The organism is Amycolatopsis sp. NPDC028719 (assembly GCF_055565395.1).
This window is the reverse complement of sequence record NZ_JBVHUL010000004.1, coordinates 472,862-558,074: the sequence shown is the minus strand read 5'-3', so window position 1 is coordinate 558,074 and position 85,213 is coordinate 472,862. Positions and strand designations below refer to the sequence as shown.

General features: G+C 71.2%; 78 protein-coding genes (1 of these 78 only partly in view). 45 read left to right on the top strand and 33 right to left on the bottom strand.

Going from position 1 to position 85,213, the window contains the following annotated elements; all coding sequences use genetic code 11:
- Positions 1-102 precede the first annotated feature (102 nt).
- The 6 genes from ACZ4TR_RS21100 to ACZ4TR_RS21075 all read right to left on the bottom strand — a co-directional run bounded on the left by ACZ4TR_RS21100 (position 103) and on the right by ACZ4TR_RS21075 (position 5,371).
- Positions 103-1,599 carry an alpha/beta hydrolase gene (locus ACZ4TR_RS21100; protein ID WP_465288616.1) on the bottom strand — a complete coding sequence of 499 codons (1,497 nt, stop codon included), beginning with the start codon at positions 1,597-1,599 and terminating at the stop codon, positions 103-105.
- Positions 1,600-1,682: 83 nt separating this feature from the next.
- Positions 1,683-1,982: a hypothetical protein gene (locus ACZ4TR_RS21095; RefSeq protein WP_465288615.1), complete on the bottom strand. Its 300-nt coding sequence runs from the start codon at positions 1,980-1,982 to the stop codon at positions 1,683-1,685.
- A gap of 18 nt (positions 1,983-2,000) precedes the next feature.
- The gene (locus ACZ4TR_RS21090) at positions 2,001-3,044 is read right to left on the bottom strand and encodes an MFS transporter (RefSeq protein ID WP_465288614.1); all 1,044 of its coding nucleotides are present in this window, start codon (positions 3,042-3,044) and stop codon (positions 2,001-2,003) included.
- Positions 3,045-3,183: 139 nt separating this feature from the next.
- Positions 3,184-3,573 carry a hypothetical protein gene (locus tag ACZ4TR_RS21085; RefSeq protein WP_465288613.1) on the bottom strand — a complete coding sequence of 130 codons (390 nt, stop codon included), beginning with the start codon at positions 3,571-3,573 and terminating at the stop codon, positions 3,184-3,186.
- Between the two features lie 249 nt (positions 3,574-3,822).
- Complete coding sequence (locus ACZ4TR_RS21080; RefSeq protein ID WP_465288612.1) at positions 3,823-4,770, bottom strand: hypothetical protein; 948 nt, start codon at positions 4,768-4,770, stop codon at positions 3,823-3,825.
- 139 nt (positions 4,771-4,909) lie between these two features.
- On the bottom strand, positions 4,910-5,371 hold the full coding sequence (locus ACZ4TR_RS21075) for a GNAT family N-acetyltransferase (RefSeq protein ID WP_465288611.1): 462 nt from the start codon (positions 5,369-5,371) through the stop codon (positions 4,910-4,912).
- Between the two features lie 63 nt (positions 5,372-5,434).
- Between ACZ4TR_RS21075 and ACZ4TR_RS21070 the strand changes: the two genes are divergently transcribed.
- Complete coding sequence (locus tag ACZ4TR_RS21070) at positions 5,435-6,088, top strand: TetR/AcrR family transcriptional regulator (RefSeq protein ID WP_465288610.1); 654 nt, start codon at positions 5,435-5,437, stop codon at positions 6,086-6,088.
- On the opposite strand, the gene ACZ4TR_RS21065 is transcribed toward ACZ4TR_RS21070, so the two are convergent.
- Positions 6,043-7,023 (bottom strand): helix-turn-helix domain-containing protein, encoded by a 981-nt coding sequence (locus ACZ4TR_RS21065; protein WP_465288609.1) that lies wholly within the window; start codon positions 7,021-7,023, stop codon positions 6,043-6,045. The genes ACZ4TR_RS21070 and ACZ4TR_RS21065 overlap by 46 nt on opposite strands.
- A gap of 51 nt (positions 7,024-7,074) precedes the next feature.
- Here ACZ4TR_RS21065 and ACZ4TR_RS21060 point away from each other — a divergent pair, with 51 nt between their 5' ends.
- The 7 genes from ACZ4TR_RS21060 to ACZ4TR_RS21030 all read left to right on the top strand — a co-directional run bounded on the left by ACZ4TR_RS21060 (position 7,075) and on the right by ACZ4TR_RS21030 (position 13,593).
- Entirely contained in the window at positions 7,075-7,455 is a 381-nt protein-coding gene (locus ACZ4TR_RS21060) for a cupin domain-containing protein (RefSeq protein WP_465288608.1), read from the top strand.
- A 40-nt stretch (positions 7,456-7,495) separates the two neighbouring features.
- Complete coding sequence (locus tag ACZ4TR_RS21055) at positions 7,496-7,999, top strand: winged helix-turn-helix transcriptional regulator (RefSeq protein WP_465288607.1); 504 nt, start codon at positions 7,496-7,498, stop codon at positions 7,997-7,999.
- A gap of 68 nt (positions 8,000-8,067) precedes the next feature.
- A complete protein-coding gene (locus ACZ4TR_RS21050) occupies positions 8,068-8,559 on the top strand; it encodes an SRPBCC family protein (protein ID WP_465288606.1) in 492 nt (163 codons plus the stop codon).
- A complete protein-coding gene (locus tag ACZ4TR_RS21045; protein ID WP_465288605.1) occupies positions 8,556-9,581 on the top strand; it encodes an LLM class flavin-dependent oxidoreductase in 1,026 nt (341 codons plus the stop codon). Before ACZ4TR_RS21050 ends, ACZ4TR_RS21045 begins: the two co-directional genes overlap by 4 nt.
- A 10-nt stretch (positions 9,582-9,591) precedes the next feature.
- Positions 9,592-11,904, top strand: coding sequence for a molybdopterin-dependent oxidoreductase (locus tag ACZ4TR_RS21040; RefSeq protein ID WP_465288604.1), 2,313 nt, complete (start codon positions 9,592-9,594; stop codon positions 11,902-11,904).
- 43 nt (positions 11,905-11,947) lie between these two features.
- Positions 11,948-12,493, top strand: a complete 546-nt coding sequence (locus tag ACZ4TR_RS21035) for a dihydrofolate reductase family protein (RefSeq protein WP_364521515.1) — start codon at positions 11,948-11,950, stop codon at positions 12,491-12,493.
- Positions 12,490-13,593, top strand: coding sequence for an epoxide hydrolase family protein (locus ACZ4TR_RS21030; protein WP_465288603.1), 1,104 nt, complete (start codon positions 12,490-12,492; stop codon positions 13,591-13,593). The genes ACZ4TR_RS21035 and ACZ4TR_RS21030 overlap by 4 nt, the downstream gene beginning before the upstream one ends.
- A 159-nt stretch (positions 13,594-13,752) precedes the next feature.
- On the opposite strand, the gene ACZ4TR_RS21025 is transcribed toward ACZ4TR_RS21030, so the two are convergent.
- Positions 13,753-15,276: an AMP-binding protein gene (locus ACZ4TR_RS21025; protein WP_465288602.1), complete on the bottom strand. Its 1,524-nt coding sequence runs from the start codon at positions 15,274-15,276 to the stop codon at positions 13,753-13,755.
- A 62-nt stretch (positions 15,277-15,338) separates the two neighbouring features.
- Between ACZ4TR_RS21025 and ACZ4TR_RS21020 the strand changes: the two genes are divergently transcribed.
- On the top strand, positions 15,339-16,181 hold the full coding sequence (locus ACZ4TR_RS21020; protein ID WP_465288601.1) for a hypothetical protein: 843 nt from the start codon (positions 15,339-15,341) through the stop codon (positions 16,179-16,181).
- A 170-nt stretch (positions 16,182-16,351) separates the two neighbouring features.
- The gene (locus ACZ4TR_RS21015; protein ID WP_465288600.1) at positions 16,352-17,068 is read left to right on the top strand and encodes a nitroreductase/quinone reductase family protein; all 717 of its coding nucleotides are present in this window, start codon (positions 16,352-16,354) and stop codon (positions 17,066-17,068) included.
- Here ACZ4TR_RS21015 and ACZ4TR_RS21010 read toward each other — a convergent pair whose 3' ends face one another.
- Genes ACZ4TR_RS21010 through ACZ4TR_RS20990 form a run of 5 tightly spaced genes read right to left on the bottom strand, consistent with a single transcriptional unit; the run spans position 17,069 to position 21,743 of the window.
- Positions 17,069-17,920 (bottom strand): TIGR03620 family F420-dependent LLM class oxidoreductase, encoded by an 852-nt coding sequence (locus ACZ4TR_RS21010; protein ID WP_465288599.1) that lies wholly within the window; start codon positions 17,918-17,920, stop codon positions 17,069-17,071.
- Positions 17,921-17,948: 28 nt separating this feature from the next.
- Positions 17,949-18,638, bottom strand: coding sequence for a TetR/AcrR family transcriptional regulator (locus ACZ4TR_RS21005; protein WP_465288598.1), 690 nt, complete (start codon positions 18,636-18,638; stop codon positions 17,949-17,951).
- Positions 18,639-18,678: 40 nt separating this feature from the next.
- A complete protein-coding gene (locus ACZ4TR_RS21000; protein WP_465288597.1) occupies positions 18,679-19,608 on the bottom strand; it encodes a phosphotransferase enzyme family protein in 930 nt (309 codons plus the stop codon).
- Positions 19,609-19,619: 11 nt separating this feature from the next.
- Positions 19,620-20,801, bottom strand: coding sequence for a pyridoxal phosphate-dependent aminotransferase (locus ACZ4TR_RS20995; protein WP_465288596.1), 1,182 nt, complete (start codon positions 20,799-20,801; stop codon positions 19,620-19,622).
- 33 nt (positions 20,802-20,834) lie between these two features.
- On the bottom strand, positions 20,835-21,743 hold the full coding sequence (locus ACZ4TR_RS20990) for a hypothetical protein (protein WP_465288595.1): 909 nt from the start codon (positions 21,741-21,743) through the stop codon (positions 20,835-20,837).
- A gap of 212 nt (positions 21,744-21,955) precedes the next feature.
- Between ACZ4TR_RS20990 and ACZ4TR_RS20985 the strand changes: the two genes are divergently transcribed.
- The 3 genes from ACZ4TR_RS20985 to ACZ4TR_RS20975 all read left to right on the top strand — a co-directional run bounded on the left by ACZ4TR_RS20985 (position 21,956) and on the right by ACZ4TR_RS20975 (position 23,703).
- A complete protein-coding gene (locus tag ACZ4TR_RS20985; protein ID WP_465288594.1) occupies positions 21,956-22,255 on the top strand; it encodes a YciI family protein in 300 nt (99 codons plus the stop codon).
- Between the two features lie 120 nt (positions 22,256-22,375).
- Positions 22,376-22,969 carry a dihydropteroate synthase gene (locus ACZ4TR_RS20980; RefSeq protein ID WP_465288593.1) on the top strand — a complete coding sequence of 198 codons (594 nt, stop codon included), beginning with the start codon at positions 22,376-22,378 and terminating at the stop codon, positions 22,967-22,969.
- On the top strand, positions 22,966-23,703 hold the full coding sequence (locus ACZ4TR_RS20975; RefSeq protein WP_465288969.1) for a dihydrofolate reductase family protein: 738 nt from the start codon (positions 22,966-22,968) through the stop codon (positions 23,701-23,703). The genes ACZ4TR_RS20980 and ACZ4TR_RS20975 overlap by 4 nt, the downstream gene beginning before the upstream one ends.
- A 261-nt stretch (positions 23,704-23,964) precedes the next feature.
- On the opposite strand, the gene ACZ4TR_RS20970 is transcribed toward ACZ4TR_RS20975, so the two are convergent.
- From ACZ4TR_RS20970 to ACZ4TR_RS20955, 4 genes are all read right to left on the bottom strand, one after another.
- Positions 23,965-24,360, bottom strand: coding sequence for an NUDIX hydrolase (locus ACZ4TR_RS20970; protein ID WP_364521501.1), 396 nt, complete (start codon positions 24,358-24,360; stop codon positions 23,965-23,967).
- A 15-nt stretch (positions 24,361-24,375) separates the two neighbouring features.
- On the bottom strand, positions 24,376-26,046 hold the full coding sequence (locus ACZ4TR_RS20965; RefSeq protein WP_465288592.1) for a hypothetical protein: 1,671 nt from the start codon (positions 26,044-26,046) through the stop codon (positions 24,376-24,378).
- A gap of 81 nt (positions 26,047-26,127) precedes the next feature.
- Complete coding sequence (locus tag ACZ4TR_RS20960; RefSeq protein ID WP_465288591.1) at positions 26,128-26,490, bottom strand: VOC family protein; 363 nt, start codon at positions 26,488-26,490, stop codon at positions 26,128-26,130.
- Positions 26,491-26,520: 30 nt separating this feature from the next.
- The gene (locus ACZ4TR_RS20955) at positions 26,521-26,943 is read right to left on the bottom strand and encodes a hypothetical protein (protein ID WP_465288590.1); all 423 of its coding nucleotides are present in this window, start codon (positions 26,941-26,943) and stop codon (positions 26,521-26,523) included.
- Positions 26,944-27,044: 101 nt separating this feature from the next.
- Between ACZ4TR_RS20955 and ACZ4TR_RS20950 the strand changes: the two genes are divergently transcribed.
- From ACZ4TR_RS20950 to ACZ4TR_RS20940, 3 genes are all read left to right on the top strand, one after another.
- Positions 27,045-28,193 (top strand): serine hydrolase domain-containing protein, encoded by a 1,149-nt coding sequence (locus tag ACZ4TR_RS20950; RefSeq protein WP_465288589.1) that lies wholly within the window; start codon positions 27,045-27,047, stop codon positions 28,191-28,193.
- A 902-nt stretch (positions 28,194-29,095) separates the two neighbouring features.
- Positions 29,096-29,281 (top strand): hypothetical protein, encoded by a 186-nt coding sequence (locus tag ACZ4TR_RS20945; RefSeq protein WP_465288588.1) that lies wholly within the window; start codon positions 29,096-29,098, stop codon positions 29,279-29,281.
- A gap of 92 nt (positions 29,282-29,373) precedes the next feature.
- A complete protein-coding gene (locus ACZ4TR_RS20940; RefSeq protein WP_465288587.1) occupies positions 29,374-31,983 on the top strand; it encodes a CHAT domain-containing protein in 2,610 nt (869 codons plus the stop codon).
- A 293-nt stretch (positions 31,984-32,276) separates the two neighbouring features.
- On the opposite strand, the gene ACZ4TR_RS20935 is transcribed toward ACZ4TR_RS20940, so the two are convergent.
- The 3 genes from ACZ4TR_RS20935 to ACZ4TR_RS20925 form a co-directional block, all read right to left on the bottom strand.
- Positions 32,277-33,479: a PucR-like N-terminal domain-containing protein gene (locus ACZ4TR_RS20935; RefSeq protein WP_465288586.1), complete on the bottom strand. Its 1,203-nt coding sequence runs from the start codon at positions 33,477-33,479 to the stop codon at positions 32,277-32,279.
- A gap of 25 nt (positions 33,480-33,504) precedes the next feature.
- Positions 33,505-34,695, bottom strand: a complete 1,191-nt coding sequence (locus ACZ4TR_RS20930) for a PucR-like N-terminal domain-containing protein (RefSeq protein ID WP_465288968.1) — start codon at positions 34,693-34,695, stop codon at positions 33,505-33,507.
- Positions 34,696-35,457: 762 nt separating this feature from the next.
- Positions 35,458-36,666 carry a PucR family transcriptional regulator gene (locus ACZ4TR_RS20925; protein ID WP_465288585.1) on the bottom strand — a complete coding sequence of 403 codons (1,209 nt, stop codon included), beginning with the start codon at positions 36,664-36,666 and terminating at the stop codon, positions 35,458-35,460.
- A 194-nt stretch (positions 36,667-36,860) separates the two neighbouring features.
- Between ACZ4TR_RS20925 and ACZ4TR_RS20920 the strand changes: the two genes are divergently transcribed.
- The 4 genes from ACZ4TR_RS20920 to ACZ4TR_RS20905 all read left to right on the top strand — a co-directional run bounded on the left by ACZ4TR_RS20920 (position 36,861) and on the right by ACZ4TR_RS20905 (position 41,046).
- Positions 36,861-38,057: a PucR family transcriptional regulator gene (locus ACZ4TR_RS20920; protein ID WP_465288584.1), complete on the top strand. Its 1,197-nt coding sequence runs from the start codon at positions 36,861-36,863 to the stop codon at positions 38,055-38,057.
- Between the two features lie 737 nt (positions 38,058-38,794).
- On the top strand, positions 38,795-39,394 hold the full coding sequence (locus tag ACZ4TR_RS20915; RefSeq protein WP_364521491.1) for a hypothetical protein: 600 nt from the start codon (positions 38,795-38,797) through the stop codon (positions 39,392-39,394).
- Between the two features lie 93 nt (positions 39,395-39,487).
- Positions 39,488-39,826 carry a YciI family protein gene (locus ACZ4TR_RS20910; protein WP_465288583.1) on the top strand — a complete coding sequence of 113 codons (339 nt, stop codon included), beginning with the start codon at positions 39,488-39,490 and terminating at the stop codon, positions 39,824-39,826.
- Between the two features lie 50 nt (positions 39,827-39,876).
- The gene (locus ACZ4TR_RS20905) at positions 39,877-41,046 is read left to right on the top strand and encodes an RNA polymerase sigma factor (protein WP_465288582.1); all 1,170 of its coding nucleotides are present in this window, start codon (positions 39,877-39,879) and stop codon (positions 41,044-41,046) included.
- Here ACZ4TR_RS20905 and ACZ4TR_RS20900 read toward each other — a convergent pair.
- Positions 41,033-41,614, bottom strand: a complete 582-nt coding sequence (locus ACZ4TR_RS20900) for a hypothetical protein (protein ID WP_465288581.1) — start codon at positions 41,612-41,614, stop codon at positions 41,033-41,035. The two genes, ACZ4TR_RS20905 and ACZ4TR_RS20900, sit on opposite strands and share 14 nt — an antisense overlap.
- 195 nt (positions 41,615-41,809) lie before the next feature.
- Here ACZ4TR_RS20900 and ACZ4TR_RS20895 point away from each other — a divergent pair, with 195 nt between their 5' ends.
- Genes ACZ4TR_RS20895 through ACZ4TR_RS20875 form a run of 5 tightly spaced genes read left to right on the top strand, consistent with a single transcriptional unit; the run spans position 41,810 to position 45,806 of the window.
- Positions 41,810-43,006, top strand: coding sequence for a PP2C family protein-serine/threonine phosphatase (locus ACZ4TR_RS20895; RefSeq protein WP_364521487.1), 1,197 nt, complete (start codon positions 41,810-41,812; stop codon positions 43,004-43,006).
- Positions 43,003-44,523, top strand: a complete 1,521-nt coding sequence (locus tag ACZ4TR_RS20890) for a sensor histidine kinase (RefSeq protein WP_465288580.1) — start codon at positions 43,003-43,005, stop codon at positions 44,521-44,523. Before ACZ4TR_RS20895 ends, ACZ4TR_RS20890 begins: the two co-directional genes overlap by 4 nt.
- Positions 44,520-44,960 (top strand): response regulator, encoded by a 441-nt coding sequence (locus ACZ4TR_RS20885; RefSeq protein WP_465288579.1) that lies wholly within the window; start codon positions 44,520-44,522, stop codon positions 44,958-44,960. The genes ACZ4TR_RS20890 and ACZ4TR_RS20885 overlap by 4 nt, the downstream gene beginning before the upstream one ends.
- A 46-nt stretch (positions 44,961-45,006) precedes the next feature.
- A complete protein-coding gene (locus ACZ4TR_RS20880) occupies positions 45,007-45,366 on the top strand; it encodes an STAS domain-containing protein (RefSeq protein ID WP_364521483.1) in 360 nt (119 codons plus the stop codon).
- Between the two features lie 23 nt (positions 45,367-45,389).
- Entirely contained in the window at positions 45,390-45,806 is a 417-nt protein-coding gene (locus ACZ4TR_RS20875; protein WP_465288578.1) for an ATP-binding protein, read from the top strand.
- A gap of 105 nt (positions 45,807-45,911) precedes the next feature.
- Here the strand turns inward: ACZ4TR_RS20875 and ACZ4TR_RS20870 are convergent, their stop codons facing one another.
- The 5 genes from ACZ4TR_RS20870 to ACZ4TR_RS20850 all read right to left on the bottom strand — a co-directional run bounded on the left by ACZ4TR_RS20870 (position 45,912) and on the right by ACZ4TR_RS20850 (position 51,255).
- Complete coding sequence (locus tag ACZ4TR_RS20870) at positions 45,912-47,534, bottom strand: phospholipase C (RefSeq protein WP_465288577.1); 1,623 nt, start codon at positions 47,532-47,534, stop codon at positions 45,912-45,914.
- A gap of 29 nt (positions 47,535-47,563) precedes the next feature.
- Entirely contained in the window at positions 47,564-48,721 is a 1,158-nt protein-coding gene (locus ACZ4TR_RS20865; RefSeq protein WP_465288967.1) for a Dyp-type peroxidase, read from the bottom strand.
- Positions 48,722-48,795: 74 nt separating this feature from the next.
- On the bottom strand, positions 48,796-49,953 hold the full coding sequence (locus ACZ4TR_RS20860; protein WP_465288576.1) for an EfeM/EfeO family lipoprotein: 1,158 nt from the start codon (positions 49,951-49,953) through the stop codon (positions 48,796-48,798).
- A gap of 192 nt (positions 49,954-50,145) precedes the next feature.
- The gene (locus tag ACZ4TR_RS20855; RefSeq protein ID WP_465288965.1) at positions 50,146-50,928 is read right to left on the bottom strand and encodes an ArsR/SmtB family transcription factor; all 783 of its coding nucleotides are present in this window, start codon (positions 50,926-50,928) and stop codon (positions 50,146-50,148) included.
- Positions 50,929-51,006: 78 nt separating this feature from the next.
- Positions 51,007-51,255, bottom strand: coding sequence for a hypothetical protein (locus tag ACZ4TR_RS20850; RefSeq protein WP_465288575.1), 249 nt, complete (start codon positions 51,253-51,255; stop codon positions 51,007-51,009).
- Between ACZ4TR_RS20850 and ACZ4TR_RS20845 the strand changes: the two genes are divergently transcribed.
- From ACZ4TR_RS20845 to ACZ4TR_RS20835, 3 genes are all read left to right on the top strand, one after another.
- A complete protein-coding gene (locus ACZ4TR_RS20845; protein ID WP_465288573.1) occupies positions 51,248-51,604 on the top strand; it encodes a hypothetical protein in 357 nt (118 codons plus the stop codon). The two genes, ACZ4TR_RS20850 and ACZ4TR_RS20845, sit on opposite strands and share 8 nt — an antisense overlap.
- Before the next feature lie 349 nt (positions 51,605-51,953).
- Positions 51,954-52,760 carry a hypothetical protein gene (locus tag ACZ4TR_RS20840; protein WP_465288572.1) on the top strand — a complete coding sequence of 269 codons (807 nt, stop codon included), beginning with the start codon at positions 51,954-51,956 and terminating at the stop codon, positions 52,758-52,760.
- Positions 52,757-54,598: a serine/threonine-protein kinase gene (locus ACZ4TR_RS20835; RefSeq protein WP_465288571.1), complete on the top strand. Its 1,842-nt coding sequence runs from the start codon at positions 52,757-52,759 to the stop codon at positions 54,596-54,598. Before ACZ4TR_RS20840 ends, ACZ4TR_RS20835 begins: the two co-directional genes overlap by 4 nt.
- Here ACZ4TR_RS20835 and ACZ4TR_RS20830 read toward each other — a convergent pair.
- Positions 54,576-54,998: a hypothetical protein gene (locus ACZ4TR_RS20830; RefSeq protein ID WP_364529031.1), complete on the bottom strand. Its 423-nt coding sequence runs from the start codon at positions 54,996-54,998 to the stop codon at positions 54,576-54,578. The two genes, ACZ4TR_RS20835 and ACZ4TR_RS20830, sit on opposite strands and share 23 nt — an antisense overlap.
- A gap of 281 nt (positions 54,999-55,279) precedes the next feature.
- Here ACZ4TR_RS20830 and ACZ4TR_RS20825 point away from each other — a divergent pair, with 281 nt between their 5' ends.
- From ACZ4TR_RS20825 to ACZ4TR_RS20785, 9 genes are all read left to right on the top strand, one after another.
- Positions 55,280-55,864, top strand: a complete 585-nt coding sequence (locus ACZ4TR_RS20825; RefSeq protein WP_465288570.1) for an AAA family ATPase — start codon at positions 55,280-55,282, stop codon at positions 55,862-55,864.
- Between the two features lie 419 nt (positions 55,865-56,283).
- Entirely contained in the window at positions 56,284-58,047 is a 1,764-nt protein-coding gene (locus ACZ4TR_RS20820) for a chitinase (protein WP_465288569.1), read from the top strand.
- A gap of 60 nt (positions 58,048-58,107) precedes the next feature.
- The gene (locus ACZ4TR_RS20815; protein WP_465288568.1) at positions 58,108-58,860 is read left to right on the top strand and encodes an IclR family transcriptional regulator; all 753 of its coding nucleotides are present in this window, start codon (positions 58,108-58,110) and stop codon (positions 58,858-58,860) included.
- Between the two features lie 69 nt (positions 58,861-58,929).
- A complete protein-coding gene (locus ACZ4TR_RS20810; protein ID WP_465288567.1) occupies positions 58,930-60,081 on the top strand; it encodes a 4-hydroxybenzoate 3-monooxygenase in 1,152 nt (383 codons plus the stop codon).
- Positions 60,082-60,322: 241 nt separating this feature from the next.
- On the top strand, positions 60,323-61,939 hold the full coding sequence (locus ACZ4TR_RS20805; RefSeq protein ID WP_465288566.1) for an FAD-dependent oxidoreductase: 1,617 nt from the start codon (positions 60,323-60,325) through the stop codon (positions 61,937-61,939).
- 47 nt (positions 61,940-61,986) lie between these two features.
- A complete protein-coding gene (locus ACZ4TR_RS20800; RefSeq protein ID WP_465288565.1) occupies positions 61,987-63,042 on the top strand; it encodes a LacI family DNA-binding transcriptional regulator in 1,056 nt (351 codons plus the stop codon).
- Positions 63,043-63,115: 73 nt separating this feature from the next.
- Positions 63,116-64,405 (top strand): ABC transporter substrate-binding protein, encoded by a 1,290-nt coding sequence (locus tag ACZ4TR_RS20795; RefSeq protein ID WP_465288564.1) that lies wholly within the window; start codon positions 63,116-63,118, stop codon positions 64,403-64,405.
- A 59-nt stretch (positions 64,406-64,464) separates the two neighbouring features.
- The gene (locus tag ACZ4TR_RS20790) at positions 64,465-65,340 is read left to right on the top strand and encodes a carbohydrate ABC transporter permease (protein ID WP_465288563.1); all 876 of its coding nucleotides are present in this window, start codon (positions 64,465-64,467) and stop codon (positions 65,338-65,340) included.
- Complete coding sequence (locus ACZ4TR_RS20785) at positions 65,330-66,157, top strand: carbohydrate ABC transporter permease (protein ID WP_465288562.1); 828 nt, start codon at positions 65,330-65,332, stop codon at positions 66,155-66,157. Before ACZ4TR_RS20790 ends, ACZ4TR_RS20785 begins: the two co-directional genes overlap by 11 nt.
- A gap of 1,760 nt (positions 66,158-67,917) precedes the next feature.
- On the opposite strand, the gene ACZ4TR_RS20780 is transcribed toward ACZ4TR_RS20785, so the two are convergent.
- A complete protein-coding gene (locus tag ACZ4TR_RS20780) occupies positions 67,918-69,822 on the bottom strand; it encodes a sensor histidine kinase (protein WP_465288561.1) in 1,905 nt (634 codons plus the stop codon).
- Positions 69,812-70,507: a response regulator transcription factor gene (locus tag ACZ4TR_RS20775; RefSeq protein WP_364519078.1), complete on the bottom strand. Its 696-nt coding sequence runs from the start codon at positions 70,505-70,507 to the stop codon at positions 69,812-69,814. The genes ACZ4TR_RS20780 and ACZ4TR_RS20775 overlap by 11 nt, the downstream gene beginning before the upstream one ends.
- A 159-nt stretch (positions 70,508-70,666) precedes the next feature.
- Between ACZ4TR_RS20775 and ACZ4TR_RS20770 the strand changes: the two genes are divergently transcribed.
- A complete protein-coding gene (locus ACZ4TR_RS20770; protein ID WP_465288560.1) occupies positions 70,667-73,810 on the top strand; it encodes a GH92 family glycosyl hydrolase in 3,144 nt (1,047 codons plus the stop codon).
- 86 nt (positions 73,811-73,896) lie between these two features.
- Here the strand turns inward: ACZ4TR_RS20770 and ACZ4TR_RS20765 are convergent, their stop codons facing one another.
- Positions 73,897-74,760 carry an esterase/lipase family protein gene (locus ACZ4TR_RS20765; protein WP_465288559.1) on the bottom strand — a complete coding sequence of 288 codons (864 nt, stop codon included), beginning with the start codon at positions 74,758-74,760 and terminating at the stop codon, positions 73,897-73,899.
- Between the two features lie 124 nt (positions 74,761-74,884).
- On the opposite strand from ACZ4TR_RS20765, the gene ACZ4TR_RS20760 reads away from it, so the two are divergent.
- The 3 genes from ACZ4TR_RS20760 (at position 74,885) to ACZ4TR_RS20750 (ending at position 77,018) form a co-directional block, all read left to right on the top strand.
- The gene (locus ACZ4TR_RS20760; RefSeq protein ID WP_465288558.1) at positions 74,885-76,003 is read left to right on the top strand and encodes a PucR family transcriptional regulator; all 1,119 of its coding nucleotides are present in this window, start codon (positions 74,885-74,887) and stop codon (positions 76,001-76,003) included.
- A gap of 95 nt (positions 76,004-76,098) precedes the next feature.
- On the top strand, positions 76,099-76,587 hold the full coding sequence (locus ACZ4TR_RS20755; RefSeq protein WP_465288557.1) for a hypothetical protein: 489 nt from the start codon (positions 76,099-76,101) through the stop codon (positions 76,585-76,587).
- 8 nt (positions 76,588-76,595) lie between these two features.
- Positions 76,596-77,018 carry a hypothetical protein gene (locus tag ACZ4TR_RS20750; RefSeq protein WP_465288556.1) on the top strand — a complete coding sequence of 141 codons (423 nt, stop codon included), beginning with the start codon at positions 76,596-76,598 and terminating at the stop codon, positions 77,016-77,018.
- Here the strand turns inward: ACZ4TR_RS20750 and ACZ4TR_RS20745 are convergent.
- Complete coding sequence (locus ACZ4TR_RS20745; RefSeq protein WP_465288555.1) at positions 77,015-78,640, bottom strand: DUF885 domain-containing protein; 1,626 nt, start codon at positions 78,638-78,640, stop codon at positions 77,015-77,017. The two genes, ACZ4TR_RS20750 and ACZ4TR_RS20745, sit on opposite strands and share 4 nt — an antisense overlap.
- Before the next feature lie 64 nt (positions 78,641-78,704).
- Complete coding sequence (locus tag ACZ4TR_RS20740; protein ID WP_465288964.1) at positions 78,705-81,296, bottom strand: glycoside hydrolase family 3 protein; 2,592 nt, start codon at positions 81,294-81,296, stop codon at positions 78,705-78,707.
- A 251-nt stretch (positions 81,297-81,547) separates the two neighbouring features.
- Here ACZ4TR_RS20740 and ACZ4TR_RS20735 point away from each other — a divergent pair, with 251 nt between their 5' ends.
- Complete coding sequence (locus ACZ4TR_RS20735) at positions 81,548-81,976, top strand: GNAT family N-acetyltransferase (protein WP_465288554.1); 429 nt, start codon at positions 81,548-81,550, stop codon at positions 81,974-81,976.
- 185 nt (positions 81,977-82,161) lie between these two features.
- On the opposite strand, the gene ACZ4TR_RS20730 is transcribed toward ACZ4TR_RS20735, so the two are convergent.
- Positions 82,162-82,599, bottom strand: a complete 438-nt coding sequence (locus ACZ4TR_RS20730) for an Lrp/AsnC family transcriptional regulator (protein WP_465288963.1) — start codon at positions 82,597-82,599, stop codon at positions 82,162-82,164.
- 173 nt (positions 82,600-82,772) lie between these two features.
- Between ACZ4TR_RS20730 and pdhA the strand changes: the two genes are divergently transcribed.
- The 3 genes in view from pdhA to ACZ4TR_RS20715 are tightly spaced (each overlapping or abutting the next) and all read left to right on the top strand, a layout consistent with a single transcriptional unit that may run on beyond the window.
- Positions 82,773-83,843: a pyruvate dehydrogenase (acetyl-transferring) E1 component subunit alpha gene (pdhA, locus tag ACZ4TR_RS20725; protein WP_465288553.1), complete on the top strand. Its 1,071-nt coding sequence runs from the start codon at positions 82,773-82,775 to the stop codon at positions 83,841-83,843.
- Positions 83,843-84,838 carry an alpha-ketoacid dehydrogenase subunit beta gene (locus tag ACZ4TR_RS20720; protein ID WP_465288552.1) on the top strand — a complete coding sequence of 332 codons (996 nt, stop codon included), beginning with the start codon at positions 83,843-83,845 and terminating at the stop codon, positions 84,836-84,838. The genes pdhA and ACZ4TR_RS20720 overlap by 1 nt, the downstream gene beginning before the upstream one ends.
- Positions 84,831-85,213, top strand: partial view of a dihydrolipoamide acetyltransferase family protein gene (locus tag ACZ4TR_RS20715; RefSeq protein ID WP_465288551.1) — the 5' portion only. It continues 817 nt past the right edge of the window; the window shows 383 of its 1,200 coding nt (coding positions 1-383); it begins with the start codon at positions 84,831-84,833; its stop codon lies off the right edge, out of view. The genes ACZ4TR_RS20720 and ACZ4TR_RS20715 overlap by 8 nt, the downstream gene beginning before the upstream one ends.

Genomic DNA, 85,213 nt, shown 5'->3' with positions numbered 1-85,213 from the left:
GACACCCGCAGGGGAGGGGAAAGAAAATGGGAAAAGACTCAACCCCCCCCCTCTTCTGCGGCCCGCACCCCTTCCCCTCCTCCCACCCCCGCGACGGAAGCGTCAGAAGCCGATCGTCGCCGGCGGTTTCGGCCCGGCCATCCGCGCTTCGGGCGTCCCCGGTTCGACCGCCGCGCAGTGCGTGCCGCGCGGCGGGAGCTTTCCGCTGATCAGGTAGTCGTCGGTCGCCTTGATCACGCACTGGCTGTTCTTGGAGTACGCGCCGTGGCCCCAGCCGTCGTAGGTGAGCAGCGTGCTGCCGCTTTGCCGGGCCGCGGCCTGCGACCACGCGTACGGCGTCGCCGGGTCGTGCCTGCTGCTCAGCATCAGCAGCGGCGGCGCGCCGTGCACCTGCAGCGGGTGCTGCGGGTTGCTCGCCTTGTTCGGCCAGCCGATGCACCCGGTGACCGCCTGCCAGCCCAGGGAGTTGACCTTGACGTCCGGGGCGAAGGCCGCGGCCGTCCGGCGGTAGGCCTCGAGCTCGGCGTAGCTGTGCACCGGCAGCTTCCAGTCGTCGCAGAACACGCTCTGGAACACGGTGTTGACCGGGATTTCCTCCTTCGGCTGCGCCGACGCGGCGGGCTGGGTGCCGTCCGCGAACGACTTGAGGACCGTCGCGAGCCGATCCCAGCTCGGGCCGTAGAAGGAACCCTGGAAGATCGACGCCAGCGACAGCGGCGTGACGACCTCGCCGCTCTGCGGGTCCTTCAGCTCCCCGCGCGCGGCCTTGTCCTGCAGGTCGCGCGTCAGCTTCGAGACGTCCCGGCCGTGCAGCGCGCAGCCCGGTGCCCGGCCGCACCACGCCACGAACTCGCCGAACTCCGCCTGCACCGACTGCGTTTCGCTGTTCAGGAACTCGAACGCGGTGAACTGCGAGTGGTCCATGTTGCTGTCCAGCACGAGCGCGCGGACCTTGTCCGGGAACAGCTCGGCGTACTGCTGGCCCATCAGCGTGCCGTACGAAACCCCGTAGTACGTCAGCTTCTCCTCGCCGAGCGCGGCGCGGATGGCGTCCATGTCCCGCGCGACGCTCACGGTGTCACCGAACTGCCCCAGTGGCCCGGAAAGCCGGTTGCAGCTTTCGCCGAGGTTGCGGTTGTACGCCGCGAGCTGATCGAATTCGGCCTGGTTGCGCGGAACCTCCGGGTGGTCGGCGATGACCTCGTCGAGCCCGCACTTGATCTGCGTGCTGTCGCCGACGCCGCGCGGGTCGAAGCCGACGGTGTCGAAGCGCTTGGTGATCTCCGGCGAAAGCGACCAGCCGCCCTTGACCTGACCGGCGCCGGGTCCGCCGGGGCCGCCCGGGTCCATCAGGACCGACCCGATGCGCGCCTGCGGGTCCGTCGCTTTGCGCCGGGCGAGCGCGATGCTCGCCGTGCCCCGGTCCGGGTGCGCCCAGTCGATCGGCACGGTCACCGCGCCGCATTCCACCTCCGGCGCGTCCGCGCACGGCCGCCAGTCGATCGACGGGGCGGCCGACGCGGGCGTCGCCGCCAGCAAGCTCCCCAGTACCGCTGCCGCCGCCGCGGCCGTCACCAGCCGCTTCGATACCCCCGCCATCGTCAGCCCTTCCCCTTACCGACCGTGGTTGACCGGCTCCAGGAAATCACCAAACCGGTGATCGCGCCAGGTTCCCTGGTGAATCACCTCGGAATGTCCACTGTGGACGATCGCTCGGCGCGCCGGAGCCGGCCGGCGGCCACCGCGCCGAGCACGCAGATGACTCCCAGTACCCCGAACGCCCAGCCGAACCCGGTCGCCGGGCCGGTGGGGAGGCCGCGGGACAGCACGATCACGCACAACGCGCCCCCGGCCGCGCCGCCCACGCGCAGCACGATGTTGACCAACGCCGTCGCGTGCCCGAGTTCGCCCGCCTCGACCGACGCGTACGCCGCCGTCGACGCGGGCAGGATCGACAGCCCCAGTCCCGCGCCGCGGACCACGAGCAGCGCCTGGACCAGTCACATCGGGGTGTCCGGGCCGAGCCACGGCATCGGGACGGTGCTCGCCAGCACCACCAGTGCCCCGGTGAGCGCGACGGTGCCGCCGCCGTAGCGGTCCGCCAGCCGTCCGGCCACGAGCACGAACACCGTCGTGGCCAGGCCCATCGGCGCGAGCAGGACACCGGCCTCGGCCGGCCCCGCACCGAGCCGGACCTGGAACCACAGGGGCAGCAGCAGGACCGCGCCGAACATCCCGGCGCCGGCCAGCAGGACGGACGCCAGCGCCGAGCCCATGACGGGCCGGGCGGCCAGCCGCAGGTTCAGCACCGGGTGCCGCACGCGCAGCGATCGCCGGACGAACAACGCGAGCGCGAGCGTGCCGACGGTCGCCAGCACGGCGTCGAGTTCGGTGAGCGTGTAGACCAGCAGCGGCAGGCCGAGCGAGACGAGCAGCAACCCCGGCCAGTCCACCGGCGGCGGCTGCCCGCGGTCGCCGCGCGGCACGTACCGCAGCGCGAGGCCGAACGCGACCAGCCCGATGGGCAGGTTGAGCCAGAACAGCACCGGCCACGAGAAGTGCGCGAGCAGCAACCCGCCGACGCTCGGCCCGACGACCGGCGCCAGCCCGACGACCAGGCCCAGCGTGCCCATGGTGCGGCCGAGCCGCTCCGGCCCGACGGCGAGCCCGATCACCGTCTGCCCGGCGGTGACCATGACGCCGGTGGTCATGCCCTGGAGCGCGCGGAAGGCGATCAGGGTGCCGGCGTCCGGGGCGAGCGCGCAGGCCACCGACGTCAGCAGAAACGTGGCCAGCGCCCAAAGCCACAGCCGTCCGGCGCCGAGCTTCCGCACGAGCCACGGGGTCAGCGGGAGCGCGGCGGAGAGGCCGAGGAGGAACGCTGTCGCCACCCACTGGATTTCGATGAGGCTGACCCCCAGGCGCAGCCTCATCGACTCCAGCCCGACCGCGACGATCGAGCCGTCCATGTTGCCCAGGAAGCCGCCGAGCGCCATGACGCCGGAGGCGATCCAGACGGTGCGGGGGATGGGAGGAGCAGTCATGGTGGCGACGGTAAAAGCTGAAGCGAGGTTGAGGTCAAGATCCGAGCAGCCCCGTTTCCACGCTAGCGGAGGGCACCGACAGTTTCGCTCAGCCGTGGGTGGAAGCGTCCAGGGTTGTCCCCGACTGTTCGCGCTCGTGTCAGCGGGCTGACCGGTGGCCGCGCCGCCGGTCGGCCGCGACCGTGCTCCGGTGGTGCTCCAGTGCCGCCACGGACTGCGTCACCTGCTCGAAGCTCGGCAGTGCGTGCACGTTGGCCACGAGCGTCATGTCCTTGCGCGGGATGTCCAGGAAGCAGACCTCGACGCCGGACTTCGCCGCGTGCGTGGCCACCTCCTCGCGCCAAGTGGCGAGGTCGTGCTCGTCGCCGAGCCATTCATGCAGGTAGACGCACCACTTGCCGCGCAGCAGCTCGCCCGCGATGGCTTCCTGCCCGACCAGGTACGGCTCGGTCACCCGGTCGTCCATGACCGTCCCCGAGTACGCCAAGGCACCGCTTCCCTCCTGCTCCCCGGCGGTGACCCGGACCACCGGAAAGCGCTATCCCGGGTGACGGCCTCCCCACCGCGGCCGAGCAGCGCGAACCCCCGCGACCGATACCGGTTTTCCGGGGACGGCGCAAACATACCGGCGAATTTGGCGCACAGCAACCATTTCCCCGGTGTGCCGAAGATCTTGACATCGAACGTGCACAGCTCGCGTGCGAATGCACGTGCCGGGCGCGAGCAGGCATTTGAAAGTTCACCGACCCGCCGGGGACCGGATCGCCCGGCTGTCGATCTACGGCTGGGAAACCGGATTCAGGATTGCTTTCTGCATGGTGCACATTGCGGGAACGGCGAGTGTCGCCCGGAGGAGGTTCGGCGATCCGCCGAAGTAGGCGCCGTCCGTGACGTACGCCGTGTCGCCGCGGATGGCGACGGCGGTCGGGTTGGCGAGACCGTCCGAAGTGGACAGGATCGTCTGCACGCCGTCGCGGCCGACCGTGACCACCCGGTTCTCCTGGTTGATCGCGGCGACGACCGTGCCGTCGTGGAAGGCGAAGTCGTCGACCGGCCCCAGGCCCGTCGCGAAGACCTGCCCGGAACCACCGGTGAGCGGGAACCGCACCAGTGTGCCCCGGTCCAAATTGGACGCCCAGACCGCGCCGGCGTGGACCTTGATCCCGTTGGCGCCGAAGCCGCTCACCGGAGCGAGCAGCTCGCCGGTCGCGAAGGCGGAAACATGCCCGCGTGGCGAGACCCGCCAGACCGTGGAGCCGAAGGAATCGGCGACGAAGAGGTCGCCGGTGGCCGGGTCGCGCGCGACGCCGTTCTGGAACCCGGACGGCGGCAGCGCGGCCACCCGGACCGGCGCGGCGCCGGGCCGGACCCGGTAGAGGCCGGTCGCCGCGGTGCCGGTCGAGACGGCGACGTACAGGTCGCCACCGGGTGCGCGGACGATGCCGCCGAGGAACAGTTTCCGGTGGACCACCGGGACGTCGCCGTCGTCCGGTACCGGGATGCGGGCGATGATCCGGACCTGCCCGCCGGGCGTGACGCGGCCGATTTCGCCGGTGTAGGCGAAGGTGAGGTCGGCGGAGCCGTCGGGCTCCAGGGCGATGTTCTCCGGCTGCTGCCCGGCGGCGAGGTCGAGGGGGATGATCCTCGACGCCGCGTCCGCGGGGGTGGCGGGCAGGGCGAAGACGGCGACCGTGGCCAGCACGGCGCAGATCTGCTTGATGCGCAAGGGAACTCCGGTTTCGTGAAGGAGTGCGGTTCGTGAAGGGAACGGCGAAGAGAACCCCGGATCGCCGTGCCTTCGACGGTAGGCCCGCCGCACCTCCGGCCACCAATAGCTCAGGCTGGGGTGGCCATCGGAAATCCGATCACAGGTCGCGCGCGAAGCAGCGTGAGAGCGGCTCGCCGACGTACGGCCCGTAAGCGTCGATGGGTTCGTAGCCTTCGCGCTGGTAAAACCGGATCGCGTCCGGCTGCCCGGTGCCCGTCTCCAGGAGCAGTCGGTCGATGCCGAAGTCGCGCGCGCGGTCTTCGAGCGCGCGCAGCAGGGCGGCCGCGACGCCGGTGCCGCGAGCCGCCGGCTCGACGTACATGCGCTTGACCTCGCCCGAACCCGGCCCCAGGAGGCGAAGCCCGCCGCAGCCGATGGCTGTCCCGCGGGCGTCCCGCGCGACGAGGAACACCGCGACGGTGTCGGCGGTCGGCATCGCGCCGGGCTCGTGGTCGTCGGTGCCGTAGCGGGCGTCCAGTTCGGTGCGCTGGGCCGCGCGCAGGCGGACGGCGTCCGGGTCGTCCCAGGTCACGGCCGTGATCTCCAGGGTGGCGGGCACGGCACTCCTTTCCGTAACAAGCGTTACCGTAGCAGCTGTTACGCTTCCGGAAAAGGAGGTTTCGTGCCGAGACAGCGTGACGTGGGGGCGCAGCGGGAGCTGTTGTCCAACGCGGTGTGGCAAGTGCTCGCCGAGGACGGCCTGCCGGGCCTGACGCTGCGCGCGGTCGCCGAGCGCGCCGGCTGCACGACGGGGCTGGTGATGCACGCGTTCCCGACGAAGAAAGCGTTGCTGCTGCACGCGCGTGACCTGCTCTACGACCGCACGGCCGTCCGCGCCGATGCTGCCGAAGCCGCGAGCGGGGACGCGTCCGGTGCCCTGGAAGCGGTGCTCGGCCAGGCCGTCGACCTGCCGCACGGCCACCACGACGAATCCCGCGTCTGGGTGGGCTTCCTCGCGGCGGCCCTGGCCGACGAAGACCTGGCCGAACGCCACCGCGCGGCGAACCACTCGTTCCTGGCCCGGATCCGCCGGCTGGTCGCGGCGTGCCGTCCGGAGTGGACGGACGAGCGGCTCGAGCTGACGACGAAAAGCCTGGTGGCACTGGTCGAAGGCGTGAACGTCCTGGCCGCGGCCGATCCGAAGGGCTATCCCGCGCGGCTGCAGCAGGACGCGCTCGCCCAGGCGCTCCAAGCGGTCGTGAGTGAGAAACAGGGCTGCAACACTGGTTCTCACTCACGACCTGATGCCGGCACCGGGCCGAACCGGCGGCGGTAGGCGCTGGGGCTGAGACCCGTGTGCCGCCTCAGCTGCAGGCGCAGGTTCGCCGCCGTGCCGAAGCCGCTCGCCTCGGCCACCCGGTCGAGGCGCAGCTCGCCGCGTTCGATGAGGCGGCAGGCCAGCGTCACGCGCTCGGTCGTCAGCCACGCCAGCGGGGTCGTGCCGAGCTCCGCGCGGAACTTTCGGTGCAGTGTCGCCGGGCTGGTCGCCGCGCGCGTCGCGAGGTCGTGCACGGTCAGGGGCCGGTCCAGGCGGCCCAGCGCCCACGCGAGCACCGGCGCGAGGGAGGTTTCCGGCACCGCCGGCACCGGGCGCGCGATGAACTGCTGCTGGCCGCCGTCGCGGTGGCCGGTGAAGACCAGGCGGCGGCTGACCGCGTTGACGACTTCGGCGCCGTGGTCGCGCTGGATGAGGTGCAGGCCGAGGTCGAGCGACGCCGCGCTGCCGGCCGCGGTGAGGACGTCGCCCTCGTCGACGAACAGCACGTCCGGCTCCCACCGCACCCGGGGAAACCTCGAAGCGAACTCGGTGGCCCACTGCCAGTGGGTGGTCGCGCGCTTGCCGTCGAGCACGCCGGCTTCGGCGAGGGCGAACGCGCCGGTGCAGAAGCTGACCAGCCGGGCGCCCCGGTCGGCGGCCCGGCGGATCGCCGCGATGATCGCCGGGTCGGTCGGCACGCCGGTGTCCGGCCGGGCCGGCGCGATCAGTGTGTCGGCCGTGTCCGCGGCCTCGATGCCGGCGACGCCGGTGAGCGTGAACATCCCGAGGTTCATCCGCACGTCCGGGGTCGCGGAGCAGAGCGTGAAGTCGTACCAGGGCCGGTCCAGCTCGGGCCGCCGCAGCCCGAACAGCTCGGTCGCGACCCCCAGCTCGAACGGGTTCGACTCCGCCGTCACGATCGCCACGACCTGGTGCGAGAATTCTTGCGGCATGTGCGATTCCTAGCACTCGTGCGCCGGAAAGACCAGGTCGACCATGGTGGCATGAACCCGATCGACCTGAACGAAGTCCTGGCGAGCTTCGACGCCGCCTGGAGCCCGCGGATCGTCACCCGCGTGAACGACTACGACATCCGGCTGGCGCGCTTCGCCGGCGAACACGTGTGGCACGTCCACGAAGACACCGACGAGTTCTTCCTGGTCCTCGACGGCGAGATCGAGATCGGCCTGCGCGACCCGGACGAGCGGGTGGTGTCGCTGGCTCGCGGCCAGGTGTTCGTCGTGCCGAAGGGGAGGTTCCACAAGCCGTCGTCGAAGACGGGCGCGAGCGTGCTCCTGGTGGAGCCGGCGGGGACGCTCTCGGTCGGCGACGAGCACGACGAGGTCCCGGACCACGTCGACGTGACCACCGGCCACCTGGTCTGACCTGCTGAGTCTCTCCGGGCAACGGCGTATCCTCGGCCGCATGAAACGGACCTCGTTCGCGCAGTGGCCGTGCTCGATCGCGCGCACCATGGACCTGCTGGGGGACTGGTGGACCCCGCTCGTGCTGCGGGACGCCTTCTACGGCGTCCGCCGCTTCGACGAGTTCCAGCAGGCGCTCGGCATCGCGCGCAACACCCTCGCCGACCGGCTCAAGCGGCTGGTCGACGAGGGTCTCCTGGAGAAGGTCGCCTACCAGACCGAACCGGTGCGCTACGACTACGTGCTCACCGAGAAGGGCCGTGACTTCTACCCCGTGCTTCTCGCGATGACGCGCTGGGGCGACAAGTGGCTCGCGAGCGAAGCGGGCCCGCCGATCACCGTGCACCACGCCGCTTGCGGGCACGACACCCACGCCGAAATCGTCTGCGCGGACTGCGGCGAACCGATGACGCCGGAGGACACCCGGATGCGGCGCGGCCCCGGCTTTCCGCCCCGGCTGGCGCAGCGTCCGGACGTCGAAGCGCGGTTCGCCCGGCAGGAGTGACGTTGACAGGGTAGGTCTATCTACGCAACTATCGTGGTCAGAGGCTCACTGAGAGAGGTGCGACCACGATGGAGTGGACCGGCGCGCGGTACGCGGACAAGCCGACGGCCGAGGTTTCGACCTGGATCGCCGCTGCCCCGGAGGTCGTCTGGCCGGTCGTCTCGGACATCGCGGTGATGCCTTCCCTGAGTGCCGAACTGCAGTCCGTCGAATGGCGCGAAGTCGGCCGGACGTTCGTGGGCAAGAGCAAGCACGACGCGTTCGGCGAGTGGGAGACGACGTCGTACGTCGTCGAGTGCGAAGAGCCGCGCGTGTTCGCGTGGGCGGTGCAGGATCCGGCCGAGCCGAGCTCGGTCTGGAAGTTCACCCTCGAACCGGCTGACGGCGGCACCCGGCTGTCGCAGTGGATGCAGATGGGCCCGGGCCGGTCCGGGCTGTCGTTCGCCATCGACCGGATGCCGGAGAAGGAACAGAAGATCGTCTTCGTGCGGATGCGGGAGTTCGAAACCGCGATGACCGGCAACCTCGCCGCCATCAAGGACCGGGTCGAAGGCCGATGAAGACCGCGACGACGGTCGAGTTCTCCCAGGACACGCGCACGACGCTGGACTTCGTGCTGGAGGCGGAAAAGCTCGGTCTCGACGTCTGCTGGGTCGCCGAAGCCTGGGGTTCGGACGCGCCGTCCGCGCTCGGCTACCTCGCCGCCCGCACCGACCGGATCCGGCTGGGTTCCGGCATCATCCAGCTCGGCACGCGCACGCCGGTCGCGATCGCGCAGGCCGCGTTGACGCTGGCCGACCTGTCCGGCGGCCGGTTCGCGCTGGGGCTGGGCCCGTCGGGGCCGCAGGTGATCGAAGGCCTGCACGGCGTCCCGTTCGCGAAGCCGCTGACACGCATGCGCGAGACCGTCGAAATCATTCGTCAGGCCTTCGCCGGCGAGAAGATTTCGTTCTCCGGCAAGGCTTTCGAGATCCCGCTGCCCGGCGAAGCGCGCCCGATGCGGTTGTCCACCACGCCGAACCCGGACATCCCGATCTACCTCGCGACGCTGTCGCCGAAGCTCCTGGAGCTGACCGGCGAGGTCGCGGACGGCTGGCTCGGCACCAGCTTCGTCCCCGAAGGCGCCGACGCGTACTTCGGGCCTCTCGACGCCGGACTCGCGAAGTCGGGCCGCACGCGCGAGAGCATCGACGTCTGCCAAGGCGCCGAAGTCGCCTTCGCGGACAACGAGGACGAGCTGCGCGTCATGGTCGGCAGCCGCAAGAAGGAGCTCGCCTTCAGCCTCGGCGGCATGGGCTCGGCCACCACGAACTTCTACAACGACGCCTACAGCCGTCAGGGCTGGGCGGACGTCGCCGCCGAGGTCCGCGAGCGCTGGCAGGCCGGCGACCGCGACGGCGCGACCGCGCTGGTCACCGACGAAATGGTGCTCGGCACGACGCTGATCGGCACCGAAGAGATGGTCCGTGCCCGGCTGCGCGTCTGGCGCGACACCGGCATCGACACGGTCCGCCTGTACCCGGCCGGCGAAACGCTCGAAGCGCGCCTCACGACCTTGGGCCGCGTGCTGGACCTGCTCTGAAGGGAACGCCATGAGCGAGTGGCACCGCACCGCGTGCAGCCTCTGCTACCTCAACTGCGGGCTGGAAGTGCAGGTCGAGGGCCGGAAGATCACCCGCGTCCGCGGCGACAAGGCGCACCCGCGCTCGGCCGGGTACCTGTGTCAGAAGGCGCAGCGCCTGACCTGGTACGGCGATCACGACGACCGGCTGACGACGCCGCTGCGCCGGCGTCCCGACGGTACCCACGAGCCCATCGACTGGGACACCGCGCTCACCGAGATCGCCGCGAAGCTGCACGCGATCCGGGACGCCGACACCGCGGCCGGCCGGCCCGGCTCGTTCGCCTACGTCGGCGGCGGTGGCCAGGGCAACCACTCCGGCGGAGCGTACGGCGCGTCGCTGCTGAAGTGGATGAACTCGACGCGCCACTTCAACGCGCTGTCGCAGGAGAAGACCGGCGACTTTTGGGTAAACGGACAGCTGTTCGGCTCGACGCTCGTGCACACCGCCGAGGACGTCGAGCACTGCGACCTGCTGCTCGTGCTGGGCTGCAACCCCTGGCAGGCGCACGGGTTCAGCAACGCGCGGCACGCGCTCAACACGATCAAGAACGATCCTGCGCGCAGGATGATCGTGCTCGACCCGCGGCGCACCGAGACCGCGGAGATCGCCGACCTGCACCTGCCGCTGCGCCCGGGCACCGACGCCTACCTGCTGGGCGCGATCCTGGCGCTGGTGCTCGAACGCGGCGGCGCCGACGAGGAGTTCCTCGCCACGCGCACCGAAGGCTTCGACGAGGTCGCCGCGGTGCTGGGGAAGATCCCGGTGGACGAGTGGATCGCGCACGCCGAAGTGTCCCGTGTGGACGTCGAACGGGCCGTCGACCTGATCCTCGCGGCGTCGGCGATGACCGTGCGGGTCGAGCTGGGCATCCAGCAGGGCCGGCACTCGACGCTCAACAGCTACCTCGAGAAGCTGCTTTACCTGGTCACCGGGCACTTCGGCCGGCGCGGCACGAACAACCTGCACTCGTGGCTGCTGCCGCTGTGGGGCTCGGCCGGCGGGCAGCGGTCCGAGATCACCGGGTTCGAGTACATCGGCGGCCTGCTGCCGGCGAACACCCTGGCCGAGGAGATCCTCACCGACCACCCGAACCGGGTGCGCGCGCTGTGGGTGGAGTCGTCCAACCCGGCCAACACGTTCGCGGGCACGCGCGAGGTCGAACGGGCGGTGCGGGAGGCCGAGCTGTCCGTGGTCGTCGACGTCGCCTACACCGAGACGGCCGCGCTGGCCGAGTACGTGTTGCCGGCGGCGTCCCAGCACGAGAAGTGGGAGTTCACGCTCTTCACCTTCGAATGGCCGACGAACTACTTCCAGCTGCGGCGGCCGTTGCTGGACCCGCTGCCGGGCACGCTCGTCGAAGCCGAGATCTACACGCGGCTGTTCGACGCGCTGGGCGTGCTGCCGCCGTCCGACGTCCTCGCGTCCCTCGCCGCCGGACCGCGTGCCGAGCTGCAGGCGGGGATCGGTGCGCTGGTGCAGGCGATGCCGGAGCGTTCCGCGATCCTGCCGGTGCTCCTGTACCGGACGCTGGGCGCGTCACTGCCCGACGGCGCGGCGTCGATCGCGCCGCTCTGGGCTGGTTGTCACCGGGCGGCGAAGACGATGACCGTGCCGGTGCAACGCGCTTTGGGGAGCTCTTCGACCGGGTTGGAGCTCGGGGAGGAGCTGTTCTCGCGCGTCTTGGCCGGCCCGACGCCGTTCTCCGCCCACGAACAGGACGAAGTGTGGAGCCTGATGCGCCGCTCGCGCGTCCGGTTGGCGGTGCCGGAGCTGCTGGAGTGGCTGGGTTCTCTGGATCCGGCCGCGGAACGGCCCGACCCGGCGTTCCCGTACTCGCTGCTCAACGGCCAGCGCCGGGCGCACAACGCGAACCAGATCCTGCGCGACCCGCGCTGGCGCCGCACGGATCCGGACGGCGCGCTGCGTGCGCGTCCCGAAGAGCTGGCTTCCATCGGCGCTTCGGCGGGCGACTGGGTGGCGGTCGTGACGCCGGCCGGCCGGGTCGTCGTCCGTGCGGAAGCCGACCCGGCGATGCGGCCGGGCCAGCTTTCCCTGCCGCACGGCTACGGCATGGCCCACCCGGACGCGCACGGCCGGCGCGTGGTCAGCGGTCCCCGGATCAACCTGCTGACGGACGCGCTCGACCGCGACCCGATCGCCGGGACCCCGCACCACAAGGACGTTCCGGCGCGCCTGGAGCCGGCGACGGAGGAGGAACGGGCTCGCGCGGAGGCGGACAGCGCGCGCGTCCGGGAGACCGTCGCGAGTGGACGATCCTGACGCTTCGCCCGTTAAGGTGGACCCCTCCGATCGAAGGGGGCCCATGCGCAAGATCGTTTCGAACCTGTTCATCTCGCTCGACGGCGTGGTCGAGGCGCCCGACAAGTGGTCGCTCCGGTACTGGACCGACGAAATCGGCCGGGCCGTCGGCGGCGGGATGGCCGCAGCCGACGCGATGCTGCTCGGGCGCGTCACCTACGAAGGGTTCGCGGAGGCGTGGCCCGGCCGCACCGTCGAGGACGACGAAGGTGCCGAGTTCATGAACAACGTCCGCAAATACGTGCTTTCATCGACTTTGTCCGAAGTGGGCTGGAACAACTCGACGCTGCTTACCGGCGATCCCGCCGAGGCCGTCCGGGCGCTGAAGGTTTCGCCCGGCGGCGACATCATGACCAGCGGCAGCACGACGGCGGTGCGCTGGCTGCTGTCCGAAGGCCTGGTCGACGAGCTGAACCTGCTGCTGTACCCGATCGTCGTGGGGCGGGGGAAGCGGCTGTTCCCCGAGGAAGGGCCGACGTTTCCGCTGGTGCTGAAGAAATCGGCCACGTTCGGCAACGGCGTCGTCCAGCTGACGTACGTCCCGGCGTGAGCACGCCGTTCCGCATCGAGGTCCCGGAAGCGGATCTCGACGACCTGCGCGCGCGGCTGCGCCGGACCCGCTGGCCCGAGGCCGGGCCGGACGACTGGAGCCAGGGCACGCCGCTGGGATACCTGCGTTCCCTGTGCGAATACTGGGCTTCCGGTTACGACTGGCGTGCGCTGGAAGCGCGGGTGAACCGGTTTCCGCAGTACCGCACGGAAATCGACGGCCTGGGGATCCACTTCCTGCACGTGCGGTCGGCTTCGCCCGGCGCGCTCCCGCTGATCCTGACGCACGGGTGGCCCGGCTCGTTCCTGGAGTTCACCAAGGTGATTCCCCTGCTGTCGGAGGAGTTCCACCTGGTGATCCCGTCGCTGCCGGGCTACGGCTTCAGCGACAAGCCGTCGTCGCCGGGCTGGGGGATCGAGCGCATCGCTGCCGCGTGGGCCGCGCTGATGGCCGGCTTGGGCTACACCCGGTACGGCGCCCAGGGCGGCGACTGGGGCACCTCGATCACGACGTCGCTGGCCCAGCAGGACGCCGGTCATCTGGCAGGCATCCACCTGAACCCGCCGATCGCGGCCCCGGACCCGTCGACGTTCGGCGACTTGACTTCGGCCGAGCGCGCGGCGCTTTCCGATCTGGAGCACGCGCAGCGCTGGGAGGACGGGTATTCGGTGCTGCAGTCGACCCGCTCGCAGACGGTGGGTTACGGGTTGCTGGACTCCCCGGCCGGGCTGTGCGGCTGGCTGGTGGAGAAGTTCCACGCGTGGTCGGACGGCTTCCCGTTCACCCGCGACGAGCTGCTGGACGACGTGACGCTGTACTGGCTGACAGGCACGGCGGCGTCGTCGGCGCGGTTGTACTGGGAGAGCATCCGGAAGGTGCAGCGGTGGTTCTCGGAGGCCACGGACGACACGGTGGACGTGCCGACGGGCTGTTCGATCTTCCCGAAGGAGATGCCGCGGCCGTCGCGCCGGTGGGCTTCGCGGCGGTACACGGACATCCGGCACTGGAACGAGCTGGAGCGGGGCGGTCATTTCGCGGCTTATGAGCAGCCTCAGCTGTTCGCCGACGAGGTACGGACGTTCTTCCGGATGGTCCGTTGACATTCAACCGGACGACACGCGTACACAGCCGGACGACGCACGCCCCTGGATGGACGACACGGCAAGGCTGCCATCGCCCGCGCGTGTCGTCTCGCCAGGTACGCGAGTTCGCCGTTCAGGTACGCCTGTCGTCCGCTTGAATACGCGTGTCGTACGGCCTCAGTTGACCTGGCGCTGCTGACCCTGCCAAAACGGCTCCCGGAGCTTGAACTTCTGGATCTTCCCCGTCGCCGTCCGCGGCAGCTCCGCCAGGAACTCCACCCGCTTCGGGCACTTGTACCCCGCCAGATACTCCCGGCAGTGCTTGATCAGCTCCTCCGCACTCACCTCCGCGGAAGTGACCACCAGAGCCGTCACCAGCTCGCCCCACTTCTCGTCCGGGATGCCGATCACCGCCGCCTCGCGGACCGCCGGATGCGAGTTCAGCGCGTCCTCCACCTCGATCGACGACACGTTCTCGCCGCCCGAGATGATCACGTCCTTCTTGCGGTCGGCGATCGTCAAGTAGCCGTCTTCAAAGGAACCGCCGTCGCCCGTGTGGAACCAGTTGCCCTCCTGGACCCGGGCCGTCTCGTCGGGGTTCTCCCAATACCCGTCCAGGTTGTGGTTCGACTGCGCGAGCACCTCGCCGTCCGAGTCGAGCGCGATCCGGACGCCCAGCGCCGGCGTTCCCGCGCGGCCCAGGAGCCGGGCCTGCTCGTGCGGGTCCAGGTCCGCCCACTCGCTGCGCATGCGGTTGACCGTCAGCAGCGGCGCCGTCTCGGTCAGCCCGTAGATCTGGATGAACTCCCAGCCCAGCTCCGCCCGCACCCGCTCGATCGTGCGCGTCGGCGGCGGTGCGCCGGCCACCACGATCCGGACGCGGTCGCGGCCCGGGATCTCGCCCTCCCAGGTCGCGGCGGCGTCCAGCGCCGCCGTGACCACCGCGGGCGCGGCACAAAGGATCGTCACGCCGTGCTCGTCGATGCGCCGCAGGATCTCGGTGCCGTCGACCTTCCGCAGCACGATGTGCCGCCCGCCGAGTCCGGTCACCGCGTAGGGCATGCCCCAGCCGTTGCAGTGGAACATCGGCAGCGTGTGCAGCAGGACGTCGTTGTCGCTCAACGTCGTGTGCAGGCCGAACACGGCCGCGTTCAGCCAGATGTTGCGCTGGGTGAGCTGCACGCCCTTCGGCCGGGCGGTCGTGCCCGAGGTGTAGTTGATGGTCGCCGTCGCGGACTCGTCGCCGGCCCACGGACGGGGGGACGCGTCGCCGCCCCAGATCGCCTCGTCGTCGCGGCCGAGGACGAAGACGTGCTTGGCCGTGACCGTGTCCAGCAGGTGCGCCAGCTCGGGGTCGACGATCAGCACCTCGGCCCCGGAGTGCTCCACGATGTACTTGACCTCGGCCGGCGCCAGCCGGAAGTTCACCGGCACCAGGACCCGGCCCCAGCCGGACACGCCGAAGAACGACACGAGCAGCCGCGCGGCGTTGTGCGACACCATCGCGACGCGCCCGCCGACCGGCACGCCCAGCTCGTCGAGGTGTGCGGCCTGCGCGCGGGCCCGTCGCGCCACCTCGCGGTAGGTGAGCGAACCCCAGCTCGGCGCGGGCTGGTCCGGCTCGTCGACCACCGCGACGCGGTCCGGGTACACCGTTTCCGCGCGGTCGAGGAAGTCCCGGACACCCAGATCGAAGTACATGCCCCCGATGATGACTCTTCGCAGGGTGCTCGCACCAGTCCGATGTGGTTCGCTGGAGCGCGATGGACTTCGACACGGTGGCCGGCGAGCTCTACGGGGGTGACCTCGCGGAGTTCGTCAGCGCGCGCAACGCGGCGGCGAAGGCCGCGAAGGCGGAGGGGGACGCCGAGCTCGCGGCCCGGATCCGCGAGCTGCGCAAACCGACCACGGCCGCGGCGATCGTCAACCGCCTGGCCAGGGAAGACGCCGCCGAACTGCGTGAGCTGGCCGAACTCGGCGACGAGCTGCGCGACGCCCACACCCGCCTCGCCGGCGACGAGCTGCGCGCCCTGACCCGCCGCCGCGGCGAGCTGATCAGGCGGATCATCCGCGGGCTGCCGTCGATGAGCGACACCGTCTCCCGCGAGGTCGAAGCGACCCTGGAAGCCGTCGCGGCCGACCCGGGCACCGCGCGGCTCGCCGTGGCCGGGCGCCTGACGTCGGTGGCGCACCAGGACACCGACCAGTGGTTCACCCTCGCCGCGACCGCTCCGCCGTCGACCGGCAAGCGCCCGGCGAAGCTGGTGGACAAGGCCGAACCGGCGAAGCCGAAGAAGGCCGAAAAGGACCATCGGCGCGAGGAAGAAGACCGCAAGGAGCGCGAACGCGCCCGGGCCGAGCGCGAGCGCCTGCGCAAGGAGGCCGCCGAGCTGGCCAAGGAGCGCGCGGTGGCCGAGCGCGACCTGGTCCGCACCGAACGCGCGGCCGAGCAGGCGACGGCCCGCGTCGAGGACCTGCGCACCCGCCTGGCGGAGGCCGAGGAACGGTCCGGGCGCGCGACGGCGGAGTTCGAGAAGGCGAAGGAAACCTACGAGCAGGCCGACGCGGCCGCCGAGGAAGCGCGAAAGGCCGCCGAAGCACGCTGATTCGTGCTACCGTGGCGATGCGCCCCGGATGGGCCTACGCACGGAGGTAGTGGCTACTCAGCCCCCTGAATCGACACGTTCTGCCTGCCCTGGCAGAAGTGTGCCCTCCGCGCGCCCGTTCCGTGTCGCTTCACGGCCTCCGGCGATCACTTCATCGCCAAAGGAGCACCTTGATCCACCTCACCACGACCGGTGCCCGCACCGGCCGGCCCCACCGCGTTCCCTTGGGAGCCTTGGACATCGACGGCCGCCTCGTCGTCGTCGCTTCGGCGATGGGCTCGCCGAAGCATCCCGCCTGGTACCACAACATCCGGCACAACCCGGTGGTCACCGTCGAAACCGGCACCGAGACGTTCGAGGCGATGGCCGCGTTCCCACCGGACCGCGACGCGGTGTTCGCCGAGATCGTCGCCCGCGAACCGGGATTCGCCGCCTACCAGGCGAAAACGGCGCGCGTGCTGCCGGTCGTGGAGCTGCACCGCCTCGAAGCCGTGCGCCGCATGGGCGACTGGCTCGTCGAGGTGCACGACTGGCTGCGCGCCGAGCTGCGGGAGCTTCGCAACGGCGGGTCGCAGCGCCTGAGCACGCGGTGTTCCGGCTTCTGCGCCGCCCTCGCCCGGCACCACACCGGGGAAGGCGCGGCGATCTTCCCGATGCTGGCCGCGCGCTTCCCGGCGCTCGCGCCGGCGCTGGACGAACTCGGCGAGGACCACGTCGTCGTCGCGCGGTTGCAGGAGGAGATCCAGCGGCTCGTCGACGAGGAAACCGATCCCGCCCGGCTGCGGACGGAGCTCGACCGGCTGGCGTCCGCTTTGGACGACCACTTCGCCTACGAGGAACGCACGATCGTCACCGCGCTGAACGCCCTCCTGCCCGCGCCCGGCTGATCAGAGCAGCACTTCGGCCAGCCGCCGGTGGTTCTCGGCCTCGATCTCGGCCGACCGGCCGATCACCTGCACGGCCACGTGGTCGGCGCCCGCGTCCACATGGGACCGCAGCCCCTTCGCGATCTCCTCGGGCGTCCCGTGCAGCGCGAGGTCGTCGATCAGCCGGTCGCTGCCGCCGCCCGCGACGTCGGCGTCGGTGTACCCGTGGCGCAGCAGGTTGTTCACGTAGTTGCGCAGCCCGAGGTAGGGCTCGCGGATGAAGGCGCGCCCGACTTCGCGAGCCTCCTCGGGGGCGCCGACGACGACTTTCTGCTCCGGGGCCAGGATCTTGCCCGCCCCCAGGACCGACCGGGCGTGCCGCGTGTGCGCGACCGGCACGAGGTACGGGTGCGCACCCGCGGTGCGCTCGGCGGCCAGCTTCAGCACCCGGTCACCGAGCGCGGCGAGCACCCGGGCCTCGGCGGGCACACCGGCCGCGTCGAGCCGGTCGAGGAAGCCGACGAGCGTGTCGTACGGGCTGTGGTACTCGGTGACCGACTCGGGGTGGCCGACGCCGATGCCCAGCAGCAAGCGCTTTCCGTACCGGTCCGCCAGCCGGTGGTACGACTCGGCCAGCGGCTCCGGCTCGTCGGCCCAGACGTTCACGATCGCCGTCGCCACGGTGATCCGCTCGGTGGCGGCCAGGATGTCTTCGACCAGGGCGAGGTCGCTGATCGAGGCCCGCCCGGTGCCGAGCCAGGCCGTGCCGTAGCCGAGCTCGTCCGCCGCGACGGCGTGCTGCTTGCGGGTCGCGTCGTCACGGTGCGGGGAGAGGAACAGGCCGTAGGTGCCCAGGTTCGCTACATGTGTCATAGGGATCAATGTAGCAAATGTAGCACCGTCAGTTCGAGAGACGGTGCAACCACTCCCGCAGCAGGTGCCGCTCGGTCGTGGTCAGCTCGTCGACGTCGTCGGCGAGCGCGGTCGACAAAGCGACCGCGAGCGCGCCGACGGACGAGCCATCGGCCGGTCGCTCGGTGAGCAGCCCCGCCAGGACGGCCTCCCTGACCTGCGCGGACATCGCCAGATCGCGGCTCTCCTCGGGCTGGGCGATCAAGCTGAGCGTGACCCCGCTGTTCGCCGCCGCGAGCTGCCGCGCCGCCTCCGTCGCCTCGACGCGCAGCCGGCCGTCACGCGCGAGCGGTGTGAACAGCTCCAGCAACATCGCCTCGGCGCTGGAGGTGAGGTTGCACGGCACCCCCGGCTCGATCTGGCCGTAGAGCAGCACGTAGAACTGCGGGTTTTCCAGGCCGTACTCGACGTGCCGGTCCCAGCCGGCGCGGATCCGGTCCACCGGGTCGCCGCCCGGTGCGGGAGCCTGCACGTACTGCGTGAAGCCGTAGTTCACGACGGCGTCGAGCAGGCCCTGCTTGCTGCCGAAGTGGTGGTACAGCGTGGGGGCCTGGACGCCGGCGCGTTCGCAGATCGCCCGCGTCGACACCGGACCGCCCGGCGCCTCGTGCAGGAGCTGCCCAGCCGCCAGCAGCAGGCGGTCGCGGGTGCTGGTGGCGTTGCTCGATCGTCCGGCCATGTAGCAATTGTAGCGCCAGCTTGTAGCGCTACTGGTAACGTCAGGTCCGTAACCGCAGCTGCACCCGGCGAAGCCCGGCGAAGGCGTTCAGCACCACCGGGTCGGTCGTCGCCGCGTCCGGGCGCACCGAGCGGTAGCCGTCCAGGAGCGCCTCCCGCAGCTCGTCCCGCTGCGGCAGGTGTTTCAGCTCGTCGAGCGCCACGGCGAGGTCGTAGGCGTAGTGCCCGTACCCGCAGTCGTCGAAGTCGATCGCCCGGACCCGGCCGCGGTGGAACAGGTAGTTCTCCTGGCGCAGGTCGCCGTGGACCAGGCCGAAGACACCTGAGCCGCACCCCAGCTCGGTTCGCACCCCCCGCACCCGCGCGGCCGCGGTGCGGACCCGTTCGTCGCCGCCGGCCTGCGCGACCGCCCGGTCGAGCACGGCGTCGGAGAAGCCGTCGACCTGCGCACGGCCGAACTCGGTCAGGTCGTCGACGCGGCCGCGGTCGAGGCCGTTCATCCGCGCGCCGTGCAGGTGCAGCCGCGCGGTGAACTCGCCGACCGCGTAGAGCTGCGGCGCGCTGAGCCGTTCGTCGACGAACCGGCCGTCGACCCAGTGGCAGAGCACGCAGGTGCGGGGCTCCGGCACCGCCGGGTCGGCGACCACGGTCACCCAGTCCCGCGCCCGCGTCGGCACCGGCCGCGGCACCACGAGGTCCGTTTCGCGGCCCAGCGCGGCGAGCCACGCCATTTCGGCCCGCACCTGCGCGGCGCCCGGGCCGTCCGCGCGCTGCACGCGCAGCACGTACCGGTGGCCGTCCGCGCCGTCGACGCGGAACGTCGTGTTGATCCCGCGCCCGAGCGGCGTCAGGCGGGCCACCGGTACGTCGTAGGCGGTCAAGGCGCTTTCGGCGAGCCGGCGCAGGCGCCGCGTGCGGCCCGAGCGGTCGAGCCCGGCGAACGGCCGGTCGTTCGCCGTCGAGCCCGCCATGGCCCAGGTGCTCAGCTGATCGACCGTTCCGGCTCGCGGGAGTGCGCGACGAGCTCGATCGCCGGCGTGTGGCGGCCGCCGCCGCCCAGCCGCTCGACCCCGCGCAGGCCCTCGACCAGCCGCTCGACCTCGGTGTCCGGCCGCACCCCGAAGCGCATGAACTGGCTGGTCATGCCGATCTTGTTGCCGCACTGGCGCACCAGCAGGTGGTGCTCGGCGAGCAGGTAGTCGCGCAGCTCGGCGCCGTCGACCGAGCCGGGCAGCTTGACGAGCAGGAAGTTCGCCTGCGACGGGAACACCGTCAGCTCCGGGAACTGGTTCAGCTGCGAGTTCATCATGAACCGGTCGAGGGCGAGCTTCTTGAGGCTGTCCTCGTACTCCGCGCGGTGCTCGGCGAGCATGAAGATGATGGTCTCGGCGAGCGAGTTCACGTTCCACTTCGGCAGCGCGGCCGACAGCTTGCGCGTCAGCGCCGGGTTCGACACCTGGTAGCCGAACCGGATCCCGTGCAGCCCGAAGTTCTTGCCGAGGCTCTTCAGCACGATGACGTTCGGCCGCACGACGGCTTCGGCGGCCACCGACGGGCTCATCTCGGCCTCGACGAAGTCGATGAACGACTCGTCGATCACCACGAGGTCGAGGTCTTCGAGCGCGTCCATGAACCGGATCACCTCGCGGCGCGGCAGGTACCCGCCGTCGGGGTTGTTCGGATTGCACAGCACCGCGACCCGGGAGCCGCGACGCTTGATGAACTCGACGTAGGAGTCCACGCGCAGCTCGAAGTTGTCGGACTCCTTGAGCAGGAACATGTCGACGCGCTTGCCGGTCTCGAGGGGCTGGTCGGTCCAGCGGCCGAACGTCGGGATCGGCACGGCGATGCTGGCGTCGACCAGCAGCCGGTCGATCCAGGTGATCAGCTCGGTCGAGCCGTTGGCCAGGGAGATCGTCGACGGGTTGAGCCGCAGCACGTGCGCCAGCTGCGCGGTGATCGCGCTCGCGTCGCTCGGGTAGAACTTCAGGATCGTGCGGAGGTTGCGCTCGAGCTCGCCGAACATCGCGTCGGTCGGGAAGTACGGGTTGCAGGGGATGCAGAAGTCCGCGAGGTCGTCGGCGTGCTGTCCCATCGCCCTGGCCACGGAGAAGAACGACGGGCTGTGGGCTGCGCTCTGCTGGAAAAGGCCTCTGGTGGTCATACCGTGCCGCACGCGTGGTCTCCGTCCGCCGCTTTACCGGCCCCTTGCCTTCCCGATGAGGACACGGGTGAATCGGACGGGCGGTTCAATGCCGGACAGCGCGTAGACCCCGGTGCCGGCGAGCACGGCCGTGGCCAGCACGGACAACGCGAGGACGGGCAGCGGCGCGGCCAGCGGGTCGATGCCGATGAAGGACTCGACGCCGATGACCGCGGTGAGCAGGGCGTCGGCGCCGACGGCGATCCGGACGACGCGCAGCCGGTGGCTCTCCGGCCAGCGGGTGAACCGCAGGAGCCAGGCCAGCGCGGGGAGCACGAGGATCGCGTGCATGGCGACCGCGTGCAGCGGCTTGAGCGAGCCGGCGGTGGTGTAGGCGCCCTGTGGGTCGCCGCCGCGTGCCTCGACGACGCCGCGGGCGATCATCACCGCGCCGGTGGCCAGCGCGACCAGGAGCACGACCAGGCCGGCGCGGACGGCCAGGCGTAGGCTCGCCGCCTCCGGACCGGGCTCGACCAGCGCCGCGGCGGTGAACCCGATGGTCGTCAGGATGATCACGCCACCGCCGGCGGCGAGCGTCATCGAAACGGCGTTGTCGAACGGCGTCTCGAAGTTGAAGTGTGACGGCACCCCGCGCCAGGCCTGCATGCTGACCAGGGCGACCTCGGCGACGCTCGCGGCCGTGAACGCGCCGAGGAGGATCGAGCGCACTCGGGGCCGGAGGGTGAGGAACGACGTCGCCCAGGCGACCGACGCGAGCGTCAGCCCGAACGACAGGCCGAACGTGACGGCCTTGCGCATCGACAGCGGGCCCAGCCACGAGCCGCCGGCGGCGATGAGGACGATCGCGTGCACGACGCCGCTCAGGAACAGCGCCGCGCCGACGGCGTGGGCGATGCGCTCGGCTCGTCTTCCTTCGTGCCGGACCCGGGTCACTGCGTTCATGGCGTCGAGTGTCGCGCCCCGGAGGCGGTCACCGCGTCGGCCCGGCGGCGGCACCGCGGCGTACGACGACGGACGTACGGCAATCGAGGAGAAATGTCGAAAAGCGTTGGTAAAGGAATTGCGTTGTTCTTGACCGAATATGGGTGAAACACGTGGGCGTCGACACTCGCCAGGCGGATGCGCTGCGGCCGCGGGAGTCCTACCATCGAATCATGTACATCGCCCTGCTGACCTACACGGCGCCCGAAACAGAAGTCGACTACGCGCTACCGGACCATTCGGACTGGTTGCGCAAGCAATTCACGAAGGGAGTGTTCCTCGTTTCCGGAAAGGGGAACGGTGCGGCCGACCACGTGATCCTGACGCGTTCGGTGCTGCGCGGCAGGCTCGACGCGATCCTCGCCAGTGATCCGTTCGTCATCCGGCGCCTCGCCCGCTACGAGGTCATCGAGTTCACCGCCACGCGCACCGCTCAGGAGCTGTTGGCGATCAACGAGGCCATCGCCTCCTGAGGTATTCCGGCACGCCTCGGGTGGCCCGGCGACGAGGCCCCGCCACCCGCCGGCGAAGAGTGCTCACCTGCCGGGCCCGCTTAGGATCGGGACGTCCGGATGTCCAGCAGGGAGCGTGCGATGAAGACCCCCGACCTCGTCTTCCGGGGCCGCCGGTCGAGCAGGGACCGCGCACTGGTGCTGGCCGCGGTCGACGTGCTCCCGGAGCCGGATACGGCGCGGGACGTGGTACTGGGCGCGGTCGAGGACGGCGCCGATCTCGTGGGTTTCGCCGGAACCGGCGTCGAGTCCCTGGTGGCGTGGGCCCGCTCGAAGTTCCCGGATCTCTTCCTGGCCGTCGACACCGCGGACGCCGAGGTGGCCGCCGCGTGTTGTGAGGCCGGCGCCGACCTGATCCTCGCGCGGAGTGACCTCACCGACGTCGCGGCGCGGTTCGGAGCGGGTTACGCCGGTTCTTCGGTTCCTGCCGCGCCCGGTTTCGTCCTGGACGCCGGGGTGCTGCGGGCGCCGCCGTCGCTGCCCCGGGATGTGCCGGTGCTGGTTTCGGTCGCCGGCGACGGGACTCCCGCCGGACTGGCGCTGGCGGCGCTCGCGGCGTCGGCCGGGGCGGCGATCATCCGGACCCGGCACGTGCGCGCGACGAGGCACGTGGCCGAGATGGCGGCGAGCATCGCGGGCACGCGCCCGCCGGCGAAGGCGGTCCGGTGGGAGTGATCCGGCAGATCTGGCCGGTCGGGCGCGGCCTCGACGACCACGACCTCGAGCAGCTCTACCAGTACCCGGCCGGTCCCCGGTGGGTCGCGGTCAACTTCGTGTCCAGCACGGACGGCGCGAGCACGGTCGAGGGCCGCTCGGCGGCCCTGCCGACCCCGGCCGACCGCATCGTCTACCGGCTGGGCAACGACCTGGCGGACGTGGTGCTGGTGGGCGCGGGCACGGCGATGGCGGAGGGGTTCGAGGGCATGCGCCCCGACGCGCGCACGGCCGAGCGCCGCCGCCGGTTCGGGCTGGCCCCGATCGCCCCGGTCGCGGTGGTGACGACAGGGCGTTCCCTGCCCCCGGACGCGCCGGTGATCACGAGGGCGGCGGTCCCGACGCTGGTGTTCACGTCCGCGGCGGCGCCTTCGTCGCTGCGTGATGGATGGGTGGCGAACGGGGCCCGCGTGTTCGTCGTGGGTGCGTCGGAAGTCTCGGCCGCCGAGGTGGTCTCGACGCTGGCGGCGGAGGGCTTGGCCCGCATCGACTGCGAAGGCGGGCCGCGGTTGTTCGGGTCGCTGATCGAGGCGGGCGTGGTCGACGAGTTCCGCTTGACGGTGGCGCCGTTCCTGGTGTCGGGAACGTCGAGCCGGGTGGCGGTGGGCGCGGCGATCGACCCGGCTTCGCTGGAGCTCGCTTCTGTGCTGACGGACGGGAACAGCGTGCTGCTGCGGTATTTGGTTCCCCGGTAGCCCGCTTTTTTGTCGGTGCCCGCGGGTAACGTGGAATCCGGGGGTTCCCTGGGCCGTTTTTGTCGGTGCCTTCCGGTAGCGTGGAAATCGGGGGCTGCCTACGCGCGTTCTCTTGTGCTGCAATCGAAATTGCCGCGCCGCCACGTCTCTGGGCTTCACCCGATTCAGCGATGATCTTTCGCACGTGTGTTCGGTAGTGTCAGGGGCATGACCACTCTCGCCTCCTCCGTCCACCGAAGACCGTCGCCGCGCCCGCGGCGATCACAGCAACCGGCGGAAGTGCTCCGCCATCTCGAGCCGCCCGGCTTCCCGCGGCGCGAGCCACGCGAAGTCGTCGTGCTCTTCCGGGTTGAGCACGACGTCTCCGGTGCCGTCTTCTTCCACCGTGTAAACGAAAGCGTGGATCTCCATCGCGCGCCCGGCGACGTCCGGCCAGGAGTCGCGGGCGAGTTCACCCGTGACCCGCACCCGCAATCCCGTTTCCTCAGCCGCTTCCCGGACCGCGGTGGCTTCGAAGGCCTCGTCCGGCTCGGCCGTCCCGCCGGGCAGTTCCCACCGCCCCGCGAGGAAGACGCCCGGCCCGCGCCGGAGGAACAGCACCCGGTCACCGCGGGCGATCCAGCAGTAGGCCAGGTTCTTCCGCGCGATCTCCGTCATGCGCGCGATTCTCGCTCAGTTGGTCTTCGACGTCGGCAGGTGGGCACCGAGGTACCCGACGTACACCGTGCCCGTGCGGTCCGTGTCGTCGAGGAAGTGCAGCCGCGGCGCCGGCGACTTGAAGCGTTCCAGGGCGATGTGGGCGCCGAAGTAGTCGCGGCCGGCCGGGTTCGTCCGCGGGTCGACGCGGAAGGACCGCGCCTGCCGGAGCCGTTCGTTCGTGGTCACGGTGTCCGACTCGGCCAGGGCGATGATGTTGGCGCTGATCAGCGAACCGGGCTGGCCGGTGCGGGCGAACGCGAGCACGTCCGACAACTCGGGTCCGGGGTCCTGGCCCGCTTCGAGCAGCGTGGTCCGCGCGCAGGCGTACGCGTCGAGAGTGCGGAGCGCGTCCCACGCCTTGCGGCGCCAGGCGGCGGCTTTCGGGTGGTGGTCGAGGATCGCGGCCGGCGCCGGCTCGGCCGTGATCGCGAGGTGCTTGAGCGTCGCCGTCGCGGCGCCGATCAGCTCGGCGAAGCTCGGGAACTCCTCGGGCGGGCGCTCGGCGGCGGCGACCTCGTCGTCGGCGTCGTGGTACCGGGCGAGCGTGCCCGCCAGCAGCCCGTTCACGCGTCGGAGCTCGTCGCGTTCGGCCTCCGTCTCCTCGAACGCGCGCGCGTAGTCGTCCACCTCGCCCTGCAGCTGCGCCAGCTGCGTCCGCAGGCACGCGACGTCGGTCGCGGTGAGTTCGTCGAGCCGCCGGCGAAGCACCTTCGCTTCGCCGGCGTGCCGATCCCGGTCCTCGGCGTCGGCCTTCGACTTCTTGCGCAGGATCGTGATCACGCCCCGCGCCTCCGCCAGCTCGCGCTCGGCGCGGTCCAGCTTCTCCGTCAGCTCGGCGTCCGGTCCCCGTTCCGGCGCGTCGAACGGATCCGCGGCGTACCACGCCTTCACGCTCGGCACCTCCGCCCACTCCTCGGGCAGCGGCGTCCGGCCGCGCGTCTGGAGCAGCCGCGTGATCGCGCCCTGGAGCGCCTCGCCGGAGACCGGGCTGGCCGTCTCGACGAAGTCGGGGAGCTGGTCGCACAGCGGCGCGTACAACCGCGCGCCCAGCGGCACCTCGTAGCCGAGGGGCACGTGCTGGTTGAGGGTGCGGCGGAAGCGGTCGTCGACGTCGAAGACGTTGACCAGCCCGGGCCAGCCGTCGACCGGGACCGTCGGCGGTTCGGTGAGCACCAGCACCGCCGACGTCCGCCACGGCGCCACCAGCGCCTCGCCCAGCAGTTCCGCGACGCGGTCGCACTCCTCGCGAGACCAGCCGCGCATCGCGAGGACCGGCGCTTCGATCGGGATCTCGTCGCTCCCGCTCGCGCCGAGCTCCTCCAGCCCGATCCGGTGCGCCGGCGCTTCGTGGCAGCTGCGCCACGGCCGCGAGCACGCGGCGGCCAGCAACCACGCCACCCGGTCTTCCCCGGCGTGGTAGCACAGCGAAAGCAATACCTGAACGGAGTAGCGGCCCTCGCCGCCCGTCCACCCGAACTTGAGGTCGCACCGGCGCGAACCGCCGTCGTCGGACGAGCCGAGATCGGCGATCGTGTAGTCGTCGTGCTGCCGCTGGCGGGTGATCAGCCTGCTGCGCAAGGCGTCCAGGGGGCGTTTTCCCTCGGTGGGGACCAGTCCGTGGTGCCAGATCCGGTGCACCCCCACAGGACTCAACTCCGTTCGCCGGAAACAGGACCTCAGGCGAACATAGCGGATCCTGTGACCGCGCGAACGCGGGGCGTCACCTCAGGTACGCGTCCAGAGGCAGAACGGGTGCCCGGCCGGATCGAAGCAGACGCGGACGTCCTCCTGAGGCTGGAAGTCCGCGACCACGGCACCCGCGGCGGTCGCGGCCGCCGTCGCCGCGACGAGGTCGTCGACCTCGATGTCGAGGTGCAGCTGCATCTGCTGGGCCCCGCCGGCGGGCGGCCACACCGGTGGGACGTGCTCGGTCTCCAGCTGGAACGACAGCCCGGCGCCGCCGTCGTCCGGGCGCAACGTCACCCACTCCGGCTCGTCGGTCTCGATCGGCCAGCCGAGCAGCTTCGAATAGAACTCGGCGAGCGCGCGTGGTTCCGGTGCGCCGAGCACGGTGGAGGTCAGCTTCATGATCCGGTGGTACCCGCCGGCGCGGGACTTCTACCGGGCCGAGCCGGGCTGGTTGTCGAAGTAGGCGACGGGCGGGCCGACCTGCCGCCACGACGCCGTCGCGAACACCGCGGCCCCCGACAAGGCGAGCAGCGCGGTGATGACGGCGAGCGTGGCGCCGATCCGGCCCGGGCCCGGATGGGTGCGCGCACCGGCGTAAACGCCGAAGACCAGCGCCAGCACGCTGATCGGCAGCAGCGCGAACCACAGCGCGCCGAGGACCAGCACGAACGCCTGCGCGACCCAGGAGTACACCCACGCGGTCACGACCGGCGGCCGCACGATCAGCCAGGCCGCCCAGGTGGCGACGGCGAGCGTGAGCCCCGACGCGCCGATCGCGAGCGACGCGATCGCCAGGCCGCGGCCGGGCCGCGTGGTTTCGGTCGGTTCGGCTTCGAACTCCGGTTCCCCCATACCGGGAACATCCCGCCGAGGCGCTCCGGCGTTACCCGGAATACCCCGTCGCCCCCTAGGTTGAGTTCAGGCACAGGCGAAAGATCACTGAGGGAGCCGCCATGTCGTCCGAGCACATCCAGGGGACCGTCGCCGACGGGTTCGAGGCCGTCCGCGAGGAGTTCGCCGCCGTCGCGACCGGCGAAGGCGGTGACTACGCCGCCCAGCTCGTGGCGCACGTCGACGGCGAGCGCGTCGTCGACCTGTGGACCGGCCCCGAGATCGCCGCCGACTCACTGACCGGCGTGTTCTCCTCGACGAAGGGTGCGGCGCACCTGGTGGTGGCGCTGCTCGTCCAGGACGGCGTGCTCGACCTCGACCAGCGGGTCAGCCACTACTGGCCGGAGTTCGGCGCGGCGGGCAAGGCCACGATCACCCTGCGGGAGCTGCTCGCGCACCGCGCCGGCGTCGTGGGCGCGGACGCCGGTTTCACGGCCGACGAGATCGCCGACGACCGCGTGATCGCCGAGCGGCTCGCCCCGCAGCGGCCGTACTGGCGCCCCGGCACGGCGTTCGGCTACCACGCGCTGGTGATCGGCGCCCTGACCGGCGAGGTCGTCCGGCGCGTGACCGGTCGCAGCATCCAGGAGCACTACGAGGAGCGCATCCGGCGGCCGTTCGGCTTGGACTTCTACCTGGGGTTGCCGGACGAGCTGGAGCCGCGGTTCCTGACGACGCAGCCGATGCTGCCGACCCCGGAGCAGCTGGCCGAGCTGGAGGCGAACGAGACGGGGCCGGAAAGCATTTCGGGCATCGCGTTCAACCGCAACCACCCGAAGGGGCCGGAACTCTGGGACCTCCCGAACCTCAAAGTGGTCCGCAGGCTGAGCCCGGCCTCGGTGGGCGGCGTGGCCTCGGCCCGCGGCCTGGCCGGAATGTACGCGGCGGCGATCAGCGGCCCCGACCGCCTCCTGAACCCGGAGACGGCGGCGGAGTTCGCCCAGATCCATTCGATCGGCGCGGACCTGGCGACCCGCAACCACAACGCATTCGGCCTAGGCTTCGCGATCGTCTCGGACGACTACCCGGTCCTGGGGCAGGGAGCATTCGGCCACAGCGGCGCGGCGGGCTCCCAGGCGTTCGCGGACCCACGCAGCGGCTTGGCGTACGGCTACAACCGCCGCCGGTTCGCCTTTCCGGGCGGAGCGGCCCCGGAGAACGCAAGGCTGGTGGAGGCGATCCACAAGGCGGTGACGGAACAGCGGGCATGACGAAGTAACGGTCCACAACGGACTCTCTTGGCCGAGCGGCCAGGAGAGCGGTGGAGCACCGAAAGCGGGCACGTGCCCGCAGCGCTTCCCGGCGCCCTCGGCGCCAGGAGTTCGTGCGCCGGCTGAGAGGCGGCCCGCGCCGGAGCGCGGCGGCACTGCAGCGCCGGAGTGCCGCAGCGCCGGAATGCCGGAATGCCGGAGCGCCGCGGCACCGCAACACCGCGGCACTGCAGCACCGGAGCCGCCGGAGCACGGCAGTTGCCGCAACATCGCGGCGCCGGAGCGCTGCGGCGCCGCAACACTGCGGCATCGAAACACCGCGGCACTGCAGCACCGGAGCCGCCGGAGCACGGCAGTTGCCGCAACATCGCGGCGCCGGAGCGCTGCGGCGCCGCAACACTGCGGCACCGCAACACCGCGGCACTGCAGCACCGGAGCCGCCGGAGCACGGCAGTTGCCGCAACACCGCGGCGCTGCGGCACCGCAACACCGGAGTGCCGCAACAGAGGTCGGCGAGCCGTCGGCCGGACGGCGCCGCGCCGCCGGTGTCCGGCCCGTCGTGCCGAGCGCAGCCCGCCCGGAGCCCGTGCCGGCCGTGGCCGGAGATCGCCGTCGGCACCCGGCGGAACGGCTCACCCCGGACGGCCCGGCCCGCCCTCGGCCACCCGGCGGGGGTGCACGTCCGCAATGGACGTCGTTACAGAGTTCACTCGTTAGGACGTTCCGGCCGGAACGTTTGCCCTGATCACGCGCGTCGGACTGACTTTCTGTAGCGAAAACCCTCCCGATCACGGCTCCGCTGTGGAACTATTGCCCCATTCGCGGGGAGAGGGCCTCGCGAGGGGGACTCACCGTCACGGCGAGCGGCCCCATGCAGATCCCCAGGGGAGAGGAGATCGACCATGTCGACGCCCACGGACACCAAACCGGAGGAAACCCCGGAGCCGGTCGAGAAGGCCGGACCGGTGGTCCCGCACCCGGAGGCCGACGAGCACGGCTGGGTGCACATCGACCACCCGCCGCTCAAGGACGGTCCGGTCATGACGCCGAACTGCGGCAACCCGTGCTACCAGGTCGTCAAGTCCTGATCTTCACCGATTCGTGATCGCCCGCCTGCCGATCTTCGCCTGGCAGGCGGGCTTCTTTCTGCGACTTGCTGTGATGTCATAGGAGTGTGCCTGTGACGAACCTGGACCCGACCGAAGTCATCGAGACGGTCCGCGGCCTTCAGCGACAAGCCGCCGAAGGATCCTGCCTGAAGCACTACCGGGAGGGAGTCCGGCTGCTGCGTCGCGGCATGGCGATGCTGGACTCGATCCATCCGGTCGCGCAGGAGCACCGGACCGACTGGCTGGTCACCCGGATCCGGCTGGCCAGCCTCATGGCCGCGCTGTCGTCCGAGATCAGCGGCGACCTCGCGGCGGGCCTGGCCGGGCTCGACGATGTCCGATTGCTGATCAACGCGGTACCGGACGTCGTCCTCCAGGCCGAGCTCAACGGCTCGCTCAACCACAACTACGCGGCCCGCTTGATGAGCGTCGGCCGCAACGAAGAAAGCCTGGTCTCGTTCGACATCTCCGTCGCGCACCAGGAGTTCAGGCTGGCGAACGGTCCGGCACCCGAGACGCGGATGGGTGCTTTCGTGCAGACCCTGTCGTCGCGTGCGTGGGTCCAGATCCGGCTCGGCAACGTGGGCGAGGCCCAGGCGGACCTCAATCGTTCGCTCGAGCTCGCCGAGAAGTACGAGCTCCGCACCGTGGCCGCCGACATGCGGCGCACCATGGGCATGCTCGCCTTGCGCACTGGCGATGTCCCCGAGGCACTCCGGCTGTACGAGATGGCCGAGCGCAGCTACCGCGCGCTGGACCTGGACGTTCCGGCGGGCCTGCGCTTCGAGCAGGCGGAGGCCCTGCTGGCGGCGGGGCTCGCCGAAGAAGCGGGCGCCCACCTGGACGAGGTGCTGCCGAAGCTGGTCGCCGAGCAGAGCATCACCCGGGAGGTGGCGCGTGCGGAGCTGTACCGCGCTTCCGCGGCCTTGATGACCGACGAGATCGAGCTCGCGCGGCAGATGGCCGACTCCGGCCGTCGCAAGATGCTGCGGGTCGGCTGTCAGACCTGTATCGCCAACGCCACCTTGACCGGCTTGCAGGCTGATGCCCGCGATGCCCTCCGCGCCGGAGAGATTCCTGCCGCCCTGCCGACGCGTGCGCTTCGGCTGGCCGCGAAGATGCCGGCTCCGCAACTCGCCGACCAGGCCGCCACCGCGCGGATGCTGGCCGTCCGGCTGGACATCCGGCGGGGCAACCTCAAACGCGCCGTCGAAACCCTGGACAAGGTCCCGCGCCCCGGGCAGCTCACCCCCATCGACTACCGGATGCTGCGCCGCCTCTGCCGGGCCGAACTCGCCGTCGCCCAGGGGAGCCGGGCCAAGGCGCTCACCGAAATCCGGTCCGGGCTCACCGAACTCGACGCCGTCCGGGACCGGATGGGCGGGCTCGACCTCGTCTCCGGGACCGCGCTGCACGGCCAGGAGCTCGCCGATCTCGCCGTCAAGCTCGTGCTCGAACGCGGCGATGCCCGGCGGCTGTTCGTCTGGCTCGAGCGGACTCGCGCCCAGACCTACCGCTACGAACCGCTTTCCGCCGGTACCGATCCCGAGCTCGCCGCGCGCGTCGCCGAGGTGCGGGGTCTGGGCCAGGCCATCCAGGAGGCCCAGCACGACGGCCATCCCATCGCCGGGCTGCGGACCAAGTACAACGAACGCCTGCGCGAGGCCCAGCGGCTCGGGTGGCACACCGGGCGCTGGGGACGGCCGCGGCCACTGGCGGGGCTCGGCGAGGTCGTCACGCAACTCGGGAAGCGTGCCCTGGTCAGCTTCGCCGCCTCCGGGGACGAGCTCGTCGCCGTCGTCGTCGCCGGGGGTGAGTGCCGGCTCGTGCGGCTCGGGTCCGCCGGTGCCGCCGCCGAGTCCGCGCGCGTGCTCAACGTCGACCTCGACGCCCTCGCGCCCGACAACCTGCCCGAACGGCTCGCCGAGGTCGTCATGACCTCCGCGCGCAAGCAGGCCGACAAGCTCGACGCCCAGCTCATCCAGCCGCTGGCGGAGCTGTTCGGCGACCGGGACCTGGTCATCGTCCCGACCGGGCCGCTCTACGCCGTGCCGTGGGGCGTCCTGCCCGGGCTGCGGGGGCGGCCCACCGTCGTCGCGCCGTCGGCGACCGCGTGGCTCGCCGCCGAGCGGACGAAGCTGACGCGCGCCCGCAAGATCGTGCTCGTCCGCGGGCCCGGCCTGGCCGGTGCCCGTGGTGAGCTGGAGAAGCTGACCACCCACTACCGCACCGCGACGACCATGACCGGCGCCAAGGCCACCGTGAAGTCCGTGCTGCGCGCGATGGACGGCGCCAAGCTCGCCCACTTCGCCGCCCACGGCGCGCACGAGCCCGAAAACGCGTTGTTCTCCCGGCTCGAACTCGCCGACGGCGCCCTCTTCGGGCACGAGATGGCCGGGCTGCGGCAACCGCCACGGCAGGTCGTCTTCGCCGCCTGCGAGCTCGCGCTCAACCGGATCCGGCCGGGCGACGAAGCCCTCGGCTTCGCCAGCGCCCTGCTCGCCAGCGGCTCCCGCACGGTGATCGCGCCGCTGTCACGCGTCGGCGACCTGGCCTCGGCGGCCGCGATGGACGACTACTACCGCGCCCTGGCCGTCCGGGACAGCCCCGCGCTGGCGCTGGCCGACGCGATCGCCGTCGACCCGTTCCGCCGGCCCTTCGTCTGTCTCGGCTCGGGCTGAGAACGCCGGAGCGTACCGATACTGCCGGGCCTGCGGGCGACGCTCGTCGACTGTGCCGCATGGTCCGAAGCGGACGATCTCGCCCGCGAGCTGCGTGCGGACGCGTCCGACGACGAGGTGCGCCGGCGCCGCGGCGTGTGCCGCGCGGAGGGCCAAGATCACGAGTGATGCCCTCTCAATCACGCGAGATGCCACTCTGATCACGCGAGATTCCCCTTTTCGCACACCGGTCCGCTGTGCGGAAAGAGGCATCGGACGTGATTGAGCAGGCATCACGCGTGATTGGAGGGGCATCACGGCTGGGTAAGGGTGGCGCGGAGGGCGAGGATCATCTCGAAGCGGTCGTCCGGGTTCCGCAGGTGGTCCGCGAACAACGTCTCCAGCTCCTGGGCCCGCGCGCGGACCGTCTGCGGGTGGATCGCCAGGCGTTCGGCGACTTCGCGGACGTTGCCGCACGTCTCCAGCCACGCCAGCAGCGTCCCCGCGAGGCGGTTGTACTGCTTCGGGGGCAACGCCGTCAGCGGGGCCAGCCGGCGCCGCGACACCTCGGTCGCGAGGAATGGATCCTTGCGCAACCACAACGTCGCCAGGTGGTCTTCGCACCAGGTCAGCGGCTCGTCCGGGAGGACGTCGGCCGCCGTGAGGCGCAACGCCTCCTGCGCCGTCGCCAGTGAGCGCCCGGCCTGGCGCGGGGGCACCGGCGGGCCGACCGCCGCCCGCCGGCCGGCCAGCGCCGCCGTCAACCCCGACCGGTCCGGCGGCGCCGGCAGCAGCAGCCGCGGCGTCCCGTCTTCGAAGTCCTCCAGCGCGGCCAGGCCGGCGATGTCCGCCGGCCCGTCCAGCGCCACCGCGACCAGCCGGTGCGGCAACGGCCAGTCCGCCGCCGTCGCCGCTTCCTGGACCGTCCGCGACGGCGACGGCGGGTCCGCCAGCAGCAGGTCCAGCAACCGGCGGCGGCGTCGCTCCAACGCGCCCGCCGCCCGGGCCTGCGCCGCCGCGTGCCCTTCGATCGACAACGCCGACAGCTCGTCGATGTAGGCGAAGATCGCCTCGGCCAGCACGCACAGCGTCGCCGGCGGCACGCCCGCCCGCGTCCCCACCTCGGCCATCCGCCGCCAGGTGACGCGCGCGCCGACGCGGTAGGCCGCCTGCAGGACGTCGAGGTTGCGGCCCTGCGCGAGCTCGTGCACGCCGAGCCCGACGAACACCCGCCGCCGCTCGTCCGGGACCGAGCCGGCCGCCGCGATCCGGTCGATGAACTGCAGGATCGCCGCCTGCACGCCCGCCCGCAGCGCCTTGCCGAAGGCGCCGTCGAGCGGCCGCGCGTAGTCCGGGATGGTCCGCTGGATCTCGCGCAGCACCTCGTCGGCGACGTCGAGCATTCGCGGCCGGAACACCGCGGCCAGCTCCCGGGGGAGCAGGGCCCACAGCTGTCCCGGCCGCCCGTCGCCGCCGAGCATCGGCCCGAACGTCGTTTCGCCGGACGGTCCCGTCATGGCTCACCTCGTCGTCGAAGGGGAGTCAGGAGCCGAGCAGGGCTTCCGCCCGCAGCGCGATCTCCATGTCGAGCCGGTCGTCGGCGTTGTTCAGCCGGTCGCCGAACAGGTCGGTCAGCTGGTGCATGCGGTACCGCACGGTCTGCGGGTGCACCTTGAGCTTCTTCGCGATCTCGGGTGCGCTGCCGCGGGACTGCAGCCAGATCAGCAGCGTCTCGCCGAGGCGCGCCCGCTGCTTCGGCGTGAGGGTCCGGAACGGCTCCAGGCTGCGGGAACACAGCTCGCGGACCAGGAATTCGTCGGCGAGCAGCCACAGCGTGGACAGGTGGTCGGTGCAGCGCGTGACCGGCGCGTCCGGCAGCACCCCGCGCTGGACGAGCTTCAGCGTCCGGCGCGCCCACAGCAGCGACCGCGGCGCTTCGGTGAGCCGCACGGCCGGGCCGATCACCGCGCGCCAGCCGCCCAGCCGCTCGGTGAGGTTCTTCAGGTGCTTCTCCGCGTCGCCGGTGACCAGGCACGGCTCGCCGCCCTCGAGGTCGACGAGGACGTCGGAGTGCAGGTCCGGCGCGGCCAGGCTGTGCTGGTCGGAGCGGGGTTCGAGGGCGACGACCGTGACCTCGGCGGGCAGCGCCCACTGCGCGGTCGCGGCCTGCGCGCTGATCGTCTGCGGCGCCGACGGCGGGTCGGCGAGCAGCAGTTCGAGCAGCCGTCTCCGGCGGCGCGCCAGGGTGCCGGCGGCCCGGGCCTGCGCCGCCGTGTAGCCCTCGATCGAGAGGGCGGAAATCTCGTCGACGTAGGCGAAGATGGCCTCGGCGCTGGTGCACAGCGTGTCCGCGGCGAGGCCGTTGGCCTGCCCGAACTCCGAGATGTGCCGCCACGCGACGCGCCCGCCGACCCGGTAGGCCGTCTGCAGGCAGTCGAGGCTGCGGCCCTCGGTGAACTCGATCTTGCCGAGGTTGCGGAACACGGTCGTCCACGTCTCGAGCGGCACGGCACCGGGGGTGCCGACACTGTCGAGGCACTGGATGATCGCCTGCCGGACACCCTGGGTGATGATGTGCCCGAACGCGCCTTCGAGGGGCCGGCGGTACTCGGGCACCGCCCGCTGGACCTCCCGCAGGACGGCGCGGGCCAGCGGCTCGACCCGCGGCTTGAAGCGGATCGCCAGCTCGCGGGGCAGCGACGCCCACAGCCCGCTGGCGCCGGAAGCGCGCACAGGCCGGGGTTCCCCCGAGGTCCGCTGGGCGGGCGGGGAGGCGGTCCGGGGCCGGTCGGCCGACCCGGACTGCTGCCGGTACGCCGGTCCGGAAGAGCGCTCGCCAGGGTGGGGCCGGCCCGCCCGCACAGCGGCGGCGGCGAACCCGGTGTCCACGTCGGTCATGTTTTATCCTTGCTGGCACCAAAACCGGCCTCTTCGTCGTCGAAGCCGGTCCGGATTTTGTGGCTCCGGCAACATAATTTCGCGCGAACGGCACTGTCAACGGGTCTTCCGCCGACTTTGCGATAACCCGTCCGGACTACACCCGAACGGGTGGAAGCGCGCGACGCGAGGTGACACTTCCGCTTGGGCCGGTTGGTGCGCGGGTGACAACTTCCGGCGGTCCGGGCCGGAGGTATGTTGAAAGTGTTTCGCGTTTTCGCTCGTGATGTTTCTCGCGAACCTGAAAATAGGGCATCCGACTACTTGCGTCCGGTGTGGCGAACACCACTTACGCCGAATGCGGGTGCGCGTGACAACAACGGGGCCGAAAAGGTGATCGAGGGTGCGGACTCTCCCGGAATCACTGGTAATGCGTATCGACATTCCGCCGGTATCCGCGTATTCCTCGAAGGTATGGTCGCACTGACGCACCGGACGCACTGATGTCGTGCCGCGCGAGTTTTCTCTCTCCCCAGCAGCAGCTCCGGCCGCCGCGGCCGGGGTGCCGTCCGTGGCGGCGCGTGCTGCCGATGCCGGTGCGCGCGCTCGACCGCGCCGTCAGCGTTCCCGTTCACCGTCCGGCCGGTGCGCGCGCATGAGCAGCTGAGCGCGCAGGGCGAGCTGCATGCCGAGGCGGTCGTCGGCGTCCTTGAGGCGGTCGCCGAAGAGCTCTTCGAGCTGCCGCAGCCGGTTGCGCACGGTCTGCGGGTGGACGCCGAGGCGCTGCGCGATCTCCGGCGCCCCGCCCCGCGTCTCCAGCCAGGCCAGCAGCGTCTCGCTGAGCCGGTCGCGCTGCTTCTCGCTGAGGGAGGCGAACGGGTCGAGACTCCGGCGGGCCAGCTCGGCGGCCAGGAAGTCCTCCGCGAGCAGCCAGAGCGTGGCGAGGTGGTCGCGGCACCAGATGATCGGCCCGGGAATGTCGTGGCCGGACAGCAGCAGCGCGCGGCGGGCGGTGCGCAGCGCGGCCGGGGCGTCGGCCAGGGGCACGGTCGGGGACACCGCGGCCCGCCAGCCGTCGAGCTTGGCTTCCAGCGGGGCGAGGTCGGCGTCGGGATCGCGGGTGAGCAGGTGCGGCTCGGGGCCGTCAAGGCCGGCCAGGACGCCGTCGCCGAGCACGTCGGCCGGGAAGTCGGCGGCCTGGGGGCCGCGTTCGAGGGCGACCATCGCGGCGGCCTCCGGCAACGGCCAGCCCGCGCCGCCGGCGAGCTCGGCGATGCTGCTCGCCGCGCCTTCGGGGGCTTGGACGATGAGCTCGAGCAGGCGCCGCCGCCGGACCGGGACGGCGCCCTCGGCTTCGGCCTGCGCCTGCTGGTAGCCCTCGATCGCGGTGGCGCACAGCTCGTCGACGTAGGCGAAGATGGCCTCGGCGGCGACCGAGATGACGGCCGGGTCGACCCCTGCGGCGACGACGCCGGGGTGCATCGCCCGCCAGGCCACCCGGGCTCCGATGGTGGCGCTGTCCTGCAGCGCGTCGAGGTTGCGGCCTTCGGTGAACTCGACGCGGCCACGGCCGCGGTAGAAGTCGGCCCAGTGCTCGTGGGACAGGCCCGGCTCGCCCATCGAGTCGACGCAGTGCTGCACCGCGAACTCGACGCTCTTGACCAGGACCTTGCCGAACACGCCCTTGAGCGGCAGGCCGTAGGCCGGGACCGTGCGCCGGACCTCCTGGATCATCGAGGCCGCGGCGTGCCCGACGTGCGGGCGCAGGCCGGCGCCCAGTGCGCGCGGCAGCGACGCCAGCAGGCGGAAGCTGCGGTACTCGACCACGAATCCCCCTTCGAGCTCGCCCGGGCGGGGCAGAGCGTATCCGACGGTTGTGTGACTGATAATCAACGAGCCGTTCCCCGAAAGGGTGACGCGATGACGTCCTTTTGACACGAACGGGTGCGCGTTCTACGCTCCGTGTCAGATGGCGGAAGTATTTCTCCGCGCCAATTCCCCTCGTGGAGGACCGGATTTCCATGCGCGGTTCCGCTGCCTCGGACGGTTCCGTGTGGGCCCGGCTGCCCCGCGAGTTCGGCGACGCGGTGCGTCCGCGGATCCCCGAGATCGCGCGGGCCTGCGTCGATGGCATCGCCGCCGAGATTCCGGAATATTCCGGCACTTTCGGCCACGGACCCACCCGGGCCACGGCGATCGAGCAGGCGCGGCGCGGGATCGAGCGCGACATCGACCGCGTCGGCACGCCCGCGCTGTGGCAGGCCGGCCGGCTGGCCGAGTTCCGCGGGCACGGGCGCGAGGCGTTCCACAGTGGTCTGAGCCGCGAGTCGGTGCAGGCGGCCATCCGCGTGTCGAGCCGGGTCACGTGGCGGTGGATCGCCGACATCGCCCGGGATGCGGGCTTGTCCGGCGACGTCCTGTACGGCGCGGCCGAGGGGATGTTCGCCGACGCCGAGACGTCGATGGCGGCGGTCGCCGAGGGCTACCGCGCGGCCGAAGCGGCGATGTCCAGTACGGGCGAGCGCCACCGCCGGCTGCTGCGCGCCCTGCTCGGTGGCCGCGCACCGGCCGAAGTGGACGGTCTGCTCGCGGCGTCCGGGCTGCCGGTGCCCGCGCAGGTGGCCGCGGTGGCGTTCCGGGCGTTGCCGGGCGCGCCGGACTTCCCGTCGGGGCTGCTGCCCGAGCACGTCCCGGCCGACCCGCTCGGCACCCCGCCGGCAGCGCTGACCCCGGCCCCCGACACGGACCTGGCAGGGCTGGCTTCGCTGCCGGCCGGCTGGCTGGCGGCGGTCGGCCCGCTGGTGTCCCCGGCCGAGGCCCCGGAGTCGTTCCGGGTGGCCCGCCGCGCGCTCGACCTGGCGGCGCGGGGGTTGCTGGACGCGCCGGGCCCGGTGGTGTGGTGCCGCGACCACCTGACGACTTTGGTGCTGCTGGCGGACGAGTTCCTGGTGGCGCAGCTGGCATCGACGACGTTGGCACCGTTGGCGGGGTTGTCCGGGCGGCGGCGGGAGCAGTTGGCGGAGACGTTGCTGGCGCTGGTCCAGACCCGGGGGAGCGCACCGGAGCTGGGGCGGCTGCTCGAGCTGCACCCGCAGACTGTTCGGGCTCGGTTGCGGAAGCTGGGCGAGTTGTTCGGGGCGCGGTTGGACGATCCCGGGGAGCGGCTGCGGCTGGAGCTGGCGTTGGTGGCGGAGCGGGCGCTGCCGGGCGGGGAGTGAGCGGGGCCGGCCGGGGAGGGCCCCGCCCTTCCGTGGCGGGGTTCCGGCGAAGTCACTCGGCCCGGCTGCCTCGACGCGGCTCGACGGGCGTGGCCCCCGGGCAAACGTCTTGAATGAGTCATTCGCGACGTGCGGCGATGTCGCGTTTCACTGTTCGGCTGCCGCAGAGGCCGGGCCGCGACTGGGTTTGGTCTCCGGCCCGGACCCCGGCGATCGGACTTCGGCCGAAGTAGCCGGGGCCGAGCGCGGGCCTGGCGTCAGCGCCCCAAGGCGGCCTTGGTTGCGTGTGACGCACCGAAGGCCGCCTTGGGTGCGTCAAACGCACCAAAGGCGACACGCTCGTCTCCACCACTCCGGGGGACGCCCACTGGTGGTGCCGACGACGGGAACACCCACCCCGGTAGCCGTACCAGCGGAACGCCGTGCCGAGACCAGCGGCGGCACCAGGTTCACCGCCACCGCACCCGCGTTGACCACGACGAACAGCGCCGCCTCGCGCAGGCGGTGATGGGCGCCTCGTCCTGCGAACGACCAGCGCGGGGGGCAGCAGGCATGCGAACGCCGTCGCGAAGAAAAGCGCCGTTACCGGTTTCTCCCGGCACACGGTGAGCTTCAGGCTGTAGTCGCCCAGTAGGGTGACCCCCGTACGCGGCCAAGCCGACGACGGCGAAGCGGAGCAGCTCTCGCGGCTCGGGCATGGTTCCTCCAGGTGACGCCGACAGGGTGGAGGTCTTTCGATGGCACGCACGGGCGGTGAGGGCGAACTCCCCTCGGTCGCCGAACTGGTGAACCTTTCGCAGACGAAACCGCTGATGATCCGCGGTGACCTCGACGCGATGCTCGCCGCGGAACCCGCGCCCGCCCCGGAGCCCGAGACCAAGCCCGACCCCCTGGCCATCCTCGACGCCGAGCTCGCGGCTCCCGAGCCCGAGGACGAGCGCCCGCGGGAAGCGCCGCCCGCCGAGCCCCGGCGGACCAAGCCCTACGTCCTCGCCGCCGGTGGGGCCGTCGCGCTCGGGCTGGCCGCCGTCGTGCTCCTCCAGCCGCAGCAGGTCGGCGGGACGGCCACGCCGCCGCCCGGGGCGACCGCCCCCGCCGCGCCGCCGCCCTCGAGCGAAGCGGTGGAGACGATGAGTGCCTCCGCGGAGCCGCCGCCGCTCACCGCGCGGGTGCACGACTCGCCCGTCCGGACCACGAGCGCCCCGGCCGCCGCGGGACGCAAGCCCGCGCGCCCCACGCCGTCGGCGCCGCCGGTTCAGGACACCTGGCAGCAGTACGTGAGCTCGGTGATCAGCTCGTGGCAGCAGCAGCACCCGCACGGCCGTCCGAACCGTTGATCAGCCGCGCGCTGAAAAGTTCTCACCGCCCTGTCGATTTCGCCCTCTCTCGCGTGACGGAGTAGGAAAGGACCACGACGAGAGGAAACGGACATGGCGCAGTACGCGGTGCTGATCTACGAGCGGGTGGCCCCCGATGACCTGCCGAAAGAGATCATGGACCGGCACATCGGCCTGCCCGAGCGGATCGGCGAACTGGGCGGGAAGGTGACCGCTGGCCTGGCTCTGCAGCCGAACGAGACGGCCACCGCGATCCGTGGCGACCTGGTGACCGACGGGCCGTTCGTGGAGACCAAGGAGGTGCTGGCCGGGGTGTACGTCCTGGAGGCCCGCGACCTCGACCACGCCCTCGCCTGCGCGAAGCTGACGCCGGTCGTCGAGGGCGGCGTCGAGGTCCGGCCGCTCGTCGACTTCCAGGTCGTGGCGGACTGACCGCGGTCGCCGACGCCGTCGCCGAAGCGCACCGTCGCGAGTGGGCCTACGTGCTCGCCGCGACGGTGCGGGTCACCCGCGACCTCGACGAAGCCGAAGAGGCCGTTCAGGACGCCTACCTCCAGGCGCTGAAGCGCTGGGCGAGCGACGGCGTTCCGGACCGGCCCGGCGCGTGGCTGACCACGGTCGCGCGCCGGAGCGCGCTCAACGGCGTCCGGCACCGGGAAGTGCTGCGGCGCAAGCTGCCGCTGCTCGTCGAGCCGGCCGCCGCCGAGCCCCCCGAGCCCGCCGGGCCGATCCCGGACGACCGGCTCCGGCTGGTCTTCACCTGCTGCCACCCGGCGCTGGCGCAGGAGGCCCAGATCGCGCTGACGCTGCGGCTGGTGTGCGGGGTCGCGACGGCCGACATCGCGCACGCCTTCCTGGTGCCCGAGCCGACGATGGCGGCCCGGATCACCCGCGCCAAGAAGAAGATCGCCGCCGCGCGGATCCCGTACGCGGTGCCGTCGGCCGAAGAACTGCCGGCGCGCGTGTCCGTCGTGCTGACCGTGCTGCACCTGCTCTATTCGGCCGGCCACACGGCGGCGTCGGGGGACGACCTCGTGCGGGACGAGCTGACCGGCCGCGCGCTGGACCTGGCGCGGATGCTGCGGGCCCTGCTGCCCGCCGTCACCGAGGTCGCCGGGCTGCTCGCGCTCCTGCTGGTCCACCAGGCCCGCCGGGCCACCCGGACCGACGACGCCGGCCGGCTGCTGCGGCTGGAAGACCAGGACCGCGCGTGCTGGGACACCGCGATGGTCGCCGAGGCCGACCGGCTCGTCGTCGAGGCGCTCAAAGGCGGCCCACCCGGACGGTTCGGCGTCCAGGCCGCGATCGCCGCCCTGCACGCGCAGGCGCCCAGCTACGCCGAAACCGACTGGCCGCAGATCCTGACCCTCTACGACGTGCTGCTGCGCCTGTGGCCCTCGCCCGTGGTGGCGCTCAACCGCGCGGTCGCGCTGGCGATGGTGGCCGGCCCGGCGGCGGCGCTCGCCGAGATCGCCCGGCTGGAGGAGGACGGGCGGCTTGCCGGTTACCGCTACTTGCCCGCCGCGAAGGCCGATTTGCTGCATCGCCTTGGCCGTGACGCTGAGGCGGCTGAGGCGTACCGAGCGGCGCTCGCGTTGAGCGACAACGCCGTGGAGCAGGAGTTCTTGGCCGCGCGGCTCAGCGGCGCTTGACGAAGAACGGCACCGCTTCGTCCCGGTACATCAGGACGAAGCCGGCGATCGACAGGACCAGCGTTCCGAGGTAGAACGCCAGGTGCGCGAGGTCGCCGCTCTGCATCGGGTCCGCGCCGGCGAGGACGAGCAGCTGGATCACCACGTTCAAGATGCCGAGCACGCCGGAGATCGCCAGCAGCTTGCGCGCCCAGAGCGCGCCGCGGTACATCCCGTACACCAGCAGTGCCCACAGCGCGCCCGGCAGCAGGAACGTGATCACCGCGACCTCGGTGGGGAGCGGGCCTTGCGTTGTCCTGGCCACCACGGTGCCGTCGCCGTCCCACGCCGATTCGGAGATCGTGAACCGGAAGAGGGTGCTGTCCAGGAGCTGGCTGAGCAGCGAACCGAGGAACCAGCACGCGACCGCCGCCCACCAGGCGAACGCGGCCTTGCGGACGGTCGCCGGCCGCTCGGGCCGGGCGGCTTGGTGGACGTGGGGCGGTACGGCCGGGAACTGGCCGTAGGGGTGGAATTCTGGTGGTGGGTCCGGCGGAAACCCTTCGCCGCCCTCCTGAGTCTCCGGCATCCGGAGCATAGGCCGGGAACGTCCGGTTCCGGCACGGTCACGACCCGAACCGTTACCCGCGTGGTGTCACACCGGGGTGCTATAAAGCGCTACCTCTCGTGGGACCGGTTTCGCGGCCGTAGGCGGCCGCTGCCGGTGCCGCTAGGGTGATCGTCTGGATGTGCTGGCTCACGAGCAGCCGAACGGGAGAAGCCGGTGACCGCCGCGCAGGACTCATCGTGGGACTCCGGTACCCGCTTGCGCGTGCTGCTGGTGGAGGACGACGACGGCGACGCACTGCTGGTCGAGGAGATGCTCGCGGACACGTCCGTGCCGTTCTCGCTCGAACGCGTCGAAACGCTCGCCGCCGCGCTGGCCGGCCCGCTCACCGCCGACTGCGTCATCCTCGACCTGCAACTGCCCGACGCCATGGGGTTGAGCGGGCTGACGAAGCTCGGCCAGCACGCGCCCGGCGTCGCGATCGTCGTCCTGACCGGCGGGCACGACCAGGCCACCGGCGTCGCCGCGGTCGCCGCCGGCGCCCAGGACTACCTCGTCAAGGACCAGGTGGACGGGCCGCTGCTGGTGAAGGCGCTGCGCTTCGCCCGGGAACGCAAGCGCGCCGAGCAGGTCGAGCAGCAGTTCCTGCAGCAGCAGCTGCTCGCCCGGGAGAACGCGCGGCTCGAACGCGGCCTGCTGCCCGTCCCGCTGCTGCGCGACCCGCACCTCGAGCTGGCCTCCCGCTACCGCCCGGGCCGCAACGGATCCCTGCTGGGCGGCGACTTCTACGACGCGATCGAGCTCGCCGACGGCACCGTGCACATGATGATCGGCGACGTCTGCGGCCACGGCCCGGACGAGGCCGCGCTCGGCGTCGCGCTGCGGATCGCGTGGCGCTCGCTCGTGATGGCCGGCCTGCCGATGGCCGACGTGCTGAGCATGGTCGAGCGGGTGCTGGTGCACGAGCGCATCGAGCCGCTGTTCGCCACCGTCTGCATGGTCGTCGTCGCGCCGGACCGAAGATCCCTGCGCCTGTCGCTCGCCGGGCACCTGCCGCCGCTGCTGCTCACCCCGGGCGACGGGCACCTGCTCCCCGGGAAACACCTCGGCGTCCCGCTCGGCATCGTCGAAGGCACGAAGTGGGAAGCCCTCGACGTGCCCTTGGAACCGGGCTGGTCGCTGCTGCTCTACACCGACGGCGTGTTCGAAGGCCGCGTCGGCGCCGGGTCGGAACGGCTCGGCCACGAGCGGATGGCCGCCATCGTCCTCGAGATCCAGCACCAGACCGGCCTGGCCGGCACCGACCTGCTCGACGAGCTGATCGCCCGCGCCGAGCGGCTCAACTCCGGCCCGCTCGACGACGACGTCGCCCTCGCTCTGCTCAGCCACGACCCGGGGAAGCAAAATCGATGAGCGCTGAAGCACGCGGCTGGACGATCCGCCGCTGGCTGTCCCTGTTCGCCGTCGTCGAAGCGGTGCTGCTGCTCGCCGCGGTGGCCGGCGCCGCGATCGCGATGAACAACCTCACCGAAGCCCGCAACAGCCTCCTCGACGTCATCGGGCCCCAGCGGCTGGCCGCGACGCAGCTGTCGACCGCGCTGCTGAACCAGGAGACCGGCGTCCGCGGCTACCAGCTCGGCAGGCAGCCGGGCTTCCTCGCCCCCTACACCGAAGGCCGCCGGGCGGAGGGCGACGCGGTCGGGCAGCTGCGCCAGCTCGGCGCCCTCCCCGGCACCCAGGCCGGCGACGACCTGGAGGCCGTCCTGCGCGCGGCCACCGCCTGGCAGGCCGCGGCCGCGCCCGCCGTCGAACCCGGCGCGAGCCCGCTCACCCAGGCGCAGATCGAACGCGGCCGTATCCTGTTCGACGCGGTCCGCGGGGCCCTCGGCACCCAGTTCGACCACCTCACCGCCGTCCGCGACTCCGGCCGGGCCGACCTCGACAGCGCGGCGAGCTTCCTGACCGCGATGCTCGTGGCCGTCGCGGTGCTGATCGTGCTGCTGTTCGTGGTGCTGTTCCTCGGCCTGCGGCAGGTCATCACCCGGCCGATCCTGCGGCTGGCGGGCGAAGTCCGCCAGGTCGCCGACCAGGACGTCCACCGGCCGGTGAACGGAAGCGGACCGCTCGAGATCGCCCAGCTCGGCGCGGACGTCGAGGCCATGCGGCAGCGCATCCTCGACGAGGTCGCGGAGCTCGAGCGGGCGCACGCGCTGCTGGACCGCCGGACGCGCGAACTCGAGCGGTCGAACGCCGACCTGGAGCAGTTCGCCTACGTCGCTTCGCACGACTTGCAGGAACCGCTGCGGAAGGTGGCGAGCTTCTGCCAGCTGCTGCAGAAGCGCTACCAGGGCCTGCTCGACGAGCGCGGCGAGCAGTACATCGAGTTCGCCGTCGACGGCGCGAAGCGGATGCAGGTCCTGATCAACGACCTCCTGGCGTTCTCGCGGGTCGGGCGCAAGCCGGGCGAGCACGTCGTGGTCGAGGCGGGCCGGCTGGTCGACGACGCGCTCGCGAACCTGGAGGTGGCGCTCTCGCTGAGCGCCGGCAAGGTCGACCGCGGCGAGCTGCCCGAGGTCCGCGTCGAGCCGGCCCTGATGACGGCGGTGTTCCAGAACCTGATCGGCAACGCCCTGAAGTTCAAGGGCGAGACGCCGCCGGAGGTGCGGGTCGGCGCGGAGCGCGATGGCGACGACTGGGTGTTCACGGTGTCGGACAACGGGATCGGCATCGACGCGGAGTACGCCGAACGGGTCTTCGCGCTGTTCCAGCGGCTGCACACCCGCAGCGCGTACCCGGGCACCGGCATCGGCCTGGCCCTGTGCCGCCGGATCGTCGAGTACCACGGCGGCCGGATCTGGCTCGACACCGAAGCGGAACGCACCACGTTCCGCTTCACCATCCCGGTGGCCGGCGACGAGGGGGACGCATGACGCAGCCGCACGAGCCGATCGACATCCTGCTCGTCGAGGACGACCCCGGCGACGTGCTGATGACGCGCGAGGCCTTCGAGCACCACAAGATCCGCAACGCGCTGCACGTCGCGAGCGACGGCGTCGAAGCGATCGAGTTCCTGAACCGCAAGGGTCGCTTCGGGCAGGCGCCGCGGCCGGACCTGATCCTGCTCGACCTCAACCTCCCCCGCAAGGACGGCCGGGAGGTGCTCGGCGAGATCAAGCAGGACCCGGACCTGCGCACGATCCCGGTGGTCGTGCTGACGACGTCCGAAGCGGACGAGGACATCGTGCGCAGCTACGACCTGCACGCCAACGCCTACGTCACCAAGCCTGTGGACTTCGAGAAGTTCGTCGAGGTGGTCCGGAAGATCGACGACTTCTGGGTCACGGTCGTCAAGCTGCCGCGCCGCTGAACGCACCGATGGCGAGGTGGCGGAGATTGGGGCACCATAAGGGGCCGTGACCTCTTCATCCCGGGATCTCCCCGCCGTCGAGCTGGCGGTCACGCTCGACTGGCGGGACACGGCCGCGGTGCTGTGCGTGGCGGGGGAGATCGACCTGCTGAGCGCGCCCGAGTTCGAGGAAGTCGTCGACGTCGTGCTGGCCGAAGAGCCGCGGACGCTGGTGGTCGACCTGCGCGCGGTGACGTTCTTCTGCTCGGCGGGCCTGCAGGTGCTCGCGGCCGCGCACCGGCGGCTGCCCGAGCGGGCGCTGCGGGTGGTGAGCGACTCGCCGGTGACGTCGGGACCGCTGAAGACCACCGGCCTCGACACGTGGATCGGCGTCCACGCGACGGTCGACGAAGCGCTGGCCCGGTGACGGGCCCGGAAAGGCGACTGCCGATGGACGAACCCCCGGGACCGTTCCGCTGCCACGGCGTGCAGGCGGTGCCCCAGGACCTGCGGCGGCTCCGCCACGACCTGATGGCGTGGGTCCTCTCGGCGGGCGTCGAGGAAGGGCGGGCGCAGGACATCGTGCTGGCGAGCTACGAGGCGCTGGCCAACGTCGCCGACCACGCGTACACCGGGGCGGGGGCCGGGGTGGTCGACCTCGACGCGGCGGTGCACCCGGACCGGATCGAAGTGGTCATCAGCGACCACGGGAAGTGGCGGACCCCGGTGGTGGACCCGCGCCCGGTTTCCGTGCGGGGGCGGGGTTTGACGCTGCTGCGGGCGAGCGCCGACCGGGCGGACATCGCGTCCGGCGAGGCGGGGACCGTGGTGACGTTGACCTGGGATCGGGCGTCCGTGCGGCCTTGACCCCACCGTTCGGAGCGCCCCAATGTGGCGTTGGTTGCGTCCGACGCACCCAATGTGGCGTTCGGTGCGTCTGACGCACCGAACGCCACATTGGGGCGCTGGGGTCTAGCTGTGCACGACGGTACCGGTCTTCGGGTCGAGCGTGACCTTCTTCGCTTCCGGCCACCAGAAGTCGAACATCCCGTTGAGCGACCCCGCGCGGGAGTCGAACGACGAGTCGCCGATCCGGCCGGCGAACCAGTTGTCCTCGATGAACTTCAGCACCGAGGTCTGGTCGGTCAGCGAGTGGTCGACGTGGTTGACCTTGCTGTACGGCGAAATCACCAGCAGCGGCAGCCGCGGGCCGTAGCCGCAGCGGTCCGCGTAGCCGCCCAGCGTCGCCGGCTTGCCCGTGCAGACCGGCTGGTCCTGCGAGGCGTCGCGCGAACCGTTGATCACCTTCGAAGCCACGTGGTCGTACCAGCCGTCGGAGTCGTCGTAGGCCAGGACGATCGCCGTCGACTTCCAGTCCGGGGACTGCTGGATCTTGTTGATCTCCCCGACCACGAACTGCTGCTCGTCCAGCGGGTCGGAGTAACCCGCGTGGCCGTCCTGGTACTCCGGGGCCTTCAGGAAGCTCACCGCGGGCATCGAGCCGGCCTGCAGTGCGGCGTCGAAGTCGGAGATGTCGTACTGGTGGTTCGCGCGGTCGGTCTGGCCGATCGCCTGCACCGACGACGGCGGCAGGTGCTTCGGGTTCGCCGTCGACGGGTAGTACTGGAACGGCTCGTGGTGCGGGCTGTAGTCGACGACCGCGTTGCCGCCGACGTTGGTGTGGGTCTGGCCGCAGACCGCGTAGCCGTTCGCTTCGCCGGTCGGGCGGAAGCCGCCCTGGAACCAGCCCCACGTGACGTGGCGCTGGTTGAGCAGGTCGCCGACGTTGCGGCCGTGCATCGTGGCCAGGTTGTCCTTGCTCGTGTGGTTCTTGCCCGAGCAGTCGTCCCAGGCCGGGTCCGGGTCGTTGATCATCGTGCCGACGCCGTTCGCGTCCGGCGACTGCACGGTGTAGGCGTCGCTGACCGGCTCGTGCGTCACCGGGTCGACCGCCTGGACGCCGTGGGTGTTGCCCGAGATCAGGTCGATCGCGCCCGGGCTGGACGGGCCGAACACCGTGTTGAACGAGTTGTCGTTCAGCGCGTAGTGCTGCGCGTAGTTCCACATGCCGGTGACGGTGTTGCCGTCGAAGTAGTCCATCACCAGGCCGGGCTCGCCGAACAGCACCGGCTGGCCGGTGCACTTGTCCGTCTCGGTCTTCTCGACGAACTTGTCCATCTTGCCGCCGTTGAAGGCGGCCTGCTCGGCGCCGTAGTTGTGGTTCTGGTCGCAGGTCAGCGCCTGCTCGTGCGTGAGCCGCTTGGGGTTGTAGGCGTTCGGGTTGTCCGTCAGCAGCTTGTGGTCCAGGCCGTTGACCTTCGGGGTGTTGCGCGCGGCGGTGAACGGGGTGCCGTCGGTGTTGGCCGCGTTCGGGTAGGTGCCGAAGTAGTGGTCGAACGAGATGTTCTCGCCGAAGATGACCACCACGTGCTTGATCGGCGTGGCCGTGGGTATTCCGTGCGCGGGGAACAGGTTCAGCGGCTGGGCGTCCGCGGTGCTCGCCGCGGAGCCGGTGACGGCGGCCAGCACGGCGACCGAGGCGAGGGCCCCGGCGCCGAGCAGTCCCCGCCGCCGGCGGCGGATTCTCGTGTCCACAGTGGATTCCTTTCGTGGTGGGTTCGCGGTCAGGCGAGCAAAGAGCGGCCGAAGTGGTCGTCCGGCCCGGTGACGCCCGGCAGCGCGAAGAAGTAGCCGCCGCCGAACGGGGAGATGTAGTCGGTCAGGGGTTCGTCGGCCAGCCGGGTCTGGACCGCTTCGAACTGCCGCTCCAGGTCCTGCTGGTAGCAGACGAAGATCAGGCCCATGTCGAGGTTGCCGTTGCCGTCGATACCGCGGTCGTAGTTCACGGCGCGGCGCAGGATCCGGCTGGCGTCGGTTTCCGGCGTGCGCGGGTTGGCCTTCCGGATGTGGCTGGTCAGCGGGATCACGGTGCCGATGGGGTCGTCGGCGTAGCGGGGGACGTCGGTTTCCTCGGTGCCGTCGAGCGGGGCACCGGTGTCCCGGCGGCGGCCGAACATGTTCTCCTGCTCGGCCAGCGAAACCCGGTCCCAGAACTCGACCAGCATCCGGATCAGCCGGATGACCTGGTAGCTGCCGCCCGCGGCCCAGGCGGGTTCGGTTTGTGTGGACGTCCACACGAGACGGTCGAAGTCGGCTTCCTCCGGGTTGGCGGTGCCGTCCTTGAAACCCATCAGGTTCCGCGGGGTCCCGGCCGGGCGCGGCGGGGAGCTGAAGCCGTTGAGCTTCCAGCGCAGCTGCATGCCGCCGCGGGTCGCGCGGGCGATGTCGCGCAGCGCGTGCAGGACGGTGTCGGTGGAGTTCGCGGACAGCGTGAGGCTGAGGTCGCCGTGGCACCGGGCGGGGTCGAGGGCGTCGTTCGCGAACGTCGTCATCGGCTTCAGCTTGGCGGGCTTGAGCTTCGCCAGGCCGTACCGGTCGTCGAACAGCGACGCGCCGGCGCCGAGGATCACGCCGAGGTCCCCGCCGGGCACTACGGGCCCGAGCACGCCGGAGTCGGCGGGCGGGGCGGTGATGCCGAGGGCGGCGGGTGCCCCGCCGGTGGTGAGGAACCGTGCCCGGTCGGTGATGGCGCGGAAGAGGTCGGTCAGTTCGGCCTTCGACTCGGCGACGACATCGAAGGAGGCGACGACGGTCTGGGTGGGCGGAGTCCGCAGGATGGCGGCCTGGTTCCGGCCGTGGAAGGGAACCGGTGACGTGCTGTCGGTGATCGCCGACGACGCGCCGAGCCCGGCTCCGGCGGCCACGGTCAGGCCGGCGCCCATCGCGGCCCGGCGCAGGAAGGAACGGCGCGGCAGGCCCGCGGCCGGGTGCGGCACGGGACAGCGAGGCTGGTCCGTCACGAAACCCTCCTCGGCTCGGCGATCGCGGCGATCGGGGCCAGCAGTTCCGTCAGCTCGCTCACGTCCGCGTTCAGCTTCTGCCTCTCCTTCTGCGGCAACCGGTCCAGCGGCGTCCAGCTGCCGTCCGGGTGGTGGGCCGCGTCCAAAGCGGTCTGGGTGCGGGTCAGCCACTTGTCCACTTCGGACAGGTCCGGGTACCTCGGTGCCAGGAGCGGGCGGAGCACGTCCAGCACCGCGCGGGTGCCGTCGAGGTTGGCGCGGGCCGTGGCCAGGGTGGTGCCGCTGCCGTAGTCCGTGCGGCCCGTCAGTTCGAACTGCAGCGTGTTCTCCATGATCTCGTGCGCGCGCAGGCCGAGGTCGTTGCCGTCGACCTGGCTGTCGGCGAACGATGCCTGCAGCGCGTGGGCGTCCGTGTCCAGGCGGTCGGCCACCGGGCCGAGCGCGCCGAGGTCCTCGCCGTGCCACAGGCCCTGCTCGAGGCGGTGGAAGCCGGTGAAACCCGCGTCGGACGTGCCGTCCGGGAGGCCGTCGGCGGTGCCGTTGAGCGCGCCGTCGGAGTCGCCGAACGCGTCGTACGCCGCGCCGAGGCGCTCGTACGTCAGGTGGGCCGTCAGCCACGCCGCTTCGCTTGCCGCGCGGTCGCCGCCGTGGACCGCGTTCTTCAGCGCGCCCGTGTTCGCGACCAGCTCGCCGAGGCCCGTCGTGACGTGCTGCTGGTAGGCCTTGAGCGGCCCCAGCAGGTCGTTGTGCGTCACCGGTGCGACGCCGGGCCCGGTCCGCTCGGCCCCGCCGCTGAGCTGCACGGCCGGTCCGACGATCGCGCCGGCGTCCTCCGGGAGGCAGCGGAACGCGTAACTGCCGTTGCCGAGATTGACCTGCAGCGGCCGGGTGGTCGCCGGGCCGAGGCCCTCGACCTCGCCGTAGATCACCCCGGTCGCCGGGTCGATCAGGTCGACCTCGGCGGTCACCGAGCCGGTGTTGTGCAGGCGGAACGTCTGCGGCCCGGGCTTCGGATCCGACCAGCCGGTGCCGCACGCCGAGCGCGACACCGCGATCTCCGGGTCGCCGGCGGAAGCGCTGTCCGGCCAGAACGCCACGACGGCTCCCGCCGCGGCGGCCACGACCACGGCCGCCACGATCCAGCGGCTACGCACTGACACTCTCCCCGTCACTCGACGGACCATTCTCGGTCACGGATTATGCGAGCCTAACGCTCACAAATCCGCAACGGAGGACGCCGAGAGTAGGAAATTCACCGGGATTTTGACCAGGCGACCACGAAAGGGGGAGGATTCAGACGTTTGCCTGTGCCAGATCTGTCTGGTTCGGCGCGAAAGTCCGGTTGGTTACGCTGGGGGCAGCGGAGATCCGGTTTCCAGGAGCGTCTTCAGGCTCGAGAGCAGCGCGGGCCAGCCCTGGCTGCACATCGCCTTGACCGTGCTGTCCGGTTCGAAACCGTCGTGCAGCACCGTCAGCTTCACGGTTTCCCCTTGGGGTTCGAGCGTGAAGGTGACCTTCGAGCGGCCTTCCCGCTGCAGTTTCGCCAGCGTTTCCGGGGCGATTCCGTTGCGATCGGCCCATTCTTCCGTGAATGTGTGCCAGGTGTAGGAGAGCCGGCGGTACGGGTCCGATTCGAGCACGACCTGATCGGGATGACTCGTTTTCGCGCCGCTTTCCGACCAGACCATCGGCGAACCTTTCTTCCAGTCGGTTTCGAACGCGACGCCCCAGTACTGCCGGGTGAACGCCGGTTCGGTAAGCGCTTGCCAGAGCTTTTCCGGGGTGGTGCTGATGTAGGTGGTGTAAGCGAATTCGTTCATGGGTTCCGACTCCAGGGCTCGTTTCAGATCGGCCAGCGCGCCGGCCCGCTGCCGGTCGAAGCGGGTCATCCAGCGCTCGGCGATCGCGTTGATCGGCGCGGCGTCGAGGTGGTGCAGCTTTTCGCGGCCGCGCCAGGTCGTCGTGACCAGCCCGGCCGCCTCGAGCACGGCCAGGTGCTTGCTCACCGACTGGCGGGCCATGTCCAGCCCCGCGCACAGCTCGCGCAGGGTCTGGCCGGTGCGCTCGTTGAGCGCGTCCAGCAGCTGGCGGCGGCTGGGATCGGCCAGTGCCTTGAACACCTCGTCCATCGCGCCTCTCCAGAGACATGCAGCCAATCGGCTGCCTATGCACGATAGGCAGCCGATTGGCTGCATGTCAACCGGAGGTCAGCGGAAGCGGATCGCCGTGCTGCCCGCGAGCACGAAGAACACGAGGATGACCAGCGTCCCGGTCTGCCCGCCGGACGACCGCGTCACGACCTGGTCGACCGCGCCGGTCAGCCGCACCCCGCACTCGGCGACGACGGTGTGCGGCCCCGCCTCGATCCGCGTGAACTCGACCGGCGCGGTGAAGGCGCCGGAGCCGTCGGTGTAGGCGGAGCCGACCTCGACGCCGTCGGAGGTCAAGGTGACCATCCGGCTCGGCTCGCACCCCTTGCCGGACGCCGACAGTTCGTCGCCGGGCTGGACGCTCGGCCGGTCGAGCACCAGCTCACCCGGCTTGGGCTCGGTGCTGGTGGTCGTGGGGGTGCCGGGAGGGGTCGGCGCGGTGGACGACGGCGGCGTGGTCGTGGTCGTCGGCGGGGTGGTGCTCGTGGTCGAAGGCGGGGTCGTGGTGGTGCCTGGCCTGGTCGGGCGCGTGGTCACGGGCGGTGGCGGGGTCGTGGTCACCGGTGGCGGCGGGGTGGTCGTGGTGACTCCGGTGACGACGAAGGTGCCGCTGGCGGTTTGTTTCTGGCTCGTGCACGTTGCGGTCACCGTGTAGGAGCCCGGCTTCGCGGTCGCAGGCACGGCCGTCGCGAACTGCCCGCCGGCCGCCGGGGCCACCTTGGCGCCGAGTGCTGTGCCGGCCCAGAAGAAATTGATGATCCGGCAGGTCGGAAAACCATTCCAGGAAATGGTGAACGAACTGCCCGCCGGTCCGCTCGACGGTTTCAAACCAACCGAGGGTGGAACTTGTGCGTTACCCGTGTTCGTGAACGTGAGCAGAAGTATCGCTCCGGCCACGGTGCCGAAAAACAACCGAACCACGAATCGCATTGGGACGTCCCTCCCCGGTGTGTGCTCGCTGTAGCATTCCGGACCAGTCGGATAACGCAAGTAGGGGATGCCCAATGGGACGTGTCATCGCGGCGGGGGTTGCGTTGGGTTTGTGCGGGGTGCTGCTCGGCGCGCCGGCCGCGTCGGCGCAGTCCGAATCCGGCTCGCTCGGCGTGCAGGTGTCGATCGACCGGCGGCCGATCGCCGACGCCACGGTCCCGATCGACCCGGCCAAGCAGGTCGAGCTGCAGGTCGTCGCCACCAACTCCGGGACCGCCCCGGTGAAGGTGCGCAGCGTGCGGCTCTCCGGCGTCGCGCTCGCGCTCACCTTCTTCGCCTATGACACGACCGCGCCGTTCGAAGTGCCGGCGCGGGGCTCGATCACCCGGACGTTCGTGCTGGACCTCGGCGACCTCGCCGGACAGGCGACCGGGCTGCTGCCGTCGTCGGTCGAGCTGCTCGACGCCCAGCGCGCCACGCTCGGCGAGGCGACGACGGTCGCCGACGTCCGCGGCTCCTTCTGGTCGGTCTACGGCGTCTTCGGCCTGGCGATGCTCGTGCTCACCGTCCTCGCCTGGCTGGCCGCGCTGCTCGCGCTCGCCCGGCACCGGCTGGCCCCCAACCGCTGGCGCCGGGGCCTGCGGTTCCTGCCCGCCGGGTTCGGCACCGGCCTGGTCGCGGTGATCACGCTGTCGGTGCTGCGGTTGGTCCCGCCGGAGCCGGCGATCGAGATCCCGGTGGTGCTGGGTGCCGCGGCGATCGCGTTCCTGCTCGGCTACCTGACGCCGCACCCGGCGCCACCACGGGCCGACAGCGAGACCACAGGCAGTGACACCACCGTCCGGATGGCGATCCCGCCCACCCAGGAATTCACCCGATGAGCGCACCGGCCGAGCTGGTCGCCGCCCTGCCGCAGTACGACATCGGCGCCGAGATCGGCGAAGGCGGCATGGGGCTCGTCTTCGCCGGGACGCACCGGACGCTCGGGCGCAGCGTCGCGATCAAGCAGCTGCCCTGGGACGTGCTCAACCACGCGGCGAGCAGCGAGCTGTTCGATCGCGAGGCCCGCGTGCTGGCCAGCCTGGACCACCCGCACATCGTGCCGGTGTACGACTACGTCCGCACCGGCCGCGAGCACCTGCTGGTCATGGAACGGCTCGACGGCGGCACCGTGCACAGCCGGTTCCACGGCGGCGGCGTCAGCGGCGAGCAGGCGTGCGCGATCGGCCTGGCGATGCTCGCCGGGCTGCACGCGGCGCACCGGGCCGGCGTGCTGCACCTCGACGTCAAGCCGCGGAACCTGCTGTTCACCCTGCAGGGCGTGATGAAGGTGGCCGACTTCGGCATCGCGCGGGTGATCAGCGAGGGCGCCACGCTCGTCACGCACGGTGGCGAAATCCTCGGTACTCCGGCGTACATCGCGCCCGAACAGGCGATGGGCAACGCGCTGAGCCCGGCGGCCGACGTCTACGCGGCCGGCACGGTGCTCTACGAACTGCTGTCCCGGCAGCTGCCGTTCGACAACACGCGGGGCGCGATCAGCATGATGCGCCAGCACATGTTCACCGACCCGCGGCCGATCGCGGGTGTCCCGATGCCGATCGCCGGCGTGATCATGCGCAGCCTCGCGCGTGAGCTCGATGCGCGGTATCGCGAGGCCGAGTCCTTCGCGGCCGACCTGGCCGGGGCCGCGACCGCCGTCTACGGACCGGGCTGGCTCGAACGGTCCGGGGTGCCGGTGCTGCACCTGACGCCGCGGGTGATCGCCGGGCTCAACTCGCCCACCGCGCCGGCGCCGCCGGAGGAGGCCCGGACCCGGCCGGTCCAGCGGCCGTCGGGGCCGAACCCGACGCTGGTCGCGCCGAGCGGGTCGGCGGACGGCGGGCCGGGCGGCGGCCGGCCGGGTGATGGTTCGGGCGGCTGGGCCGGAGATGGCTCGGGTTCGGCCGGCGGTGCGGGCGGCGGCCCGGACTCCGGCCGCACGGGTGGCGGTTCCGGTCCGGTCGACCCGGCGGCCGGCTCGCAGGCCGCGGTGCTGTGGCTGCGGCTGGCCGCGGCGGCGGCCGCGATCGTGCTGGTCGTCCTCGCGCTGCTCAACCCGGAGCGGCTGCCGCACCAGGCGTCGCCGACGTTGCTGCTCGGCACCGAGCCCGTCACGGCGCCGGTCGAAGTGGACCTCAGCAAGCCGTTGACGCTGGCCGGCACTGGCAACCCGGGCCCGGTCTCGCTCACGCTGTCCGCGGCCGGGATCCCGCTCGGCTCGGCCGAGACCGCCGCGAAACCGGCGGGCAACGGCTTCACCGCGCAGCTCACCCTGCCGGCGATCGCGCGGTGGGTGGTCGGCGGCGCGGTTACCGCGACGGTGCGGACCGGACCGGTCGAGCAGACCTTCACGCTGCGCACCAGCCAGCACCCGCTGGCCAGCGCGATGGGAGCCGGCAGTCTCCTCCTGGCGCTGTTCGCGCTGGCCTACCTCGAGTCCGGGCTGCGGACGATCCGCAACGGCCACCGCTGGCGCGGTGCGCCGGTCGGCGGGCCGGTGCTGGGCCTGCTGTTCGGCGCCGTCGCGTGGCTGTGCGTCGTGGTGCTGCGCGTGCACGAACCGGCCCCGGGGTTCGGCGCCGGGTGCGCGGTGGCGGGCGCGGTCGCGGCCGGGCTCGTGGTCGCGGCGGCGCGGCGCCGGGCGTCCACAGTGGTCAGTCGACCATCCGGACGGTGACGTGCGGGCTGTAGCTCTTGCGCCGGCTCCACCCGGTTTCGGCGCAGAGGCTCAATTGGATGGCGCGATCGGCCGGCGCCCAGTAGCCGGTGCGGACGAAGTAGCCCTCCATCGTGTTCAGCGCGGCGAGGCGCTTGCGGGCCGAACACATCTCCCAGCCCCACTGCCGCCCGGTCTTCTCGACGCCGTTGCGCCGCACGGACACGCACGGGTTCCCGACCGCGCGGATGTCGGCATCACCTTCGGTGACGTAGACGACGCCGTCGATCTTGTAGAACCGGTTGTTGTCGAGCAGGGAGACCTGCCCGGAGAGCGTGACCCCGACCCGGCCACCGGCGTCGCCCGTGAGCGTCCAATCGAGACAGAATTCCTGGACCGGGAGTTCCAGCGACTGGGTCATGGCGAGTTCCCCTGTTCTAGCGGTGCGTCCTTCCAGAAGATAGGGAAAATCCGGACGCCGGGAAGAGGTCCGGACGATCTTCACCCGAAGCGGTTCCGGGCCGACGAATGCCTTGCCGCGCATGGGTTTTCAGGCCACTGGGTGACGACGGGCACGGCTGGTGACATCCGGGCGTCTCTCCGGGTGGCGCCGGCCGCACCGTCGAGTCTGCCGCTGTTTTGATCACCGTCCGTGAGTTGAAGGTAAAGGAACCATTACCTTCGGCGGGGCGTTGACGGGGCATGAGCGAGACCACGGTGATCGAGCTGGGGCCCCGCGACCTGCTCGTGGTGGCGGGCCTGCCCGGCGCGGGCAAGACGACGATGCTCCGCCACGCCGCGCCCGGCCTGCCGGTGCTGGACTCCGACCAGGTCCGCGCCCGGCTGACGGCGGTGCCCCTGCCGTACCGGTGCTACCGGCCGGTGGTCCACGCGTGGCACCGCGCCCGAGTGGTGCGGCGGGCGCTGGCGGCGGGGCCGATCGTGGTCCACGAGCCGTCGACGCGTGCTTCGACCCGGGCGTTGCTGGCCCTGGTGGGAGCGGTCAGCGGCCGGCCGGTGCGCCTGTTGTTCCTGGACGTGACGGCCGCGGAGGCACTGGCGGGGCAGCGCAGCCGGGGGCGGATCGTGCGGCCGCGGTCGTTCGCCCGGCACGTCCGGCGCGCGGGGAAGTGGCGCGAGGCGCTGCTGGCTTCGCGGGTTCCGGTGGGGTGGAGCAGTGTGCAGGTGATCGACCGGGCTCGCGCGGAGCGGACGCGGATGGTGGCTACGCCTCACCGGGCCGGCGCGGTGGACCCGGCTTTGTCGTTCACCAAACTGGGGCGCTGACGTGCTCTGAAGGCCACCTTCGGGGAACTGGGTGCCCTGAAGGTGGCCTTCAGGGACTTCGGCTGGGCTGCTGAGCGACTGTGCCGGCGCTGTCGCCGGGGGCTTGTGGCGCAAGTCGGGGTGCTGGCCGGGGCGAGCTTGGAGTGGCCTGGTTGACGGGGGTGCGGGGCAGGGTCGGTCGGAAGCCCGGCGCCCATCGAGGCGGGCACGGGGAGTCGGATGCAGTGAATGACTCATTCCTGGCACCGGACGCCAGGAATGAGTCATTCACTGCATCGCAAGGCGGGCACGTATACCCGCATCGGCGCCGCGCGGCCGGTCGTCACCGGCGCCGCGCGGCCGGCCGTCACCCTGGGTTGGTCTGGACATTTTACATATTGGTCTAGACAATATCGGTAACTCCCCGACTGGAGGACCCGATGAGGCGTTCCAGACTGTCCGCAACCCTCGCCGCCTTCGTGCTCGCGCTCTCCGGTCTCGCGGCCGGTCCCGCCGAGGCGGCCAACCTCCTCACCAACCCGGGTTTCGAAGCCGGCTCGCTCTCCGGCTGGACCTGCGGCAACGCCACCGCCGTCAGCACGCCCGTGCACGGTGGTGGGTACGCCCTCGCCGCCACGCCCGTCGGCGCCGACTACGCCCAGTGCTCGCAGACCGTGTCCGTGCAGCCGAACACCACCTACACCGTCTCCGCCTGGGTGCGCGGAAACCCCGTCTACCTCGGCATCACCGGCGGCGCCTCCACCTGGTCCGGCAACGCGGGCGCCTACAACCAGCTGTCCCTCGCCTTCACCACCGGCAACCAGACCTCCGCCCAGCTCTACCTCCACGGCTGGTACGGCGCCGGCACCTACTACGCCGACGACGTCGTCCTCGACGGCCCCGGCGGCAGCACCCCCGGCACGCCCGGTGCGCCCGGCACCCCTCGAGCAACCGCCACCACGAACTCCATCGCGCTGAGCTGGGGTGCCGCCGCCGGCACCGTCACCGGGTACCGCGTCTACGAAGGCAGCACCGCCGTCGCGACCGTCAGCGGGACCAGCGCCACCATCGGAGGCCTGAAGGCGTGCGAAACCCACAGTTACGCCGTCGCCGCGTACAACTCCGCAGGTGAATCACCGAAGAGCCCGACGACCAGCGCGACCACCACCGGCTGCGTCGACACCGGCCTGCCGAAGCACTCGCTCGTCGGTTACCTGCACGCCAGCTTCGCGAACGGCTCCGGCTACGTCCGGATGGCCGACGTCCCCGCCGCCTGGGACATCATCGATCTCGCGTTCGGCGAGCCGACGTCCGTCACTTCGGGCGACATCCGCTTCAACCGCTGCCCCGCCACCGAATGCCCGAACGTCGAGAGCGACGCGGACTTCACCGCCGCCATCAAGGCCAAGCAGGCGCAGGGCAAGAAGGTCCTGATCTCCATCGGCGGGCAGAACGGCCAGGTCCAGCTGACCACCACCGCCGCGCGCGACAAGTTCGTCAGCTCCGTCTCGGCGATCATCGACAAGTACGGCCTCAACGGCCTCGACGTCGACTTCGAGGGCCACTCGCTCTCGCTCGACGCCGGCGACACCGACTTCCGCAACCCGACCACGCCGGTGATCGTCAACCTGATCTCCGCGCTGAAGGCGCTCAAGGCCAAGTACGGCTCGGGTTTCGTGCTCACGATGGCGCCGGAGACGTTCTTCGTGCAGGTCGGCTACCAGTTCTACGGCGGTTCGGGTGCCGGCGACGCGCGGACCGGCGCCTACCTGCCGGTGATCCACGCGCTGCGGGACTCGCTCACCGTGCTGCACGTCCAGGACTACAACTCCGGCCCGGTCATGGGCCTGGACAACCAGTACCACAACATGGGTGGCGCCGAGTTCCACATCGCGATGACCGACATGCTCAAGGCCGGCTTCACCGTCGCGAACACCGGGCAGTTCTTCCCCGGGCTGCGGCCGGACCAGATCGCGGTCGGAGTGCCGGCGGCGGTCAGCGCCGGCAACGGCTACACGTCGCCCGCCGACGTCCAGACGGCGGTGAACTGCCTGGTCAAGGGCAGTGGCTGCGGTTCGTACACGCTGCGCGGCGGCACGTCGCCGGCGCTGCGCGGGCTGATGACGTGGTCGATCAACTGGGACAAGTACTACAACTGGGAGTTCCAGAACAGCCACGAGCCGTTCCTGAACTCGCTGCCGTGACGCCGGGCAGTGTGCCCCGCGCAGGTGGAGCACACTGCCTGACATGGTGCTGGTGACATCTTGAAGCGCGCGCAGGGGGAGTCCGTGCTCTCGCGCGTCGTCCGCATCTTCGAGACCTTCGGGCCGGACACCCCGGCGCTGCGGGTCACCGACATCGCGCGGCGGGCCGATCTGCACGTCGCGACCGCGTCCCGGATGGTCGACGAGCTGGTCGGGCACGGCTGGCTGCGCCGCGACCCCGATCGGAGGATCCGCGTGGGCGTCCGGTTGTGGGAGCTCGCGTCGCGCGCGTCGCCGACGCTCGGGCTGCGCGAAGCGGCGATGCCGTTCATGGAGGACCTGCACGCCGTCGTCGGGCACCACACCCAACTCGCGGTGCTGGAGGACCGCGAAGTGCTGTTCGTCGAGCGGCTGTCGGCGCCCGGCGCGGTCGTGAACGTGACGCGGGTGGCCGGCCGGCTGCCGCTGCACGCGTCGTCGTCCGGGCTGGTGCTGCTCGCCCACGCCCCGGCCGAGCTGCAGGAACAGGTGCTGGCGGGCCCGCTGGAGGCGTTCCGGCGCACGACGTTGACCGATCCCGCGCGGCTGCGGCGGTTCCTCGCCGACGTCCGGCGCGACGGCTACGCGTTCTGCGCGGGGTTCATCGACGAAGAGACGACGGGCATCGCCGTGCCGGTGCGGGGGCCGGACGGTGCCGTCGTCGCGGCGCTGTCGGTGATCGTGCCCAACGACCGGGACGCGCGGATGCAGATCCCGGCGTTGCGTGCCGCCGCGCGCGGGGTCTCGCGCGCGATGGGGAATTCCTCTCACTGAGTGAGAATGTCGTAGAGTGCGCGCGGCGGGCGTTCCATGCTCGACGTCTCCGCGTGAAAGGACGTTGCCGTGCGCACCCAGGTCGTCATCGTCGGCGCCGGCCCGGCCGGGCTGCTGCTGTCCCACCTGCTCGGCCTCGAAGGCGTCGACTCGGTGCTGCTCGAACGGCAGACCCCCGAGTACGTCCAGGCGCGCATCCGCGCGGGCATGCTCGAGGGAGGCACGGTCGAGCTGCTGCGCTCGGTGGGCCTCGGCGACCGGCTCGACGCCGAAGGCATGGAGCACCGCGGCATCCACCTGCAGTGGCCCGGCGAGCGGCACCACCTGGACTTCGTCGACCTCGTCGGCCGGTCGGTGACGATCTACGGGCAGACCGAGGTCACCAAGGACCTCATGGTGGCGAGGGAGAAGGCGGGCCGTCCGGCGTTTTACTCGGCTTCGGACGTCGCCCTGCACGACGTGACGGGCTCGCCGTACGTGACCTTCGTCGACGCGGACGGCGCGGCGCGGCGGATCGACGCGGACGTGGTCGTCGGCTGCGACGGATTCCACGGGCCGAGCCGGCTGTCCATTCCGGACGCTCAGGTGTGGGAGCGGGCGTACCCGTTCGCGTGGCTGGGCGTGCTGGCCGACGTCGCGCCGTCGGCCGACGAGCTGATCTACGCCTGGCACCCGGACGGCTTCGCGATGCACAGCATGCGCTCGCCGCGGGTGAGCCGGTTCTACCTGCAGGTCGCGCCGGACGAGGACATCGCCGAGTGGAGCGACGACCGGATCTGGACGGCGCTGTCCACGCGGCTCGCGTTCCCCGGCTGGACGCTGCAGACGGGCAAGATCACGGAGAAGAGCGTGCTGCCGATGCGGAGTTTCGTGTCGACGCCGATGCGGCACGGGAACCTGTACCTGGCCGGGGACGCCGCGCACATCGTGCCGCCGACGGGGGCGAAGGGGCTGAACCTGGCCGTGGCGGACGTCGCGCTGCTGGCACGCGCGTTGACGGCGTCGTTCCGCGGCGACGACACGCTTGCGGCGGCGTACTCGGAGACGGCGTTGCGGCGAGTCTGGCGGTGCACGCACTTTTCGTGGTGGATGACGTCGATGCTGCACCGCCACGGCGACGACTTCGACGCCCAGCTCCAGCTCTCGCAACTCCGCCGCACGGTGAGCTCGGTGTCCGCGGCCACCGAGCTGGCCGACAACTACGCCGGCCTCCCCCTGTAACCCGTGACGGGAGGGGCATCTCGCGTGATCAGCCGGGCATCACCTGTGTCTGGAGGGGCATCACTCGTGATTGGAGGGGCATCGCGCTGATGCCCCTCCAATCACGCTCGATGCCTGCTCAGTCACGTGTGATGCCCGGCTGATCACGCGGTCTGTCTGGTTCTGACTCTTGACGTGTGGACGTTCGCCGACGCACCATACCCGCGTAGTAATTCGAATTATCAGCGGCGGGGAAGGCTTCATGAGGGAACTGGACACGGAGATTCTGGTGGTCGGCGGGGGACTCGGCGGGGTCGCCGCCGCGCTGGCCGCGGCGTCCTGCGGCCGGCGGGTCGTGCTCACCGAGGAGACCGGCTGGGTCGGCGGCCAGCTCACCACCCAGGCCGTGCCGCCGGACGAGAACCCCTGGATCGAGCGGTTCGGCTCCACCCGCACCTACCGCGACCTGCGTGCGGGCATCCGCGACCACTACCGCCGCCACTACCCGCTGCGCGCCGAAGCCGCGAAGCGCCCGGAGCTGAACCCGGGCGCGGGGAGGGTCAGCAAGCTCTGCCACGAACCCCGCGTCGCCCTGGCCGTCCTCGAGGCCATGCTCGCGCCGCACGTCAGCGCCGGGCGGATCCACGTCCTGCGCCACCACCGCCCGGTCGCGGCGCACACCACCGGCGACCGCGTCGACGCCGTGGTCCTCGAAGGCGAAGACCGCGTCACCGTCAAAGCCCAGTACGTCCTCGACGCCACCGAGAACGGCGACCTCCTGCCGCTCACCGGCACCGAGCACGTCACCGGCGCCGAAGCCCGCAGTGAGCACGGCGAACCGAACGCGCCCGAGCAGGCCGACCCGGCCAACCTGCAAGGCATCACCTACTGCTTCGCGGTTTCCCACCACCAAGGCGAAAACCACGTCATCGACAGGCCGGAGATGTACGGCTTCTGGCGCGACTACCAGCCGGACTTCTGGCCCGGCCCGCTGCTCGGCTTCGTCGCGCCCGACCCGCGGACGCTCGAGCCCGTCAAGCGCACCTTCGTCCCGAACCCGCCGGGCGACCCGCTCGCCGTGAGCGCGGACCAGAGCGCCGACGCCGGGGACAAGGAACTGTGGGCGTTCCGCCGCATCCTGGCCCGCAACCTGCACACCGACGGTGCCTTCGACTCCGACATCACGCTCGTCAACTGGCCGCTCAACGACTACTGGCTCAAGCCCGCGCTGACGATCCCGGGCCACACGACCGAAGCAGACGTCGCCGAGGCGCACCACGAAGCCAAGCAGCTGAGCCTGTCCGTCCTGTACTGGCTGCAGACCGAAGCGCCCCGCGCGGACGGCGGCACCGGCTTCCCCGGCCTCAAGCTCCGCCCCGACGTCACCGACACGAAGGACGGCCTCGCGAAGTCCGCCTACGTCCGCGAAGCGCGGCGCATCAAGGCCGTCACGACCGTCACCGAGCACGACGTCTCGGCCGAGATCCTCGGCGTCGACGGCCGCGTCCGCCGCGAGGACGCCGTCGGGGTCGGGAGCTACCGGATCGACCTGCACCCGTCGACCGGCGGGGACAACTACATCGACGTCGCCAGCGTGCCCTACGAGATCCCGCTCGGCGCGCTGCTGCCCGTCCGCACGAAGAACCTCCTGCCCGCCGGCAAGAACATCGGCACCACGCACATCACCAACGGCTGCTTCCGGCTGCACCCGGTGGAGTGGAACATCGGCGAGGTCGCCGGGCTGCTCGCCGCGTTCGCCCTCACCGAGGACGTCGAACCTCACGACGTCAAGACCGACCCGCGCCTCTTCGAGGACTTCGCCCGCGTGCTGGACGCCGCCGGGGTGGAACGCCGGTGGCCGGAAGTGCGGGGGTACTGAAGTGCCGCCGGTAAGGTTCGACGCAGTCACGCTGGAGGGAGTCACGGATGACGGCGGGTTCGGGCCGGGTCACGCAGGCCCAGGTGGCGCGCCTGGCCGGCGTCTCGCAGGCCGTCGTCTCGATGGTGCTCAACGGCTCCGACAGCCTGCGCATCACCCCCGAGACCCGCGACCGCGTGCAGCAGGTGCTCCGCGAAACCGGCTACACCGTGGACATCATGGGGCGCCGGCTGCGCGGCGGGACCAACCAGATCCTCGGCGTCTTCACCTACGAGTCGGTGTTCCCGTCCGGGGTGGCCGACTTCTACCGGCCGTTCCTGCTCGGCATCGAGGAGGAGGCCGAGGCCCAGGGCTTCGACCTGCTGCTGTTCACCAGCGGTGGCCGCCGCGACGGGCGCCGCCGCATCTACGAGGCGGGCACGAACCGGCTGCGCATCGCCGACGGCTCGATCCTGCTCGGCCGCCACAACGACCCGCAGGAGCTCGCGCAGCTCGTCGAGGAACAGTTCCCGTTCGTGTTCGTCGGGCGCCGCGAGTCGCCGACCGGGCCGATCAGCTACGTCGGCGCGGACTACGTCGCGGCCACCCGTGAGGTCCACGAGCGGCTGTGGGACCTCGGGCACCGGCGGATCGGCCTGCTCAGCGTGACCGAGGAGAACGAGCCGACGCTCGACCGCCGCAGCGGGTACGAAGCGGCGGCGCGCAGGAGACGTCGGCCGCCGCTGGTGTTCCTCGAAGAGGACCCGGCCATCGCGCTGCGGCAGGTGCTCGACGAGGGCGTCACGGCGTTGCTCGTCGAGAGCTCGGCGATGGCCGACGGCATCCTCGCGTGCGCGCACGACCTCGGCCTGAAGGTGCCCGAAGATCTGTCGATCGTGGTGCTGGGCGACGCCGACCCGTCGCAGCAGCCCCAGGTGCATGCCGTCCCGAGCACCGCGACGGACTGGTCGATGTTCCGCATCCCGCGTCACGAAATGGGCGGGCACGCCGTGCGCGTGCTCGTCGGGCTGCTGAAGAACCCCGAGCCCCGGCAGCTGCTCCTGCCGTGCACGATTCACGAGGGCGCCACCACGGCGAAACCCTCCACAACAGACTCCCGCTGAGGCCGAACGGCCTGTTGACAGCACCGGCGGCGGCACTTACGGTCGCTGCTAATTCGAATAACCAGGAGGCATCGTGGCCTACCGGAGAATCCGGCTGCTCGCCGCGGCCCTGTCCGCCGTCGCACTGGCTTCGACGGCGTGCTCGGGCGGCGCCGGCGACGACAAGAACATCGCCCTGCGCATGACGGTCTGGACGACCGACAAGAACCAGCTCGCCCTCTTCGACTCCATCGCCGCCGAGTACCGCCAGGCCCACCCGGAGGTCGCGTCGGTCAAGTTCGACGTCGTCCCGGGGGACACCAGCGCCTACTCGGCCGCGCTCACCACCCAGCTCTCCGGCGGCAACCCGCCCGACCTGGCGTGGATCCTCGAACGCGACGCCCCCGACTTCGTGCAGTCCGGTGCGCTGGCCAACCTGAAGCCCACATTGGACGCGGCCGCCGGCTACAACGCCGGCGAGCTGGTCCCGTCCGCGACGAAGCTGTGGACCAAGGACAGCGGCCTGTACGCCTACCCGTTCTCGACGTCGCCGTTCGGCATGTTCTACAACAAGAACCTCCTCACCCAGGCAGGGATCACCGAGACCCCGGACCAGCTGCTCGCGAGTGGACGGTGGACCTGGGACGCCGCCCGGCGGATCGCCACCCAGGTCGCCGCGCGCGACACCGGCAAGGCCGGCCTGGTCATCCGGGAGTTCGAGTACAAGCAGTGGGTGCTGCTGGCTTCGGTGTGGCGCGGCTTCGGTGCCGACGCGTGGGGCCCGGACGGCAAGACCTGCGGGTTCTCGACCCCGGAGATGACGTCCGCGATGACGTTCCTGCACCAGGCGATCTTCACCGACAAGGCGCTGCCCGGCCCGGGCACGACGGCGGACTTCTTCGCCGGGGAAAGCGGCCTGACCATCGCGCAGATCAGCCGCGCCGGGCTGCTGAAGGCCAAGCCGTTCGAGTGGGGCATCGTCCCGCTGCCCGCCGGGCCGAAGGCGAACGCACAGGTCATCGGGCAGGCCGGGATCGGCGTGCCGGTGAAGGGCAAGCATGCCAAGGCCGCCGCGGACTTCCTCGCGTTCTTCACCAACCCGGCCAACTCGGCGAAGCTCGGGCAGTACTTCCCGCCGGCCCGCGACAGCCTGCTCAACGCGGCCACCCTCGCCAAGGCGAACCCGCTGTTCAGCCAGGACCAGCTGCAGAACGTCGTGGTGAACGGGATCAAGACCGGCGCGGTGCTGCCGTCGCACACCGGGAGCGCGCGGATCGCGTCGCTCGTCCAGTCCGCTTTGGACCCGATGTGGAAGCCGGACGCGAACGTGCCCGCCGCGCTGGCCGGTGTCTGCCAGGCCATCGACCCCGCGCTGAGCCAGTGACCGTGACGTCGGAGCGGCCCGCCGTGAGCGTCCCCGCCCGGCCGCGAAGTCCTTATTGGATGCAGTCGCGGCGGGACGCGCTGGCGGGGTGGATCTTCATCACCCCGCAGGCGCTCGGCTTCCTCGCCTTCGTGGTTGCGCCGCTCGCCGCCGTCGTCTGGTACAGCTTCCAGGACGTCAACCTGCTGGCCGGGACGTCGGCGTTCGCGGGCGCGGACAACTACGCGAAGCTCTTCGACGACCCGACCGCGCCGAAGGTCGCCCGTGCCACGGCGATCTTCTGCGTCGGCCTGGTCGTGCTGAACCTGGCGCTCGCGCTTTCGCTGGCGTTGCTGCTCAACCTGAAGCTGCGCGGGACCACGGTGTTCCGGACGGTCTTCTTCTCGCCGGTGGTCGTCACGCTCGTCGCGTGGACGATCGTGTGGAACTTCCTCCTGCAGGACAACGGCGGGATCAACGCGCTCCTGCAGACGATCGGCGTCGACGGGCCGAACTGGCTGCGCGGCAACGGCACGGCGATGCTGTCGGTGATCGTGGTGCAGGTGCTGAAGAACGTCGGGCTCAACATGGTGCTGTTCCTCGCGGCCCTCCAAGGCATTCCGGCGTCCATCATGGAGGCGTCGCAATTGGACGGTGCGGGACCGTGGCGCCGGTTCCGCTCGGTGATCCTCCCGATGATCAGTCCGACGACGCTGCTGACGGCGATCATCACGGTGGCCGGCGCGCTGCAGGTGTTCGCGCAGATCCAGGTGCTGACCCTCGGCGGGCCCGCGGACAGCACCAACGTGCTGGTGTTCTACTTCTACCAGCAGGCCTTCGCCAACCACGACCTCGGCTACGGCTCCGCGCTGGCCGTAGTGCTGTTCCTCGTCATCCTCGTGCTCACGCTGCTGCAGTGGCGGATGCGGAAGCGGTGGGTGTTCCATGAGTCGTAGGGCCAAGATCGCCTGCTACGCCGTGATGGTCGTGCTGGCCGTGCCGTTCGTGTTCCCCACCTGGTGGATGATCACGGCGTCGCTGCTGCCGGCCAACGAGGTGCTCGCGTACCCGCCGAAGCTGTTCCCGGCGTCCCCGCAGTGGGAGAACTACAGAGTCGCGTTCACGGACTTCCCGTTGGCGCAGCAGTACTTCAACAGCCTCTACATCGCGGTGCTCGTCACGCTCGGCACGATGTTCTTCTCTTCGCTGGCCGGCTACGCGTTCGCCCGCATCCGGTTCCGCGGCGAGAAGGTGTTCGGGCTGATCCTCGTCGGGCTGATGGTGCCGAGCGAGGTCACGATCATACCGCTGTTCCGGCTGGTCGACGACCTCGGGCTGACCAACACGCACTGGCCGCTGATCGTCGTCCCGATCTTCGGCGCGCCGAGCGTGCTGGCGACGTTCGTGATGCGGCAGTTCTTCATCACGATCCCGGGCGAACTCGAAGAAGCCGGCCGGCTCGACGGGCTCTCGCGGTTCGGGCTCTACCGCCGCGTCGCCCTGCCGATCGCCAAACCGGCGTTGGCCGCGGTCGCCATCTTCACGTTCCTCAACACGTGGAACTTCTTCCTGGAACCCCTCGTGTACCTGACCGACAAGAGCATGTTCACGCTGCCGGTGGCGCTGACGCAGTACGTCGACGTCTACGGCGGGCACCTCTGGAACGTCCAGCTCGCCGCCGCGACCACCACGGTCGTGCCGGTCCTGGTCGTGTTCATCATCGCGCAGCGCCAGTTCGTCGAAGGGCTCGCCCAGAGCGGCCTCAAAGGCTAGTGCTGCCGAACTGCTGGGAGGCAGTCGTGATCGATCGCAGAACCTTCCTCGGCGGAGCCACCGCCGCCGCGTTGCTGGGAATCGCCGGGACCGGGACGGCCTCGGCCGCCGTGCCGCCGCCGGCGGGACCGTTCCCGCCGCTCGCCCCGCTGCCGCCCGGCGCCCCGGACCGGCGGCTCTTCTCGCCCTTGGAGCAGCGCTTCGCGCCCTACCTCGCCATTTTGCCGGGCATTGTCAACGATGTCAGCACCGATCCCACCACGCTGGGCTTCTTCGGTGGCGGCTGGTGGCGCACGCCGAGCGAGCCGTACAACGCCCGCGTCCAGGAGCACGTCTACACCCTGAGCTGGTGCTACGCGAACCGGCGGCCGTGGAACCCGTACCACCTGGACCCCGCCCTGCGGAACCGGCTCGACGCGGCGATCGCGCACTACCTGAACCTGCAGCACGCCGACGGCTCGTTCCCGGAGTACTCGATCACCGAGAAGTCCAAGGCCGCCACCGGGTTCGGCCTCGGCTACCTCGCGAAGACCCTGGCCGACCTGCGCCAGGTCAACGCGCTGCCTGCCCGGCGCAGGGAGCTGGAAGCCGCGCTGCACCAGGGCATGACGTGGTTCCTCGACCCGGCCAATCCGATCTGGGCGCACCCGGTCGAGTACGCCAACCAGAACACGTCCGGGCTGGCGTCATCCCAGCTGGCGCTGAAGCTGAATCCGGACGCCGAGCTGGCCCGGGAGCTGCACGACCGCATCGAGTTCCTCGCGGTGAACGGCCAGAGCCCGGCCGGGTTCTTCTACGAGCCGACCGGGATGGACGTCAACTACAACTTCGAGGTGATGCTCCCGGAGCTCGCCGAGATCTACGCGCTGACCCGCAACCGGACGGTCGTGGGGATGGCCCGGAGGTTCGCGGACTGGTTCGGCTACAACGTCGTCCGCGAGCCGGACGGCTCCGGCTCGCTGACCTACGTGGCGACGTCGAGCCGCACGCACGTCTCGTGCTACGACGACGTCATCCCGGATCCCGACCGGACCAACCTCGGCTCGCTGTTCGTGCCGGAGGTCCCGGACCTGGCCGCGTTCTTCACCACCCGCGAGGACCGCGCCGAGACCCGGAGACAGTGGGCGAAGACGCCGGGCCCGGCGATCGGGCCGGCCAAGCAGGACACCTCGCCGCGCATCCTCGCCCACGTCTCCTACGGCGAGGCTTTCCCGTCGCACGGCGAGAAGCAGGCGTCGATCCGGCAGCTGCCGTACCTGCGCTCGACCGACTTTGCCGTCCAGCGCCGGGACGCCGGGCTGAACCAGACGTACGTCTACGTGCGGCGGCCGCAGCTCTACCTCGCCGGGTTCTGGGGCACCCGGCCGTCGAGCTACGTCCGCGGCGCGCAGGGCATGCTGTGGCACCCGCGGGCCGGCATGGTCGTCCACTCGCAGCAGGACGACACGCAGTGCTGGGCCAGCCTGCTCCCGAACGGCACCCCGGACGCCCGCGGCCTGCTGGACGCGACGTACGCCATCGGCGACCGCGCGTGGGACGGCACCCGGAAGGTGCCCGGCTCCGCACCGGTCGTCGTCCGGTACGGCCTGGACACCCGGATCCGGACGGACTTGACGATCACGCGCGACACCGTCACCCGCGCGGTCCGCGGCACGACCCCGCTCACCGAGCAGATCCCGCTGGTCCTGCACCCGGGCGACGACGTGCGGTTCGCCGACGGCACGCCGGTCGCCTACGGTGCCGACGCGAGCGCGACGGCGTCAGGGCTGACGATCCGCCGCGGCCGCACGACGATCACGATCGGCTGGGGCACGTCCCTGGGCGCGACCGTCACCGCCACCGCCGTCACCTTCCTCCGCGACGGCGCCCGGCGGCTGCACGTCCTGCGCGTCCCGCACCCCGGCACCCTCACCACGGAGATCCGGCTTCGGTAGCCGGACGGTGAACGTCGAGCCCATGTCCACTTCGGACTCGACGGTCACGGTGCCGCCGTGCGCCTCGACCAGGTGCCGCACGATGGCGAGGCCGAGCCCGCTGCCGCCGGTCTGGCGGCTGCGGGACTTCTCGGCCCGCCAGAACCGGTCGAACACGTGCGGCAGGTCCCCGGCGGCGATGCCGGTGCCGGTGTCCGCGACGGCGATCACCACCTCGTCCACAGTGGACGACACGTGGATCGTCACGCGGCCCCCGGCCGGCGTGTGCCGGACCGCGTTGGTCACCAGGTTGCCGACGATCTGGCGCAGGCGCACCGGGTCGGCCTCGAACCCCGTCTCGCCGTGGGCCGAAACGCCGAGCGTGACACCGGCCGCGGCGGCCCGGTCGGCGTGCGCGGCGGCGACGTGGCCGGCCAGCTCGGCCGCGTCGACGAACTCCGGGTGCAGCCGCAGCCGGCCGGCGTCGGCCGCGGCGAGGTCCTGCAGGTCCTCGACGATGTGCTGCAGCAGCACGGTTTCCTCGAGCAGCGACGCCGACAGGGCGTGGTCGAACGGCAGGTGGCCGTCCTCGGCGGCCTCCAGCCGGCCGCGGATGACGTTGAGCGGGTTGCGCAGCTCGTGGGCGATGTCGCTGACCATCGCCTTGCGCTGCTCCTCGATGCGCTCGCGGCGGGCGGTGAGGTCGTTGAAGGCGGCGGCGAGGTAGCCGACCTCGTCGCGGGACTTCACCGGCGCCGGCCGGTCCTGCTGCGCCGCCTCGGTCAGCGCGCGCAGCGGCCGGGACAGCCGGCGCGCGACGAGCACCGTGATCGCGGCCGCCAGCACCAGCACGCCCCCGGTCACCGCGAGGATCCGCGCCAGGTTCTCCCGCGACAGCGCGAACGTCGGCAGCTGCGAGCCGCCCGGGCCGAGCGTGAAGAGCAGCGCGGGCGGCGCGACGAACGGCGTGAGCTGCTCGCGGCGGGCCGAGTCGAGGCAACCGCGGCTCGGCCCCTGGGCGGGGCTCCCGAACACCTGGAGGTCGAGGTCCAGTTTCACCGCGTCCGCGCCCTGGCTCTGCAGGCAGCGGTTCACGGCCTCGTTGAGGCTGTCGAGCGCGGCTTGCTCGGTCGGGGTCGGCACGGCCAGTTCGTAGATCCCGCACTTGGCCGCGAAGTAGCGGACGCTGAGCGGGTCCGTCCCGGTGAGCTGCGCCCGCCCGCTCGCCGACTCCCGCACCTCGCCGGCGATGCCCATCCGGTCGAGGCAGGCGGCGGCCTTCCTGGCCAGGCCTTCGACGTCGTCGCGTTCCTTCTGCGGCAGCCGGAACGGGCCCACCGCGCGCGGGTCGATGCCGCTGGTGCCCGCCTGGGGCAGCAGCACCGGGTCGACGTGCAGCGGGTCGACCGACGCGGTCGCCTTCACCGGCAGGGTGACCGGCGCGCCGCCGGAGTCGCCGAGGACGCGGCGGTCGAGGGTGGTCAGCACGATCCGGCGGCCGGTCTGGTCCGACAGCGTCTTGAGCTTCGGCCCGACCTGGTCCCAGGTGTGGTTGGCCGCCGCGAAGCCGAGCACCTCGGTGTAGATGGTCGCGTCGCCGGAGAGGGCCTGGCCCTGCTCCTGCTGGATCGCGCGGGTGGTGGTCTGCACGGCGAGCCACGCGGTCGCGGCGATCGAGCCCAGCGCGATCAGCAGGGAGACGGCGGTCAGCCGGACGACGAGACTGCGCCTGAGGGGGAAGCTACGCGTCATCGTCCGCCGTCAGCTTGTAGCCCACGCCGAACACGGTGCGCAGGTAGACGGGTCTCTGCGGGTCCGGCTCGAGCTTCTTGCGCAGGTTGAGCACGTGGACGTCGATGATCCGGGTGCTGACGAACCGGTCGTCGCCGCGGGTGAGCTCCAGCAGCTGCCGGCGGGTGAACACCCGGCCCGGCTGCCGGATGAGCGTCTCGAGCAGCTGGAACTCACCCGGCGTCGTCTCCACCGGGCGGCCGTCGATCGCCACCTCGTGCCGCACCGGGTCGAGCCGCAGCGCGCCGGCGCGCAACGCCGTGTCGGGCGGTTCGCTGCGCGTCGCTGTCCGGCGCAGCAGCGTCCGGACGCGGGCCATCAGCTCGCGCGGGCTGTACGGCTTGGTGAGGTAGTCGTCGGCGCCGAGGTCGAGGCCGAGCAGCAGGTCGTCCTCGGTGGCGCGGGCGGTGAGCATCAGCACCGCGACGTCGGACTCGCCGCGCAGGATCCGGCAGACGTCGAGGCCGTCGACCTTGGGCATCATCACGTCGAGGACCAGCAGGTCGGGGCACTCGCGGCGGGCCTCGTCGAGCGCCGCCCGGCCGTCCGGGGCCAGCACGACGGTGTGACCCTCGCTTTCGAGGTAGAGCCGGAGGACCTCGGCCTGCTTCTCGTCGTCCTCGGCGACCAGTACACGTGCGCACACGGCGTCGAGGTTAGGCGCACTGACACGGTCGCCACCCGATCCTGACCGGATCTTCATACCTTGAGGGGCACGAGCCAGGTCTTTGTCAAAGTGTTGACCCCGAGCCCGTCCACAGGCAAAGGTCGGATGAAATGGTCGGCGTCGATCGGGAGGCACCCGGTGCGGTTCGGATTCATGGCGGCTCTCGTGACGACGGCGGTGCTCGCGGCACCCGCCGTCGCTTCGGCGGCTCCGACAACGATGTCACCCGGGTCTCCGCTGGTCAGTGATCCGTCGGCGTACGTCGACCCGCTGATCGGGACCGGCCGCGGCGGCAGTTCGGTCGGCGAGATCAACAACTTCCCCGGGCCGGCGGCACCGTTCGGGATGATGCAGTTCTCCCCGGACACGCAGGGCGCGTACGCCGGCTACCAGTACCACTCCGACCAGATCCGAGGTTTCAGCCTCGACCACGCCTCCGTCGGCTGCAACGCGTTCGGCGACGTGCCGATCCTGCCGGTCACCGGCGACGTCGGCAGCGCGCCCTGGGACCGCGTCGAGCACTTCACCCACGACGACGAGAAGGCCGAACCGGGCTACTACGCCGTGACGCTCGCCGACTCGAAGGTCCGGGCCGAGCTGACCGCCACGACCCGCACCGGGCTGGCGACGTTCACCTACCCGGCCGGGTCGACGCCGCAGGTGCTGGTCAAGGGCGGCGCGAGCCTTGCCGGGAACTCCGCCGCCACCCTGAAGATCACCGGTGACCGCGAGGTCAGCGGTTCGGCGACCACCGGGAACTTCTGCGGCAAGGGGAACCACTACACCGTCTACTACGCCATCGCGTTCGACCAGCCGTTCACCGCGCACGGCACCTGGGACGGCGCCGGCGTCAAACCCGGGACCGACAGCGTCGACTCGCCCAAGGCGGGTGCGTACCTGACGTTCGGTTCGGAGACCGTGCACGCCAAGGTGTCGATGTCCTACGTGGGCGTCGACGGCGCGAAGGCCAACATGGCGGCGGAGGTGCCGGGCTTCGACTTCGCCGCCGTCCGGAAGTCCACCCGGGACCGGTGGACGCAGGCGCTGGGCAAGATCCGCGTCGCGGGGCGCGACACCGCGCAGCTCAAGACGTTCTACACCGCGCTGTACCACTCGCTGATGCACCCGAACACGTTCGACGACGCCGACGGGCGCTACATCGGCTTCGACGACCAGGTCCGCACCTTGCCGAAGGGGCGGCACCAGTACGCGAACTTCTCCGACTGGGACACCTACCGCTCGCTCGCGCCGCTGCACGCCATGCTCTTCCCGAAGGAAGCCAGCGACATGGCGCAGTCGCTGACGAACGACGCCGTGCAGGGTGGCTGGTGGCCGCGCTGGCCGATGGCGAACGACTACACCGGCCAGATGACCGGGGACAGCTCGGTCGCGCTGATCTCGAACCTGTACGCGTTCGGCGCCCGCGACTTCGACGTCAAGACCGCGCTGAAGTACCTCGTCAAGGGCGCGACCTCGGTCGACGACACGCCTGGCGCGTACCAGGAACGGCGCGGCATCGCGGACTACGTCGCGCGCGGGTACCTGCCGAACAACGACGCTTCGCGCGGTGACCACGCCCGCGTCGGCGCGTCGATCACCCTCGAATGGGCCATCGACGACTTCGCCATCGCTCAGTTCGCCCAGGGCATCGGCGACCGCGACGTCGCGCGCGAGTTCACCCAGCGCGGCCAGAACTGGCAGAACATCTTCAACCCCTCGACGGGGTACCTCCAGCCGCGCGCGCAGGACGGCCGCTTCCCGGACGGCCCGGCGTACGTGCCGCCGCCGCCCGGCAAGTTCGGCCAGGACGGCTTCGACGAGGGCAACGCCGCGCAGTACACCTGGCTGGTGCCGCAGGACCCGGCCGGCCTGGTGACGGCGATGGGCGGGCCCGCGGCGGTGTCACAGCGGCTGGACACCTTCTTCCAGAAGCTGAACGCCGGCCCGAACGAGCCGTACATGTGGGCCGGCAACGAGCCCGACTTCGGCGTCCCGTTCCTGTACAACCACGTCGGGCAGCCGTGGAAGACGCAGCAGGTGGTCCGCGAGATCGCGACGACGCTGTTCAGCGCGACCCCGGACGGCGAGCCGGGCAACGACGACCTCGGCGCGCAGTCGTCGTGGTACGTCTGGGCCGCGCTCGGCATCTACCCGGGGACGCCGGGGACGCCGGACCTGGTCGTGGGCAGCCCGCTGTTCGAGCGTGCCGTGCTCTCGCTGCCGAACGGGCGGGCCATCGACGTCCACGCGCCCCAGGCGCCGGCGACGTACGTCCACGACCTGGCGCTCAACGGCCGTGACTGGGACCGCACGTACCTGCCCGCGAACACCGCGCGCGACGGCGGGCGGCTGGACTTCTCGCTGGTGTCCACTCCGGACAAGCGCTGGGCGGCGAACTCGGCCCCGCCGTCCTACCGGGACAGTGAGCGACCGTTCCTGGCGTCGGCGACCAACCAGGTCGTCGTCGAACCCGGCACCAGCGGCGAGGCCACGGTGAGCGGGCAGCGGCTCGGCGGGCACGACCGCGTTCTGGACGTGGCCACGCAGGCCCCGGCGGGGATCACGGTCACCGGTCCTCGGCAGCTCCGGCTCGACGACCGGACGGGCAGCGGCACCGCGAAGCTGACGGTGTCGGTGGCGGCCGGGACACCCGAGGGCTACTACCGGGTCCCGGTGACGGTCCGCGGCGGCGGGAATTCGGTGCCCGGTTCGGTGATCGTGCTGGTCGCGCCGAAGGGCGGACTCGCGGCGGCGTATTCGAACGTCGGCATCTCCGACGACGGCGACACCGGTTCGGCCGACATCGACGGCGCCGGGAACAGCCTCTCCCGGCAGGCCCTGGCCACGGCGGGCTTGGTCGGCGGCAAGACGGCTTCGGCGGCCGGCACGACGTTCACCTGGCCCGCCGCGCCGGCGGGACGGCCGGACAACGTCGTCGCGGCCGGGCAGACCGTGCAGGTGTCCGGGACCCGGCTGTCGTTCGTGGGCACCGCCTCGAACGGCGACCACCGCGGCTCCGCGACGGTCACCTTCACCGACGGCACCACCGCCCAGGCGGACCTGTCGTTCGGCGACTGGGTGTTCCCGGGCGGCGGCACGGACCCGGTGTTCGGCAACACGCTGGTGGCCCGCACCGACCACCGCAACCAGCCGGGCGGCCCGGGCGGCGGGGCGTCGGTGTACGCGACGGCGCCGTTCGACGCCCCGGCCGGGAAGCGGATCGCCTCGGTGACCCTGCCTGCGGACCCGGACCTGCACGTGTTCGCGATCGGCCTGGCCTGAGGTAGCCGGAAGGCCGTGAATGTCGCATTGAGGGACTTGAAGTCCCTCAATGCGACATTCACGGCTTTGGGCAGCAGGTCAGCAGGTCAGCCGGGGGAGCCCACCGCGCAGACCCTGATCGGGGTGGCGTGCGCCGGGTCCAGGGCGGTGCGGACCAGGTGCCACACGTTCAGGTCGTAGGCCTCGCCGATGTGGCCGACCGGGTCGAACGGGCAGAAGTCCTGGACGTACTGGTTCTTCACCCCGGGCTCGCGGATGAACGACGTCTCGGTCGGGGTCACCAGCTCGTCGTAGCGTGAGGTGATGATCGTGTAGCCGATGCCGGGCTGGGCGACCGGGCCGGTGTTGAGCGCGACGATCGCGGCGCCGCCGTCCAGCTCGTCGGCGAAGATCGGCAGGCCGATCGTCTTGACGATGGTGTCCCAGGTGGACTTGCCGAGCAGCGTGTAGGCCAGCGTCAGGAGCCCGGACGCGTTGGCGCCGTGCGTCGGCGGGGCGATCGCGACGACCTGGCCGATCTCGCTCTGGATGCCCTGCATCTTGGCCAGGTAGATCGCCTGCAGGCCGCCTTCGGAGTGGCCGACGACGTCCACCTTGGCCGCGCCGGTGGCCGCGCGGACCTTTTCGACGAAGTTCTTGATCTCCAGCGACGACTCCGCGACCGGCGTGAGCCCGCCGACGAACGGGAACTGCGGGTAGGCGCCGTAGGTCAGGGAGAACGTGCAGTAGCCGCGGGCGGCCAGGTCGGCCTGGAGGAAGTTGAGGTCCTCGTAGTAGGTGGCGAAGGTGCCGTGGAGCAGCACGACCGGGTTCGGGTGGGCCGCGCTCGGGCGGCAGCCGAAGTCGTTGTTGCCGCCGGCCGTCGCGGCCTGGGCCGGCGCCGCCACGCCCAGGGCGAGCAGGCTCGCGATCCCGAGCCCGGCCAGCCATCGTTTCGTTCCCCGCACCATGGCGAAGTCCTCTCGTCTGGTTGCTATGCACAGCATGCGCCCGTTGATCAACGCTGTCTGCTGGCAGGACGAGCAGAAACTTGCCGACGGCGTTTGTGCATGGTGACAATGTGGCATGGATCCGGTGGCTGAGCTGTTCCCTCGATCGGGTGAGATCGCGGCCGCGATGATGGCTCGGTGCGCCGCCGAGATCCCCGCGTACCGGCTGCTGCCGGCGAGCGTGCTGGAGGGCGATCTGGTCGCCAACGCGGCGGCGGTGTTCGAGCTGTTCCTCACCACGGTCGCCGAGGACCGTCGGCCGACGTCCGGCGAACTGGCCCTGCCGATCGCCTGGGGGGCCGAACGCGCCCGCGACGGCCTGCCGCTGGACGCCGTGCTGAAGATCTACCCGCTGGCCGCGAGCGTCGCCTGGGAGATGGTGGACGGTGACCGCCTCGCGCTGGGCGCCCGGATGCTCGACTTCCTCGGTGAGGTGATGCCGCGCGTCGCGGAGGCGTACCTGCGCGAGCGCGACGAGCTGGACTGGGAGCACCGGGAGGACCGGCAGCACCTCGCCGCCAGCTTGCTCGCCGGCCGGCCGGTGCGCCGCCGCGAGCTGGCGGAAAGCTACGACGTCGTGGTGTTCCACCTGCCCGCGCTGCCGGCGTCCGGGGGATCCCGTGCGGCGACGGACCTCTTCCGCGCCGTCCGGTCCGAGTTGGACGGTCAACCGGACGTGCTGGTGACGGTCAAGGGTGACGGCGGCGTGCTGCTGGTGCCGGTGGCGTCACCGGTGTCGTCGGCCGCCTCGGTGGCGGCCCGGGTGGACCGCGTCTGCGGCCGTCCGTGCACCGCCGCGGCGGCTCGGGCGCCGGCTCTCGCCGACATTCCCGCCGCGCACTCCGAAGCCGTGGAAATCCTTGCCCTGGCGGAGAACCTGCGCCGGCCGCCCCGGCTCTACCGGCTGGCCGACCTGGCCATCGAGTACCAGCTTTCGCAGCCGAGCCCGGCGCGGGAAGCGCTCGCTCTCGTCCTGGCTCCGCTCGAGGACCACCCGCACCTGATCGACGCCCTGCGCGCGTTCGTGACGTCGGACTACAACCGCGGCGAAGCGGCGACGGCGTTGAACATCCACCGCAACACGCTGACGTACCGCCTGGGCCGCATCCAGCTGATCACGGGGTACGACGCGACGCGCCCCGCGGACGCCCGCCACCTGGCCGCCGCGATGACGGCTTACGACATCGTGCGCCAGAACGGCTGAATTCAACGGGATAACGCTTGCGTCGCGTTCTCGTGGATCCGTTGCGGATCCGGCCGGGAGGCCGATTCCAGGAAGCGACGGAAGAAGTGATTCCCATGAGAACTGCCGCAATTCTCGTCGCCGCCCTGGTCTCGGTGGGTGTGGCTGCCTGTGGAACGCCGGTCGTCGGCGTGCCGGTGCCGGTGGCCGTGCCGCCGGCGCCGACGACCAGTACCGCCGTAGTCGCCGTACCCGCGGCGCCGCAGACGGTGTACGTGCAGCAGCCACCCGCCTACGTCGCGCCGGTGGACACCGCGGAGGCGCGCACGGTGATCGCGTACTACGACGCGATCAACCGGCGCGACTTCGCGACGGCGTGGTCGCTCGGCGGCAGCCGCATCGCCGGCGGTGGCGGGTACACCAAGTACGTCAACGGTTTCGCGACGACGTCGTGGGCCACGGTGACCGTCACGGACGTGCGGGGCAGCACGGTCTCGGTCGTGCTGTCGGCCGTCCAGATCGACGGCAGCACGCGTACTTTTTCCGGCACGTACACCGTTTCCGGCGGCGTTGTCACCGGCAGCCACATGACCCGGACGAAATGAGCCAGCCGATGCGTCTTTTCCGCGCCACCGCCGCCCTGTCCGCCGTGCTCGCGCTCGCCGCGTGCGGGGTGCCCGTCGCCGGCCACGCCGTTCCGGCAGGCATCCAGACGGTGGTCACCACGGCACCGAGCACCCCGACCGTCACCGTGTCACCACCACCGGCGCCGGTGATCGTGACCACCACCGCGGCCCCGCCGAAGGTGTACGCCCCCGCGGGCAGCCAGTGGTACGCCCAGTCGAGCTGGATCTACGCCCAGCCGTGGATCGCGATCACCCCGGCGGCCGGGCAGACGCCGTGCCAGTGGCTCTACGCGCGCGGCTACAGCTACGCGCAGGCCTACGCGGCCTGGGCGCAGAACGGCTACCCGGCGAGCTGGTCGGCCACCGGCGACGGCTACCCGTGCCAGAAGTCCTACGGCATGCAGCACTAGCCGGCCCAGGCGCGGACCACGTCGTCCAGGACCTTCAGCGGCAGCGGGCCGCCGCCGAGGACCACGTCGTGGAAGTCCTTGATGTCGAACGCTTTCCCGAGCTTCTCCTCGGCGAACCGGCGCAGGCGCAGGATTTCCAGCCGGCCGGTCATGTACGCCAGCGCCTGGCCGGGGGATTCGATGTAGCGGTCCGTCTCGGATTGGACCTCGACCTCGCTCAGCACGGTGTGCGTGCGCAGGAACTCGACGCACTGCTCGCGCGTCCAGCGCAGGGCGTGCAGGCCCGTGTCGACCACCAGCCGCGCGGCGCGGACCGAGTCCTCGGCGACCATGCCGAGCCGCATGACCTCGCTGGAGAACAGGCCCATCTCGTCGGCGAGCCGCTCGGTGTAGAGGGCCCAGCCCTCGCTGTAGGCGGTGATCAGCGCGATCCGCCGCAGCTGCGGCAACCCGGTCAGTTCCTGCGCCAGCGACTCCGCGAAGTGGTGGCCCGGCACCGCTTCGTGGAACGCCACCGTCTCGGCGACGAACCGGTCGCGCGTGCGCACCTCGTGCGTGTTGGTGAAGTAGACGCCCGGCCGCGAACCGTCGAGCGCGGGCGGCATGTAGTACGCCGCCGCGGCGACCGGTGCTTCGGCGTCCGGGACCGCCCGCACGACGCACTCGGCTTCCGGCACCCGGGGAAACCAGTCCGGCGCGGCGGCGGTCGCGCGGGCGACGGCGGCGCGCGCGGTTTCGAGCATTTCCTCGGCGTCGCGCCAGCGGAGGCTTTCGTCGCTGCGCAGCCGGCGACGCACCTCGACCGGGTCGGTCAGCCCGAATACGCGGCCACCGAGCTCGGCGTACTCGGCTTCGAGCCCGGCGAGCACGTCGAGGCCCAGCCGGTGCAGCTCTTCGGGCGCGTGGTCGGTGGTCGTGTGCATGCGCGCCAACGCCGCGTAGTGCGCCTCGCCGTCTTCCAGCCAGCAGAGTCCCGGTCGGTCGTCGGGCCCGCCGTGCCCGGCGACTTCGGTCGCGAGAAACTCGCGGTAGCGCGCCAGGGCGGGCCGGACGGCCTCGGCCACCAATCGATCGCGGCACTCGCCCCGGTCCCCGGTCAGCGGCTGGGGGAACGGCTGCTCCTGCGCCAGGAACCGGTCGAGGAACGCGACGGCGTTGTGAGCCATCCGGTCGACCGGCGTCCGCCCGGCGCGCAGGCCGCCGCGGTGGCGCCGCGCCAAGGCTTCGTAGAAGGCGGGCATCGCGGCGAGCCGGGTGAGGAAATCCTCCTCGGCCTGTTCGCCGGAGGGGGTGAGCTGCGGCAGGAAGGCGAGGTGGTTGATCCCGACGGCGAACAGCGGGTCGGCGAGGGTGAACTCGACGTCGTTCGCGTCGAGCCGTGCGAGCACGGCTTCCGCTTGCTGCGTGACGACGCCGAGCGTGACCCGGTCGGCGTCCGCCGAAGCCCGGGCCCGAGCGAGGATGCCGGCGGCCCGTGCGCGAAGCCGCTCGTGGCCGGCTTCGCTCGGGTCAGGCAGCTCGGCGTCGTGGCCGGGGACGCCCACGAAGGTCGCCTCGAGCGGCGTCCAGGTGCCCAGCACGTCCAGCAGTTCGTCGGCGAGCGCGATCGCTTCGGAGGTCATCGCCCCAGTCTGTCGCATCAAACGAAACCGGGCCGGGAGCTTCCGCTCCCGGCCCGGCCGGTACCTAGGTCAAACTCGAACAAGGTCTCGCATCAGGATCCTTGGCCCCGTTGGGGACCCACCGCACGTTCGCGAACGACGCCTGGAACGCGGCGTCGGTGTAGACCAGGAACGGCGTGTTGATGTGCTCGAAGTCCAGCCCGTTGTTGAAGCAGGACAACGGGATCTTGACCGTCGTCTTCGGGCCGCCCGCCAGGTCGGTGAACAGCTTCGTCGCGTTCACCTCCGAGAAGCACGGGTAGACGCAGTGCATGCTGATCACCGTCCGGTTGACCGGCGCCTGCTGCACGGTGGTGTCGAACTCGAGCGCCCCGTCCGCGTTCAGGTAGCTGCGCAGGTCGTTCGTGCCCGCCGGGTTCTGCAGGTAGAACTGGGCCGCGCCGGTGCCCGTCCAGGTCGTCTTCAGGCCGTCGCCCTGCACGTTGACGTCCGTCGGGACGGTCGTGATCTCGGGGTGCTCGGCCGTGCCGTCCGGGCCGATCTCCGTGCCGCCCCAGTTCGAAGCCGAGCCGATGAAGCTCTTGTACGGCGCGACGTCGGTGCGGTCGTAGATCGACAGGTCCTCGGTCGCCGTCCCGCCGCCACCGGTGGATCCACAGGTCGCCGGGCCGGGGGTCTCGTCCAGCCGGCCGATCGTGGTGCGCTGGCCCGACTTCAGGCCGTAGCCCAGCTTGAACAGCGGGTCGTAGTCCGGCGACCACGGGTTGAGCGGCGACTGGCACGCGCTCTTCGGCCACGAGTACGACAGCGTGCCCTGGTAACCGGTGCCGTCCTTGCCCTTGACCAGCATGTCGGCGACGCCGCCGCCCTCGGTGCCGGGCAGCCAGGCCGCCACGAACGCGTCGGAGCGGTTGATCTCCTTGTTCATGTACAGCGGGCGGCCGCCGACGTAGACCGTGACGACCGGGGTGCCCTTGCCGCTGACCTTGTCCAGCACGGCCAGGTCCTCGGGGTAGAGCTTCGACGCCTCGAGGGTCTTGCGGGTCAGGTCGCCGACGCCCTCGGCGTACGGCGTCTCACCGATGACGGCGATGACGGCGTCGTAGCCCTTCGGGTCGATGTCGCCCTTTTCGTCAAAGGTGACGTTCGCGTCGCCGAGGTCCTGCTTGATGCCGGTCAGGATCGAGGTGGCGTTCGGGAAGTCGGCGTTGGTGTTGCCGGTGCCCTGCCAGCTCAGCGTCCAGCCGCCGGTCTGGTTCTGGATGTTGTCGGCGCTCTTGCCGACCACCAGCACCTTCGACTTCGGCTTGAGCGGCAGCACGTTGCCGTTGTTCTTCAGCAGCGTCTGCGACTCGCGCGCGGCGTCGCGGGCCAGCCAGTTGTCCTTCAGCGCCTCGTCGGAGTTCGCGTAGGAGCGGTCGGAGGGCTTCTGCGACTCGAACAGGCCGTCCCGGATCTTGACGCGCAGGATGCGGGTGACGGCGTCGTCGATCCGCGCCATCGGGATCTGGCCGTCCTTGACCTGGGCGATCGTGTTGGTGATGAACGCCTTCCAGTCGGCCGGCACCATCACGATGTCGATGCCGGCGTTGATCGCCTGCGGGCACGAGGAGTTCGTGCAGCCGGTGACCTGGCCGATGCCGTTCCAGTCCGACACGACGAGGCCGTCGAAGCCCATCTTGCCCTTGAGGATCTGGTTCATCGCCTTGTCGCTGCCGTGCAGCTTGCCCTCGTTGATGCCGAGGTCGGCGTTGGTCCAGCTGTTGAACGACACCATGACGGTCTGGGTGCCGGCGGCGAGCGCGCCGTAGTAGCCCTGGCCGTGGATGTTGATCATGTCGGCCTCGGACGAGGGGTTGACGCCCTGGTCCTGGCCCTTGAGCGTGCCGCCGTCGCCGATGAAGTGCTTGGCGGTGGCGATCACGCCGTTGTAGCCGATGCGCTTGGTGGCGCCGTCCTGGAGACCGTTGATGGCCTCGAAGCCGTAGGAACGCGTGATGCGCGGGTCCTCGGAGAAGCCTTCGTAGGTGCGGCCCCAGCGGTCGTCCTGGACGACGGCGAGGGTGGGCGAAAAGGCCCAGTCCTGGCCGGTGGCGCGGATCTGCCGGGCGGTCGCGCCGGCGACGTCACGCACCAGGCACGGGTCGTGCGCCGCGCCGAGACCGATGTTGTGGGGGAACACGGTCGCGCCGTAGACGTTGTTGTTGCCGTGCACCGCGTCGATGCCCCAGATGACGGGGATCTTGGTGCGGCTGGTCTTCGAGGCGTTCCAGTAGGCGTCGGCGAGGTTCAGCCAGTCCTGCTGGGTGGCGTGCTTGTTGCCGCCGGGCCACGCGCCGCCGCCGTTGAGGACGGAGCCGATGGCGTACTGCTTGACCTCGTCGGGGGTGATCGAGGTGATCTCGGGCTGCGTCATCTGCCCGACCTTTTCCTCGAGGGTCATGCCCGCGAGGATCTGGGCGATGCGCGCCTCGTCGTCGGCCTTGCCCTTGAAGCGGCTGACGACCTTGGGCCAGTCGGCCAGGGTCGGCAGGCTCTTTTCGATCTTGGCGCAGCCGTCCTTGTCCTTGGCGGGCTGGCCGATCACGGGCTGTGGTGGCTCGGCGGCTTGGGCGGGTGCGGCTTGCGCGACCCCACCCAGCAGGCTCAGGCTCATCAGGGTGACGAGCGAACTTCGGCGCGCACGGGACCACGCGCGTGATCTTCTGGCCATGGTCTGGTCCATTCTGCGGTGAACGGCGGCGGACCGGCCGATCCTCACCGGGCGAAGGGGACGGCGTCAATAGTTTCGGGCGGTTGAGGGTCTAGTTAATTCTCGACATAAAATAAGAGTCGTCCGGCGACCGGGTACCGCTAGCGCGTGGCGCGCTTGCGGTCAAGGGTGCTGCGGGGCAAAGGTGGTGCCCCATGGACATCCGCCGGGTGGCCGCACTCGCCCCGCTCCTGGCGGCGGGGCACCTGTTCGACGACCCGCCGATCCCGTCCGCGGCCGCGCGCTTCCTCGAGTCGCCGGGGCACCACCTGCTGATCGCGTACGTGAACGAGGAGCCGGCGGGCATGGTGACGGGCGTCGAGACGACGCACCCGGACAAGGGGACCGAGATGTTCCTGTACGAGCTGGGGGTCGACTCGCCGTTCCGGGGCCGGGGGATCGGCCGGGCTCTGGTGACGGCGCTGGCGGACGTGGCCCGGGACCGCGGGTGTTACGGCATGTGGGTGGTGACGGAGGGGGACAACACCGCGGCCGCGGCTACCTACCGCGGGGCCGGCGGGGTCGCGGAGGAAGGCCAGACGGTGCTGGTGTGGACCTTCGGCCAGCCCGAGTCGACTCCCTGAACACGCGAGCCGACCCTCCAATCACGCGAGTCGACCCTTGAGGTGCGCGAGCCGACCGTCTGAGTACGCGAGCCGTCCCACCTGATGCCCGGAACTCGCGTGATCAGGCGGGCATCTCGCGTGATCGGAGGGGCATCTCGCGTGATTGAGGGGGCATCTCGCGTGACTGGTGGGGCGACACGGCGTCAGCTCAGTACCGAGCCCGGCAGTTCCTCGAAGATCAGCCACGTCCGCGTCGACCGCACGCCCTCCAGGGCCTGCAGCCGCTCCAGGACGACGTCCCGGAGCGTCTGGTTGTCCGGCGTCCGGACCAGCAGCAGGATGTCGAAGTCGCCGCCGACCAGGGCCACGTGGTCGACGTACGGGATCTCGTGCAGGTCCGTCGCCATCGTGCGCCACGACGTCTGCTCCACCGTCACCATGATGTACGCCGACGTGCCCAGTCCGGCCCGGCGCGGGTCGATCCGCGCGCCGAAGCCCGTGATCACCCCTTCCGCCATCAACCGCTCCAACCGCGCGTACGCGTTCGTGCGCGAGATGTGCAGCTTCTCGGCCAGCGCGCGGACCGCCAGGCGGCCGTCCGAAGACAGCTCCGCCAGCATCGCCCGGTCGACCTCGTCCAGGGCCGGGACCGTTCGTCCCGGAAGCGCCCCCTGGGTCGGCGCGTCGTTGGACGGTTGGTCATCAGAAGGCACCAACGCAGACCGTTTGTCGCTCATTTCCGCGAACCCTTGAACAGACGATCACCAGGAACGACCATTTCAGCATCATATGTCTGCGAGAGGTGGTGTGCGCCATGGCCGTGGAGACCCTGCTGCCGTCCGTGTCGCCGGTGCGGTTCGTCGCCGAGGACGGGACGCGCGCCGACCAGCACGGCGAGTACGCCGAGCCTGCGAAGGACCGCCTGAAAGCCGCTTACCGGCTGATGGTCCTGGGCCGCCGGTTCGACGTCCAGGCGACCGCGCTCACCAAGCAGGGCCGCCTCGCCGTCTACCCCTCCAGCGCCGGCCAGGAGGCCTGCCAGGTCGCCGCCGCGCTCGCCCTGCAGGACAACGACTGGCTCTTCCCCACCTACCGGGACTCCGTCGCTCTCGTCGCGCGCGGCCTGGAGCCCGGCGAAGTCCTGACGCTGCTTCGCGGCGACGCGCACTGCGGCTACAACCCCACCGAGACGCGCGTAGCGCCCCAGTGCACTCCGCTTGCGACGCAGACTCTGCACGCCGCCGGTCTCGCGCACGCGATGCAGCGACGCGGCGAAGACGCCGTCGCGCTCGCGATGATCGGGGACGGCGCCACCAGCGAAGGTGACTTCCACGAGGCGCTCAACTTCGCCGCCGTCTTCAAGGCGCCCGTGGTGTTCTTCGTGCAGAACAACGGCTACGCCATCTCCGTCCCCTTCGAGAAGCAGAGCGCGGCGCCCGCGTTGGCCTACAAGGGAATCGGCTACGGCATGCGCTCGGAGCAGGTCGACGGCAACGACGCTGTCGCGGTCCTCGCCGTCCTCGACGACGCGGTGAAATACGCCCGCGAAGGCAAGGGCCCGGTCCTCGTCGAGGCCCACACCTACCGCATCGACGCCCACACCAACGCCGACGACGCCAGCCGCTACCGCGACGCGGACGAAGTCGCGAAGTGGCGCGAAGCGGACCCGCTCAAGCGCCTCGAGACCTACCTCGGGGACGCCCTCACCGAGAACGAAATCGAGCTCTGCCACGCCGAAGCCGAGGAGTTCGCCCAGTCCGTCCGCGACACCCTGAACGCCGACGCCGAGCTCGACCCGATGTCGCTGTTCGACCACGTCTACGCCGAGCCGACCCGCCAGCTGCAGCGCCAGCGGGCGATGGTCGCGGCCGAACTGGAGGCCTGATGACGACCACGATGGCGCAGGCGCTCAACGCGGCCCTGCGGGACGCGCTCAAGGACGACGACCGGGTGCTCGTGTTCGGCGAGGACGTCGGCACGCTCGGCGGCGTCTTCCGCGTCACCGACGGCATCACCGCCGACTTCGGCGAAGACCGCTGCTTCGACACGCCGCTGGCCGAGTCCGGCATCGTCGGGTTCGCCGTCGGGATGGCGATGGGCGGCTTCCGCCCGGTCGTCGAGATGCAGTTCGACGCCTTCGCCTATCCGGCGTTCGAGCAGATCACCTCGCACGTGGCGAAGCTGCGCAACCGCACCCGCGGCGCGCTCTCGCTGCCGATGGTGATCCGCATTCCCTACGCCGGCGGCATCGGCGGCGTAGAGCACCACTGCGACTCCAGCGAGGTCTACTACACGCACACGCCGGGCCTGCGCGTCGTCACGCCGGGCACCGCGCAGGACGCCTACGACCTGCTCCGCGACGCCATCGAGTCGCCGGACCCGGTCGTCTTCCTCGAGCCCAAGGCCCGTTACTGGTCGGGCGAGGACGTCACCTTCACCCGGAACGGCCCGGCCATGGACAAGGCCGTGGTGCGGCGGCAGGGCAACGACGTCACGCTCATCGCGTACGGCCCGATGGTCGCCACCGCGATGGAAACCGCCGAAGCCGCGACGGCCGAGGGCTGGGACGTCGAAGTCGTCGACCTGCGCTCGCTGTCGCCGTTCGACGACGAGACCGTGACGGCGTCCGTGCGCCGCACCGGCCGGGCCGTCGTGGTGCACGAGGCCGCCGGCTTCGGCGGCTACGGCGCCGAGGTCGTCGCTCGCGTCACGGAGCAGTGCTTCCACCAGCTGCACGCGCCGGTGCTGCGCGTGACCGGGCTCGACATCCCGTACCCGGCGCCGAAGCTGGAGCGGCACATGCTGCCCGACGTCGACCGGATCCTCGACACGATCGCGCGCCTGCAGTGGAACGACACCCCGGTGGTGGCCGGTGCCTGACTTCCTCCTGCCCGACCTCGGAGAGGGCCTGACCGAGGCGGCGATCCTCAACTGGCACGTCAACGTCGGCGACACGGTCAAGGTCGACCAGATCGTCGTCGAGGTCGAGACGGCGAAGGCGGCGGTCGAGGTGCCCGTGCCGTTCGCGGGCGTCGTGTCGGCGCTGCACGGCGAGCCGGGGCAGCTGCTGCCGGTCGGCGCGCCGCTGCTGTCCGTCGGCGGGTTCGCCGAGCCCGGTGTCACGACGGCAGCGGCGTCGTCGGGGAGCGGCAACGTCCTCATCGGCTACGGCACCGCGCCGGCGACCCGCCGCAAGCGCGTCCGCCGCGTCGAAGCGCCCGCGCCGAAGGCCAAGGCGCCCGGCGTGATCTCTCC

What these genes read in the sequence shown, in the direction of transcription:
- ACZ4TR_RS21005 (WP_465288598.1), bottom strand. Translation starts at nt 18,638, where the DNA reads ATGGCCGGACGATCGAGCAACGCCACCAGCACCCGCGACCGCCTGCTG.
- ACZ4TR_RS20790 (WP_465288563.1), top strand. Translation starts at nt 64,465, where the DNA reads ATGCAGTCGCGGCGGGACGCGCTGGCGGGGTGGATCTTCATCACCCCG.
- pdhA (WP_465288553.1), top strand. Translation starts at nt 82,773, where the DNA reads ATGGCCGTGGAGACCCTGCTGCCGTCCGTGTCGCCGGTGCGGTTCGTC.
- ACZ4TR_RS21065 (WP_465288609.1), bottom strand. Translation starts at nt 7,023, where the DNA reads ATGCCGCAAGAATTCTCGCACCAGGTCGTGGCGATCGTGACGGCGGAG.
- ACZ4TR_RS20850 (WP_465288575.1), bottom strand. Translation starts at nt 51,255, where the DNA reads ATGGTCACCTTGACCTCCGACGGCGTCGAGGTCGGCTCCGCCTACACC.
- ACZ4TR_RS20960 (WP_465288591.1), bottom strand. Translation starts at nt 26,490, where the DNA reads ATGAAGCTGACCTCCACCGTGCTCGGCGCACCGGAACCACGCGCGCTC.
- ACZ4TR_RS20755 (WP_465288557.1), top strand. Translation starts at nt 76,099, where the DNA reads ATGAGAACTGCCGCAATTCTCGTCGCCGCCCTGGTCTCGGTGGGTGTG.
- ACZ4TR_RS20990 (WP_465288595.1), bottom strand. Translation starts at nt 21,743, where the DNA reads ATGAACGCAGTGACCCGGGTCCGGCACGAAGGAAGACGAGCCGAGCGC.
- ACZ4TR_RS20740 (WP_465288964.1), bottom strand. Translation starts at nt 81,296, where the DNA reads ATGAGCCTGAGCCTGCTGGGTGGGGTCGCGCAAGCCGCACCCGCCCAA.
- ACZ4TR_RS20995 (WP_465288596.1), bottom strand. Translation starts at nt 20,801, where the DNA reads ATGACCACCAGAGGCCTTTTCCAGCAGAGCGCAGCCCACAGCCCGTCG.
- ACZ4TR_RS20910 (WP_465288583.1), top strand. Translation starts at nt 39,488, where the DNA reads ATGGCGCAGTACGCGGTGCTGATCTACGAGCGGGTGGCCCCCGATGAC.
- ACZ4TR_RS21020 (WP_465288601.1), top strand. Translation starts at nt 15,339, where the DNA reads ATGGACTTCGACACGGTGGCCGGCGAGCTCTACGGGGGTGACCTCGCG.
- ACZ4TR_RS21090 (WP_465288614.1), bottom strand. Translation starts at nt 3,044, where the DNA reads ATGACTGCTCCTCCCATCCCCCGCACCGTCTGGATCGCCTCCGGCGTC.
- ACZ4TR_RS20890 (WP_465288580.1), top strand. Translation starts at nt 43,003, where the DNA reads ATGAGCGCTGAAGCACGCGGCTGGACGATCCGCCGCTGGCTGTCCCTG.
- ACZ4TR_RS21010 (WP_465288599.1), bottom strand. Translation starts at nt 17,920, where the DNA reads ATGACACATGTAGCGAACCTGGGCACCTACGGCCTGTTCCTCTCCCCG.
- ACZ4TR_RS20800 (WP_465288565.1), top strand. Translation starts at nt 61,987, where the DNA reads ATGACGGCGGGTTCGGGCCGGGTCACGCAGGCCCAGGTGGCGCGCCTG.
- ACZ4TR_RS20865 (WP_465288967.1), bottom strand. Translation starts at nt 48,721, where the DNA reads ATGGGCGCCGGCCTGACCGTGGCCGCCGGAGCCGGGCTCGGCGCGTCG.
- ACZ4TR_RS20950 (WP_465288589.1), top strand. Translation starts at nt 27,045, where the DNA reads ATGTCGTCCGAGCACATCCAGGGGACCGTCGCCGACGGGTTCGAGGCC.
- ACZ4TR_RS20840 (WP_465288572.1), top strand. Translation starts at nt 51,954, where the DNA reads ATGGGACGTGTCATCGCGGCGGGGGTTGCGTTGGGTTTGTGCGGGGTG.
- ACZ4TR_RS20955 (WP_465288590.1), bottom strand. Translation starts at nt 26,943, where the DNA reads ATGGGGGAACCGGAGTTCGAAGCCGAACCGACCGAAACCACGCGGCCC.
- ACZ4TR_RS20720 (WP_465288552.1), top strand. Translation starts at nt 83,843, where the DNA reads ATGACGACCACGATGGCGCAGGCGCTCAACGCGGCCCTGCGGGACGCG.
- ACZ4TR_RS21040 (WP_465288604.1), top strand. Translation starts at nt 9,592, where the DNA reads ATGAGCGAGTGGCACCGCACCGCGTGCAGCCTCTGCTACCTCAACTGC.
- ACZ4TR_RS20970 (WP_364521501.1), bottom strand. Translation starts at nt 24,360, where the DNA reads ATGACGGAGATCGCGCGGAAGAACCTGGCCTACTGCTGGATCGCCCGC.
- ACZ4TR_RS20785 (WP_465288562.1), top strand. Translation starts at nt 65,330, where the DNA reads ATGAGTCGTAGGGCCAAGATCGCCTGCTACGCCGTGATGGTCGTGCTG.
- ACZ4TR_RS21035 (WP_364521515.1), top strand. Translation starts at nt 11,948, where the DNA reads ATGCGCAAGATCGTTTCGAACCTGTTCATCTCGCTCGACGGCGTGGTC.
- ACZ4TR_RS20875 (WP_465288578.1), top strand. Translation starts at nt 45,390, where the DNA reads ATGGACGAACCCCCGGGACCGTTCCGCTGCCACGGCGTGCAGGCGGTG.
- ACZ4TR_RS20835 (WP_465288571.1), top strand. Translation starts at nt 52,757, where the DNA reads ATGAGCGCACCGGCCGAGCTGGTCGCCGCCCTGCCGCAGTACGACATC.
- ACZ4TR_RS20830 (WP_364529031.1), bottom strand. Translation starts at nt 54,998, where the DNA reads ATGACCCAGTCGCTGGAACTCCCGGTCCAGGAATTCTGTCTCGATTGG.
- ACZ4TR_RS21025 (WP_465288602.1), bottom strand. Translation starts at nt 15,276, where the DNA reads ATGTACTTCGATCTGGGTGTCCGGGACTTCCTCGACCGCGCGGAAACG.
- ACZ4TR_RS20855 (WP_465288965.1), bottom strand. Translation starts at nt 50,928, where the DNA reads ATGGACGAGGTGTTCAAGGCACTGGCCGATCCCAGCCGCCGCCAGCTG.
- ACZ4TR_RS21000 (WP_465288597.1), bottom strand. Translation starts at nt 19,608, where the DNA reads ATGGCGGGCTCGACGGCGAACGACCGGCCGTTCGCCGGGCTCGACCGC.
- ACZ4TR_RS20750 (WP_465288556.1), top strand. Translation starts at nt 76,596, where the DNA reads ATGCGTCTTTTCCGCGCCACCGCCGCCCTGTCCGCCGTGCTCGCGCTC.
- ACZ4TR_RS20780 (WP_465288561.1), bottom strand. Translation starts at nt 69,822, where the DNA reads ATGACGCGTAGCTTCCCCCTCAGGCGCAGTCTCGTCGTCCGGCTGACC.
- ACZ4TR_RS20945 (WP_465288588.1), top strand. Translation starts at nt 29,096, where the DNA reads ATGTCGACGCCCACGGACACCAAACCGGAGGAAACCCCGGAGCCGGTC.
- ACZ4TR_RS20745 (WP_465288555.1), bottom strand. Translation starts at nt 78,640, where the DNA reads ATGACCTCCGAAGCGATCGCGCTCGCCGACGAACTGCTGGACGTGCTG.
- ACZ4TR_RS20805 (WP_465288566.1), top strand. Translation starts at nt 60,323, where the DNA reads ATGAGGGAACTGGACACGGAGATTCTGGTGGTCGGCGGGGGACTCGGC.
- ACZ4TR_RS20900 (WP_465288581.1), bottom strand. Translation starts at nt 41,614, where the DNA reads ATGCCGGAGACTCAGGAGGGCGGCGAAGGGTTTCCGCCGGACCCACCA.
- ACZ4TR_RS20920 (WP_465288584.1), top strand. Translation starts at nt 36,861, where the DNA reads ATGCGCGGTTCCGCTGCCTCGGACGGTTCCGTGTGGGCCCGGCTGCCC.
- ACZ4TR_RS20935 (WP_465288586.1), bottom strand. Translation starts at nt 33,479, where the DNA reads ATGACGGGACCGTCCGGCGAAACGACGTTCGGGCCGATGCTCGGCGGC.
- ACZ4TR_RS21100 (WP_465288616.1), bottom strand. Translation starts at nt 1,599, where the DNA reads ATGGCGGGGGTATCGAAGCGGCTGGTGACGGCCGCGGCGGCGGCAGCG.
- ACZ4TR_RS21055 (WP_465288607.1), top strand. Translation starts at nt 7,496, where the DNA reads ATGAAACGGACCTCGTTCGCGCAGTGGCCGTGCTCGATCGCGCGCACC.
- ACZ4TR_RS20820 (WP_465288569.1), top strand. Translation starts at nt 56,284, where the DNA reads ATGAGGCGTTCCAGACTGTCCGCAACCCTCGCCGCCTTCGTGCTCGCG.
- ACZ4TR_RS21050 (WP_465288606.1), top strand. Translation starts at nt 8,068, where the DNA reads ATGGAGTGGACCGGCGCGCGGTACGCGGACAAGCCGACGGCCGAGGTT.
- ACZ4TR_RS20985 (WP_465288594.1), top strand. Translation starts at nt 21,956, where the DNA reads ATGTACATCGCCCTGCTGACCTACACGGCGCCCGAAACAGAAGTCGAC.
- ACZ4TR_RS20825 (WP_465288570.1), top strand. Translation starts at nt 55,280, where the DNA reads ATGAGCGAGACCACGGTGATCGAGCTGGGGCCCCGCGACCTGCTCGTG.
- ACZ4TR_RS21060 (WP_465288608.1), top strand. Translation starts at nt 7,075, where the DNA reads ATGAACCCGATCGACCTGAACGAAGTCCTGGCGAGCTTCGACGCCGCC.
- ACZ4TR_RS20765 (WP_465288559.1), bottom strand. Translation starts at nt 74,760, where the DNA reads ATGGTGCGGGGAACGAAACGATGGCTGGCCGGGCTCGGGATCGCGAGC.
- ACZ4TR_RS20735 (WP_465288554.1), top strand. Translation starts at nt 81,548, where the DNA reads ATGGACATCCGCCGGGTGGCCGCACTCGCCCCGCTCCTGGCGGCGGGG.
- ACZ4TR_RS20885 (WP_465288579.1), top strand. Translation starts at nt 44,520, where the DNA reads ATGACGCAGCCGCACGAGCCGATCGACATCCTGCTCGTCGAGGACGAC.
- ACZ4TR_RS21045 (WP_465288605.1), top strand. Translation starts at nt 8,556, where the DNA reads ATGAAGACCGCGACGACGGTCGAGTTCTCCCAGGACACGCGCACGACG.
- ACZ4TR_RS20980 (WP_465288593.1), top strand. Translation starts at nt 22,376, where the DNA reads ATGAAGACCCCCGACCTCGTCTTCCGGGGCCGCCGGTCGAGCAGGGAC.
- ACZ4TR_RS20915 (WP_364521491.1), top strand. Translation starts at nt 38,795, where the DNA reads ATGGCACGCACGGGCGGTGAGGGCGAACTCCCCTCGGTCGCCGAACTG.